The organism is Serratia grimesii NBRC 13537 (assembly GCF_001590905.1).
In the GTDB taxonomy this organism is placed as follows: domain Bacteria; phylum Pseudomonadota; class Gammaproteobacteria; order Enterobacterales; family Enterobacteriaceae; genus Serratia; species Serratia grimesii.
Genome location: NZ_BCTT01000006.1, coordinates 170,576 through 282,739 on the forward strand (window position 1 = coordinate 170,576; position 112,164 = coordinate 282,739).

At 52.8% G+C, this 112,164-nt stretch carries 113 protein-coding genes (2 of these 113 only partly in view); 56 read left to right on the forward strand and 57 right to left on the reverse strand.

Annotated elements, in window-relative coordinates; translation table 11 throughout:
* Both SGR01S_RS07460 and SGR01S_RS07465 read right to left on the reverse strand, forming a co-directional pair.
* Positions 1-1,045, reverse strand: partial view of a virulence factor SrfB gene (locus tag SGR01S_RS07460; RefSeq protein ID WP_061806996.1) — the start only. 1,901 nt of this gene lie to the left of the window's left edge; only the first 1,045 of its 2,946 coding nucleotides appear in the window; it begins with the start codon at positions 1,043-1,045; its stop codon lies off the left edge, out of view.
* On the reverse strand, positions 1,045-2,265 hold the full coding sequence (locus SGR01S_RS07465; RefSeq protein WP_061806997.1) for an SrfA family protein: 1,221 nt from the start codon (positions 2,263-2,265) through the stop codon (positions 1,045-1,047). Before SGR01S_RS07465 ends, SGR01S_RS07460 begins: the two co-directional genes overlap by 1 nt.
* A 268-nt stretch (positions 2,266-2,533) precedes the next feature.
* Between SGR01S_RS07465 and SGR01S_RS07470 the strand changes: the two genes are divergently transcribed.
* Positions 2,534-2,962, forward strand: a complete 429-nt coding sequence (locus SGR01S_RS07470) for an NUDIX hydrolase (RefSeq protein ID WP_061806998.1) — start codon at positions 2,534-2,536, stop codon at positions 2,960-2,962.
* Here the strand turns inward: SGR01S_RS07470 and SGR01S_RS07475 are convergent.
* The 5 genes from SGR01S_RS07475 to SGR01S_RS07495 all read right to left on the reverse strand — a co-directional run bounded on the left by SGR01S_RS07475 (position 2,959) and on the right by SGR01S_RS07495 (position 7,660).
* Positions 2,959-3,459, reverse strand: a complete 501-nt coding sequence (locus tag SGR01S_RS07475) for a 2-thiouracil desulfurase family protein (RefSeq protein WP_061806999.1) — start codon at positions 3,457-3,459, stop codon at positions 2,959-2,961. The genes SGR01S_RS07470 and SGR01S_RS07475 overlap by 4 nt on opposite strands.
* A gap of 75 nt (positions 3,460-3,534) precedes the next feature.
* Positions 3,535-4,206 carry a Rossmann-fold NAD(P)-binding domain-containing protein gene (locus SGR01S_RS07480; RefSeq protein ID WP_061807000.1) on the reverse strand — a complete coding sequence of 224 codons (672 nt, stop codon included), beginning with the start codon at positions 4,204-4,206 and terminating at the stop codon, positions 3,535-3,537.
* Positions 4,203-5,228 carry an AraC family transcriptional regulator gene (locus SGR01S_RS07485; RefSeq protein ID WP_061807001.1) on the reverse strand — a complete coding sequence of 342 codons (1,026 nt, stop codon included), beginning with the start codon at positions 5,226-5,228 and terminating at the stop codon, positions 4,203-4,205. Before SGR01S_RS07485 ends, SGR01S_RS07480 begins: the two co-directional genes overlap by 4 nt.
* A 9-nt stretch (positions 5,229-5,237) precedes the next feature.
* Positions 5,238-6,122 (reverse strand): oxidoreductase, encoded by an 885-nt coding sequence (locus SGR01S_RS07490; RefSeq protein ID WP_061807002.1) that lies wholly within the window; start codon positions 6,120-6,122, stop codon positions 5,238-5,240.
* Positions 6,123-6,205: 83 nt separating this feature from the next.
* Entirely contained in the window at positions 6,206-7,660 is a 1,455-nt protein-coding gene (locus SGR01S_RS07495; protein WP_037422664.1) for an aminotransferase-like domain-containing protein, read from the reverse strand.
* A gap of 198 nt (positions 7,661-7,858) precedes the next feature.
* Here SGR01S_RS07495 and SGR01S_RS07500 point away from each other — a divergent pair, with 198 nt between their 5' ends.
* The 3 genes from SGR01S_RS07500 to SGR01S_RS07510 all read left to right on the forward strand — a co-directional run bounded on the left by SGR01S_RS07500 (position 7,859) and on the right by SGR01S_RS07510 (position 10,002).
* Complete coding sequence (locus tag SGR01S_RS07500; protein WP_227021849.1) at positions 7,859-8,023, forward strand: DUF1127 domain-containing protein; 165 nt, start codon at positions 7,859-7,861, stop codon at positions 8,021-8,023.
* A complete protein-coding gene (locus SGR01S_RS07505) occupies positions 8,024-8,647 on the forward strand; it encodes a glutathione S-transferase family protein (protein WP_061807004.1) in 624 nt (207 codons plus the stop codon).
* A 224-nt stretch (positions 8,648-8,871) separates the two neighbouring features.
* Positions 8,872-10,002: a Gfo/Idh/MocA family protein gene (locus SGR01S_RS07510; RefSeq protein WP_061807005.1), complete on the forward strand. Its 1,131-nt coding sequence runs from the start codon at positions 8,872-8,874 to the stop codon at positions 10,000-10,002.
* A 104-nt stretch (positions 10,003-10,106) separates the two neighbouring features.
* Here SGR01S_RS07510 and SGR01S_RS07515 read toward each other — a convergent pair whose 3' ends face one another.
* The 3 genes from SGR01S_RS07515 to SGR01S_RS07525 are packed head-to-tail and all read right to left on the reverse strand — an operon-like array spanning position 10,107 to position 13,235.
* A complete protein-coding gene (locus SGR01S_RS07515) occupies positions 10,107-11,978 on the reverse strand; it encodes an amidohydrolase (RefSeq protein ID WP_061807006.1) in 1,872 nt (623 codons plus the stop codon).
* A gap of 21 nt (positions 11,979-11,999) precedes the next feature.
* A complete protein-coding gene (locus SGR01S_RS07520; RefSeq protein WP_061807007.1) occupies positions 12,000-12,545 on the reverse strand; it encodes an antibiotic biosynthesis monooxygenase in 546 nt (181 codons plus the stop codon).
* Between the two features lie 45 nt (positions 12,546-12,590).
* Positions 12,591-13,235: a hydrolase gene (locus SGR01S_RS07525; RefSeq protein ID WP_037422649.1), complete on the reverse strand. Its 645-nt coding sequence runs from the start codon at positions 13,233-13,235 to the stop codon at positions 12,591-12,593.
* 141 nt (positions 13,236-13,376) lie between these two features.
* On the opposite strand from SGR01S_RS07525, the gene SGR01S_RS07530 reads away from it, so the two are divergent.
* Positions 13,377-14,285: a LysR family transcriptional regulator gene (locus SGR01S_RS07530; RefSeq protein ID WP_037422646.1), complete on the forward strand. Its 909-nt coding sequence runs from the start codon at positions 13,377-13,379 to the stop codon at positions 14,283-14,285.
* Between the two features lie 38 nt (positions 14,286-14,323).
* The gene (locus SGR01S_RS07535; protein WP_061807008.1) at positions 14,324-14,704 is read left to right on the forward strand and encodes a cell envelope integrity TolA C-terminal domain-containing protein; all 381 of its coding nucleotides are present in this window, start codon (positions 14,324-14,326) and stop codon (positions 14,702-14,704) included.
* Positions 14,705-14,737: 33 nt separating this feature from the next.
* On the opposite strand, the gene nudI is transcribed toward SGR01S_RS07535, so the two are convergent.
* Entirely contained in the window at positions 14,738-15,163 is a 426-nt protein-coding gene (nudI, locus tag SGR01S_RS07540; protein ID WP_037422640.1) for a nucleoside triphosphatase NudI, read from the reverse strand.
* 210 nt (positions 15,164-15,373) lie between these two features.
* Between nudI and SGR01S_RS07545 the strand changes: the two genes are divergently transcribed.
* The 6 genes from SGR01S_RS07545 to SGR01S_RS07570 are packed head-to-tail and all read left to right on the forward strand — an operon-like array spanning position 15,374 to position 21,107.
* A complete protein-coding gene (locus SGR01S_RS07545) occupies positions 15,374-16,441 on the forward strand; it encodes a fatty acid desaturase (protein WP_061807009.1) in 1,068 nt (355 codons plus the stop codon).
* A 29-nt stretch (positions 16,442-16,470) separates the two neighbouring features.
* On the forward strand, positions 16,471-17,403 hold the full coding sequence (gene osmF, locus SGR01S_RS07550) for a glycine betaine ABC transporter substrate-binding protein OsmF (RefSeq protein ID WP_061807010.1): 933 nt from the start codon (positions 16,471-16,473) through the stop codon (positions 17,401-17,403).
* A 47-nt stretch (positions 17,404-17,450) separates the two neighbouring features.
* Positions 17,451-18,611, forward strand: a complete 1,161-nt coding sequence (locus SGR01S_RS07555) for an ABC transporter permease (protein WP_037422632.1) — start codon at positions 17,451-17,453, stop codon at positions 18,609-18,611.
* The gene (locus SGR01S_RS07560) at positions 18,608-19,543 is read left to right on the forward strand and encodes an ABC transporter ATP-binding protein (protein ID WP_037422629.1); all 936 of its coding nucleotides are present in this window, start codon (positions 18,608-18,610) and stop codon (positions 19,541-19,543) included. Before SGR01S_RS07555 ends, SGR01S_RS07560 begins: the two co-directional genes overlap by 4 nt.
* On the forward strand, positions 19,540-20,316 hold the full coding sequence (locus tag SGR01S_RS07565) for an ABC transporter permease (RefSeq protein ID WP_061807011.1): 777 nt from the start codon (positions 19,540-19,542) through the stop codon (positions 20,314-20,316). Before SGR01S_RS07560 ends, SGR01S_RS07565 begins: the two co-directional genes overlap by 4 nt.
* An 11-nt stretch (positions 20,317-20,327) precedes the next feature.
* Complete coding sequence (locus SGR01S_RS07570; RefSeq protein ID WP_082797609.1) at positions 20,328-21,107, forward strand: phosphate/phosphite/phosphonate ABC transporter substrate-binding protein; 780 nt, start codon at positions 20,328-20,330, stop codon at positions 21,105-21,107.
* A gap of 2 nt (positions 21,108-21,109) precedes the next feature.
* Here SGR01S_RS07570 and SGR01S_RS07575 read toward each other — a convergent pair whose 3' ends face one another.
* Positions 21,110-21,844 carry an SDR family oxidoreductase gene (locus SGR01S_RS07575; RefSeq protein ID WP_037422627.1) on the reverse strand — a complete coding sequence of 245 codons (735 nt, stop codon included), beginning with the start codon at positions 21,842-21,844 and terminating at the stop codon, positions 21,110-21,112.
* A 128-nt stretch (positions 21,845-21,972) separates the two neighbouring features.
* Between SGR01S_RS07575 and SGR01S_RS07580 the strand changes: the two genes are divergently transcribed.
* Positions 21,973-22,884, forward strand: a complete 912-nt coding sequence (locus tag SGR01S_RS07580; protein ID WP_061807013.1) for a LysR family transcriptional regulator — start codon at positions 21,973-21,975, stop codon at positions 22,882-22,884.
* Here the strand turns inward: SGR01S_RS07580 and SGR01S_RS24330 are convergent.
* The 3 genes from SGR01S_RS24330 to SGR01S_RS07590 all read right to left on the reverse strand — a co-directional run bounded on the left by SGR01S_RS24330 (position 22,872) and on the right by SGR01S_RS07590 (position 24,950).
* A complete protein-coding gene (locus SGR01S_RS24330; RefSeq protein WP_165392849.1) occupies positions 22,872-23,048 on the reverse strand; it encodes a YohO family small membrane protein in 177 nt (58 codons plus the stop codon). The two genes, SGR01S_RS07580 and SGR01S_RS24330, sit on opposite strands and share 13 nt — an antisense overlap.
* 166 nt (positions 23,049-23,214) lie before the next feature.
* Complete coding sequence (gene yedA, locus SGR01S_RS07585; RefSeq protein ID WP_061807014.1) at positions 23,215-24,129, reverse strand: drug/metabolite exporter YedA; 915 nt, start codon at positions 24,127-24,129, stop codon at positions 23,215-23,217.
* Positions 24,130-24,296: 167 nt separating this feature from the next.
* Positions 24,297-24,950 carry a helix-turn-helix transcriptional regulator gene (locus SGR01S_RS07590; protein ID WP_037422621.1) on the reverse strand — a complete coding sequence of 218 codons (654 nt, stop codon included), beginning with the start codon at positions 24,948-24,950 and terminating at the stop codon, positions 24,297-24,299.
* Positions 24,951-25,054: 104 nt separating this feature from the next.
* On the opposite strand from SGR01S_RS07590, the gene SGR01S_RS07595 reads away from it, so the two are divergent.
* The 3 genes from SGR01S_RS07595 (at position 25,055) to SGR01S_RS07605 (ending at position 27,745) form a co-directional block, all read left to right on the forward strand.
* Complete coding sequence (locus SGR01S_RS07595; protein ID WP_061807015.1) at positions 25,055-26,533, forward strand: MFS transporter; 1,479 nt, start codon at positions 25,055-25,057, stop codon at positions 26,531-26,533.
* 121 nt (positions 26,534-26,654) lie between these two features.
* Entirely contained in the window at positions 26,655-27,224 is a 570-nt protein-coding gene (locus SGR01S_RS07600) for a helix-turn-helix domain-containing protein (protein WP_061807016.1), read from the forward strand.
* 2 nt (positions 27,225-27,226) lie between these two features.
* Positions 27,227-27,745 carry a GNAT family N-acetyltransferase gene (locus SGR01S_RS07605; protein ID WP_037422614.1) on the forward strand — a complete coding sequence of 173 codons (519 nt, stop codon included), beginning with the start codon at positions 27,227-27,229 and terminating at the stop codon, positions 27,743-27,745.
* A 64-nt stretch (positions 27,746-27,809) separates the two neighbouring features.
* On the opposite strand, the gene SGR01S_RS07610 is transcribed toward SGR01S_RS07605, so the two are convergent.
* The 3 genes from SGR01S_RS07610 to ompC all read right to left on the reverse strand — a co-directional run bounded on the left by SGR01S_RS07610 (position 27,810) and on the right by ompC (position 30,942).
* On the reverse strand, positions 27,810-28,640 hold the full coding sequence (locus SGR01S_RS07610; RefSeq protein WP_037422612.1) for a 5'-nucleotidase, lipoprotein e(P4) family: 831 nt from the start codon (positions 28,638-28,640) through the stop codon (positions 27,810-27,812).
* 21 nt (positions 28,641-28,661) lie between these two features.
* Complete coding sequence (locus tag SGR01S_RS07615; protein WP_061807017.1) at positions 28,662-29,513, reverse strand: GNAT family N-acetyltransferase; 852 nt, start codon at positions 29,511-29,513, stop codon at positions 28,662-28,664.
* A gap of 331 nt (positions 29,514-29,844) precedes the next feature.
* Complete coding sequence (gene ompC / locus SGR01S_RS07620) at positions 29,845-30,942, reverse strand: porin OmpC (protein ID WP_037422609.1); 1,098 nt, start codon at positions 30,940-30,942, stop codon at positions 29,845-29,847.
* Between the two features lie 393 nt (positions 30,943-31,335).
* Here ompC and SGR01S_RS07625 point away from each other — a divergent pair, with 393 nt between their 5' ends.
* The 3 genes from SGR01S_RS07625 to dinG all read left to right on the forward strand — a co-directional run bounded on the left by SGR01S_RS07625 (position 31,336) and on the right by dinG (position 34,305).
* Positions 31,336-31,668 (forward strand): carboxymuconolactone decarboxylase family protein, encoded by a 333-nt coding sequence (locus SGR01S_RS07625; protein WP_037422607.1) that lies wholly within the window; start codon positions 31,336-31,338, stop codon positions 31,666-31,668.
* A complete protein-coding gene (locus SGR01S_RS07630) occupies positions 31,658-32,044 on the forward strand; it encodes a tautomerase family protein (protein WP_037422605.1) in 387 nt (128 codons plus the stop codon). The genes SGR01S_RS07625 and SGR01S_RS07630 overlap by 11 nt, the downstream gene beginning before the upstream one ends.
* Positions 32,045-32,106: 62 nt before the next feature.
* On the forward strand, positions 32,107-34,305 hold the full coding sequence (gene dinG, locus SGR01S_RS07635) for an ATP-dependent DNA helicase DinG (RefSeq protein WP_037422604.1): 2,199 nt from the start codon (positions 32,107-32,109) through the stop codon (positions 34,303-34,305).
* Here dinG and SGR01S_RS07640 read toward each other — a convergent pair whose 3' ends face one another.
* Positions 34,306-34,740 carry an Lrp/AsnC family transcriptional regulator gene (locus tag SGR01S_RS07640; RefSeq protein WP_061807018.1) on the reverse strand — a complete coding sequence of 145 codons (435 nt, stop codon included), beginning with the start codon at positions 34,738-34,740 and terminating at the stop codon, positions 34,306-34,308.
* 135 nt (positions 34,741-34,875) lie between these two features.
* Between SGR01S_RS07640 and SGR01S_RS07645 the strand changes: the two genes are divergently transcribed.
* Positions 34,876-35,790, forward strand: coding sequence for a DMT family transporter (locus tag SGR01S_RS07645; RefSeq protein WP_037422598.1), 915 nt, complete (start codon positions 34,876-34,878; stop codon positions 35,788-35,790).
* On the opposite strand, the gene SGR01S_RS07650 is transcribed toward SGR01S_RS07645, so the two are convergent.
* Entirely contained in the window at positions 35,749-37,101 is a 1,353-nt protein-coding gene (locus tag SGR01S_RS07650; RefSeq protein WP_061807019.1) for a DHA2 family efflux MFS transporter permease subunit, read from the reverse strand. The genes SGR01S_RS07645 and SGR01S_RS07650 overlap by 42 nt on opposite strands.
* Before the next feature lie 113 nt (positions 37,102-37,214).
* On the opposite strand from SGR01S_RS07650, the gene SGR01S_RS07655 reads away from it, so the two are divergent.
* Complete coding sequence (locus SGR01S_RS07655) at positions 37,215-38,129, forward strand: LysR family transcriptional regulator (RefSeq protein WP_061807020.1); 915 nt, start codon at positions 37,215-37,217, stop codon at positions 38,127-38,129.
* Positions 38,130-38,202: 73 nt separating this feature from the next.
* A complete protein-coding gene (locus tag SGR01S_RS07660) occupies positions 38,203-38,832 on the forward strand; it encodes a LysE family translocator (protein WP_061807021.1) in 630 nt (209 codons plus the stop codon).
* Between the two features lie 2 nt (positions 38,833-38,834).
* Here SGR01S_RS07660 and SGR01S_RS07665 read toward each other — a convergent pair whose 3' ends face one another.
* Positions 38,835-39,671: a helix-turn-helix transcriptional regulator gene (locus tag SGR01S_RS07665; protein WP_037425399.1), complete on the reverse strand. Its 837-nt coding sequence runs from the start codon at positions 39,669-39,671 to the stop codon at positions 38,835-38,837.
* A gap of 100 nt (positions 39,672-39,771) precedes the next feature.
* Between SGR01S_RS07665 and SGR01S_RS07670 the strand changes: the two genes are divergently transcribed.
* From SGR01S_RS07670 to SGR01S_RS07685, 4 genes are all read left to right on the forward strand, one after another.
* Positions 39,772-41,193 carry an MFS transporter gene (locus SGR01S_RS07670; RefSeq protein ID WP_061807022.1) on the forward strand — a complete coding sequence of 474 codons (1,422 nt, stop codon included), beginning with the start codon at positions 39,772-39,774 and terminating at the stop codon, positions 41,191-41,193.
* 62 nt (positions 41,194-41,255) lie between these two features.
* The gene (locus SGR01S_RS07675) at positions 41,256-41,888 is read left to right on the forward strand and encodes an FMN-binding negative transcriptional regulator (RefSeq protein WP_061807023.1); all 633 of its coding nucleotides are present in this window, start codon (positions 41,256-41,258) and stop codon (positions 41,886-41,888) included.
* A 38-nt stretch (positions 41,889-41,926) separates the two neighbouring features.
* Positions 41,927-42,886, forward strand: a complete 960-nt coding sequence (gene ybiB, locus SGR01S_RS07680; RefSeq protein WP_061807024.1) for a DNA-binding protein YbiB — start codon at positions 41,927-41,929, stop codon at positions 42,884-42,886.
* Positions 42,887-42,937: 51 nt separating this feature from the next.
* On the forward strand, positions 42,938-44,794 hold the full coding sequence (locus SGR01S_RS07685) for a M3 family metallopeptidase (RefSeq protein WP_061807025.1): 1,857 nt from the start codon (positions 42,938-42,940) through the stop codon (positions 44,792-44,794).
* A 65-nt stretch (positions 44,795-44,859) separates the two neighbouring features.
* On the opposite strand, the gene bhsA is transcribed toward SGR01S_RS07685, so the two are convergent.
* The gene (gene bhsA, locus SGR01S_RS07690; protein ID WP_061807026.1) at positions 44,860-45,120 is read right to left on the reverse strand and encodes a multiple stress resistance protein BhsA; all 261 of its coding nucleotides are present in this window, start codon (positions 45,118-45,120) and stop codon (positions 44,860-44,862) included.
* 165 nt (positions 45,121-45,285) lie between these two features.
* A complete protein-coding gene (locus tag SGR01S_RS07695; protein ID WP_061807027.1) occupies positions 45,286-45,924 on the reverse strand; it encodes a flavin reductase family protein in 639 nt (212 codons plus the stop codon).
* 119 nt (positions 45,925-46,043) lie between these two features.
* On the opposite strand from SGR01S_RS07695, the gene rlmF reads away from it, so the two are divergent.
* Both rlmF and SGR01S_RS07705 read left to right on the forward strand, forming a co-directional pair.
* The gene (gene rlmF, locus SGR01S_RS07700) at positions 46,044-47,009 is read left to right on the forward strand and encodes a 23S rRNA (adenine(1618)-N(6))-methyltransferase RlmF (RefSeq protein ID WP_167348751.1); all 966 of its coding nucleotides are present in this window, start codon (positions 46,044-46,046) and stop codon (positions 47,007-47,009) included.
* Between the two features lie 303 nt (positions 47,010-47,312).
* Positions 47,313-48,617: a methyl-accepting chemotaxis protein gene (locus SGR01S_RS07705; RefSeq protein WP_061807028.1), complete on the forward strand. Its 1,305-nt coding sequence runs from the start codon at positions 47,313-47,315 to the stop codon at positions 48,615-48,617.
* A 54-nt stretch (positions 48,618-48,671) separates the two neighbouring features.
* Here the strand turns inward: SGR01S_RS07705 and ybiO are convergent, their stop codons facing one another.
* The 6 genes from ybiO to dps all read right to left on the reverse strand — a co-directional run bounded on the left by ybiO (position 48,672) and on the right by dps (position 54,551).
* Positions 48,672-50,888: a mechanosensitive channel protein gene (gene ybiO / locus SGR01S_RS07710; RefSeq protein ID WP_061807029.1), complete on the reverse strand. Its 2,217-nt coding sequence runs from the start codon at positions 50,886-50,888 to the stop codon at positions 48,672-48,674.
* A 154-nt stretch (positions 50,889-51,042) separates the two neighbouring features.
* Entirely contained in the window at positions 51,043-51,765 is a 723-nt protein-coding gene (glnQ, locus tag SGR01S_RS07715; protein WP_037425370.1) for a glutamine ABC transporter ATP-binding protein GlnQ, read from the reverse strand.
* Positions 51,762-52,421, reverse strand: coding sequence for a glutamine ABC transporter permease GlnP (gene glnP / locus SGR01S_RS07720; RefSeq protein ID WP_037425367.1), 660 nt, complete (start codon positions 52,419-52,421; stop codon positions 51,762-51,764). Before glnP ends, glnQ begins: the two co-directional genes overlap by 4 nt.
* A 105-nt stretch (positions 52,422-52,526) precedes the next feature.
* Positions 52,527-53,270 (reverse strand): glutamine ABC transporter substrate-binding protein GlnH, encoded by a 744-nt coding sequence (gene glnH / locus SGR01S_RS07725; RefSeq protein WP_037425364.1) that lies wholly within the window; start codon positions 53,268-53,270, stop codon positions 52,527-52,529.
* A 349-nt stretch (positions 53,271-53,619) separates the two neighbouring features.
* Entirely contained in the window at positions 53,620-53,886 is a 267-nt protein-coding gene (locus SGR01S_RS07730) for a DksA/TraR family C4-type zinc finger protein (protein WP_061807030.1), read from the reverse strand.
* A 161-nt stretch (positions 53,887-54,047) separates the two neighbouring features.
* On the reverse strand, positions 54,048-54,551 hold the full coding sequence (dps, locus tag SGR01S_RS07735) for a DNA starvation/stationary phase protection protein Dps (protein ID WP_061807031.1): 504 nt from the start codon (positions 54,549-54,551) through the stop codon (positions 54,048-54,050).
* 394 nt (positions 54,552-54,945) lie between these two features.
* On the opposite strand from dps, the gene SGR01S_RS07740 reads away from it, so the two are divergent.
* A complete protein-coding gene (locus SGR01S_RS07740; protein ID WP_061807032.1) occupies positions 54,946-55,482 on the forward strand; it encodes a P-loop NTPase family protein in 537 nt (178 codons plus the stop codon).
* Positions 55,483-55,569: 87 nt separating this feature from the next.
* Here SGR01S_RS07740 and nanQ read toward each other — a convergent pair whose 3' ends face one another.
* The gene (gene nanQ, locus SGR01S_RS07745; protein WP_061807033.1) at positions 55,570-56,037 is read right to left on the reverse strand and encodes an N-acetylneuraminate anomerase; all 468 of its coding nucleotides are present in this window, start codon (positions 56,035-56,037) and stop codon (positions 55,570-55,572) included.
* A gap of 145 nt (positions 56,038-56,182) precedes the next feature.
* Complete coding sequence (gene rhtA, locus SGR01S_RS07750; RefSeq protein WP_061807034.1) at positions 56,183-57,070, reverse strand: threonine/homoserine exporter RhtA; 888 nt, start codon at positions 57,068-57,070, stop codon at positions 56,183-56,185.
* 398 nt (positions 57,071-57,468) lie between these two features.
* Here rhtA and ompX point away from each other — a divergent pair, with 398 nt between their 5' ends.
* Positions 57,469-57,987: an outer membrane protein OmpX gene (gene ompX, locus SGR01S_RS07755; RefSeq protein WP_037425349.1), complete on the forward strand. Its 519-nt coding sequence runs from the start codon at positions 57,469-57,471 to the stop codon at positions 57,985-57,987.
* 101 nt (positions 57,988-58,088) lie between these two features.
* On the opposite strand, the gene SGR01S_RS07760 is transcribed toward ompX, so the two are convergent.
* A complete protein-coding gene (locus tag SGR01S_RS07760; RefSeq protein WP_037425346.1) occupies positions 58,089-59,072 on the reverse strand; it encodes a nitrilase family protein in 984 nt (327 codons plus the stop codon).
* A 94-nt stretch (positions 59,073-59,166) separates the two neighbouring features.
* On the opposite strand from SGR01S_RS07760, the gene SGR01S_RS07765 reads away from it, so the two are divergent.
* On the forward strand, positions 59,167-60,057 hold the full coding sequence (locus SGR01S_RS07765) for a LysR family transcriptional regulator (protein ID WP_037425343.1): 891 nt from the start codon (positions 59,167-59,169) through the stop codon (positions 60,055-60,057).
* On the opposite strand, the gene SGR01S_RS07770 is transcribed toward SGR01S_RS07765, so the two are convergent.
* The 6 genes from SGR01S_RS07770 to ltnD all read right to left on the reverse strand — a co-directional run bounded on the left by SGR01S_RS07770 (position 60,052) and on the right by ltnD (position 65,697).
* Complete coding sequence (locus tag SGR01S_RS07770) at positions 60,052-60,582, reverse strand: GNAT family N-acetyltransferase (RefSeq protein WP_037425340.1); 531 nt, start codon at positions 60,580-60,582, stop codon at positions 60,052-60,054. The genes SGR01S_RS07765 and SGR01S_RS07770 overlap by 6 nt on opposite strands.
* A gap of 51 nt (positions 60,583-60,633) precedes the next feature.
* Positions 60,634-62,004, reverse strand: a complete 1,371-nt coding sequence (locus tag SGR01S_RS07775) for a GntP family transporter (RefSeq protein ID WP_061807035.1) — start codon at positions 62,002-62,004, stop codon at positions 60,634-60,636.
* 107 nt (positions 62,005-62,111) lie between these two features.
* A complete protein-coding gene (locus tag SGR01S_RS07780) occupies positions 62,112-62,888 on the reverse strand; it encodes an HPr family phosphocarrier protein (protein ID WP_061807036.1) in 777 nt (258 codons plus the stop codon).
* A gap of 3 nt (positions 62,889-62,891) precedes the next feature.
* Positions 62,892-63,524 carry a 3-oxo-tetronate 4-phosphate decarboxylase gene (otnC, locus tag SGR01S_RS07785; protein ID WP_037425334.1) on the reverse strand — a complete coding sequence of 211 codons (633 nt, stop codon included), beginning with the start codon at positions 63,522-63,524 and terminating at the stop codon, positions 62,892-62,894.
* Positions 63,521-64,783: a 3-oxo-tetronate kinase gene (gene otnK, locus SGR01S_RS07790; protein ID WP_082797610.1), complete on the reverse strand. Its 1,263-nt coding sequence runs from the start codon at positions 64,781-64,783 to the stop codon at positions 63,521-63,523. The genes otnC and otnK overlap by 4 nt, the downstream gene beginning before the upstream one ends.
* On the reverse strand, positions 64,783-65,697 hold the full coding sequence (gene ltnD, locus SGR01S_RS07795; protein ID WP_061807038.1) for an L-threonate dehydrogenase: 915 nt from the start codon (positions 65,695-65,697) through the stop codon (positions 64,783-64,785). Before ltnD ends, otnK begins: the two co-directional genes overlap by 1 nt.
* Before the next feature lie 280 nt (positions 65,698-65,977).
* Here ltnD and ygbI point away from each other — a divergent pair, with 280 nt between their 5' ends.
* Positions 65,978-66,742 carry a DNA-binding transcriptional repressor YgbI gene (gene ygbI / locus SGR01S_RS07800; protein WP_037425327.1) on the forward strand — a complete coding sequence of 255 codons (765 nt, stop codon included), beginning with the start codon at positions 65,978-65,980 and terminating at the stop codon, positions 66,740-66,742.
* Positions 66,743-66,913: 171 nt separating this feature from the next.
* Here ygbI and SGR01S_RS07805 read toward each other — a convergent pair whose 3' ends face one another.
* The 3 genes from SGR01S_RS07805 to SGR01S_RS07815 are packed head-to-tail and all read right to left on the reverse strand — an operon-like array spanning position 66,914 to position 68,964.
* Positions 66,914-67,681, reverse strand: coding sequence for a molybdopterin-dependent oxidoreductase (locus tag SGR01S_RS07805; protein ID WP_061807039.1), 768 nt, complete (start codon positions 67,679-67,681; stop codon positions 66,914-66,916).
* The gene (locus SGR01S_RS07810; protein ID WP_061807040.1) at positions 67,674-68,279 is read right to left on the reverse strand and encodes a cytochrome b/b6 domain-containing protein; all 606 of its coding nucleotides are present in this window, start codon (positions 68,277-68,279) and stop codon (positions 67,674-67,676) included. The genes SGR01S_RS07805 and SGR01S_RS07810 overlap by 8 nt, the downstream gene beginning before the upstream one ends.
* Positions 68,280-68,337: 58 nt before the next feature.
* The gene (locus SGR01S_RS07815) at positions 68,338-68,964 is read right to left on the reverse strand and encodes a hypothetical protein (RefSeq protein WP_061807041.1); all 627 of its coding nucleotides are present in this window, start codon (positions 68,962-68,964) and stop codon (positions 68,338-68,340) included.
* A gap of 140 nt (positions 68,965-69,104) precedes the next feature.
* Here SGR01S_RS07815 and SGR01S_RS07820 point away from each other — a divergent pair, with 140 nt between their 5' ends.
* From SGR01S_RS07820 to SGR01S_RS07860, 9 genes are all read left to right on the forward strand, one after another.
* Positions 69,105-69,776 carry a heavy metal response regulator transcription factor gene (locus tag SGR01S_RS07820; protein ID WP_061807042.1) on the forward strand — a complete coding sequence of 224 codons (672 nt, stop codon included), beginning with the start codon at positions 69,105-69,107 and terminating at the stop codon, positions 69,774-69,776.
* Positions 69,773-71,197 (forward strand): heavy metal sensor histidine kinase, encoded by a 1,425-nt coding sequence (locus tag SGR01S_RS07825; RefSeq protein ID WP_037424533.1) that lies wholly within the window; start codon positions 69,773-69,775, stop codon positions 71,195-71,197. The genes SGR01S_RS07820 and SGR01S_RS07825 overlap by 4 nt, the downstream gene beginning before the upstream one ends.
* Before the next feature lie 548 nt (positions 71,198-71,745).
* Positions 71,746-72,585, forward strand: coding sequence for a winged helix-turn-helix domain-containing protein (locus SGR01S_RS07830; protein ID WP_061807043.1), 840 nt, complete (start codon positions 71,746-71,748; stop codon positions 72,583-72,585).
* A 205-nt stretch (positions 72,586-72,790) separates the two neighbouring features.
* Positions 72,791-73,420, forward strand: coding sequence for a helix-turn-helix transcriptional regulator (locus SGR01S_RS07835; RefSeq protein ID WP_061807044.1), 630 nt, complete (start codon positions 72,791-72,793; stop codon positions 73,418-73,420).
* Between the two features lie 464 nt (positions 73,421-73,884).
* Positions 73,885-74,472 carry a common pilus major fimbrillin subunit EcpA gene (gene ecpA / locus SGR01S_RS07840; protein ID WP_037424538.1) on the forward strand — a complete coding sequence of 196 codons (588 nt, stop codon included), beginning with the start codon at positions 73,885-73,887 and terminating at the stop codon, positions 74,470-74,472.
* Between the two features lie 197 nt (positions 74,473-74,669).
* Positions 74,670-75,329, forward strand: a complete 660-nt coding sequence (locus SGR01S_RS07845; RefSeq protein ID WP_061807045.1) for an EcpB family pilus assembly chaperone — start codon at positions 74,670-74,672, stop codon at positions 75,327-75,329.
* Positions 75,330-75,430: 101 nt separating this feature from the next.
* Positions 75,431-77,932 (forward strand): fimbrial biogenesis outer membrane usher protein, encoded by a 2,502-nt coding sequence (locus SGR01S_RS07850; RefSeq protein ID WP_061807294.1) that lies wholly within the window; start codon positions 75,431-75,433, stop codon positions 77,930-77,932.
* Entirely contained in the window at positions 77,922-79,553 is a 1,632-nt protein-coding gene (gene ecpD / locus SGR01S_RS07855) for a fimbrial adhesin EcpD (protein ID WP_037424540.1), read from the forward strand. Before SGR01S_RS07850 ends, ecpD begins: the two co-directional genes overlap by 11 nt.
* A 10-nt stretch (positions 79,554-79,563) precedes the next feature.
* On the forward strand, positions 79,564-80,226 hold the full coding sequence (locus SGR01S_RS07860) for a fimbria/pilus periplasmic chaperone (protein ID WP_037424542.1): 663 nt from the start codon (positions 79,564-79,566) through the stop codon (positions 80,224-80,226).
* Positions 80,227-80,442: 216 nt separating this feature from the next.
* Here SGR01S_RS07860 and SGR01S_RS07865 read toward each other — a convergent pair whose 3' ends face one another.
* Both SGR01S_RS07865 and SGR01S_RS07870 read right to left on the reverse strand, forming a co-directional pair.
* Entirely contained in the window at positions 80,443-81,909 is a 1,467-nt protein-coding gene (locus SGR01S_RS07865; RefSeq protein ID WP_061807046.1) for a sensor histidine kinase, read from the reverse strand.
* Positions 81,910-81,912: 3 nt separating this feature from the next.
* Positions 81,913-82,626 carry a response regulator transcription factor gene (locus SGR01S_RS07870; protein ID WP_061807047.1) on the reverse strand — a complete coding sequence of 238 codons (714 nt, stop codon included), beginning with the start codon at positions 82,624-82,626 and terminating at the stop codon, positions 81,913-81,915.
* A 150-nt stretch (positions 82,627-82,776) separates the two neighbouring features.
* Between SGR01S_RS07870 and SGR01S_RS07875 the strand changes: the two genes are divergently transcribed.
* The 4 genes from SGR01S_RS07875 (at position 82,777) to SGR01S_RS07890 (ending at position 84,850) form a co-directional block, all read left to right on the forward strand.
* Positions 82,777-83,388 carry a cytochrome b/b6 domain-containing protein gene (locus SGR01S_RS07875; protein WP_061807048.1) on the forward strand — a complete coding sequence of 204 codons (612 nt, stop codon included), beginning with the start codon at positions 82,777-82,779 and terminating at the stop codon, positions 83,386-83,388.
* 10 nt (positions 83,389-83,398) lie between these two features.
* Positions 83,399-84,187 carry a molybdopterin-dependent oxidoreductase gene (locus tag SGR01S_RS07880; RefSeq protein ID WP_061807049.1) on the forward strand — a complete coding sequence of 263 codons (789 nt, stop codon included), beginning with the start codon at positions 83,399-83,401 and terminating at the stop codon, positions 84,185-84,187.
* 61 nt (positions 84,188-84,248) lie between these two features.
* Positions 84,249-84,539: a pentapeptide MXKDX repeat protein gene (locus SGR01S_RS07885; RefSeq protein WP_061807050.1), complete on the forward strand. Its 291-nt coding sequence runs from the start codon at positions 84,249-84,251 to the stop codon at positions 84,537-84,539.
* Positions 84,540-84,601: 62 nt separating this feature from the next.
* Complete coding sequence (locus tag SGR01S_RS07890) at positions 84,602-84,850, forward strand: YdgH/BhsA/McbA-like domain containing protein (protein ID WP_037424552.1); 249 nt, start codon at positions 84,602-84,604, stop codon at positions 84,848-84,850.
* 76 nt (positions 84,851-84,926) lie between these two features.
* On the opposite strand, the gene SGR01S_RS07895 is transcribed toward SGR01S_RS07890, so the two are convergent.
* A complete protein-coding gene (locus tag SGR01S_RS07895; RefSeq protein ID WP_037424554.1) occupies positions 84,927-86,966 on the reverse strand; it encodes a choline transporter in 2,040 nt (679 codons plus the stop codon).
* Between the two features lie 413 nt (positions 86,967-87,379).
* Between SGR01S_RS07895 and betI the strand changes: the two genes are divergently transcribed.
* The 3 genes from betI to betA all read left to right on the forward strand — a co-directional run bounded on the left by betI (position 87,380) and on the right by betA (position 91,334).
* Positions 87,380-87,976, forward strand: coding sequence for a transcriptional regulator BetI (gene betI / locus SGR01S_RS07900; RefSeq protein ID WP_061807051.1), 597 nt, complete (start codon positions 87,380-87,382; stop codon positions 87,974-87,976).
* Positions 87,977-87,996: 20 nt separating this feature from the next.
* Positions 87,997-89,469, forward strand: coding sequence for a betaine-aldehyde dehydrogenase (gene betB, locus SGR01S_RS07905; protein ID WP_061807052.1), 1,473 nt, complete (start codon positions 87,997-87,999; stop codon positions 89,467-89,469).
* A gap of 197 nt (positions 89,470-89,666) precedes the next feature.
* Positions 89,667-91,334 carry a choline dehydrogenase gene (gene betA, locus SGR01S_RS07910; RefSeq protein ID WP_037424560.1) on the forward strand — a complete coding sequence of 556 codons (1,668 nt, stop codon included), beginning with the start codon at positions 89,667-89,669 and terminating at the stop codon, positions 91,332-91,334.
* A gap of 141 nt (positions 91,335-91,475) precedes the next feature.
* Here the strand turns inward: betA and SGR01S_RS07915 are convergent, their stop codons facing one another.
* From SGR01S_RS07915 to SGR01S_RS07925, 3 genes are all read right to left on the reverse strand, one after another.
* Positions 91,476-93,098 (reverse strand): FMN-binding glutamate synthase family protein, encoded by a 1,623-nt coding sequence (locus SGR01S_RS07915; protein WP_061807053.1) that lies wholly within the window; start codon positions 93,096-93,098, stop codon positions 91,476-91,478.
* 173 nt (positions 93,099-93,271) lie between these two features.
* Complete coding sequence (locus SGR01S_RS07920; RefSeq protein ID WP_061807054.1) at positions 93,272-93,862, reverse strand: LuxR family transcriptional regulator; 591 nt, start codon at positions 93,860-93,862, stop codon at positions 93,272-93,274.
* A 22-nt stretch (positions 93,863-93,884) separates the two neighbouring features.
* The gene (locus SGR01S_RS07925; protein WP_037424564.1) at positions 93,885-94,601 is read right to left on the reverse strand and encodes an EAL domain-containing protein; all 717 of its coding nucleotides are present in this window, start codon (positions 94,599-94,601) and stop codon (positions 93,885-93,887) included.
* Between the two features lie 515 nt (positions 94,602-95,116).
* On the opposite strand from SGR01S_RS07925, the gene SGR01S_RS07930 reads away from it, so the two are divergent.
* From SGR01S_RS07930 to SGR01S_RS07945, 4 genes are read left to right on the forward strand one after another with little or no spacing between them, the layout of a single operon-like run.
* Positions 95,117-95,656, forward strand: a complete 540-nt coding sequence (locus SGR01S_RS07930; protein ID WP_061807055.1) for a fimbrial protein — start codon at positions 95,117-95,119, stop codon at positions 95,654-95,656.
* A gap of 49 nt (positions 95,657-95,705) precedes the next feature.
* Positions 95,706-96,392 (forward strand): fimbrial biogenesis chaperone, encoded by a 687-nt coding sequence (locus tag SGR01S_RS07935; RefSeq protein WP_037424568.1) that lies wholly within the window; start codon positions 95,706-95,708, stop codon positions 96,390-96,392.
* Between the two features lie 12 nt (positions 96,393-96,404).
* On the forward strand, positions 96,405-98,999 hold the full coding sequence (locus SGR01S_RS07940; protein ID WP_037424570.1) for a fimbria/pilus outer membrane usher protein: 2,595 nt from the start codon (positions 96,405-96,407) through the stop codon (positions 98,997-98,999).
* 8 nt (positions 99,000-99,007) lie between these two features.
* Positions 99,008-100,081, forward strand: coding sequence for a fimbrial protein (locus SGR01S_RS07945; protein WP_061807056.1), 1,074 nt, complete (start codon positions 99,008-99,010; stop codon positions 100,079-100,081).
* Between the two features lie 86 nt (positions 100,082-100,167).
* Here SGR01S_RS07945 and SGR01S_RS07950 read toward each other — a convergent pair whose 3' ends face one another.
* The 3 genes from SGR01S_RS07950 to SGR01S_RS07960 all read right to left on the reverse strand — a co-directional run bounded on the left by SGR01S_RS07950 (position 100,168) and on the right by SGR01S_RS07960 (position 103,801).
* Positions 100,168-100,623, reverse strand: coding sequence for a helix-turn-helix domain-containing protein (locus SGR01S_RS07950; protein WP_061807057.1), 456 nt, complete (start codon positions 100,621-100,623; stop codon positions 100,168-100,170).
* A 201-nt stretch (positions 100,624-100,824) separates the two neighbouring features.
* Entirely contained in the window at positions 100,825-102,402 is a 1,578-nt protein-coding gene (gene mqo / locus SGR01S_RS07955; RefSeq protein ID WP_037424576.1) for a malate dehydrogenase (quinone), read from the reverse strand.
* Between the two features lie 559 nt (positions 102,403-102,961).
* Positions 102,962-103,801: an NmrA family NAD(P)-binding protein gene (locus SGR01S_RS07960; RefSeq protein WP_061807058.1), complete on the reverse strand. Its 840-nt coding sequence runs from the start codon at positions 103,799-103,801 to the stop codon at positions 102,962-102,964.
* A gap of 93 nt (positions 103,802-103,894) precedes the next feature.
* Between SGR01S_RS07960 and SGR01S_RS07965 the strand changes: the two genes are divergently transcribed.
* Positions 103,895-104,521, forward strand: coding sequence for a TetR/AcrR family transcriptional regulator (locus tag SGR01S_RS07965; RefSeq protein ID WP_235189203.1), 627 nt, complete (start codon positions 103,895-103,897; stop codon positions 104,519-104,521).
* Here the strand turns inward: SGR01S_RS07965 and SGR01S_RS07970 are convergent.
* From SGR01S_RS07970 to SGR01S_RS07985, 4 genes are all read right to left on the reverse strand, one after another.
* Positions 104,518-105,090 (reverse strand): GNAT family N-acetyltransferase, encoded by a 573-nt coding sequence (locus SGR01S_RS07970; RefSeq protein WP_037424580.1) that lies wholly within the window; start codon positions 105,088-105,090, stop codon positions 104,518-104,520. The genes SGR01S_RS07965 and SGR01S_RS07970 overlap by 4 nt on opposite strands.
* 223 nt (positions 105,091-105,313) lie before the next feature.
* Positions 105,314-106,741, reverse strand: coding sequence for an alkaline phosphatase (gene phoA / locus SGR01S_RS07975; protein ID WP_061807059.1), 1,428 nt, complete (start codon positions 106,739-106,741; stop codon positions 105,314-105,316).
* 134 nt (positions 106,742-106,875) lie between these two features.
* A complete protein-coding gene (locus tag SGR01S_RS07980) occupies positions 106,876-107,583 on the reverse strand; it encodes a glutathione S-transferase N-terminal domain-containing protein (protein WP_061807060.1) in 708 nt (235 codons plus the stop codon).
* Between the two features lie 63 nt (positions 107,584-107,646).
* Complete coding sequence (locus SGR01S_RS07985) at positions 107,647-108,330, reverse strand: ArsR/SmtB family transcription factor (RefSeq protein WP_061807061.1); 684 nt, start codon at positions 108,328-108,330, stop codon at positions 107,647-107,649.
* Positions 108,331-108,411: 81 nt separating this feature from the next.
* Here SGR01S_RS07985 and SGR01S_RS07990 point away from each other — a divergent pair, with 81 nt between their 5' ends.
* The 3 genes from SGR01S_RS07990 (at position 108,412) to SGR01S_RS08000 (ending at position 110,675) form a co-directional block, all read left to right on the forward strand.
* Positions 108,412-109,479, forward strand: a complete 1,068-nt coding sequence (locus SGR01S_RS07990; RefSeq protein ID WP_061807062.1) for a cytochrome P450 family protein — start codon at positions 108,412-108,414, stop codon at positions 109,477-109,479.
* Positions 109,476-109,838 (forward strand): antibiotic biosynthesis monooxygenase family protein, encoded by a 363-nt coding sequence (locus SGR01S_RS07995; protein WP_061807063.1) that lies wholly within the window; start codon positions 109,476-109,478, stop codon positions 109,836-109,838. Before SGR01S_RS07990 ends, SGR01S_RS07995 begins: the two co-directional genes overlap by 4 nt.
* A gap of 345 nt (positions 109,839-110,183) precedes the next feature.
* Complete coding sequence (locus SGR01S_RS08000; protein WP_061807064.1) at positions 110,184-110,675, forward strand: P-loop nucleotide/nucleoside kinase family protein; 492 nt, start codon at positions 110,184-110,186, stop codon at positions 110,673-110,675.
* A 52-nt stretch (positions 110,676-110,727) separates the two neighbouring features.
* Here the strand turns inward: SGR01S_RS08000 and SGR01S_RS08005 are convergent, their stop codons facing one another.
* The 3 genes from SGR01S_RS08005 to cynS all read right to left on the reverse strand — a co-directional run.
* Positions 110,728-111,234 (reverse strand): GNAT family N-acetyltransferase, encoded by a 507-nt coding sequence (locus tag SGR01S_RS08005; RefSeq protein WP_061807065.1) that lies wholly within the window; start codon positions 111,232-111,234, stop codon positions 110,728-110,730.
* A 62-nt stretch (positions 111,235-111,296) separates the two neighbouring features.
* Positions 111,297-111,554: a YjhX family toxin gene (locus SGR01S_RS08010; protein ID WP_012005965.1), complete on the reverse strand. Its 258-nt coding sequence runs from the start codon at positions 111,552-111,554 to the stop codon at positions 111,297-111,299.
* Between the two features lie 236 nt (positions 111,555-111,790).
* A protein-coding gene (gene cynS / locus SGR01S_RS08015; RefSeq protein WP_037424597.1) for a cyanase crosses the window boundary here: on the reverse strand, positions 111,791-112,164 show its 3' portion. Its footprint extends 97 nt past the window's final position; 374 of the gene's 471 nt are visible here — the last part of the coding sequence; its start codon lies beyond the right edge, outside the window; the stop codon is at positions 111,791-111,793.

The following is a 112,164-nucleotide window of genomic DNA, read 5'->3' on the forward strand; positions in this document are numbered from 1 at the left end:
AAATGCCGGTGGTGCCTTCGGTTCCTTCCCGTTGCTGAGCCAGTTGCATGGCTTCGTGGCCGACACGGGTAATTGAAGGCCAGGTAAAGGCGTCATCGCGTCCGCTTTGGAAAGAGAGGTGTTGTTTGCCAAATGAGGCTTGGGCAAACTCGACTCGACTCTCAAACAACGCGCTGTAAACGCAATGTGGCATGGACAATGAGCGTAACTGCAATTCATTGGTTTGCTTCAAACCGTTATTTTCTTGCGGATGATCTTCGACCAACACCCCGCAGGTGTGGGAATTACCGACATCCAAAATCACGTCCACGTTGACCGCGGGCTGCTGTGGTGTCTCCCCGATGATTTTTATCCGGGGAACGGTAAGCTGATTACCCAGCATATTCAATACGTTGAGGTAATGCGCCTGGTATTCGAAGGTTTTCAGTCCGGCGTATATGTCTGTTTCGGTACGCGCCTCCAGACTGGACGCGCATTGAGTAAATACTTCACGCAACCAACTGTCTATCCAGGTCAGATCGAGAAACTCGCCTAACTCATGGTTACGGTGGGCCAGTGAGAAGCTGAGCCCAGTATTGAGATCGCTTTCGCTTGGGCCCAGGGCCGCCTGTCCCGCCGGAACGAGTCGGGTATCAAAGGCAAAGACGACCCGCAGCAGGTTGCCGTCCTGATCGGGCGCATCCAGCAAGACGATCTGCATTCGAGCCCAATTATCAGGCCCGGATAAAAATGCACCAGATGACGTGCAACGAAAGAAAGGCAGAGGCAGCCAGATTTTATTCAGCAGTTGCAGTGATTGCTGTAGGGGAAAACTGAACTCTGGACGCACCACCTCAGGAGCTTGTCCTGGCTGGGCGGGTAACAGGTACTTGCCTGTATCGGCATCCCATTGTAGACGCAGAAGCGGGCCGCTTGCCGTCTGACGGACGAATTTGCCGGGAAAATCGGCATCCAATATCGGCGTCAGGGCAAAGTCCATAAATTGGATGCCACTGTCCTGAATCAGCGTAATGGCTTGTTTGTAATCCACCAGGGGTGCCAGCATCATTTACTCTCGCGCTTTAACGTCATGGGATAGACCGTGTCCGCATCGTAGCGACCGGTGCACTCTGCAGGCCCGGTTTCGTTTTGCTTGCAGACGATTTCCGGTATTTGGTAGCGGCTGCCGTCGCTGCAGCGCGCTTTGGTACGGCTATTGATCACCAGATTGCCAGACTGCATCAGCCCGGCTTCCACTGGCGTTCGGCAGGTGATGGCATCACCGTAGGTAATTCTTGCCGTCCCTTTGCCGCCGTTCAGGCGATATTGCAGGCTAGGGCGTTTGCCTGTGAGGGGATCTTTCAGTGCCACGGTCGCGCGCCACTGGCCGTTGAGAAAACGCGTTGATCCGGCTTTGACCGAGTCGGCGGGCAACACTAACGAATTTTTGTCTGCCGGCGGTAGGGGTACGGGGGCTGGCGGTGGCGGCATCAGCGTCGCATGGGCTAATGGGAGTTGCAGTTTGAACGCGGGCACGGCGATACGAACAGTGGGTGCCGGTTGCTGCGCCACGGGGACGGGGGCAGGCAGGGCGCTCGGGGAGGTCATCCAATGAGCCAGCAGGGCAATCAACATCAGCGCAGGCAAAATCCACGCATAGCGACGCCACCGGCGGCGTGACTGTACAGGCGTGACGGCGACCGATGGCGCGACCTCTGGTGCAGGCTCCGGCACAGGTATGGCTGTGGGTATCACTGTGGGACGCGGTGTGGCGGCAATTGGCGTCGGTTTTTCTTCTGCAAGGTCAACCGGGCGTAAGCACGTCAAGGGGTCATCCTGGCACTGGGCGTGTGGCTTGATAAATCCCCAAAAGGTCAGGACCGGCTTGCCATCGACCAGATAGACATGCTGTGAGTCGGGAATTTGCATGGCTTTGGTCAACAATGCGCCAAACAAACGGTGGCTGGGGTGCTCGGTAGCCTGTGTCTGGGCGATCAATGAACGGAATGCTTCCAGGCTTTGTTCCAGTAGATGCACGGCCTGCGTACGTTGGTCATCAGTTGCTGCCAGCCAAGACGTTACTTTCCCCGGAAAAGGAGAATACCAGTCAATACGGGTGCCCGTTTCGTTCGGCTGCGGGATTGCCAGGCAATCGGCTGCTTGCTGCTGTTGGCGAATGCGTAATGTTTCTCGCAACTGCAATGCGCAGGCATAAACCGGTTGCCCATTCTCGCCCAATGCAAGCACATCATCTAAACTGCCACTGCGTAAAAAGGGTTTCACCACGGCAAAAAACCTTGTCCTGTTCTGCTAAAACGTGCAAACAGCCATGGTAACCCGCGGCGTGAGCGGTCAAACGGATGAAGACAGGCGTAAAACTACGTTTCTTTTTCCTCTATCGCGCGAGTTCGTTGTTATTGACAAGGTTGACCCCTGTTCTCGGTGCGGCAGCCACGGTTAATTTGACTTCATTAATCGTTGTTTTGCCTTTGATTCACCACGGACCCAGGGGCGTAAGATCGTGCTGAGGCTTATCCAGACAGAAGGGAAAATAATGTCGCAGACTACGGAACATCAACATTTTGGCGGAGCCAAAATCGCGCTGCTATGCGGTGATAAATTGCTGACTTACCAACGTGATGACAACGCGAATATTCCCTGGCCTGGATGCTGGGATTTGCCCGGTGGCGGACGCGAAGGCGATGAAACGCCATTGCAATGTGTGCAACGGGAAACTCAGGAGGAATTTGGCTTACAGATTGATGCGCAGCAGGTGAGCTGTCAGCAGTATTACGACGGAATTTTGGCCGGCTATTCGCCGACCTGGTTTATGTTGGGCGAAATCACACCAGAAGAGATTGCCGCCATTCGCTTTGGCGATGAAGGGCAACGTTGGCAGATGATGTGTATCGACACCTTCATTCATCACCCGCAAGGCATTTCGCACTTGCAGCAACGATTAGCCTGGCATCTTTGGCGTTAAGCGTGTTCCACTGCCTCAACGCGGGCGATCAATGCGTCGAGCTGCCGATCGGAAAACACTTCAATGCCATTTTGGCGTAGAAGCTCGGCGGTGACGCCGCTACCGGGTTTGGTCTGACCGCTGAAAGAACCGTCGTAAATAAACTGGCTGCCGCAGGATGGGCTGCCGTCGGTGAGTAGGGCAAAACGACAGCCGTGTCGCCGCGCCGTTTCCAACGCCAGATGCGCACCAAGCAGATAGCTGTGGGTGACGTCGTCGCCACTGACCTCGATGACCCGGGCCTGCTGAGCCAACACCGTGGCACCTTCGGCTGCCACCGTAATTTCTGCCGAGGGGCGTGGCGTCGAAAAGCCGGCGGCCAGCTCTGGGCAGCAAACTACCAAACGTCCTTCGTGTTGCCAGCGCTGCAACGTGGCGTTGAGTAACGGTTTATCTGAACCGTTGTAGCGAACTTTAAAACCGGCCAGGCAGGCGCTGAATAAAATCTTTGACGGCATGAGATCAGTCTCTGTCACAGGGGCGAAAGCGTGGCACTGGTGGCCTACGCGCGCGGCTTTAACATAACAGAATCATCACTCCGATGGCAGGGCCAGACGGTTAATCTCTGCGGGTTCAACGACGCGTAACGTCTTTTCACCACGTGCCACTGCCAGCATGGCCAGCCCGACGCGTTCAGTGGTAGTGACCTGATTGGGGAACAACCGAAGGGCGACAAACCACAATGGTTTAAATACCCGATATAACAGATCATAAGCACGGGTTCTTGAGCGGATGCCGTGCAGCGGTACGATAGCGCCAGGGCGAAACATCACCGCGTGAAATGGCAATGCCAATAAGGCATTCTCGGTTGCGCCTTTGACCCTGGCCCACATACTGCGCCCTTGTTCACTGCTGTCGGTACCCACACCTGAGACATAGATAAAGGTCATCGTCGGGTTCAACTGCGCTAACGGACGCGCTGTAGCCAGTGTCAGATCGTAGGTCAAGGTGCGATAGCGCGCTTCGCTCATGCCGGTTGAGGAGACGCCAAGGCAGAAAAAGCAGGCGTCATACCCCACAAGCTGCGCCTCGATGGCGGATAAATCGCTCAGTTCAGGCAGCGTTAGTTGTCTTAATTTTGCATGCTGTTGTGCCAATGCGCTGCGGCCGATACTGAGTACCTCACTCACCTGCGGATCGCGCAGACATTCACGTAACGCGCCCTGGCCGACCATGCCACTGGCGCCGAATATTATCACTCTCATTGTCTGTTCTCTTTGGCGCCGGCAACCCGTTGGGTGCGCCAGCGGTTGGGTGTTTGTTCTTCCCACTGCATAAAGGCACGGCTGAATGAATTTAATTCTTCAAACCCCAGCACAAAGGCGATTTCCCCGGGTTCCAGATCGGTCTCCGCCAGCAGTTGGCAGGCAGTACGATGGCGGGTTTTGTCCAGCAGCTGTTGGTAGCTGTAACCCTGCTGCTGTAAGCGGCGTTGCAGCGTGCGCGGGCTGACATACAGCTCCGCCGCGACACTGTTGACGCTGGGGCGCTGGCCACGCATGCTGCGGCCGAGTATCGCCATCACTTGGGTCGGCAAATCGTGCGCTTGCAGTGACTGGCTCAATTCTGCCTCTAGACCAGGTAGCAATGTCGCCAGCATGTCCTGGTTATACGTGATGAACGGCTGCTGCATCAGTGCACGATCGAACACCAATACATCCAGCGGGGCGTCGAAGTGGATTGGGCAGCCGAAGTAATGCGGCAGCGGTGAAGCTGGGTTGTGTCGCCGTGTCAGCTCAATGGAGCGCGGGCGTATCAGCAGGCCGGTACCACGGCGGCATAGGGTGATGATTGAGGCAAAGATGGCGTCAATTAACAGCTCCGGCGCATGGCCTTCGGCCATGATCCAACGGGTGTGCATGCGTACACTGTCGCCATCCTCCGTCAACGTCAGTTCTTCCGGGCACAGCAGCCGCTTGTAACGGGCGATCTTTTGTAATGCTTCTCCCAGTGTGGCGGAGTGCAGTGCGGCGGCCGAAGCAATATCATAATGCTCCGGGGCCACGTCACCGCCAAGGCGCAGGCCGAATGTGTCGTCATCAGCCAACTGAGCGAGGGCGCGCCAAATGTCAAAGAACTGTCGGGTGGACAGTTTAACCTTGTCACGCCGCTCGTTGAGCAGCCCCACTGGCAGGCGAGCCAGCTGGCAGACCCTTTCAATATTGACGCCAAGAACCGCCAGACGGGCGGATAGCACGCTGGAAAGGGGGATCTGATCGCTGCTCATTATTACTCCTTATGCTTTACCCGCCACCAGAGCCGTAAGGGCGTCGTGGTTCGGCAGGATATCGTCCCGATCGGTACTCAGGCTGAGTGAACGGAAGGCGGCGTCCTCCTCCATTCGTGCCGTGACTACCTGTTGGGCCAAATAGACCGCGTCACTGCCCAGTAGCAGGCGCAGCGGCGGTTCCTTCATCGACGCCAGTTGCAAAATGACTTGCGCGGCCTTGGCTGGATCGCCGGGTTGATGACCATTATGTTGCTGCAGGTACTCCAGCATTGGGGTAAAGAGCGGTTGGTAAGCGGTACCGATTGGCGCGATGCTCATCGACGAACCAGCCCAATCGGTGCGAAAACCACCGGGTTCCACCATCGTTACCTTTACACCAAATGGCGCAATCTCTTTGGCCAGGGATTCGGAAAAGCCTTCAACAGCCCACTTGGCGGTATGGTAGGCGCTGAGTCCCGGCATACCGAGGCGTGCACCGATGGTGGAAATCTGAATGATATGACCGCTACCTTGCTGGCGCAGTACCGGTAGGGCAGCACGGGTAACGTTGAATACACCGTAGAAATTGGTGTCGACCTGAGCGCGAAAATCGGCGTCGTCAGCTTCCTCAACGGGGGCAATATTGCCATAACCTGCATTGTTGACCAGCACATCGAGCCGCCCGAAACGTTCCACGGCGATGTGTACTGCACGTTTTGCCGCTGCTGCATCGGTCACGTCCAGAGCGACAGTAACCACCTGTTCGCCGTAGCGATCCACCAGTGGTTGCAGTTGCTGCGGCTGGCGTGCAGTGGCGATCAGACGATGTCCTGCGGCCAGTACCGCTTGGGCCAGTTGCTGACCCAGACCGCGTGAACTGCCGGTAATGAGCCATACCTGAGACTGAGACATAACAACCTTCCTTACCTGCTTGTGGGGTGAGGTTTCACTTTAGAAGGTTAAATAACGCGACGATAATCCGATGGCGACATAGTTTAATCCGATCGCGCCAATGTGCTTTCAAGCACTGGAGAAGTTGCCAACATCAGTTTTTGGATGGTGGCACCTACCCGTTGTACGGCGTGTTCAATCTCTGCCGTCAGTTTGGGCGCGTAATTGATACGCAGACAGTTGCGATATTTGCCAGAGGCAGAAAAAATACTGCCGACGGCGATCTGCACGCCCTGCTGCTCCAGATAACGGTTCAGACGCAGGGTATCAAAGTCTTCATCCAATTCGATCCACAACATAAAGCCACCGCGCGGCTGGCTGACGCGGGTTCCGGGTGGGAAATACGTCATAATCCAAGCGGTCATGACGTCGCGGTTTTGCTGATAACGTACGCGCATACGCCGCATGTGCTGCAAATAGTGTCCATGACGGATAAAGTCGGCAATCGCCAACTGAGGCTGAGTGGCGGTGGAGCCGGTGCCAATGTATTTCAGGTGCAGCACGCGCTCCAGATAACGTCCGGGAGCAATCCAACCGATGCGCAGACCCGGTGCCAGGGTTTTTGAGAACGAGCTGCACAGCAGCACCCGATCGTCTTCATCAAAGGACTTTAGGCTGGGAGGGCGTGGGTACTGATAGGCGAGGTCGCCGTACACGTCATCTTCAATAATCGTCACATCATAACGCTGCGCCAGCGACAGTAAACGCTGCTTACGTGCCTCCGGCATGATGTAACCCAACGGGTTATTGCAGTTCGGTGTTAATAGAATGGCTTTGACTGGCCACTGTTCCAACGCTAGTTCCAACGCCTCCAGACTGATGCCCGTCAGTGGATCGGTGGGGATTTCCAGCGCCTTCATGCCCAACCCTTTCAGCGTTTGCATGGTGCCATGGAAGCAGGGGGAATCAACTGCCACAATCTCCCCTGGCTGGCACACGGCGCGTAAACCGGTGGAGAGAGCTTCGTGGCAACCGGTGGTTATTACCAACTGATCGGGGCTGATCTGACAGCCGGAATCCAGCAGCAGACGGGCAATTTGTTCGCGTAATCCCAGCACACCCTGAATACTGTCGTAGAGTAGGCTGCGCAGATCACCGTGACGGCCCATGTGCCCCAGGGCTTTTATCAAGGGTTTCAGCGTCGGTTCACTGATATCCGGCATGCCGCGTCCGAGTTGTATGAGATCTTCACGTGGCTTATGACGGATCAGTTCCAGCACCTGTTCCCATTGCGAAATATCCACGGGACGCTGCACCGGACGAGTGACGGCGGGCAGTTCGGCTAATGTGCGACGCCCGCGTACAAAATAACCCGACTTCGGCCGCGCCTCCACCAGTTGACTCTCTTCCAACAGGCGATAGGCCTGTTGCACTGTACTGATGCTGACGCCGTGTTCCTGGCTCAGTGTGCGGACCGAGGGCAAGCGATCTCCCGTCGGATAAAGGCCCTGTTCAATGCGTTGGCTGAGGATCGCGGCCAGTGTGGCGTAGCGTGTCATACAGATGCCTAAAATGAGAGTGGATGAGAAAAAACCGGTACAGATGAAGTTAAATTAGACCATTCAGACAGACAGAGACAGCTTTTGTATGGAAAAAATACCGCGGGCTTGAATCTGTATTGTTTTCTCCACGCCCAGCATCATGACTCCAGAGCAAACACGAAGGAGAATATGATGACGAGCTTGTCTGTCGACACTATGCCAACCCACTCCCAACCACCTTTTTCCCGCTGGCGTCTGTATCTGCAACGCTATCGTACACGCCAGGCGTTATTGCTGTTGGACGACGTACAGTTAGCGGATATCGGCCTGACACGTGCCGCAGCATGGCGAGAAGGCTGTAAGCCTTTTTGGCGGCGTTAGGTGCTGAAACTGCTGGGCAAGGCCTCATCGATTAACGTTCGTAAGGTGCTATGGACCTGTCATGAACTGGCGTTACCTTTAATCCGGGAAGAGTGGGGAAGTGGGTTCCGTTCAACTCAGGAACCCGAGTTTCTTGCACTGAACCCTAATGGGTTGGTGCCCGTGCTGATCGACGGTGAGCAGGTGCTGTGGGAATCCAACACGGTTTGCCGTTACCTGGTGGGGCGAGAAGGGCGTCAGGATTTGTTGCCAGCGGCACCTGGCGCACGTGCGGCAGTAGAAATGTGGATGGATTGGCAGGCTACGGATCTCAACAATGCGTGGCGTTATGTGTTTATGTCGCGGGTGCGCCAAGATCCTGCGTATCAGGATGTCGGTCACCTTGCCGCTGCCGAGCGAGAGTGGAACCGGCTAATGGGTCTGCTGGAGCAACACCTGTCGCACGGTCGCCTTTATGCAGCCGGAGACGTTTTCACCTTGGCGGACATTGTGTTGGGGCTGTCTTTGAACCGTTGGTTGATGACGCCGTTTTCACGGCCGAGCTACCCCGCGTTGAACCACTATTTTCAACGTTTACAGCAGCGGCCTGGTTTTTTGCTGCACGGTGCCAACGGATTGCCCTAATATGGAATGAAAAGTTCATTTTGATAAGCCGGGTTAGCTTATGCTTGCCCGGTTTTCCGTTGTTTCATTCAAGCCTACAGTGTTTTATGAACGACATCACGATTATCATTTTTATTTTACCTCTCGCTTGTTATTGAAATTTATATTCCATATAAACACGTATCAGATGGTGTATTTCATTGTGTGCGCCGTCATGTTATGGCTATGGATCATGGGAGAGGGTGATGAAACAGGTACGCGTTGGGTTAATTGGCACTGGCTATATTGGGCGCTGCCACGCTATTGCTTATGCGCAGGCGGCGACGGTATTTCCACTGAAAGGCGAACTGGTGCTGGAAATGCTGGCTGAGGTCACACCAGAATTGGCACAGCAGCGCGCTGCGGAATTTGGTTTCTCACGCTCGACCGGCGACTGGCGACAGCTGGTGGCGGACCCGTCGATTGATGTGGTGGACATTTGCGCCCCTAACTTCCTGCACAAAGAGATGGCGCTGGAGGCGATCCGCCATGGCAAGCACGTCTATTCTGAAAAACCATTGGCACTGGATGCCGCTGATGCCGCCGAAATGGTGCAAGCTGCTCGTGCCAAAGGCGTAAAAACGTTGGTGGGTTTTAACTACATGAAGAACCCGACCAGCCAATTGGCACGAGAAATTATTGCCAGCGGTGAAATCGGCGACGTGGTGCATTTTTATGGCACCCATAACGAAGATTATCTGGCCGATCCACGTACGCCGATCGACTGGCACTGCCGCAAGGCCACTGCCGGGTTGGGTGCGCTGGGGGATTTGGCGGCGCACATCGTTAATATGGCGCATTATCTGGTGGGCGACATCGTGGCGGTTTCCGGTGATATGCAGACTATTATCAAGCAGCGTCCTGATGCGAAAACCCCTGCGCTAATGCACCCAGTGGAAAACGAGGATCAGGCCAGTGCATTGGTGCGTTTTGCCAGCGGTGCGATGGGCACGATCGAAACCTCGCGCATAGCCTGCGGACGTAAGATGGGGCTAACCTATGTGGTGACCGGTACCAAAGGGACGCTGAGTTACACTCAGGAACGAATGGCGGAATTGAAGCTATATCGTCACGATGAACCTGCGGAGCGCCAGGGGTTTAAAACATTACTGGTGGGGCCTAAGCACCCGGATTATGCCGCCTTCTGCATTAGCGCCGGACACGGCATCGGCTTTAACGATCAAAAAACGGTCGAGATCCGCGATTTGGTGAATGGTATTGCCGCGGGCGATCCTATGTGGCCAGACTTTGAAGAAGGGTGGAAAGTCTCCTGCGTGTTAGATGCGATAGCCGCTTCCGCTGAACAGCGTCGCTGGCTGGACATCAACCGCGACTGATTGCTGGGCTCTGACGCTCTCAAGTTAAGAGCGTCAGAGTTTATGAGGTTACTTTGTTAACTAGCTAGCAACTTAATAAGTTATTAAGTTACTAGCTTGCTGACTTAAAAAGCAAAGCACGAGCAACCAAGCGCCCCCCAGAAGGCATTTTCGTCTGAAATTGGAATGCTGGAACGGCGAGCCACGTCATGCTGATGCGAGTGCACGCCGCATGGGCCACAGCATTGATGCGTCTGGTTCAACACGCCAACTCGGGTTGTCGCGGACGGTGGCGCAGAACGATAATGCCCTGGTACCTGAGTCACCGGTGACCAGTCCGGTAACACGGGTAGTGCCGGCGGTGCTAACGGTGAGAAGCTGCCGGCGGCATAAACCACTTTGCCGTCTACCACGGTCATTACCGACTCAATCCCTTTGATGAGTTCTTCCGGCACGCTGAAGTAGTCTTGTGACAGCACGGCCAAGTCCGCCAATTGCCCAACCTTAATCTGGCCTTTTTTACCCTGTTCGGTAGAGAACCAGGCGCTACCTTGGGTCCACAGCATGAGTGCCGTCTCACGATCCAGTCGTGCATTATCGTCGTACATCGCCATACCGCCGACAGTGCGGCCAGATACCAGCCAGTACAGTGCGGTCCAAGGGTTATAGCTGGCTACGCGGGTGGCGTCGGTACCCAGCCCAACCGGCAGCTCGGCCGCCAGCATTTTCGCCACTGGCGGCGTTTGTTTGGTCGCCTCTTTGCCGTAGCGTTCGGCAAAATACTCCCCCTGGAATGCCATACGATGCTGCACCGCGATACCACCACCCAGCGCTTTTACCCGCTCAATGTTGCGATCAGAAATGGTTTCCGCATGATCGAAGAACCAGTGCAGGCCGTTGAATGGAATATCGCGGTTCACTTTTTCGAACACATCCAGCATGCGGCTAATGGATTCGTCATACGTGGCATGCAGGCGGAACGGCCAGCGGTGTTCAGCCAGGTGTCGTACTACGCGTTCCAGCTCATCCTCGGTGCCAGCCGGCAGATCAGGGCGTGGCTGCAAGAAGTCCTCGAAGTCGGCAGCGGAGAATACCAGCATCTCGCCGGCACCGTTATGGCGGTAAAAGTCAGTGCCCTGGCCCGGTTTCAGCATGTCGGTCCACAGCTCAAAGTCTTCCAACTCCTGCTTTGGTCGTTGGGTGAACAGGTTATAAGCAATACGGATGGTTAACTGTTTCTTCTCATGCAGTTCGGCGATCACCTGATAGTCATCAGGGTAGTTCTGGAAGCCACCGCCGGCGTCAATGGCGCTGGTCAAGCCAAGCCGATTCAGTTCGCGCATAAACTGGCGGGTTGAGTTGACCTGTTGTTCCAGCGGCAGTTTCGGCCCTTTCGCCAAGGTTGCGTACAGAATCATCGCATTGGGCTTGGCAATCAGCATGCCGGTTGGGTTGCCGTTACTGTCGCGCTGAATCTCGCCGCCCGGCGGATTCGGTGTGTCCTTGGTGTAGCCAACCACTTTCAAGGCGGCACGGTTGAGCAGGGCACGGTCATACAGGTGCAAGATAAACACCGGCGTGTCCGGCGCAGCCTGATTGATCTCGTCCAGTGTTGGCATGCGGCGCTCAGCGAACTGGAACTCAGTCCAACCGCCGACCACGCGTACCCACTGTGGACTTGGGGTACGCAGCGCTTGTTCTTTCAGCATGCGCAGTGCATCAGCCAGCGAAGGCACGCCTTCCCAACGCAGCTCCAGATTATAGTTAAGGCCGCCGCGGATCAGGTGCAGGTGCGAGTCGTTGAGGCCGGGCACCGCCGTATGGCCATGCAGGTCAATCACTTGTGTCTCCGGCCCTGCATGCTGCATGACCTCATTTTCACTGCCGACGGCGAGGAATTTACCGTCGCGGATAGCCACCGCGTGGGCGGTAGGCGCCTCACGGTCGACAGTGTGGAATTTACCGTTGGTGATAATCAGGGAAGCACTGTTATTCATAACGTTCTCCGGGCAAGCCGCCTAACGACGGGTGAGCCATTGATGAAATACGCGAGTTACGATCGGCATCCAGAGGAAAACAACCAGGGCGACTACCGTGGCGTCATTGAGAAAGTGGCCGGTCAGCGTGCCATTCAACTGGGGCAGCAGCTTGCCCCAAAACCAAGGCACCAGATTGGTGGACGGGAAGATCACCAGCAGAGTGATGAAAAATTGCTTCCATTTGGCCGGTTGGCGTGTGTTAGCGCTCGGCGGTGTAAACCAAAATTCTGCCCCTGGCCGAATTTCGATGTGGTCGTTCTCCAACAGCAGCGGCGAAACTTCCTCGATATAGCGTTTGCGCAGCGGTGAGTTAATCCACAGCGATAAATTGTCGAGGTTGTCAAAACGGACCAAGACGGTATAGGCCTGTTCGCTACCGGTGGGGCGGATCACATTGACACCGAGGTGCCCGGTGAAGGCGGCGGCCTCCGGCATAATGCGTTTCAGCCATGCCTCGTAGGCCTGTTCTTGCCCTGGCGCCAGACGATGAGTGATGACTAACGTGACATGCTGCGGGTGAGCCATAACAACCAACTCCAGAAAATCCCGGCGCACGGCCGGGATGAGGGTTTATTTCGCCACGCGCGCCGGAGCGTGATGCACCATGGTGTAAGCGTAGTCGACGCCCATGCCGTAGGCGCCGCTGTGTTCGCGTACCAGTGCCATTACAGCGTCGTAAGTCTCTTTGCGCGCCCAGTCACGTTGATACTCCAACAGCACTTGCTGCCAGGTTACCGGGATAGCACCGGCCTGTACCATGCGATCAATCGAACGCTCATGCGCATCAACGGATGTCCCGCCGGACGTGTCGGTGACGACATACACCTCATAACCGGCTTCGAGTGCCATCAGCGCCGGGAAAGTCAGGCATACCTCGGTCCAGAGCGCAGAAATAACCAGCTTTTTACGGCCGGTGGCTTCTACGGCTTTCACGAAAGCTGCATCTTCCCAAGAGTTCATGGAGGTACGTTCGATCGGGGTGATTTCAGGATGTACCGCTAAAAGCTCAGGCCAGATGTAGCCACTGAAACTTTCGGTTTCAACAGAGGTAAAAAGGGTGGGAACATTAAAAATCTTGCCGGCTTTGGCTAAACCAACCACGTTGTTTTTCAGTTGCTGACGATCAATATTAGCCACGCCAAAAGCCATTTGTGGCTGATGGTCAATGAAAATTAGAGCGGAATTGTCTTTATCAAGTAGTTGAAATTTAGACATGATTTACCTTCCCAGTGATACTGCGGTTTAACAGAGGATGAATACAACGCCGATGAACCGCATGGTAGGCAGGGGCTGATTTCAAAGATAGCGCAGAATTTTTGCCGTCTTGTTGAGTTTTTTTATACACGGAGGGAAGCGGTGCGATTAAATCTGGAAGCGTTACTGATTTTGGATGCACTTGACCGGCATGGTTCCTTTGCGGCAGCGGCCGCAGTGCTGTTCAAAACGCCGTCGGCATTGAGCTATATGGTACAGAAACTGGAGAATGATCTTGATATCACCCTGCTTGATCGTTCTGGCCATCGGGCAAAGTTTACTGATACCGGCAAACTGATGCTGGAAAAGGGACGGGTGTTGTTGCGCGCGGCACAAGATTTGGAGCAACAGGCACGTTATGTGGAAAATGGCTGGGAAAGTGAAATTACGCTCGGTATCGATGCTTCTTTTCCATTTGAGCGCTTGTTGCCGCTGATTGAGGAGTTTTATCAGCAGCATCACCATACGCGCCTTCGCTTTAGTCAGGAAGTGCTGGCGGGGTCCTGGGAGTCGTTGGTTTATGGGTGCGCAGATATTATTGTTGGCGCGATTTGTGAACCCCCGTCACGTGTAGGCTATGCTTTTAGTCAGTGGGGACGGTTGGACTACGTCTTTGCGGTGGCGCCACAGCACCCGTTAGCGTTGTTGCCGGAGCCTTTACCGAAGGCTGAAATCCGTCAGCACAGAGCCGTTGTGGTGCGTGATACCTCGCGCGTGAATACGCCGCAGAATTTGAACATTCTTGAGGAGCAAGATCAGCTGACGGTCTTTGGTTTCGATGCCAAATTGCGGGCGCAGCTTAGCGGCCTGGGCTGCGGTTATCTACCGCGTTATCTGGCGGAGCCCTACCTGAAAAGCGGTGAGTTGGTGGCGAAAAGCGTTGAATCTGAACACTGCAGCGACGTTGCCTATTTTGGTTGGCGAGAGAGCGCAACCGGTCTGGCGGTAAAATGGTGGCGTGAACGGTTACAGCAGTATGCCGATGCTGGGAGCATATACCCGGAAAACTGATTATTCACCTTTGGGTGATCGGACAAGGATGCAGACAGATGAAAACAGGGATGTGGCTATTGGCGGTGTTGCTGACGGGCTGTGGCGCAGATCAGGGCACCCGCACTGCGGGTGCCGGGCTGGCAACGCAGACGGTTGAAACTTCATCGGCATCCTCGCCGCGCAGCAGTTATCCGGAAAGAATGCGTGTTGCCGTCACACAGGAAATGCAATTACCCGGCAAATATAAATCCCAGACCTGTTCGATCAGTCTCCATCTGTTGCCGGATGGCTCACTGAAAGATTTTAAGGTATTGAGGGGCGACGAAGCGCTTTGCGCGGCGGCAAGTCAGGCTGTGCAACGCGCCAAATTGCCGAAAATGGCCAATGAGACCGAGTATGCACTTTTCAACCGCGTGGTACTGGATTTCATGCCCTGATACGGCAAGCAAAGTACGCGCTGCCAAGGCGGGTTATAGAATGCCTTTCTGTGCAAACGTGATACGCGTGGCTTCATTGAGGTCGAGCTCAGGTATCTTCTCCGGGCTGACCCAGGCGATTTCCTGAAACTCTTCATTAAAGCTAATCTGCCGGTTGGCACTCACACAGTCGAAAATCAGATACAGCATGTAGATTTCCTCTGTCGTGCCATCAGAGTAGGTCTTGGTACGGACGTCATCCCTGAAAGTCCAGGGGGTAATCTGGGTGATATGCAGTGCTTCTCCCAGTTCTTCTCTGATCTCTCGACGGAGGGCATCCTCAATTGTCTCTCCTGGCTCCATACCGCCACCGGACAGTGCCCACTGACCGGGGAATACGCCACGATCGTTGGCCATTTTACACAGTAAATACTCACCATTGTTTTCAATAATTGGGCAGACAATGATCCGCTGACGCATGTAACCTCCTGATGTCACAATTTTTTATTAACTTATCAGATAGCGGCTTTCGTTGAGCCATGATTCTCTCAGCAATGCCTGTGGGATCATGAAATTGTATTGAATGCGGCATTATGCGCTGATTTTTCACTTTGCTTTGCCGCTTTCGTTATTTTGAGCGTCCAGGCGGCTCGCTGATACTGAGCAAAACCTCATACAGCGAGCCCATGCATGTCTTCAGATAAACGTCATAGCCACTATCTGCATCCCGCCCAGCGCGATTGGATCCAACAGCTTAATCAGCGCTGGTCTTGGCGGTTGGAGCTGCCAACCTGGGGCATTATGGCGGTGGTTTACGGTGGTTGGTTTGGCGTAGTGCAATACTGGCAGACATTGGGACCATGGCTTGGCACGCCGTTACTGATTTTGCTAACGACCTGGTATATGTCGTTACAGCATGAACTTATTCACGGCCATCCGACGCGCTGGCCGCGGTTCAATCAACTCTTCGGTTTGTTGCCACTGGCGGTATGGTATCCCTACGGTCTCTATCGTGATTCGCATATTCAGCATCACCGCAATGAACACCTCACCGATCCGCATGAAGATCCTGAAAGCTATTACTTTAGCCAAGCGCAATGGCAGCATTATCCACGGTTTATTCCTCTGTTGGCCAAGGTGCGTAATACGTTGCTCGGGCGCATTGCGCTTGGCCCTGCACTGGACATTGCTGCAACCGGAATCACTGCGTTAAAAACGATCGCTGCCGGTGAAATGCGCACATTGGTGATGTGGCTGGTGCATTTGCTGTTGTTGGCGGGGGTATTGAGCTGGCTGCAACAACACGGCATTGGCACCGCGTTTTACCTGCTGGCCATCAGCTATCCGGCGTTGGCGCTGACCAAGGTAAGATCGTTTTTTGAGCACCGTGCCGTTGAAGCTCCGCAGGCACGTTCTATTATTAATGAGGCGGCCTGGCCGTGGCGGCTGCTGTTTCTTAATCTGAACTATCATTTAGTTCACCATGATCTCCCCGGCTTACCGTGGTACGGTTTACGGCAGGTGTATCTGGCGGAACGTGATGAATATCAGCAGCGCAGCCAGGGATTTGTGGTGCAAGGCTATGGCCAGTGGGTGAGCGAATACGCGTTTACCCCGGTTGCCGTTGAGGTTCATCCGTTCAATGCCGGCGAGTTGCCAGGGGAAACACCGGGCGAAAATGAAGCCTGGCCGGCAGAGACATTTATTGTGCGATGGAAGCGCGCTTCTCAGGATTTTCCAATCGATCTGGCCAAATAGCCGGAAAATACACAACAAGAGGAAAAAATATGGCAATCACCCCCTCACGTGGTCGTGTCTTTGCGTTGGCACTGAGTTTACTCGCGGCAAGCCTCGGTGTGGCACAGGCGGCTGATACGGTGCGCGTTGGCTCCAAAATCGATACCGAAGGCTCGTTGCTCGGCAATATTATCGTGCAGGTGCTGGAATCCAATGGCATCAAAACCACCAATAAATTACAGCTCGGCACCACCAAGGTGCTGCGCGGGGCGATCACCTCCGGCGAAATTGACGTTTACCCGGAATACACCGGCAACGGCGCATTTTTCTTTTCTGATGAAAGAGACCCTGCATGGAAAAATGCTCAGGCCGGTTTTGAGAAAGTGAAAAAGCTGGATTATGACAAGAACAAAATTGTCTGGTTGGATGCCGCACCGGCTAATAATACCTGGACCATTGCGATCCGTCAGGACGTGGCGGACGCCAATCATCTGAAAACGCTGGCCGATCTGGGCAAGTGGATCAACGGTGGTGGCAAATTCAAACTGGCGGCGTCGGCGGAGTTTATTGAACGTCCAGATGCTTTGCCGGCATTCCAGGGCGCCTACGGCTTTAAGCTGAATCAGGATCAGTTGCTATCGTTGGCTGGAGGTGACACGGCGGTGACCATCAAGGCCGCAGCGGAACAGACTTCCGGTGTGAACGCGGCGATGGCCTACGGGACCGATGGCCCGGTGGCAGCGCTGGGATTACAAACGTTGGAAGATCCAAAAGGTGTGCAGCCAATTTACGCGCCAGCACCGATTATTCGCGAAGCCACGCTAAAACAGCATCCCAACATCGCTGAATTACTGAAACCGGTATTCGCTTCACTGGATGGCCCGACACTGCAAAAACTCAATGCACAGATTGCGGTAGAAGGTCAGGACGCCAAACAGGTTGCGGCGGCTTACCTGAAAGAGAAAGGGTTAGTGAAGGGGTAACACCACTGGCCCCCTGCTGGGGGCCAACATGGAGCCGGAGAGTTTCTTTGATTATTGCCGTAAAAAACCGCGTATTACTGACATTGCTTATTCTGTTGCTGCTGGCTGCATTTGGCCTGCCGTTTCTCAGTTATGCCCCTAATCGCCTGTTATCAGGCAAGAGCATTTCCCTGATTTCCCTGCTACATGGCCCCGCGTTGTGGTTGTTGGCGCCGATGCTGGTGTTGGCCATACTCAGTCTGTTAGCCCCTCGGAGGCGTAATGCGCTTCTGACTGCATTGTCGGCATCGGCGCTGCTGGCGCTCACCTTTTGGCTAAGCGGCCATGCAGCGCAGCAACTGGCGTTGGAAGGGTCCCGGCTAGCCCGTACCTCTTGGGGGAGCGGTTGCTGGCTGATACTGGCGCTGAGTCTGCTGATAGCCGCCGACGCAGTGACCCGCATTACCGCTTCGCACGTGTGGCGCATGTTCGGCAATCTGATGGTGATGTTACCGACGCTGTTGCTGTTGTTTAACCACCAGTTGGATCAGCTTTCACTGTTGAAAGAGTACTACAACCGGCAGGACGTGTTTGACGCAGCGCTGTTGCAGCACCTGACGATCCTGTTGGCGACTCTGGTGCCGACGCTGTTGATTGGCCTACCGCTCGGGGTGCTGTGTTTTCGTTCCGCACGTTGGCAGACACCGATATTCTCCACGCTGAATATTATTCAGACCGTACCCTCGATTGCCTTGTTTGGCTTGTTGATCGCGCCTTTGGCCGGTTTAGCGAAGGCGTTGCCCTGGTTGGCAGAACATGGTGTCAGTGGCATTGGTATGGCACCGGCCATTGTTGCGTTGGTGCTGTATGCCCTGTTGCCGTTGGTACGCAGTGTCGTGGCGGGGTTGCAAAGTGTACCGGCCAGCGTCATTGAATCCGCCAGTGGCATGGGAATGACGCGTGGTCAGGTTTTCTTCCGCGTACAGTTACCGCTGGCGTTGCCGTTGTTCCTGACCGGTGTGCGCATTCTTGCAGTACAGACCGTCGGCATGGCAGTCGTAGCGGCACTGATTGGCGCAGGAGGGTTTGGCGCCATTGTCTTCCAGGGCCTGCTCAGCAGCGCACTGGATTTGGTGTTGTTGGGGGTCATTCCGGTGATCGTGATGGCGGTTATCGTCGACTCACTGTTTAAGTTTATGGTTTCAATTTTGGAAGTGTCACGCCGATGATTCAGTTTAATCAGGTCAGCAAGATTTTTCAGGGCAAGCCAGCGGTGGACGATCTGACATTACAGATTGCCAAGGGTGAATTTACCGTATTGATCGGCACCTCTGGCTCAGGCAAGTCCACAACGTTAAAAATGATCAACCGACTGATCGAACACGATCAGGGAAAAATTTACTTTGCCGGTGAAGAGATCCAGAAATTCAAACCCCAGGATCTGCGCCGCCGGATGGGATATGCGATCCAGTCGATCGGCCTGTTTCCGCATTGGACGGTGGAGGAGAATATCGCCACTGTGCCACAGCTGCTGAAATGGCCACGGGCACGTATTCGCGACCGGGTGACGGAATTGCTGGAGCTGTTGCATCTGGAACCGGATTTGTTCCGTCATCGTTATCCGCACCAGCTTTCCGGTGGGCAGCAGCAGCGGGTTGGGGTGGCGCGTGCATTGGCTGCTGATCCCGAAGTGTTGCTGATGGACGAACCTTTTGGTGCACTCGATCCAGTGACGCGTGCGGCGCTACAAGCGGAGATTGCCCGTATTCATCATCTCTCCGGCCGCACCATTGTGCTGGTGACGCACGACATTGACGAAGCACTGGCACTGGCCGACCGTATCGTGTTGCTCGATCAGGGCCGCATCGTACAGCAGGGCACACCGCTCGCGCTATTGACAGCACCAGTCAACGATTTTGTACGTGATTTCTTTGGCCGCAGCGATCGTGGTATCAAATTACTGTCGCTAGGTACCGTGGCTGAAAGAGTACGCCCTGGTCATGCCGAAGGGGAGCCTATCACTGCCGCCATGAGTCTGCGTGAAGCGCTGTCGGTGTTTGTGGCTCGCAGCACTGAATGTTTACCCGTGATTGGCGACCAAGGTGAGGCGCTTGGCGTGCTGCATTTCAGCGATCTGATTACTCAAAAGGCGCTGTCATGAGTGCGTCTCAGACCCTGCGCTGGCTACGCGATCCATTGCCCTGGACCTTTGCCCTGTTGCTGGCATTGGTGTTTGGCATGAATCACTTGCATGGTCTGTTTGCCGCCTGGTTTCCTGATCTGGATCGGCCGGTGTATCAGCAGGACAGTTTTATCTCACTGGTATGGGCGCATCTGTTGTTGGTGGCTGTTTCCAGCCTGATTGCGGTCGTAATTGGCGTGGCGGCTGGGATTGGGGTGACGCGGCGTGCCGGTAAAGAGTTCCGTTCTCTGGTGGAAACTGTGGTGGCGGTGGGGCAGACTTTTCCGCCAGTTGCGGTGTTGGCGGTTGCGGTACCGGTGATGGGGTTTAGCGAACAGCCGGCAATTATTGCGCTGGTACTGTACGGTTTGTTGCCAATATTACAGGGCACGTTGGCGGGCATTGAGTCGGTGCCCAGTGTCACCCGCGAGATTGCGCAAGGGGTGGGGATGAGTCCCCGACAAATCCTGTGGCGCGTCGAACTGCCGTTGGCAGCACCGGTGATTGTTGCCGGTATCCGCACCTCGGTAATCATTAATATTGGTACGGCGGCGATCGCCTCTACCGTCGGCACTAAAACGCTCGGTTCACCGATTATCATTGGCCTTAGCGGCTTTAATACCGCCTATGTGATCCAGGGTGCCGTGGTCGTAGCCCTATTGGCAATCATCACCGACATGCTGTTTGAGCGCTGGGTACGCCATCTCACCGCCTGGCGTCAGCAGACGCTCATTGCCACTTCTGCGGAATAAGGGAAAACATGATGCAGGTATCCTTGCCGATGTACGGTGTCACTCATCAAATGTCTGAGTCCTTCTGGCACGTGCTGCGCGGAAAATTGCTGCAACTGGGGTTGCCGCAAGCGCCCGAACGGCTCAGTTGGCCACAAGACTTGGCGCAGCACTGGCAGCGGGATGACTTATTGCTCAGCCAAACTTGCGGTTATCCCTTGGTCAGCAGCCTTCAACGGGTTCAGTTGATTGGGACTTACCACTACCGTGTTGAGGGCTGTGAAGGACCGAATTATAGCAGTTGGTTAGTGGTGCGGGATGATGAACCCGGCGAGCGTCTGGCAGACTTTCGTGGTCGGATCGCAGCCTATAACAGCACCGACTCTCAATCAGGTCATAACAGTCTGCGGGCACTGATTGCGCCACTGGCGCAGGAAGGCAAATTCTTTCGTGCCGCCGTGGCGTCCGGTGCACATTACCAGTCGATAAAATTGATCAAAGAGCGGCAGGCGGATATTGCCGCTGTTGATTGTGTCAGCCTGGAACTGTTGAAACGAGCGCAGCCACAGGCGTTGGCAGGGCTGAAAATTATTGGACGAACAGCCATCGTGCCAGGGCTGCCGCTTATTACCTCGGCGCAAACGCCAGCGGCACAGTTGGAAATATTGCGCGCCGGGGCGAGGGCGATGGTGGGCGAAGCGATAAGCGACGACCTGTTGATCGGTGATTTTAGTTTGGTACCGCGTTCGGCATACCAAAAAATCACGGAACTGGAACAACAGGCCGCGGCGCTTGGAGTGACGGTGCTGTAAGCCTACAGCAGCCCACCGCCATCAATATCGATCACGCTGCCGGTGATAAAGCCGTTCTCCATCGCCAACAGATAGCCTGCTGCGACGTCTGCCGCCTGGCCGACACGCCCGACGGGTAACCCTGAGCCTGCCTTGGTAAACATCGCCTGACGTTGCTCGGCACTCAGTGCATCGTAGGCTTCTGTGGCGGTAATGCCTGGGCTGACCACGTTCACCCGCCGTGGCGCCAACTCTTTCGCCAATTGCTTACCGATAGCTTCCAATGCTGCATTTATGCCGGTTTTTATGAGCTGCCCGCTGAGGTATTTACGCGAGAGTTGACCGGAAGTCAGGGTGATAGAGCCTCGCGGTGACAGAGTGGGTAATGCGGCTTGAACGGTACGAAGCGCACCCCACATTTTGACATCGAAGTTGGCTTGCGCCTCGCGAAAGTCGATATCTGCCAATAGCTTGGCCTGCACAATCGGTCCGGCGGTGAAGACCAGATGATCAAACTCACCGACTTCCGCGAACAGTGCACGCAGCGAATTTTCATCGGTTACATCTGCCTGCATGATGTGCAGGTTGCCGTTTTTGTCTGTCGATGGGTATTGCTGCATGCTACCGGTACGGCGTGAGGCCAATACGACACTGGCACCGCGAGCGAGCGCGGCATAGGCCACTGCCGCACCTATGCCACTATTGCCGCCCAGTATCACCAGTTTTTGTCGGTTCAGAGAAGAAGAAGGGGAAGTCATAAAGTGCCTCAATTTCAGTTAATTTCTGTGTTATCTATCATTCAATATTGAAAATTCGCGCGCAATTGGCCTAAATGGCAAATACTTGTTAAATAATTTTAATAATCAGTACGGCACAGGAATAATCCATGACTTCCTTTATCGATCTTGAGGTGTTTGTCCGTACCGTGGAGGGTGGGAGTTTTTCAGCAGCAGCACGTGCGTTGGATATCACGCCGGCGGCGGCCAGCATTGCGATAAAAAGGTTGGAGCAGCGATTGAGCGTCCGGCTGCTGGTGCGATCTACACGTAGTCTGCGCCTGACGGAAGAAGGGCAGCGGTACCTCGACAGCGCCCGGCTGGCGCTGGGGGCGCTGGCAGAAGGAGAACAGGCAATACGCGAGAAACATCAGGGGCTCTCTGGCGTGTTGCAAATTTCCGCTCCCTCGGATTTTGGTCGTAACTTGCTGCTGGGCTGGCTTGATGAGTTCAAGCAGCAACATCCGCATATCCAACTGCAATTACTGATTAACGATCGCCATGCTGATTTATTTCGCGAACCGGTGGATATTGCGCTGCGCTTTGGTCAATTGGCGGACTCTTCGCTGGTGGCGTTACCGATTCTGCCGCAGCACCGGCGTCTGATTTGTGCCAGCCCCAGTTATCTGCAACAGCATGGTGTGCCACAGACACCCGCTGAACTCACTCAACACAGCATCCTGATTTATCAACCCAGTGGGCGCAGACAGGCACAATGGCGTTTGTGGCGAGGCGATGAGTCGGTTGAGGTGGCTCTGAGTGGACGTTATTTTACGGATGACGGTGAGATTGCGCGGCGTTGGGCGCTGGCAGGGCACGGTATTGTCCGCAAGTCGGCGATTGATGTGGTCGCAGACATACATGCCGGACGGTTAGTCCCCGTGTTGCCGGAATGGCAAAGTGACGCAGTGCCCATCAGCCTGGTTTGTCCGCACCGTTCACAGGTGTCGGAGCGCGTCAGGCTGTTACAGCGTTTTTTACAACAGCGCTGTCAGGGCTGGATGGCAGATTACTTGGTGTGAATACTGTCTGCCGGCGTAGCGGTAACAGTGGCTTCACTGGACGCTGGGGCTTCTTCCTGTGGCGTGGTGGAGCGGGTGTACATATTCAGCCCAGCCAGGAATACGCCGCCGAGTGAGCCAAAGGCACACAGAAAGATAACGATAATGAACGATTTTTTCAGCATTGGGATGATTTCGCAGGTTGCTCGGAACAGCGGGAATTATAGTCTCTTTGCCAAGTGAAACAAGAATCGTTTTTATACCCGTCGTCTTTCACGCTGCTTCCGTGATTGTTGGGGGCGAACATATTCGCCCCGATGAATGCGGGCGCGGCATGCAGCGCCCTACATTTTATTCCACGTTTTTTATACGGCTGGTCGGTCGTACAAACAAGAATTTACCCAGCGTTACCAACACCACCGCTGCGACGATAATGACCAGCGCCATCCATTCACGTGGTGCCAGGGATTCGCCGGCAAAACCGATCCCGAGTAGCACTGCCACTACCGGATTGACATAGGCATAACTGGTCGCGACTGCCGGACGCACGTTTTTCAGCAAAAACATATAAGCGCTGATCGCCAGCATTGAACCAAAGACAATCAGATAGCCTAGCGCGAAGAAGCCTTTGGCACTCGGCATCTGTGTGAGGTGTTCGCCGCTCAGTTGGCTAACGATTAACAGCACCACGCCAGCGACCAGCATTTCAGCAGCTCCTGCCATCGGCCCTGCCGGCAACGAAATACGCGATCCTAGCACCGATCCAAAGGCCCAACTGGCGGAAGCCAACAGGATCAACAGTGCACCCGTTGGGTTACCAACCAGGTTATTACCGGTATTCAACAGTACGATCCCAATAAGCCCTAACCCGATACCTGCCCACTCCAGTTTGGTATTACGCATGCCCCAAAACAGGCTGAAGCACAGCGTGAACAGGGGCACGGTTGCCACCATCACGGCGGCAATGCCGGAAGGTACGTGTTGATGCTCCGCAACAGTCACCAGACCGTTGCCTACCGCCAGAAGCAAAATACCGATGGTTCCCGCCGCCAACCATTGCTTTGGGGTGGGCAGCGCGTGGCCACGCAGCGCCAAAAAGCTAAATAGCACAATGCCGGCGACCAGAAAGCGAATGCCAGCCATCATCAACGGCGGCCAGCTTTCTACCCCAAGGCGAATCACGAAGTAGGTCGAACCCCAGACAATATATAACGTGAACAGCGCCCCGATTAACGGCAGGACGTTACGGCTATTTTGGCTCAGCATGGATTTTTATTCTGCAGGGAAAGTTATTATTAGAGCGCTCAGTAAACCCGATCGGACAGAGGATAAGCAACGCTTTTCATGACTTTTTAACGGAATGGTAGGCTGGTGGATCCAGGATAATTCGCCTGATGACACCAGCCAGCAGGCTGCTTGATTTTGCGGGTCAGTTATAGCAACGAAATACGATAGGCACAGCGTCGTGCGCCAGCCAGAATGTGTTCGGAGCGTTCAACCTGTGCCTGAAGTACCTCGGTGAAAATGCTCAATTCTGCGCGACAGAACCCTTGGCAAACTGTGGCGGCAGCGCAAATGGGGCAATGGTTTTCCACCAGCAGAAAGGAACCGTCCTCCTGTGTGCGCCATTCGGCCATATAGCCCTCACGAGATCGGATTGCAGTCAGCCGTTCAATGCGTTCCTGTAAATCGGCCGCGCCGATCATCGCCTGTTTGTAGTTAATGCGTGTTTCTTGTTCCCGCGTGTCGATCAATAACTCGATCGCTTGTTCGCCCAGCTTATCTCGGACGGTACGCAGCAGTTGTACCGTCAGTTCGGAATGGGTATCCGGAAAGCGCGCATTGCCTGCGGCAGTAAGGTGCCAAAGTTGCACTGGACGGCCAACGCCACGCGTCTCCGCCACGGCTTCCACCAACCCATCTTTTGCCAGTTTAACGAACTGCTGGCGTGCTGCCTCGCCAGTGGTACCAAGGACTTTTCCTGCATCAGACGCTTGCTGTGGGCCGCGGGTTTTTAGAAGTGTCAGCAAACGGTCACTGACCGATTGTGCGGGACTACCGCCATTTTCCAAGTTTATTCTTGACATATTTCTCCGCCTCGCCCTACCATTATTCCAAGTTAACTCTTGTTAAATTTAACGCAATATCACTATTAACTCAATGCCATTCCTCTGAAAACAGGACGACAACCGTGATAACCCATGATGATAGCCGTTGGGCCGATCTCTTTTCCGGCAAAAATGGTGCCAGTGCGATCGCGCTCTCACTCGGCGTAGCCTTGCATGCAATCAATATTCTGGTCGCCACCACCATTTTGCCCTCGGTGGTGCAGGATATTGGTGGTCTGAATCTTTATGCCTGGAACACCACATTGTTTGTTGTGGCATCGATTCTGGGGTCGGCATTATCGGCACGTTTACTCAGTGGCTATGGTGCACGCAGTGCCTATGTGGTGGCATCGCTGTTCTTTATCGTCGGGGCGATGTTATGCGCACTGGCGCCGTCGATGCCGATAATGCTCATAGGTCGAACCGTACAGGGCTTCGGTGGCGGGCTGATTTTCGCGCTTTCGTACGCCATGATCAATCTGGTGTTTGAGCAAAAGCTGTGGCCGCGCGCAATGGCATTGATTTCAGCGATGTGGGGGATCGCGACTTTGGTCGGTCCGGCCGTGGGGGGCATTTTCGCTGAATTGAACGCCTGGCGTTGGGCTTTTGGCATTCTACTGCCGATCATGGTGTTGTATGCCGGGTTTACCTTCCTGATCCTACCGAAAGGCAAGCCGCAACAACAGGCGGCACCGTTGCCGGTAGCCCAGTTATTGCTATTGGCTACTGCGGTGCTGGTGGTTTCCGCGGGTAGTCTGGCGGATAGCGCGTGGGTTAATCTGGGCGGTATTGCGTTGTCTGTGTTGATGATGGCCTGGTTGATACAACGTGAGACGCACTCCCAGGCTCGTCTACTGCCACAGGGCGCTTTACGTCGTGGCTCACCGTTAGCTTCGTTGTATATCACCGTCTCTTTGCTGGTGGTGGGCATGACCAGTGAAATCTTTGTGCCTTATTTTCTGCAAACGCTGCATGGCCAGTCACCACTGATTTCCGGCTATATTGCCGCGACGATGGCGGCTGGCTGGACACTTTCGGAGATCCTCAGTTCCGGTTGGCGCAGTGCGGGTATCCGGCGTGCAATCATCAGCGGGCCGCTGTTTGTGTTGGTTGGCTTGCTGGCGTTGGCAGTGCTGATGCCGACGCCATCTGGCGGCCATTGGGTGGCGTTGACGCCAATTGTGATTGCCTTGACGCTGGTGGGGTTCGGTATCGGGTTTGGGTGGCCGCACCTGCTGACGCGAATTTTGCAGGTATCGCCTGAGGCCGATAAGGACATTGCCGGTGCATCGATCACCACAGTACAACTGTTTGCAACGGCGTTTGGTGCGGCACTGGCCGGGATGATTGCTAACCTGGCGGGGCTGAATGTGCCGGGCGGGGCGCCAGGGGCAGCCTCTGCGGCGCGTTGGCTGTTCCTGCTGTTCGCCTTGGCACCGCTGCTGGCGGTATTTAGCGCCTGGCGCTGTGCGGCGATTGCACCACCAGCCGTTGCAGTGGATGATGTGGAATCAGACTCGTCATCCACGGAATGCCCGGCGATGCCACGTAATAGTGCGTAAGGAGTGCTGATAGTCTGCTGATTCTTGCGTTTTGTTCGACCGCGTGAAAATTTGATTGACGAATCCCGTATTTGAGATTATTTCTCTTATATGGGATTTTTTTTGTATCAGAGACGCAATAATGGATAACGGATTGGAAAGTGCCGATCTCCGGCTGGCACAACGGCTGTCTGATTTACGCCAACAGCAGGGCTGGTCACTGGAGGAGTTGGCACAGCAAACCGGTATTAGCCGGGCTACGCTGTCGCGAGTAGAGCGCGCTGAAACCAGCCCGACGGCCTCGTTGCTGAATAAACTGTGTTCGGCGTATGGGTTGACTATGTCGCGGTTGCTCAGTGAGGTTGAGGACGAACCACCGGAATTACTGCCTCGCGAAGCGCAAACGGTGTGGATTGACTCGGCCAACGGTTTTCATCGTCGTTCAGTATCCCCGCCCGCCGCTTTGTACAAGGCCGAATTTATCGAGTGCCGGCTTGATGCCGGGGCAGTGATTGCCTATGACGGACCCTCAGTACATGCACTTGAGCACCATTTGTGGCTGCTGGAAGGCCAACTTGAACTGACGCTGGAAGCGCGCACTTTTCAGCTTAAACCAGGCGACTGCCTGCGTTATCGGCTGTTTGGCGCTTCAAAATTTCATGCCCCCGGCCCTGAGCCGGCCCATTACACCCTCGTTATCAGCAGGCCTTAACCATGATTGAAATACAGCAACTGAATGCCGACGCAGTACAAAGCGTGATTCCTGAACTGGCGGTGATGCTACAAGCCAGTGTTTCTCAGGGCGCGAGCATTGGTTTTATCATGCCGTTCAGCCTTGAGCAGGCGCAAGCGTTCTGGCATCGACTGTTACCGGCGATTGAGCGTGGAGAAAGGGTGTTGCTGGTCGCCCGCGATGCCGGGCGCGTTGTCGGTACTGTGCAGTTGCTGCTGGATATGCCTGACAACGGCCGCCACCGTGCGGAAGTGGTAAAACTGATGGTGCACCCGGATGCCCGTCGTCAAGGTATCGCTCGTAATCTGATGCTGCAGGTGGAGCGAAAAGCGATTGAGCTTCAGCGGCACTTGCTGGTGCTGGATACCTTGACCGGTGACACCGCGGAGGGCATGTATCGTCGATTGGGTTTTCAACTGGCAGGCAGCATTCCGCAATATGCCCGCGCCAGCCAGAGTAGTGCGCTGGATGCCACCAGTTATATGTATAAGTTGCTGTAATTTTCCCCGTCGTCCGTAGGGGGTGGATGCATCCGCCCCCTACAAGACTTGAGGATGTACGGGGTTACTGCCCGTTCCAGGCCTTGATAGCCTGTTGGCGTATCAGCAGTTTTTGCTCTGGCGTCAGTTTGTTATAGTCCTTCGCCATACCGCTCTCCCAGTCGCCGTACAACGGGTTCGGCAGCACGATAAACTCAGTGCCAAACTTGCTCTGGTTATCGCTGACAAACGCCCGACGCTGTACGTTATCTTTGTGGTAGGTCGCCGCACCGAAATCGTTCAGGTTGTCACCGGCGTACACCACGATGTCGTAACCTGCGTTTTTGATGGCGTCGAAACGTGGCTGTTTGTTGGAGGTGTCACCGCTAAGCAGCACGGTTTTTTCCGACATGCCGGTAAAGCCCAGTTTCTGCATATTGGCGACTGTGGCGGCGTATTCAGACTGTTTGCGGTTTGAAACGTAGAACATGGTGCCCTGATGGCTGTTAACGTACCGAGCAAATTGCACGGCACCCGGCACTGCGCCGGCTTGTTCTGCCTGTGACCATTTCGCCCAGGTAGCGCCTGCAAAAGGTTGGCCTTGCTGTGCTTGCCAGCCAGAATACGGGCTGTTATCCAGCATGGTTTCGTCCAGATCCACAACCACCGCTTTCTTCTTGCCAGGCGCGACCTTGGCGTGATCAAACGCCAGCCGGGCGCTGTTGAAAGCCTGATGCGTCAATGCCTGATATTCCCCGGACTGCTGGAACCAGTTCAGTGCCAGCACTGATTGATCCGCCAAGCGCTGTTGGGCTTGCAGATCTGTTTTCGGTGGCTGCGCACAACCGGCCAGGGTCAGTAGCGCAATACCGATTGCTGCGCCAAGGGTCACCTTTTGTCTATTTATTCCTGCCATAAAGGGATAGCTCTCTGTTTGTTATTGTGGTGTCTCTAAGGTCATGGTCATCTCAAACTGACGTAACGGATCTTGCTGCCAGCCGAGTCGATCAAAGAAGGGGGCGGCCACCTCGGGAACGTAAACATTAGCCACTAACGGTAAGGGTGAAAACCGTGCTTGTAGCGCTGCCAACATCGCGCGGGCATGACCTTGGTTGCGGTGCTCTGGTGGCACGTAAATCATGCGCAGAAAACACTTATCCGCACCCACCTGCACTACGCCATAGGCATGGTGTTGTCCAAGGCTAAAGGCGTGAGGTTTACCGGGCAGTTTGAACAGCGATTCTGGGGCGATTAGCCAAGGCAGGCTGGTGGCACCCTCGGCGACCAACCGGTGAGAAACGAATAACGGATCGATCTCCTGCAGGGGCGCAACGTCGGCCGTACTTTGTTCCCCGGCCGAGTGGCCGGTCAGCGTACGGACGATGCGCAATCCGGCCTGGTGGTACAGTGCAATGGCTGGATCGTTACCTTCGATCACCTCCAGCGACAGTTGACGATCGCCACGCTCATGCGCGTCGGCCACAATCCGTTGCATCAGCGCTTTTCCCAACCCTTTGCCGCGCATTTCCGGTCGGATGGACAGTGCCGACACCCGGCTGTGTAAGCCACGTCGACTAATCAACGCCAGTGCTACCGGTTGTTGTTGATGGGTGACGATAATGCTGTCGTTCAGGCTGAGATCTTCCGCGCCAAAGCGGCGAGCGAAGGTATCGCCGTCAATAGCAAAACGTACAATGTAGTTTTCAAAACAATGGCAGAGGATCTGCGCCAGCGCGTTACTGCTGTAGTGCAGCGCGGAGTGGTATTCGAATGGAGAAGTGTTTTGCATGAGTCATCCAGATTGATTTGCGCAAGTATACCCCTCGTCTTGCAAGCCGCGGGGTAGTTGCTCCCCTGAGAGGATGAAGGCATTCACCCGGCCGCATGCAGCCCCTACAATACCTTGGGGTACCCGGTTATAGCGTGAAACCCATAGGGTATATAGATGTAGACCCGTTTGTTTTGTAAGGCAAGTTCTCTGATGCGGTCATGAGAGGCAAGACGTAAAGATAGGGCGAGAAGAGGGAGCGCTAAATGAAAAAAACCGGGCGTAACCGCCCGGTGAAGTAACTCTGGGTATCAAGTGAAGCTAAGGTTTGCAGTGGTGGTTATTCATCACATCAGAACTGGTAAGTCAGGGCGACGGCGATGACGTTGTCATCTTTCAGACCCAACTTATTGTTGCTGTCGAGTTGGTTGATTTTATAATCAACATAGGTCGACATGTTCTTGTTGAAATAGTAGTAAGTACCGATATCGATATATTTCACCAGGTCGGCGTCGCCGATGCCTTCAATATCTTTACCCTTCTGCTGCACATAACCCAGTGATGGGCGCAGACCGAAGTCGAACTGATATTGTGCAACCAGTTCCAGACCTTCCGCTTTATTGGCAAAGCCGCTAACGGAGGTTGAGGTATTATTAATGGTCGCAGTGCCAGAAATAGGTGCGATATTACGGCTTTGTGAATAGGTTGCTGCCAGATAAACGGCATTGTTGTCGTATTTCAGACCGCCAGCCCAGATATCGGCTTTATCGCCTTTGCCGTAAGTGCCCGCTTTTTGGCCTGCTGTACGGTTAGAAGAGGCATAGGCTGCACCCACGCTCAGACCGTCGATAATTTCATAGCTGGAAGACAAGCCCCAACCGTCGCCGTTCGCCTTGCTACCAGCACGACCGTCGTTTTCGTTCTTGCCTTGGTACTGAATGGCAAACTTCAGGCCGTCAACCAGACCGAAGAAGTCGTTATTACGGTAGGTTGCAACACCGTTGGTACGACCATTCATAAAGTTGTCGGTTTTGACGTAAGCATCATCACCGAACTCAGGCAGCATATCCGTCCAGGCGCCGACGTCATAAATAATGCCGTAGTTGCGACCGTAGTCGAATGAACCGAGGTTTTTGTATTTCAAACCGGCGAAGCCCAAACGCGTTTTGGTATCTTTCGCACTGTCGGATTCAGAATGGTTAGCTGAAATCTGATATTCCCACTGGCCATAACCAGTCAGCATATCGTTAATTTGAGTAGCGCCTTTAAAACCGATACGCACATAGGTTTTGTCGCCATCATTGCCGGCATCGTCAGAGAAATAGTGCAGTGCTTTTACGCGGCCGTAAAAATCAAGTTTGTTGCCGTCTTTATTGTAGATTTCTGCTGCCTGTGCTGTCTGCGCAATTAAAAGTGCCGGAATAATAACGGCCAGAAGATTACGTTTCATGATTTACCCTGCTTTATTCGATTGAAAGACGCTTATCATCAGTTGTACTGCTGTTTCACTGTGCCGCTTGATTGTTTGCAGCGCAGGTTTTTTACCGTAGTTATGTGATCTATTTATGACAAAATATTCATTTCCATGTCGAACGATTAAAAAAGTTGCGGAAAGAGTGAATTTCTTCATCGGACAACTGTCGGCGGCGGATCCCACCGCTCGCAATGCTGTTTCTGAATTGTGGAGAAATCATGCATAAGGTTTATACATTGGGTTTACAGGTAGAAAGCTTTACCGCGCTAACCATCCGGTTTTTCAGGATTGTCGGTGTGAAAAATCCCGATTTTCACCCCTGTGGTTAATAGGTAGCGTAATGCTATCCCTTTACAGCAGGAGTGTGTGATGCAACCTTCCCAACAGACAGCCCAGCAAGCATTCGGTGATATTGCCCCCAAGCTGGCGCAACTCAGCGACAGCGTATTATTCGACGACGTTTGGCAGCGACCGGGACTCAGCCCGCGTGAGCGCAGCCTAATTACGGTAGCGGCACTGGTGGCGCTTAACCGTGTAGAGCAATTGCCGTTTCATCTGCACTTGGCCGAACGTCATGGCGTGAGTATTGAACAGCTTGCCGAGTTGATTACCCATTTGGCTTTCTATGCCGGCTGGCCTGCGGCAGCCTCAGCCGTGGCGCGTCTGCGTGAACTGAAACAGGAGCCGTCTCATGCCATTTAGTCGCATCGCTTTGCATCAGGGTAAATCAGAGCAATACCTGAAAACTCTGTCCGACAGTCTTCATCAGGCATTGGTCGAAACCTTCAATGTGCCAGCGGCCGATAAGTTTCAGGCCATCGATCAATACCGCCCAGGTGAGCTGATTTATGATCGTGACTATTTGGGTGGTCCACGTTCTGAAGATTATGTGCTGTTTTACATCACCATTGGACGTCCGCGAGATACCGGCACCAAACAGCGCTTTTACCAGCGGTTGGCAGAGCTGCTGGGGGAAAACATACAGTTACGCCCGCAAGATGTGATGGTGGTAATCACCACAACGCAACGGGATGAGTGGTCGTTCAGTGCGGGCCGCGCCTCAATGATTGAAGGCTAGGCTGACGCGGCAGCCGGTCTGTGGGACAATAGCGCCATCATTTCGTAACGATATAGAGTTGAATGGCGCTCTCCCCCGCAGTTAAAGATCAGATTGGCCAGTGGTACAAAGCCCTGCAGCAACAAATACCGGATTTTATTTCCCGTGCACCGCAACGGCAGATGATCGCCGAAGTCGCTAAAACGCTGGCGGGTGATTATTCACGCCACTTGGCGATTGAAGCACCCACTGGTGTAGGAAAAACCTTGTCGTACCTGATCCCGGGGATCGCCGTTGGTCGTGCCGAAAGTAAACCCTTGGTGGTCAGTACTGCCAACGTGGCGCTACAGGATCAGATCTACAGCAAGGATTTACCGCTGCTGAAGAAGATCATTCCCGATCTGAAGTTTACCGGCGCTTTTGGCCGTGGCCGCTATGTTTGCCCACGTAATTTAGCGGCACTGAGCACGGACGTCAGCGAGCAGGGCGATCTGACACTGTTTTTGGATGACGAACTGGCGCCTTCCAGCGGTGAAGAGCAAGCGTTATGCCAAAAACTCAGCAAAGCACTCAGTCGCCATGAGTGGGACGGATTGCGCGATCACTATCAGTTGTCGATTGACGATCCACTGTGGATCAAGCTGAGTACCGATAAAGCCAACTGCCTGGGGCGCAATTGCCACTATATCCGTGAATGCCCGTTTTATATTGCCCGCAAAGAGATTGAAACTGCCGATGTGGTCGTGGCTAACCATGCGCTGGTGATGGCGGCATTGGAAACCGAATCGGTGCTGCCGAATCCGAAAGAACTGTTGTTGGTGCTAGATGAAGGCCATCATCTGCCGGAAGTTGCGCGTGATGCGTTGGAGATTGACGGTGAAATTACTGCGTTGTCGACCAATCTGCAGCTGGACATGATCGTGCGCCATGTTGAACAGTGCATGACGCAATATCGCCCCAAAAATCCACCGGGCCTGACGAACGACGAACGCTTGAAGAACCACTGTGAAGAGATGCGTGAACTGATCCAGATCTTTGAACATCAGGTCAGCGCGTTTCTGCCGACGGATACGGTGATCGCCGAACACCGCTTTGAAATGGGTGAACTGCCAGTGGAAATGGTGGAAACCAGCGCACGCTTATTCAAACTGACGGATGCCTTACGCGGGGTGGCAGAGTTTATACTGAACGATCTCAGCGAACAGACCGGCAAGCACGACATTGTGCGACTGCACCGTTCGATTATTCAGATGAGCCGCACCCTGGGGTATCTGGAGGCCATGAGTAAACTCTGGCGGTTAGCGGCATTAGACAAGTCATCCAATGCCCCCATTTCAAAATGGGTCACGCGTGATCTGCGTGATAACGTGACGCATCTGTACTTGCACTGCGTGGGCATTCGCGTCAGCGATCAGCTGGAAAAACTGCTGTGGCGCAAGGTGCCGCACGTGGTGATCACGTCGGCGACGCTGCGTTCGTTGAACAGTTTTGCGCGTCTGCAAGAAATGAGCGGGTTGAGCGAAAAAGCCGGCGATCGTTTCGAAGCGCTGTCCTCACCGTTTAATCACGTGGAGCAGGGCAAAATTGTCATTCCGAACATGCGATTTGAACCGGCGATGGCCAATGAAGCCGAGCATCTGGAAGAAATGGCGCGCTTTTTCCGAGCTGAACAGGCCGGTGGCAAGCACAAAGGCATGCTGATTTTGTTCAGTAGCCACCGGGCGATGCAAACCTTTCTCAGCTATGTTACGGATCTGCGCCTGATGTTGCTGGTTCAGGGCGATCAGCCGCGATACCGGTTGGTGGAAGAGCACCGTAAACGTGTCGAGAAGGGCACCGCCAGTGTGCTGGTTGGCCTGCAGTCGTTTGCCGAAGGGTTGGATTTGAAAGGTGAACTGCTGACCCAGGTGCATATTCACAAGATTGCCTTCCCACCGATCGACAGTCCGGTGATCTTGACTGAAGGTGAGTGGCTAAAATCGCTGAAGCGTTATCCGTTTGAAGTGCAGAGCCTGCCGAGCGCCTCCTTTAACCTGATCCAACAGGTGGGGCGACTGATCCGCAGCAATGAGTGCCATGGCGAGATCGTGATTTACGATCGCCGCTTGTTGACCAAAAGCTACGGTTCGCGTCTGTTGGCTGCATTGCCCGTGTTCCCCATTGAACAGCGGGAAGTTCCGGAAGCCGACAAGGCGCACAAGGCTGCGCTCAAATCCGCCGCAGCGGCGGAGAAAAAAGACAAAAAGCGTAAGAGTCCGTTTCCCCGTCGACGTACGCGTTAATCAAAGCAACGGTGGCAGGCGGCGCTTCACTGGCGTGGTTTTGACGATGGAGGTGTTGCTCTGCGCCCGCTCGGCCAGTTGATCGAGGATCTGGTCGAGCTGCTCCATAGAATGTGCCACCAACCGCACGATAAAGCAGTCTTCACCAGTCACCTTGTCACACTCAATCACCTCTGGAATATCCTGAATCATCTGTTCGACCTTCTTCAGCATGCCCGGCAGCGGCTTGATGCGCACCAGTGACTGAAAAGCATAACCTAACGCCTGCAAATTGACGTTCAGCGTATAGCCCTGAATAACACCATTTTCTTCTAGCCGCCGCAGGCGCTCGGAAGTGCTGGGCGACGACAGTCCCACGCTGGCGCTGAGGGTTTTGAGCGATACTCTTGCATCCTCAGCAACCAGCGTCAGGATCTGGCGATCTATATCATCCATATACCCTCTATTAGGTAATTTTTGTTTTATGCCTTCGATAAAAAGGCAGTTAAGCATATTGTCCTTTTTTATGCCATGGAATCCTGCACGGCAAAGTCGCATGCTAAGCATATGGGCTTATTTGAGGAAACGACGATGAATGCAGAGATAAAACGTGGCTCGCTGGAAATGATTGCCGCAATGCTGATTTCCGGCACCATTGGCTGGTTTGTGCTGATGTCCGGTCAACCGGTGATTAATGTGGTGTTTTGGCGCTGTGCCGTGGGCGCACTGGTGCTGCTGGCAATCTGTGCCGCACTCGGTCAGCTGCGACGTGATGTTTTAACGCGGACCACCTTGCTGTTGGCGATTGCCGGCGGCGTTGCATTGGTGGTCAACTGGTTGCTGCTGTTTGCAGCTTATTCTTATGCGTCGATCTCCATTGCTACCGCGGTGTATAACACCCAACCTTTTATGTTGGTGGCACTGGGCGCGCTGTTTCTGGGAGAGAAACTGACAGCCCGTAAGCTGTTATGGCTGGTCTTGGCGTTTGTCGGCATGATGCTGGTGGTACTGGCACAGCCTAAGCAGCTGGGTGGTCAGAGCAACTACCTGATGGGAATTCTGCTGTCGTTGGGGGCGGCATTTTTTTATGCGCTGATGGCGCTGGCCGCCAAACGGCTGAAAGGGACGCCACCGCACCTGATTGCGCTGATCCAGGTCACGGTCGGCGTGGTGATGTTGTTGCCGTGGGTTGATTTCCACGCGTCAGCCAGTGCTGGGCAATGGGGAATGCTGGTGACGCTTGGCGTATTACACACCGGACTCATGTATGTGTTGCTGTATGGTGCGATCCAAAAGTTGCCAACCAACCTGATTGGTTCGCTGTCGTTTATTTATCCGGTCGCCGCTATGTTGGTTGATCGGTTGGCGTTTGGTCATCGGTTGGTCGCGCTTCAATTTGCCGGCGCCGCGATCATCTTGCTGGCTGCCGCAGGCATGAACGTGTTGGGTGAGCGTCGCCTGCGGCTAACGGCGATGCGAGACAGCAAGCAGGCACCCGAACAGTGATAGCGCCAGCAGCAACAGCATCACGGCTTGGTAGCCATAGATTGGATAAATCAGTGCCGCCAGGGCCAGTCCGACCGCGCCACCAAGATTGTGCAGCGTCCAGGTGACCCCCAATGCACCGCCGCTTTGCGCTTCGCTGACGGTGCTCAGCGTTGCCAGCACTAATGGACCGAGGATGCATCCCCATCCCAGTCCCATGAGGGCAAAGGCTCCGAGCAATAAGGGGAGCGGACTGTCGGCGTTAAACTGACTTTGCAGTGCGGCAGAAGCGGCCAAAGCGGCAAAACCGAGGACCAACGCCGGCTGTGGGCCGGACTTATCCACCCACCTGCCGACCCAAGGCGAAATCAATGCCATGACGGCAGTTGTCGGCAGCAGTAGCAACCCTAGCATCACGCCCTCATAATGGCGGGTGTTTTCCAGATAAATGGGCATCAGGAAGAAGGCGGCGCAGTAGAAGAAGGCTAACAATGCGCTTAACAGACAGACACGCAATAACGCCGGATGCTGCAATAGCGTTAAGGGTACCAATGGAGAATGCGCCTTACGTTCGACCGGTAACAGCAGGAGCAACGCAGCCGCCGCTAATGACGTCGTGAGCAACGTTTTCATGCTCAGCCACCCCCACTGACCACCTTGGCTGATGGACAGCAGCAGCCCAGCGAGACCAATCACCAGCAATAATAGGCCAGTAATATCCAACCTTGCGCTTTGCTGTACGCGAGATTCCTGCACCGTGCTCAGGCAGAAGGCGAAACTCAGCGCGATCAGCGGTACGTTCAACAAAAAGACCCAGCGCCAGCCAAGTGTGCCGACCAACAGGCCACCGGCGACCGGACCGATTGCCAGCCCCAGACCGTTAACCGCCAATAAAATGCCAATTGCGCGACCGCGCTGCTGTGGTGGCCAGGCATCTGCGACAATGGCGGTGGTGGCGGTATACAACACTGCGCAAGCCGCGCCCTGTACAAAGCGCCAAACATTAAGATGTTCAACACTGCCCGCCAGCCCGGCCCCCAGTGATGCCCCGGCGAAAACCAACATCCCGCAATACAGTACCCGTCGACGACCGTACAGATCTGCCAGTCGCCCGGCGCTGACCATAAAGGCGCACAATGCCATTACGAACAGCGTCATTACCCATTGCACCTGACTCAAAGGGGCTGCCAATTCGCGCTGAATGGCGGGAATGGTGGTATTGACGATAGTGAAATCGATGCAGCCCAAAAAGCTGGCGATACTGATGCCAATCAGCAGCCGCCACAGGCGCGGTGTACTGGTGTCGGTCAGAAGTTCGCTGCGTTCGCTCATCGGGTATTTCCTCGGTTAAAAAGCGTGTGTTCAGTTTACTCAGTGCTTGTTATAGCCAGTGGCGGTGTTTCATCGTTTAATAGGCGAATTAATATCGTCAATGAGAGGTCAGCATGATTTCCAGCGAACGGCTACATGCGATCCGCGCTTTTGTACAGGCGGTGCAAGCGGGGGGTTTTAGTCGTGCAGCAGAGCAATTGGGTCTTTCCCGTTCCACCGTGGGGAAAGCGGTAGCGCGATTGGAACAGCGGTTGCAGGTACGGTTATTTCAACGCACTACCCGCAGTCTGTCATTGACTGACGAAGGGCAGCTGTTTTATGACGATTGCCTAAAAGCATTAGCAGCGCTGGAAGCGGCGGAAAGTCATCTCGCAGCCAGAGCCCACACGCCAGAAGGGCGATTGCGAGTATCGCTACCGGTATTGTTCGGCCAAAAGTGGGTGATGCCACCGCTATTGTCGCTGGCGGATCGTTACCCTCAGTTGCAGATCGATGCGCTGTTTTCCAATCGTACAGTTGATCTGGCGGAAGAGGGGATCGATCTGGCGGTACGTATCGGTTCACCAGGCGATGCTGCGGCGATCACTGCCCGCCAATTAGGGGAGCAACAACAAATATTGTGTGCAGCTCCGTCGTATCTAGCAAGGCAAAGGGAGCCAGATACGGTGGCTGCGTTATTGCAGTATCAGGCGGTTGGTCTGTTACGAGATGGGCGCAGCCCTCCCTGGCAGTTAACGGATGAACGGGGAAAAGTGCAACGACTGACGCTGCCGACCCGTTTGCGGTTGAGCAATATGGAGGCGGTACTCAGTGCTGTTTGTGCAGGACAGGGGATTGCCATGCTACCGCGTTGGCTGGCGCACGGTGCACTCACTGCGGGGAAACTGCGAGAGATTTTGCCAGGCAGTTGTGGTGCGGGACTGGCGATTAACGTGGTGTGGCTGAAAGGCACGACTATGCCGCTACGGGTACGAGTGGCCATTGACGCTCTGCTGTCGGCTTTCACTCCCAAAGCACCGTGGCAATGATTTAGCGCTGGCAAAAGACGGCGGTATAGCTATGATAAAACCTGCCCCCAGCCCTATTGCACTTAGGTGATTAATGATTGATATTTCAACAATTTTGTTGTTTTCTGGCGCCTGCCTTGCGTTAACGATAACCCCAGGCCCGGATATGCTGCTGATCGCATCGCGCAGTGTCAGCCAAGGGCGTCGAGCCGGTTTTGCCTCACTGGCAGGTATCCAACTTGGTACCTACTGCCATGCTTTGACGGCAGCGCTGGGTCTGTCGCAACTGTTCGTTGCAGTACCGCTGGCCTACGATACGGTGCGGCTACTTGGGGCGGCCTATTTACTGTATTTGGCATGGAAAACGTTAGGTTCTGGCAGCAGTTTGCAGGCATCTGCTGGATTAACGGCAGTACCAACCGTCCGTATTTTCCGGCAAGGATTGTTCACCAATATCCTCAATCCCAAAATGGCGCTGTTCGTTTTGGCCCTGTTTCCACAGTTTATCGATCCGCATGCCGGTTCACTGGTGGCGCAAATGTTGCTGCTGGCGACAGTGCTAAATCTGGTGGGCTTGGTGATAAACGGCGGGCTGATCATGGCGGTCAGCAGCATGAAAAGTCGCTTTGTTGGCCGCCAATTCAGTGCCCGTTGGCCGAACTATCTGCTAAGCAGTGTGTTCGCCGGGTTGGCCTGCAAGTTGATTTTTGACAGCCGTAAATAGCCTTACACCTGCAATAATGCCTCAAACGCCGCGCTGGTCGGGCATTGCGCCAGCGCGCTGTACATCACCAATCGCAAATGATTTTCCTCATCGACAATAAACGACGCATGTTCAAAAGTCACCTGACCGGCACCAGGGACATTGAACGTGCGCTCTCCCTGACAACGGCCGTGAATGTCATGTTGTTGCCACAGTTGACGAAACTGTGGTGAGACCTGTTCCAGCGCCTGTACCCGTTGTTGCATGGTGGCGTCCTCCGGGGCGCGGGCGTAGTCACGACGAAAGCTGGCAAGGATTTGTGGCGCTTGCGCCTGCCATTCCACCAGTCGCTGGTTGAGGTGTGGATCGGCGAACAGCATCCACAGCATGTTGCGTTGTTCTGCCGGGCGATCGCCAATGGCGAACAGTCGCTCTGCCGCAGGGTTCCAGGCAATGATGTCCCAACTTAGGTTCATGACGTAAGCCGGGCGAAGTTGCAGGTCGTCCAGCAGGCGACGTACCAGTGGCGACACCTGGCACCATTGATGACCGACCGGTACTGGCGGGCGTTGATGCGCCAGCAAAAACAGATGATAACGCGCGGTTGCATCCAGCTTCAGTACGCGTGCCAGGTTCTCCAGAAAATCCACCGATACGTTGATTTCCCGTCCTTGCTCCAGCCAGGTGTACCAAGTGAGGCCGACGCCTGCCAGCGCGGCGACCTCTTCACGCCGCAGCCCCGGCGTACGGCGTCGGGTGCCGCTCGGCAAACCGACAGCCTGCGGTGACAATTTTTCGCGCTTTTGACGCAGAAAATCCGCCAGATCCTGACGGGTTCGGTTGAGGGTACGCGGCGGCATAGCGACTGTCCTGTTGTTCTTAGTAATAGTATAACTGGCTATATAGTAACAGTTTAGGACATGTTCCATACTGCTGCCATCTCAATATTTGGAGGCATTTATGGAACAGTCATTAGCAGATGGCGAGCGTGGCCTGGTGGGGTTGCCGGTGTTGCTGTTGGGGGGCTTTGTTACCGTATTCGACTTGTTCGTGGTGAACGTGGCAGCACCGGTCATTCAGCAGCAGTTCGCTGCTGATTTTGCCAGTATAGGGCTGATTATTGCCGGCTATGAGTTGGCCTTTGGCGTGTTATTGATTGCGGGCGGCCGTCTGGGGGACCGTTTTGGTCGACGCCGCATGTTCAGCCTCGGTATGCTGGGGTTTACGCTGGCGTCGGCATTGTGTGGTGTAGCGGCGTCTCTCCCCATGCTGATCACCGCGCGTTTTCTGCAGGGGGCGATGGCGGCACTGTTGTTTCCGCAGATCTATGCGCTGCTGCGTGTGTTGTACGGCCCACACCAGCGGCGGCGTGCTTTTGCCTGGTTGGGGATGACCTTGGGGCTGGCCGCTATTTTGGGTCAGATCTTCGGTGGCTTCATTATTGAAGCCAATATTTTCGGCAGCGGTTGGCGCATGATTTTTCTGATTAACGTGCCGATTGGTGCATTGGCGATCTTGGCGGCGCGGAGCATCCCGGAAACACGTCTTGAACAGGCACAACGGTTGGATGGCATGGGATTACTGCTGGCCGCGACAGGGTTGTTACTGCTGTTAGTTCCGCTGTTGGAAGGGCCATCACGTGGTTGGCCCTGGTGGGTGTTGCCGGTATTGGCGCTGGGCCTGGGGGTGTTATGGGGTTTTATACGCTGGGAGCGTCGGACGGCGATGTGTTCTGGAGATGCGGTGTTGGACCCGGCGCTGCTTCGTCAGGGGAGTTTTGCCCCAGGTGTGCTGGTGGTACTGGCGATTTACTCGACGGCGTCTTCATTCTTTCTGTGCTTTGCCCTGTTGTTGCAGTCGGGAATGGGTCTGACGCCGTTTCAGGCAGGCAGCCTGTTTGCGCCCGCCAGCGCGGCGTTTATGTTGGCCTCATTCCTTGCCCCAACACTGGCACAACGTTGGGGAAATGGGGTATTGGCGTTCGGCGTGGTGATTTACGCCGCTGGATTAGCGCTGTTGGTCGTGCAAGTGCTTTGGGGAACCGCGTTGGCACAGCCATTGTGGTTACTGCCGGGGTTGGTGATTTTGGGTTTTGGTCAGGCGATGAGTATGACGCCATTACTTAATCTGGTTCTCGGGCTGGTCAAGGAAGAACAAGCCGGCATGGCTGCGGGGGTGATCTCCACTGTACAGCAGATTGGCGGCGCAATGGGCATTGCCGCCAGCGGAGCGTTTTTTGTCCCCTTGTTGGTGGGCGGCGCGGGCGCAGAACGTTATGGACAGGCGTTTGCCGGAGCGATGATCTACAACCTGTTTGCCATGGCCGTCGCCTTTGTGCTGTTAAGGTGGATCATTCAACAACAGCGCAAAGTGGCTCTTTAATCAACCGGTGTCGGGTGCTATTGCTATCTCATCATTCCATTGCGTTAAGGAAGCCTGACACCATGTATCAACCTGCTTCATTCCGCGACGATTGTCTGGAAAGCCAAATTGCGCTGGTGCGTGCCAACCCGTTGGGGATGCTTATTAGCCATGGGGACCAAGGCTTGGTGGCGGATCCGTTGCCATTTTTGATTGATGCCGATGAACAGGGGCATATCCGACTGCGGGCGCACCTGTCACGTGCCAACCCACACGGGTCATTGTTGCTGAACGTGCAGGAGTGTCTGGTGGTGTTTCAGGGACGGGAAGGCTATATCTCACCGGGTTGGTATGAAACCAAACGGCAAACCGGTAAAGCCGTACCAACCTGGAATTACAGCGTGGTACAACTGCGTGGCGTACCACGAGTGACAGAGGACGCAGGCTGGTTGCGGCAACAGTTGGACGGATTGACGGCGCTGCAAGAGGGTCGTCAACCTGAACCCTGGCATATTGACGATGCGCCTGCCAATTATATCGCCGCGCAGATTAAGGGCATTGTCGGCATTGAAATCACGGTGACCCATCGGGAAGGTAAATGGAAGATGAGCCAGAACCGGAGCGCTGAAGACGTTGACGGGGTAATCGCTGCGTTACGTGCCGGTGACGCAGCCCAACAGCAACTGGCGGATGAGGTTGAGAGACGGCGTGGATAAGGTATGCTAATCCCAGACTGAATCAGGGGAAGCAGGCGATGGATTACACCAAAATTATCAAAGAAATAGGCCGTGGCAAGAACCACGCGCGTGATCTCGACCGGGAAACAGCCTTTCAGCTCTATCAAAAGATGTTGGCCGGTGAGGTGGGGGAGCTTGAGCTAGGCGGTATCTTGATCGCCATGCGCATTAAAGGGGAAGCCGAAGAAGAAATGCTTGGCTTTTACCAAGCGATGCAGCAACAGGTGATGCGCTTGCAGGCACCGCACGGGCGACCGATGCCAGTGGTGTTACCCAGCTATAATGGTGCGCGTAAACAGGCGAACCTGACGCCATTATTGGCACTGCTGCTGACACGCGTTGGCTTACCAGTGGTGGTACACGGCGTGTTGGATGACAGTACGCGCGTGACCAGCGCCGACACCTTCCAGTTGCTTGGCCTGCCCTGGTCACAAGACGCAGCCCATGCCCAACAACGTCTGGATAAGGGGGAAACAGTGTTTGTCCCCGTCTCTGCCCTGTCAGCTCCCCTGGAACGTCAGCTTGGTATGCGCTGGCGCATGGGGGTACGCAACAGCGCCCATACGCTGGCCAAACTGGCGACGCCATTTGCCGAGCAGGACGTGTTGCGTATCGCCAGTGTGTCGCATCCTGAGTACGTTGGTCGTGTGGCGTCATTCTTCCGCCAGATTGGGGCCCGTGGGTTAGTGATGCACGGCACCGAAGGTGAAGCCTATGCCAACCCGCAGCGTTGCCCGCAGATTCATTACATTGTCGACGGTGAACAGCATGTGCTGCTAGAGCGCCCGGTGCAGGATGAAACGCCTGATTTACCGGCAGCGAAAGATGCAGAGACTACTGCACGTTGGACCGAACGTTGTCTGGCGGGTGACAACGCGATCCCGCTGGCGATCCAACGCCAGATTGCCTGTTGCCTGGTGGCAACCGGTGAAGTTGACACCCTGGAACAGGGATTGGAACGTTTACGCGACGCCTAAATCCCTTGGCTATACTGGTATATTTCGCTAATCGGCTCTGAAAGGATGGTTATGCAACAGGCTCTCGATTACTTCAATCAATTGAATCAGGATTACCTTGACGTTCACCGCACCAAAGAAGATCTGTTCTGGCAGAATTATATGGGCATAGGCGGTGATGATGCTTCAACGCGTTTCTCTGCGGCGGAGAGCGCTTATAAGCGCTTTATCGCCGAGCCGCGCCGATTGGCGGAAATTCGTCAGTTGTTGGCTGGGCTGGAAGTTCTGCCGCAGGACGCACAGCGCGACGCGCTGCAACATGGGCTGAACGGTTGGCTGCGTTTTTTTGATTGTAACGCGATTGAAGACGCTGAAGCCCAGACATTGTTGGACCAAATTATCAGTGCCGAGGCGGATCTTTATACCCGCCGCAAGAGTCACCCTGTCAGCCATCTGAATGCGACAGGGCAGCGGGTGAACGCCTCGCTCGGTGAACTGTTAACCAACCAGGCTACTAACGAAAATGAAGAATACCGCCGCAGTTCGCAAAACGCGTTGCGCGAGCTGGAGCAATGGTTGCTGCATAATGGTTTACCGGAGTTGATCAGTCTGCGGAATCGCTTTGCGCGTCAGATGGGTTTTCGTAACTACTTTGACTATAAAGTGAATAAAACCGAGCGTATGACGCCGGAGCAGTTGTTCGCCATTCTGGATCGTTTCGAACAGCAAACCCGCGAAGCGAACTCACGCAGCTTACAGCAGTTGGCGGCGGAAAAAGGCGAGCAAGCGTTAGAGCCCTGGAATGTGCGCTTTGCCAGTGCCGGTGATGTAACCCGCCAACTGGATCCTTACTTCCCATTTGCCCAGTCACTCGAGCGTTGGATCAACAGTTTTAAGCGTCTGCATATCGGCTTCCGGGGTGCGCAAATGGATCTCGATCTGTTGGTACGCCAGGGTAAATATGAAAATGGTTTTATGCATGGCCCGGTGCCCCCGTTCATTCAAGAGGGCAAATGGTTGCCTGCACGCATTAACTTCACCAGTCTGGCGCAGCCGGATCAGGTGGGTAGTGGTGCTTATGGCTTGAACACGTTGTTCCACGAAGGCGGCCACGCGGCACACTTTGCCAATATTTGCCAGAATGCCCCCTGTTTCTCACAAGAATTTCCGCCGACCTCGATGGCCTATGCTGAAACCCAGTCGATGTTTTGCGACAGCCTGCTGGACGACGCTGATTGGTTGAAGCGCTATGCGAAAAATGCCGCCGGTGAGTCGGTGCCGGATGCATTGATTGAGGCCAGTATCGCTGCGCGTCAACCGATGCGTGCGTTCAACGAACGCCATATTCTGCTGGTGCCTTACTTTGAGTGGGCGCTGTATCAGTGGGATGATGAACAGCGTACGCCAGAAGCGATTACCGCGTTGGCACGTGAGGTTGAAAGTAAAATTCTGGGCATTAGCGGTAGCCCGCGCCCAACGTTGGCAATCCCACACTTGTTGTCTCTGGAGTCGGCGTGTTCCTATCAAGGCTATTTGCTGGCGCTCATGGCCGTTGAACAGACGCGCCAATTCTTCCTGCAACGCGACGGTTATCTTACTGATAACCCGGCTATTGGCCCTGATCTTGCACATCACTATTGGCGACCAGGAAACGGTGTTAGCCATGACGATACGTTGCGTAGCCTGACGGGGGAAGGTTTTAACCCCGATTATCTGGCGGAGTCTTGTAACCTGACGGTGGCTCAGGCATGGCAGGATGCGCGTCAGACTATTGCCGATGCTGCTGTACGGCCTCAACCCGCAGCGGATTTTGATCTGTCGGCGCATATCCGTGTGGTAGATGGTGAGCAAGTGCTGGCGGATAACGCGGAAGGCGATGAAAAGATGTGTCATGATTTCGCTGCGGCGATTAACGCACGCATGGCCTGACGACAATGAAAAAAAGCCCGCCGATAGCGTGTATCGGCGGGCTTTTTTATTTTTTAATCGGTCGATCAGTTATAGATGACTGCTGTTGCATGCATCAGATTGTTGCCGCTGGTGGACGTAATGGTGAAAGCCTTGGCACCTGCCGCATCGGCTTTGGCTGAGAGCTGGGCTTTCAGGCTGCTCAGATCGGTTGCACCACTGGCGGAGATCACACCGGCTTTTTCAAACTGCACGGCATCTTGTGCGCTGATGTGCTCTGCCGCAAAAGAAGTGAAAGAAACAGCAGTCAGAGCGATAACAGCAGCAAAAGTTTTGATGTTTTTCATGGTGGTCATTCCTGTCAAGTTTGTAAGTTTGAAAGGGGGTTGCCTTTCGATGGAATGATTATTGCGCAGCGACAGGAAGGATGAAATCGGAGAGTATTGATAATCTTTTTCAGATTTTTTGATTATTAATTAACCCTCTCTCCAAACGGAGAAAGGGTGGCTTACTCAGCGTTTTTGCGCGTCCGGACGAATCATATCGAAACGGTGTTGTTCCGATATACCATAGTAGGCGGTGGGTCCCCCCGCTCGCAGGATCGGTTCGGCAGCGGCGGTCTGATAAATACCGTGCTCGTCCAGCAAGGCAGGATCGATATGCACTGCGACCACTTCCCCCAGTACCAGCCAGGTTTCCAACTGGGTGCCTGTTGCACTTTGCAGTTGAATACACTGTGACAGGCGGCATTCAAAATTAACCGGACTTTCTGCCACACGCTCGGCTTTTATCTTACTGCTGGGCAGTGGTGTTACACCGGCAAAGGCAAATTCGTCTTCACCGTGTGCCAGGCTGGCGGAGCTGTTATTCATGGCTTCGGCGAGTGGGCGCGTTGCCAGATTCCAGACAAACTCGCCGGTTTCGACGATATTCGCGACGCTGTCTTTCCAGCCACTGCTGGCGAAGCCGATGATTGGCGGGCGGTAGTTGAAGCAATTAAAAAAGCTATAGGGTGCCAGATTACGTTGGCCGGCAGCGCTGATTGATGAGATCCAACCGATCGGACGTGGGCCGATGATGGCGTTCAGCGGATCGTGTGGCAGTCCATGGCCTGCGGCGGGTTCATAATAATAGCGAGACTCACTGCTCATAAGCGACCTGATAGGAGATAAGCGAGCTTTTATTCTGACGTGTTTCCCGCCAGCTGCAAGTTTGCCGCTGCTTTATGGTATCTTACGCGCCAGAAATACCTTTAAGAGAGCCCGTCACGGTGGAAAAAAAGAAAAGCTTCCCGCAGCAGAAAAGCGGTCTGCACCCGCGTAACCGTCATCGCTCACGCTATGACTTTCCGGCGCTGATCGCCAGTTGCCCGGCGTTGGAGCCGTTCGTCAAGCCGAACGCCTGGGGCGATATCTCGGTAGATTTTGCCGATCCGGCTGCGGTTAAAATGCTCAACCGTGCGTTGCTGCAACATTTTTATGGTATCGAGCACTGGGATATTCCCGCCGATTACCTGTGCCCACCGATCCCTGGGCGTGCCGATTACTTGCACCACCTGGCGGACTTGTTGGCAACCAGCAACAATGGCGAGATTCCGCGCGGTAAAGGTGTGGCGATCCTCGACGTGGGTATTGGTGCCAACTGTATTTACCCCATTGTCGGCCTGCGTGAGTACGGCTGGCGCTTTACCGGTTCTGAGATCGACCCTGTGTCGCTTAATTCGGCCAAAATGATCGTTGAGATGAACCCGACGCTGAGAAACAGTGTGCGTTTGCGGTTGCAAAAACAACCGGAATTCATCTTTAACGGTATCATCGGTGTGGCTGAGAAGTTTGACGCCACATTATGCAACCCACCGTTCCACGGCTCTGAGCAAGAAGCGCACGCGAGCACCCGCCGCAAACTGCACAAGCTGGGCAAAGGCGAAGTGGCGGATAAGCCGGTACAGAACTTTGGTGGCAAAAATAATGAGCTGTGGTGTGAAGGCGGTGAAGAAGCCTTTGTTCGTAAAATGGTCGAGGAAAGCGTCAGCAAGGCGCAGAATTGCCTGTGGTTCACCTCATTGATTTCTAAAAACACCACTCTGCCGTCGATTTATCATGCGTTGAAATTGGCGGGTGCAGCCGAAGTCCGCACCATTGAGATGGCGCAGGGACAAAAGATCAGCCGTTTCGTGGCCTGGACCTTCCATGACGCCGAACAGCAGGCTGCTTGGGCGGCAGAACGCTGGCGTTAATTCCTCGGGTGCCGGTTATTTAACCGGCACCAACAAAACTTCGCGTTTCCCTTTCAATTTCTTCAACTTGCGTTATTCTCAATGCAGCTTTTAATAACAAAAATCCTAATTTAATTATTTATTCAAAAAATAATAATCACATTACTAAATTGATGTATTTAACTCGGTCAATATCGTCTGTCCGGGGAAATAGGCTCGCCTATTTCTCAGGGTATTGCACGTCTGTGTGTGGGCGCAGCGTGTGAAAAAATAAAATGAAAAGCGTTTGCTCGCTAAATCATCTGCCAGAAGGATACCCACCCTATGCTGTTACGATTCAGTCAGTTAAATACCCACAGCCGCGCTGAGTTGAGTGCGATAGAAAATGCCGTTGCCATGATTGTATTTAAACCTGATGGGACTGTGCTGCGTGCTAATGATTTATTTTTACATACCATGAAATTTCAACGACTGGAGGTGATTGGTCAGCATCACCGTATTTTCTGTGATCCGCAATACGTCGTGAGTTCTGCCTATCGCAAGCATTGGGATATGTTAAATAATGGCAAGCCGATTACGGATAATATAAAGCGCATTCGCAAAGACGGTGAAGCCGTCTGGTTACAGGGCACTTATACGCCGGTCTTAGACAAGAAAGGGCGGGTGATAGAGATCGTCAAAATCGCCAGCGTTGTGACAGAGCGCATTATTCAGGCGCAGGAACATCAGAGTTTATTGGCGGCGTTAAATCGTTCCATGGCGATGATCACGTTCAGCGCGCAGGGAACGATTCTCGACGCCAACGACAATATGCTGAATTTAATTGGTTATCGGATAGAAGAAGCACGCGGACAGTCGCACGCTGTGCTTTGCCCGCCTGAATTTGCTGCCTCTGATGATTACCGTCAGCACTGGCAGCGGCTGTCTCGTGGTGAGTTTATCACCGGGCGCTTTGAACGAGTCAACCGGCGTGGGGAGAGAGTCTGGCTGGAAGCCAGCTACAACCCGATCCTCGATGGAAATGGGCGGTTGGTAAAGGTTGTAAAAATCGCCCAAGACATCACCCGACTCATGATGCAGCAACAGCATGAAGAGGAGATGGTACGCAACGTGCACCATTTGTCGTTAGATACTGACAGGCAGGCATCACAGGGTGCACTCATCGTTCAGCAGGCCGTGGAAGGCATGCGGCAGGTTGAGGCGGCAGCGCGTCAAACATCTGATGTGATCAGTGAATTGGGCCAGTGCTCGCAGCAGATTGGTACCATCGTTGAGGCTATCCGTAAAATTGCTTCCCAGACAAACCTCTTGGCGATCAACGCATCGATCGAGGCCGCACATGCGGGTGAGCACGGGCGTGGCTTCGCCGTGGTGGCCAATGAAGTGCGCGCGCTGGCAGAACAATCGCGTAAGGCGGCGACGGAGATAGAGCGGATGACCAAATCTATCCAGCATGGCGTGGCAGCGGCGATTGCCGGCATGGCAACCTGTGTGGATCAGGCCGGTGGTGGCGTGACTCTGACGCACGACGCCGGGGAAGTGATCAATCAGGTGAATGTTGGTATGCAAGATGTCGTGAAACTGATGCAGGCCTTCACCTCGGTTAAGCAGGAAGGTGCACTGCACTGATCGCCTCTGCGCTAACCCTGGGCTGCGGGGTTAGCGCTTTTTCTCAATTCAAACTCACTTTTCTGTCGGTTCACTTGAACCAGGCGCATAAGACAGTTGCATCGCCTGCTGCGGCATTGCGATGCCAGCCTGTTCAAAATGCATCTTCACCAGTCTATCGAGGGCGTATTGCACGACCCACTGTTTCAGCGCCTGAGTGCGCACGGTTACCCGGGTAGTGAAAGAGCGATCGCCCAGAGCCACCACGCCGTTGAACACCGGTTCGCCAATCAGGAAGTGCTTCACCTGTTCATCCTGTTTCAGTGCGGCAACGGCTTGATGCAGCACGTCGTGGACATGATCAATATCTTCATCACGGCTTACGGTGTAATTGGCCCGGTATACGCCAAATTCGCGGGCGTAGTTCGCCAGTGTGGTGATCGAAGAAAAAGGAACGATGTGATAAACACCAAAGTCATCCCGCAGGCCGATTGAACGGATAGTCATGCGCTCCACCGTGCCAGTAATGCCGCTGACGGTGACGTATTCACCGGTATTCATGCCGTTCTCAAATTGGATGAAGACGCCGGTAATCACGTCTTTCACCAACGTTTGCGCACCAAAGCTGATGGCGAGGCCCAGTGCTCCGGCGCCTGCCAGCAGAGGCGCAATGTTAATTCCGACCTGTGACAGCACAATCATGATGGTAATGGTGCTGATAACGATGGCCAGAACGTTACGGAACAGCGTTAACAGAGTACGCTCACGTGCGCTTGGGCGAATGCCATTGCTCAGCTCCAGCGCCAGTCGGTGCTCGATGACGCTGGCCATCAACGTCCAACTGAAGACGGCAATGACCAGAATCAGCAGAATATGCATCAGCCCGCTAATTACCTTCCCGCCGTTGTCGCTATTTGCCCATTGATACAGGTTGATCAGATGCCAGGCGTCGAACAGGAACAACGTCACTGCCAATACCACCATCACCCGCAAGATCTTCAAGCCGTTTGGGATATAGGCATTAATGCGTCTTTCCAGCATGGGATAACGCAGATTAACGTCGGCCGGCAGTGAGATGCGGCGAAAAATCCAGCGGGTTAACATGCCGGAAAGTAAGGCGCCCAGGCCGATCACCAGCAGGCTTTTCACCGTAGCCGTCATCATAAAGCGCAGGCTGTTGCCAATATCGAATTGCGAAAGCACGAATAGCACCAGGAAATAGGCGATCGCCAACAGGTGCCAGACGTGTCCCAGACCGCGAAGAATGACGCTGAAAAACGCCATCGACCGTTCTGCCAGTAGGTTGATTTGATGCTGTATCGGTTTGCGATTGTGCAAAATCAACATGAGGGCATACAACGTTAAGGCCAGCATCACAGCAAGATTGACCGCCGCCGCTGCTGGGTAGCTGATTTGTACCGCTACCACGGGCACGACAACCATCAGACCATAGCCGATCAGACCGCTAAGCCAGGCGAGGCGTGTATTCCAGTAGTGGGCCGAGGCATCGCTGAACGGGAAAGGGCGCAGGTAATCAAAGTTGGGGGCAAAGATCAGCCGCAGTACCGCTTTGAAGAATTCAATCACCGCAAAGGCACTCAGAAACAGTGTTTGCAGGCGCAGTATGGTGGCGCTGTCAGCATTGACATGGCGAGCGAACAGGTTGCCCGCTGCGAATGCCAGCAGTAACACCAGCAGGTCGACAGCAAAGGCACCGAGGATGGCGACAGGGCGTTTATACCAAGGACCGTGTTGCATTCTGGCGTTGTGGCCCCAGTTGCCCATGCGCTTGTACAACGGTGCGATCAGACGACGGATCAGATGGAACAGGGCGAAGGTTACCGCAACAGTCAGCAGGAAGTAGCTCAGGGCGCGGAAAAAAGTGTCGGCATTAAACGTGCGTTTGGGGCCGGAGTCGATCAGCTTTTGTAGAGAATTCAACCTTTGGTTGACGGTACTGATGCCTCCCTGCGCCAAATTGCTCAGGTTATCGCTCAGCGATTCGGCCGGTTCCGGTGTGTCAGTTTGCGGCGGTGTTGTGGGAGACTCGCCGGCCTGCTGTCTTAAGTGACTGATCAGCCCGGCACGGGCTTTGTCATCTTGCAGGATATCAGCCAGCGCGGCGTAAGACGCTTTCTGTTGTTCCGTTTGGTCACCAGGAGTGGCATTTTGTGTGGGTTGCGCTATCGCTAGTGGGGACGCTGCACTGATTATCAGTAGCAATAACAATGGGAATAAACGTAAACGTTCTCGCAGATGAGAACCGAATCGGGAGTATGCGGTTGTGGGCATTGATCCTCTCTTGGGGCTCTGTAAATCAGCGGGTTAAATACAAATGCTATAAAAAACAAACCACATAGTAGGAAATGAAGAGGGATGCAGAGTGGGAACGCGTGCTAAACAGAAACGGCGGGTGCAGAGTGCGCCCGCCGTTAAGCAGGATAAATCAGGAAACGTGTTGCAGGAACTCTTTCAAACGCGGGCTTGGTGGGTTGTTGATCAACTCGTGAGGGTTGCCATCTTCCGCAATCCGTCCCTTATCAATAAAGATCAGTCGTGACGCCACTTTTTCGGCAAAGCCGACTTCGTGGGTGACGATCACCATGGTCATGCCTTCTTCCGCCAGATCCTGCATTACCTTCAGTACTTCATGGCGCAGTTCCGGGTCAAGTGCAGAGGTCGGCTCATCAAACAGCATCATTTTCGGCTTGACCGCCAGCGCACGTGCGATCGCTACGCGCTGTTGCTGGCCACCGGACAGCTCGGAAGGATAATGATGCGCGCGTTCGGCCAGGCCAACTTTGGCCAGCAGTTCACGTGCCAGCTTTTCTGCGTCGGACTTCTTCAATCCGCGTACGCGGATTGGGCCAAAGGCGACGTTTTCCAGCGCAGTCAGGTGCGGGAACAGGTAGAACTGCTGGAACACCATACCGGCTTCCTGGCGGATCAGACGATCGTCAACTTTTGGATCGTTGGCTTTCAGGCCGTCGACGAAGAGATCGCCACTGGTGATCTCTTCGAGCTTGTTGATGCAACGCAGCAGGGTCGATTTACCGGAACCAGAGGGGCCGATAATCACCACAACTTCACCTTTTTCGATCTTCAAATCGATGTTATGCAGCACCTGGGTTTGGCCAAAATGCTTGGAGACGTTTTTAAATTCAATCACAGGATTTTCATCCTTCTTTCCAGACGACGCAGAACGAAGCTCAGCACCAGGGTAATAATCAGATAAATAACCGCTACGGCGCTCCAGATTTCCAGCGCACGGAAGTTACCGGCAATAATTTCCTGCCCTTGACGGGTCAGTTCCGCCACGCCAATCACGATGAACAGTGAGGTGTCCTTGATGCTGATGATCCACTGGTTGCCCAGCGGTGGCAGCATACGGCGCAGCGCCAGCGGCATGATGACATAGCGGATGGTTTCACGCCGTGACAAGCCGAGCGCCAGGCCGGCTTCACGGAACCCGTTATGGATCGACAGCACCGCACCGCGGGTAATTTCCGCAATATAGGCGCCGGAGTTGATCATTATGGTGACTACTGCCGCGCTGAAGGGATCGATGCGTAAATCATTGAACGCCATCGGCAGGGCGAAGTAGATGAACATTACCTGCACCACGATAGGCGTGCCGCGGATAACTTCAATGAATACCAAAGCGACGTGATTGGCAATCCAACCGCCATAGGTACGAGCAAAACCGGCAACAAGGCCGATGATGAGGCCGCCAACAAGACCGAGGACCGAAATCCACAGTGTCATTTTGGCGCCTTCTAACAGGATAGGGATGGCGGGCCAGATGGCGCTCCAGTCGAACTGCATGGTGTTTTCTCCCGGTGATCCCAAACGTGGGAATCAGATACAACAAAGCGCAGGGGCTAAGACACCACCCCTGTGCTTAAGTGAATCAGTGACTGACTTCATCCGTTATTTAGGTTCGGTACCGAACCATTTTTTGTAGATTTCGTTGTAGGTGCCGTTTTCGCGCAGGGTTTTCAGTGCGCCATTGACCTTCACGCGCAGCTCGTCACTGCCTTTAGGGAAGGCGATGCCGTATTGCTGAGCTTCCAGTGATTCGCCGACGGTTTTGAACTTGCCAGCACCGGCTGTTTTAATGAAGTACAGGATGTTTGGTGTGTCGTGCAGCACAGCGTCAGCGCGTTTGGTGCCCAGTTCCATATAGGCGTTATCGATGTTCGGGAACTGACGCAGATCTTTGGTTTTGATGTGCTGTTTAGCGTAATCCACGGAACCGGTGCCGCTCTTCACCGCTACCACTTTACCGTTCAGATCATCAATGCCCTTGATGCTGTTGTCGTTGGCATTAACCATCACCAGCAGACCGCTTTTGTAGTAGCCGTCAGAGAATTCGATGGCTTTTTTACGTTCGTCTGTAATGGTGATACCGGCCAGCGCCAGGTCGATATTTTTGGTTTGCAGTGCCGGGATGATACCGCTGAAATCCATAGGCTTCAGGGTGTAGTCCAGTTTCAGTTCTTTGGCGATTGCGGCCCACAGGTCGATATCGAAACCAACGTACTGATCACCTTGCTTGAACTCAAAAGGAACGAATGCGGTGTCGGTAGCGACGACCAGTTTGTCTGCTGCGTGGGAGCTTACGGCAAAGGCCAACGAAAGTGCGGCCAGGGAGACTTTAAAAATTGACTTCATGAGAGGAATTTCCTGTACAGGTTGCGGATTACCCATTTTTTATATTGCAGTTGGTGCCATGAAAAAATCGTGCCATGTTTTCAACTACTATAAAAACAAAGAGTTGTGGTGTGATGTTGTGTCTGAAGGTCGAATTATTATTTTTATGCACCAAATGGAGGCACCAAAATGGTGCTGATGGCTGCTTATTGGTGCACTGCTCTATCATTAACCAAATAATGGGGGTGAAACAACCGATAGTTAACGGTTTAGCTTCAATATTGATAACTAACTCTAACTTTTATGCAGCAAAGATGTTTCATCTGGTGCAGATGTGTTCAGTAAGAGTGGTTGGCGGGCACTGTTTCCTTTACCGTAGCTGACTGTCTTTACTGCCGCGGCGGTTATACAGGCTACTCGCCGCCTGTTTTTTATCCAGCTCGGTTTGGCAAGCAAGACAATAGCGCACGCCTTTCAGTGCTTGCTGGCGTGCCAATGGAATTTCCTCTCCGCATTCCTGACAATAATGTGCACTTTCGCCCTGACCCAGTGCTTGTCTTGCACGTTGCACTGCATCATCTACGGTGGAATCAATTTGATCCTGTACGGCGCCGTCAGACGCCCATCCGCTTGCCATGATGACCTCACTTTGCAGAGCCGCCACGCCCTCTATCTATTTACTATGGGCGATTATTTGAGCAATTCAAGCGGCGAAAATAAAAGAAAAACAGGCTGGGGCAAAGCCCGCAGCCTGTTCAACCCCGCTACGCGGGCCGTAATTTTCGGTTTTTAAGTGGCTTATTCTATGTTGGATTCGATAAACCACAGGAACTTGTCCAGATCTCGAGATGCTGCAGTGAACATATCGGCAGTATCTTCGTCTTCTACTTCTGTGATGGCTTTGCGAATGTCATTTGCGACTTCGCCGTAACGATCGGCCAACGCTTTCAGGTGTTCCTGTACGCTATGTATGTTGGTTGGATAGCTTTTCAGTGGGGTTTTATCGTTCACCACCTGTACTGTGCCCAGTGCCACGCCACCCAATTGCACAATGCGTTCGGCAAAAGTGTCCTGATGATCGATGATCGCAGTGCGGAACCCGTCGAGCATTTCATGCACGGCAATAAAGTTAGCACCCCGCATGTTCCAGTGGGCCTGTTTGGTGATCAACGACAGGTCAATAAATTGGATAACCTGGCGGTTGAGCGCCTTGATGGCCTCCAGCTTGGTTTTTTCGTCCATGTCATTGCGTGTATAAAGCAGCTCAGAAGATTTCGTTTTCACCAGTTTAGCGGTACTCATATCAGATATCCTCTTGATGGGTCATGGTACTATTTTTTCCACGAGAGAAATTATAGCAGCGATAGCGTTTTTTGCAGGAAAAAAATAGCTATGGAATAAATAGGTTTTAACGAATTGAATATTTAATTTAAGAGGAGTAAACTTTATTTGTTAATTTTACTTACAGTAAGGTTCTGTAATATATGAAAATTATTTAATGTCTCTCTCGGTTTTTAGTTGCGTAATGTAATTATTTTTTAAACCGGTTTTATCCCCATCGGTAATTTCCATTTCCAATGCCAAAGCTTTAGGCTTAATGAGTAAGTGGGCAATCAATAAATGGCCGTTAATTCATATTGATAGGCTGGTTGCAACTCGATAAAATATTTTCCCCCCATTTCAGATCTACACGCCTATGAAAATCAATGTCGTTGGGACCAGTGGCAGTGGCAAAAGCACGGTAGCGCGTCAGTTGGCTGAAAAGTTTGCACTGCCTTATATTGAACTAGACACGCTGTTTTGGCGTCCGGACTGGCAAGGTACACCGGATGACGCGTTTTTGGCGCGCGTGACACAGGTGTTGGCTGTCGCAGAAAGCGGATGGATACTCGACGGCAATTATAGCCGAACTAAAGCGGTAAAATGGGATAGCGTTGATTGGGTGGTGTGGGTGGACTATGGGTTCTGCCGTACACTGTATCAGGCCGTTCGTCGTGCCGTCACGCGGGCATGGGCGGGTACCGAACTATGGCCAGGGACGGGAAATCGTGAAAGTTTTCGCCGGTCCTTTTTCAGTCGCGATTCCATCATTCTGTGGACCATAAAAACTTACCGTAAAAACCGACGCGGCTACCTTGCTGATATGAACAATAGTCAGTATCAACATATCCGCTTTATCCGGTTGCGTTCACCTGAGCAGACTCGACGCTTTATTCGTGATTTGCCCCTTTAATTGCCATCATTGCAGTAAAAGGATGCGTGAGTCTTCACGACGAGAATATAACACCGAAAAAGCCGGCCATGCAGACCGGCGAACCCGTTACAGCAGCAGTGTGTAATGCACTCTCACCACCGCTTTTTTGATGAGCGTCGGCGCGTTCAACTGACAACCGGCTTTATGCGGTTCATGGGGAAAAAATAGAGCATAGGCGCCAGGGAACATCGCGAGTGTTTGGCAATGCCGCTTAATGTCTACTCGCTGGGTATCCTGAGCCTCGTCATAGGGGAACTCGCTTTGCCAATCACCCGGCATACCATAATCAATGCGTTCTTCACCGCTGATGAGCAAATGAATGTCGGCATACTCATGATGAAGCTTTGCATGCTGAGTTTCCGCTAATCCTGTGGTTAACGTCATCACCTCCATAAAGATCTGGTCACCATCTATGTCATGGTGTCCCAATGCCAGTGCAGGCAGGTCGTATTGACGAAGCGTGGTAAGGGTTTCGATCAGAACAGGTGATAGCCCACGACCATAGCGTGGGTTAAACAGGGTGTTATAAATCACTTTACTTCTCCATGTGGTAAACCCTGCTGGGTTTGGTTCCATAAACGCGTGGGGGTACTGCGGGGAAAAGTATGCCTGTTTACCGGTGCGAAAACAGTTAACCCGCCTGCATTCCGCTTTTGGCTAATGCAGGCGTTGCTGATTTTTAGGACAAGCTTTCGATTTGTGGTTTTGGCTTGATGGTCAGAGTCGCCCCCATTGATGCCGCGATGATTGCACCTAACGCCAACCATTGCACTGTAGTCAGGTGTTCGTTGAGGAACAACATGCCTGAAAGTGCTGCCATCGCGGGTTCCAGGCTCATCAAGGTGCCAAAGGTGCGTGCCGGTATTCTGGGTAACGCAATAATCTCCAACGAATAAGGTAGTGCGGTGGATAAAACCGCCACGGCCAATGCAATGGGCAGAATATCGATATTGAGTAGCGCACTACCTGCTTGCCAGGCACCGATTGGGCAAAATACTGCCGCAGCGATCAGTGACCCGACCGCCACGGTCCCAGGGCCGTGGTCACCCCCCGCTTTCTGCCCGCAGATAATGTAGACCGCCCAACAGGCACCCGCACCTAATGCGCAGGCGGCGCCTAAGGGATCAATGCTGTCCATGTTATGGCCCAGAGGCAGCAAGAACCACAGCCCAACTACCGCCAGTATGACCCATAAAAAGTCGATCGCGCGGCGTGAGGAGAACATGGCGACCGCAAGGGGGCCGGTGAACTCCAACGCAACGGCGATACCCAGTGGCAGGGTGCGTAAAGAAAGATAAAACAGATAATTCATTGCGCCCAATGTCAGGCCATAGATGAACAAGGGCAGGCGGCTGCCGGCGGCGAAGCGCATGCGCCACGGGCGGAAGATAATAAACAGGATCAGTGTGCCAATACTCAAGCGCAACGTGGTGATGCCTTCTGCACCGACCAATGGAAACAGGCTTTTGGCCAATGACGCGCCGGTCTGGATCGACACCATGGCGATGAGTAGCAAGCAGATAGGCAGCAGCGTGGAAGACGCTTTAGCAGTTGCAGACGAGGACATCCTTTAGAGCCTTTTATGCGTTTCCCACAACCTGGGAAGACTGTCGATATTCGGATGACGGCAGTGTAAATGAAATGAGGTAAATGTGTCTGAGAAATGCGTGTGCAACGGAGAAAAGTGCCAGCTCTAGGGTGCGGTGTTGGTTTTTTCGCTCATAAAGTGCGCATTTTTTAGGAATTGTCTGGATATTAAATAGGTGATTGTTGTCACAGAAACGAGTAGAATGCGGCTCGAAAATAGAGTGAAAAGAAGAAGATACACTGTTCTTGAAATCTAATGTTACACGATATAAAGCATTAGACACTCATTTTAAGGCAGAGTTTCACGCTAATTTTTGCTATATTTTCAAAGCATGAACAAATGGATTTACTTAAAAATATAACGCGTTTGAGGTGGTTATGAAAAAAATTGCATGTCTTTCCGCAGTAGCAGCCTGTGTATTAGCAGTAACCGCAGGTACCGCATTCGCTGGTCAGAGCACCGTATCCGCTGGCTATGCGCAGGGTGATCTCCAAGGCGTTGCTAACAAAGCCGACGGTTTCAACCTGAAGTATCGTTACGAGTTCGACAACAACCCACTGGGTGTGATCGGTTCCTTCACTCACGTGGAAAAGAACGGTTCTGAGAACGGTTACTACGGTAAATCACAGTACAACTCTATCACTGCTGGTCCAGCTTACCGCTTCAACGACTGGGCAAGCATCTACGGTGTGATCGGTGTTGGCTACGGCAAAAACATCGACAATGCTCAGAACGGCACTGACCGTAACGGCAACAGCGACTACGGCTTCACCTACGGTGCTGGTCTGCAGTTCAACCCAATCCAGGACGTTGCTCTGGATGTAGGTTACGAGCAGAGCCGTATCCGCAGTGTTGACGTTGGTATCTGGAGCGTTGGCGTAGGCTACCGTTTCTAAGATTTCTCCATGCCTACGGGCATGAGTATGTGGCGTAATTGGTCGCATCAGATAAAAATCCGCCTTCGGGCGGATTTTTTTTGCCTGTAGCTCAGGGGCGGTTACTTACCCAGTTTGTGCACCGGCTCTGACGAAAAGCGCGCGCTGCGGGCATCACGTTCGTAACCTTGTGGTTGCGTGAGTATTTCATACAGTGCCGGTCGGCGACCGTGGATCCAGCGGCGTCCGGTGCTAAGCGGGATAAGGGAAAGATCGAGTTCGGCTATAACCATTTGATTTTCGGCCACCCAGGTTTCTGCCAGAATACGGCCATAAGGGTCGAGAATCATCGCGTTGCCAGTGCGCACCTCGTCATCATCACGCCCTACGCCGTTGCTAAACAAAACAAACAGGCCATTATCATGTGCGCGTGCCGGTAACCAGCGTAGCAACCAACCACGGCCATGCTCACCACGAAAAGCCGCTTCTATTGCTGCTGGATTTTCCTGTCGCTGTTGCCAGAGCTCCAGTGGGATAGGCTTCATACCGTGCGGACTGCGTGAATGAGTGCCGCCCGTTTGGTGTGGTGCCAGCAACACCTCTGCCCCTAACAGTGCCGTCGCACGTACGTTCTCCACCAGGTTATTGTCCCAGCAGATGAGCACCCCCATCCGTACGCCCCATGGCGTGTCGAAAACGGTAAAACTGTCGCCGCTGGCTATTGCTGGATGCTCAAAGGCATGCAGTTTGCGGTGGACGTGAAGTGCACCGTCGGGCAAACAGACAGCGTAAGCGTTGTAATACTTACCATCTTCACCCTGTTCAATCAGCCCGACGCCGATGGCCATATTGTAGCGTTCTGCCAGTGGACGGATACGTGCCAGTGAAGGGCTGGTGGCTATCGGTTCCGCCAGCGCGGCGATTTCGCCGTCACTGAGGTGCCGTACATGCCAATAGCCGGTAATGCACATTTCTGGGAAAACCAGCACCTGAATGTGTTCGGTAGCGGCTTGGGCGATAAAGCCCTCGATCACCGACAGGTTGTAGTTTTTATCATTGGCACGATGGTGGAATTGCACCGTGGCGGCGCGCAGAGAGGTTGTCATAAGGTTACCTTTTCGCAGTTGTCAGGCGTTGATTACAGCAAAGTGATTGATTACTGTATAATCAATTAAATTCCTTATTTGATAACCTGATGGAATGGATATTCGACAATTACGCGCCTTCGTGGTGCTGGCAGAGCAGGGCAACTATCGTCTGGCGGCAGAGTTGCTGTGTATTACCCAACCGGCGCTGAGCAAACAGATTCAGGCGTTGGAAACGTTGCTCGGTGCTCGTCTGTTTAACCGCGGTCGTCAGGGGGCGCAGCTTACTGCCAGCGGGCAGCGGCTATATCCTGAAGCACAGACGCTGGTTGGACAGCATATGCAATTTCAACAGCGGGCGTTACGCGTGGTGAAGGGAGAAGCAGGGCGCTTGGCCATCGGATTTGGCTTGTCCAGCTTTCATCTGGCACCGCAGCTGGTTGCGTCCTTCCGTGGGCGCTTTCCCGAGGTTGCCGTAGGGTTGGAGGACTTGCCTTCTGAACGGCAATATCAGCTGTTATTACGTGGTGAGCTGCAGATAGGGTTTGTGCGGCTGCCTGTCAACGCGCCATTGCAGGCCAGCGCATTGCTGTGTGATCGGCTGGTGCTGGCAGCACCGACAGCCCTGGCGCTGCGGACAGAGACGCTGATGAGGCAGTTCAATTCGTTGCCATTATTGCAGTTAACACCCAAACGCGGGCGGGGTCTTAGTGACCAGTCGCTCCGTTTTATTGCTGCGAATCAACTGACTCCGAACGTGGTGCAGCAGGCGGGTGATATCCAGACGTTGCTGGCGCTGGTTGCTGCCGGTATAGGTGTGGCCCTGTTGCCGCACAGTGTCACGCATATTGCACCGGCAGGTATCGATATTTTGCCGTTGAGTGGCGAGCAAACCGAATGGCAAGTCGGTATTGCCTGGAATCCGCAGCAACCTGATGCGCTGCGGGATAACTTTATCCAGGTTGCATTGGCTGGGGCGCCGGGAGATAAACCGCCGGTGTTATAACGGACAGTGCATCACCAGTATTGGGCTCTGATGGTATTCACTGCGGTGACTTTCGCTGAAGCCAACCTTCTTTGCCAGTGCTACCGAAGGCTGGTTTTCCGGTGAAATAATACACACTGCCTTATTACCTGGTAAATGATCTTTCCCCCAAGCGAGTGCGGCACGCAGTGCTTCTGTCGCATAACCTTTTCCGTGTGCCGTCGTCACCAGTGTCCAGCCCATTTCGGGGGCGTCGAGCGCCGGGGTAATATCACGTTGGAAATCGGAAAAACCAATGCCGCCAAGGTAGGCACCGCTGATTTTATCTCGTACCGCCCAGTAGCCATAACCCAGCAGAGCCCAGTGGCCGGCGTAACGCATCAGACGTCCCCAGGAGTCCTCCCGATCCCTCGGTGTACCACCGATATAACGCACAACATCAGGATCGGCCCACATGGCGGCCAGCGAGTCAAAGTCGGCCAGTGTATGCGCGTCCAGGCGTAAGCGTTCGGTGAGCAACTGAGGGGCGGTTGTGATTAGGGTCATTATTTTTTCCTGCACAGAGCCAAAGGCGGTCTGTGCAGTATGCCAGAGAAATTACACTACCAGCCACAGTAACCAGGTGAACAGGAAACCACTGAGGCCGAGAATCGTGGTCAGCACTGTCCAGGTTTTCAGCCCATCGGCGACGGAGAGACCGAGGTATTTGGTGACAATCCAAAAACCGGAGTCATTCACATGTGACAACCCCAATCCACCGAAGCAGGTAGCCAGAGTCACCAAGACCAACTGCAAGTGGTTCAAGCCGCTGACCGCTTCTGACAGCAAGCCGCCGGTGGTCAGGATAGCTACAGTGGCAGATCCCTGCGAGGCGCGTAGGGCCAGAGAGATGATAAATGCGGCGGGGATCAGCGGCAGGCCGATCGTGGTTAAAACATCCGCCAATGCTTTACCCACCCCGGACTCCACTAAAACCTTGCCGAACACGCCACCAGCACCGGTCACCAGAATCACCACGGCAGCGGTCGGCAGTGCTCCTCCCATGACGTCACTGGTGTGTTGCAGGCTCCAGCCACGACGCATCGCCAGAAAATAGAATGCTAACAGCAGGGCGATCATCAGCGCGACTGCTGGGGAGCCGATCAGCGACAGGGTGTCGCGCAGCGCCGAGCCCGGTTCGAGCAGAGTGGCGGAAACGGTACCCAGCATGATAATAGCAATGGGAATGACGATCAGTGCGGCGACCAGCCCGGCACTCGGCGGGTTAATGCGATCGCTTAATGGCGCTTTGCCCTCCGGGGCGGGTTCTGGGGCTGCTAACTGCAACTGTTCCAGCACTTCAATCGACAACGGATAGGCCTTACGATTCAGCTTCTTGGCGGTGAAGTAGCCGATAACACCCACCGGAATGCAGATGGCGAGGCCAAGAATAGTCAGCCAACCGATGTCTGCATTCAATAACCCGGCAGCAGCCACCGGGCCGGGGTGTGGCGGCAGTGCAACGTGTACTGTCAGCATCACACCAGCCATGGGCAGGCCGAACTTCAGGGGGGAAACTTTAGCGACCTTGGCAAAACCGTAGATGATAGGGGCGAGGATGATAAAGCCGACGTCGAAAAAGACCGGAATGCCGAGAATAAATGCAGCAATGGTCAGTGCGGCTATAGTACGTTTCGGTCCCAACGCCTTACTGAAGCGTTGGGCCAGCGATTCGGCACCACCGGAATGTTCGATCATTCTCCCGAGCATGGCGCCAAGGCCAATAATGATGGTCACCGACCCTAACACACCCCCCATTCCGGCGGTCATGACTTTCATCACTTCACCGGTCGGGATGCCGCTGGCCAGTGCTACCAGCAAACTCACGACCAGCAGGGCGACAAACGGCTGGATCTTGGCTTTGATCACCATCAACAAGAGCAGCACGACACCGAATACGGCAATCATCAAAAGCATAGAGGTAGACATGGGATAGCCTTTAATTGGGTAAGCGTCAGGCACCGCGATCGCCGGTTGGCGATACGGGTGCGTTTAATTTTTATGTTGTTGCTGTGCAGGTGTGGAGGAACGGCCTGTTACAGGTAAGGCCTTATCCAACCCAGTCCGACGCGGGTGTCGTCACGCGGCTTGTATTCGCAGCCAATCCAGCCGTCATAACCGATGCGATCCAGCTGTGCGAACAACCACGGATAATTCAGTTCTCCGTCGTCTGGCTCATGGCGATCGGGCACTGATGCGATCTGAATATGGGCGTAACGCCCAGCCAATGAGCGCATTAGGCCGCTGATATTACCGTCCACTAGCTGAGCATGGAAAAAATCAAACTGAATGAAGACGTTTGGGCGATCAATTGCGTCGACCAGCTCTGCCGCCTGATGTTGGCTGGAGAACAGATAGTTGGGTTTAACCTGTGGGCTCAGCGCTTCGATCAACACCTTGATGCCCTGTTTAGCGAAGCTATCGGCGGCATAGCGGATATTGTCTATAAAGGTATCGCGGTAGCGCTGCCAGTCTTCCCCTGGGGGAACCACACCGGCCATGACGTGTACGCTGGGGCAACCCAGCGCGATGGCGTAGGCGAGTGCACGATCGATATCAGCGCGAGCAGCTTGTTCACGACCAGGTACGGCGGCCAGGCCCCATTCACCGGCGTCGACATTGCCGGGGGCAGTATTGAACAGGACTTGTTGCAGACCGTTATGATGCAGTTTTTCCGCTAACAACGCAGCCGGATACTCATAAGGGAACAGGAATTCCACGGCTTGGAATCCCTCCTTTGCGGCGGCCTCGAAACGTTCAAGGAACGGCAACTCGTTAAACATCATTGATAAATTGGCAGCAAATTTAGGCATGGTTCAGCTCCGTAACTCGGCAATTTCATCATCGGTCAAATAACGAATGGGGCGGTTGCCGAGGGTAAAAATCAGCTTCGCCGCATCCTCCATTTCTTCAGTATTATCCGCCGCGGCTCGCAGATCCTTACCTGTCACTACCGGTCCGTGATTAGCCAATAAAAAGGCGCGATGCGTCGGGGCCAATTTGGCCAGGTCTTCTGCCAGTCGTAGGTCGCCGGGACGATAATAAGGAACCACCGGCACCTTGCCGACCCGCATCACCACATAAGGTGTAAAGGGTTTAATGGCGTTCTCTACGTCCAGTCCTTGCAGGCAGGAGAGGGCGGTGAGATACGTGCAATGCAGGTGCACCACGGCTTTACACTCCGGGTTGTTCAAATACAGTGCGCGATGGAAACTGATCTCTTTTGACGGTTTATCACCCGACAGCCATTCGCCGCTCAGGCTAACCTTCGACAAGCGTTCGGCCTGCAATTCTCCCAGACAGGAACCGGTGGGGGTTGCCAGTAGCGTGCCGTCTGCCAACAACAGTGAAAGGTTGCCGGCTGAACCAGTGGCGTAGCCACGCTGGAAAAATGAGGCGCCCAGGCGGACCATTTCTTCACGTGCCTGCTGTTCAGTCGTCGGTGTCATAATGGGAACTCCGTTTGCGCGCGGGCGAAAAAGTTTTCATCGCCAAAATTGCCCGATTTCAGGGCCAGTGAAACAGGTTGATCAATGGCACGTACCCAAGGAACTCCGGGAGAAATACAGGGACCGATATGGAAACCACGAATGCCCAACGCCTGCGTCACCACACCGGAGGTCTCACCGCCAGCAACGATAAATCGGCAGAAGCCGTGCTGCTTGAGTTGTTTGACCACGTTGGCGAACAGCGACTCTACCGCTTGGCTGGCGGCGGCCATACCGTATTGCTGCTGTATGTGTTGTAGCTTTTCCGGTTCGGCGGTGGCGTAAAGCAACGGAGCCAGTGGATCATCTGCATGCTGCTGCGTCCAGTTGGCCAGTTCTGTGGCATAGGCCATACGGTCAGACTCGGTGAGGCAACGGGCCACATCGATAGCCTTGGCTGGCGCTTGCTGACGGTAACGCGCGACTTGCTGATTGGTCATGATGGAGCAGGAACCGGATAACACTGCGGCTTTTTCTCCCTGCGGGGCACCTGCAACGTGAGGGTTGTTTTGCCCCGGCTGCGCCCATTGACGCGCCAGACCGATCGCCAGACCAGAACCACCGGTGACCAGCTTCATGTTTTTCAGCGCTGCACCCTGAGTGAGCAAATGCTGTTCATTCAGCGTATCCATTACGGCGTATCGCACACCCTGTTGCACTAACTGCTGCAATTTTTTCGTGACTGTTTCGACGCCGCGATCCATTTCTGCGGCCGTCACCAGCCCACATCGGCCCTGAGCCTGTGCTTCCATCAGTCGCAGCAAGTTACTGTCAGTCATTGGCGTAACCGGGTGATGGCGCATACCGGACTCCGACAGCAACTGATCCAACACGAACAGATACCCTTGATACACCGTACGGCCGTTGACCGGCAAGGCTGGCGAGATCACCGTTTGGTTTTCGCCCAAGGCATCAAGTAGGGCATCGGTCACCGGGCCGATATTTCCCTGTGCGGTGCTGTCGAAAGTCGAGCAATATTTGAAGTAAAATTGTTGGCACCCTTGGCGTTGTAGCCACGCCAAGGCGTGCAACGATTGTTCTATCGCCTGTTCCGCCGGGCAGGAGCGTGATTTTAAGCTGATGACCACGGCCTGCGACTCGATGGGAACATCATCTTGTGGAACCCCATTCAACTGGACAGTTGATAGCCCGTTTTCAACCAGAAAACTGGCAATATCGGTGGCTCCGGTAAAATCATCTGCGATGACGCCGAGCAGCATTATGTGTTCTCCTTTTTCTGTGGCAGGTCGATACCAGCGAAGATCTTGATCACTGCGCTATCGTCTTCTTTACCAAAACCGGCATTGCTGGCAGCGGTGAACATATTGAAGGCGGTGGAGGCCAGGGGCAGCGGGAAATGCAGTTCTTTGGCGGTATCCGTCACCAGCCCCAGATCCTTCACGAAAATATCTACCGCTGATTTTGGGGCATAGTCACCATCGACCACGTGTTGCATACGGTTCTCGAACATCCATGAATTGCCGGCGGCATGGGTGACGACATCGTACATTACGTCCAATGGGATGCCTGCGCGGGCCGCCAGCGCCATGGCTTCTGCTCCGGCGGCAATATGCACACCGGCCAGCAGCTGGTGGATGATTTTCACGGTGGCGCCCAGGCCAATGTCTTCGCCAATACGGTAGACTTTACCGGCAATGGCATCTAATACCGGTTGTAGCTGACGGAACGTCGATTCCGCGCCAGATGCCATCACGGTCATTTGCCCTTCAGCGGCTTTCGCTGCTCCACCGGAAACGGGGGCATCCAGCATGTTCAGGCCCAATGCCAGCAACTGTTGTTCGATGTCTTTGGCATCAGTGGCAGAAATGGTGGAGGACACCATGACCGGCGTATTGGGCTTCAGTTTCGCTGCCAGGCCGTTATCACCAAACAGAATTTGTTTCACCTGCGCGGCATTTACCACCAGCAGTAACAACGCGTCCAAATCCGCCGCGAAACCGTCAGCGTTGTTAGCGGCTTGCTTGGCCCCGGCCTGTTGTAATGCGGTCAGTGCCTGCGGATTAAGATCGACACCATAAGTCGTTAGCCCGGCGTTAATGCACGACTTTGCTGCGCCCATTCCCATGGAGCCTAATCCAACGATGCAAACTGCAAAATCACGTGGCTGTGTCATGCAATACCTCATGTTAATTTTAGTGATAATTTGTTTTGTTGTGTTAAATGTAAGCACTTTTTTGTACGGTGTCAGCGATCGGTATCACAATTATTAACAGTTAATCTATCAGACTCACTTGGCAAGTAAAATAAGAGTTACAGCTATCTGACTGTTTTAAATATTAAAAATAAACTATCGATAGTATGACTAGCCTCACGGCCTGGAAAGAGGACGCTTTCACAGAACGAAAATTGACGTAAAATCACAATTATTATCACTGCGGTAAAGAGAGGGAACCGTGATACCTGTAGAACGCCACCAGCAAATATTAGCGCTGGTATCAGAACGCGGGGTTGTCAGCATTGCTGAATTGACCGAACGGTTGGGGGTATCGCATATGACCATCCGCCGCGATGTGCAAAAACTCGAAGAGCAGGGAGCGGTGCTGGCGGTCTCGGGGGGCGTGCAGTCTGCAGAGCGGGTGGCGATTGAGCCTTCTCATCAGGACAAAGAAGGGATGTACAGTCAGCAGAAAGCGGCTATCGGTCAGTTGGCGGCTCGACAGATCCCTCCCAATAGTTGTATCTATCTGGATGCAGGGACCACTACGCTGGCACTGGCGAAACACATCAGCGATCGTGAAGATCTGACGGTGGTCACCAATGATTTTGTGATCGCAGGTTTCCTGATCGAACATAGCCAGTGCAAGATCATTCACACTGGCGGTACCGTCTGCCGTGAGAACCGTTCATGTGTCGGTGAAGCTGCGGCGCAGGCTTTACGCGGGCTGTTTATCGATTTGGCGTTTATTTCCGCCTCGTCATGGGGCATGCGTGGCCTGTCGACACCGAATGAAGACAAGGTGATGGTGAAGAAAGCCATTGTTGACGCCAGTCGCCGCTGCATCCTGCTCAGCGACACCTCTAAATACGGCAAAATCGCCACCTATCTGGCGCTGCCGATTGCCGTATTTGACGCCATTATTACCGATGACAATTTACCCACCGCAGCGCGAGAGGCCATTTTGCAGGCAGATATTACGCTGATGACAACGGGGGAGTAAGGTTAAAACAAGAACCCCCTGACGGGGGGGATGGCATTGTGTTGAAAGGGGCAAGTTTGACTACGGACTATGGCCCACAGAGGCAACGTTGTTCACATCAAGCCTTACCTTGTGGGCACCAGTCGGCATCATAGAAAGCGGAATAGCGTGCTGCCGTGACATGCTTTACACCTAAATTCCGCTGAACCAGTTATACCCCTGATCTTCCCAGTAGCCGCCAGGGTTGCTGTCACTGACAAAAATGGCGGCGATATGTTTGGCGTTCTTAAATCCCAACTTGGTTGGCACTCGCAGCCGCAGCGGATAGCCGTAATCGGCTGGCAGTGGCTTACCCGCGAAATCTAACGCCAGAATGGTTTGTGGATGCAGTGCGGTGGCCATGTCGATACTGGAGTAATAACGGTCCGCGCATTTGAACCCCACATAGCGTGCGTTTAGATCGGCGCCGACATGCTGTAGGAAATTGCGTAGCGGTACGCCGCCCCATTGACCGATGGCGCTCCACCCCTCAATGCAGATCAACCGGGTTATTTGGCTCTGTTGCGGCAAGCGTTGTAACTGTTCCAGTGTCCAGGGGGCTGTTTTCGCGACTTTGCCGGAGACTTCCAGACGATAACTGGCAAGATCCACCTCTGGGACGTTGTACTCCGGGTAGAACGCGTTGAACGGAAACGGATGGGTAATTTGATCCGGGCGATAGGTTTGCGCCAGCTTTTGACCGTTAAACAGCCAGGCTTGCACCCGATCGTTCCAGCGTGACATTGCCCACAGCACTTTATCTACCTGGTCACCGTCTTGTAAGTTGCAACCGGTTAGCATGGCGATACCGCCTAGCGTCAGACCCGAACGTAGCATGAGACGGCGCTGTAGATTGACCAGTTGTTTCTTTTGGTCTGGCTCCAGCGTCGGTGCTAAAGGGCGTTGTTTTTTATCATTCATGTTTGCCACCCGTAATCATTGCCCACAACGTGCGCGGCACGATAATCACCATCAGCAGGTGAATGACCACAAATAAGCCAATACCGGACATGGCAAAAAAGTGAACGTAACGTGCAGTATCAAAGCCACCAAACAGACTCACCAATTCTTGTAATTGCACCGGTTTCCAGATTGCCAGGCCGGAGAGCACCAGTAGCAGTCCCAAAATCAACACGCCGAGGTACATCAGTTTTTGAATGGCGTTATAACGACCATGCTGATGTTTTAGCCGTAACGTCAGTGCCTGCCAGATATCCTGTCGTAGTGCGCCGGGGCTAAGTGGTAACAGGTCACGACGGAAATGGCCGCTGAACAGGCTCCACAGCAAATAACACAGTGCGTTGCAGGCCAGCAGCCACATTACTGCCAGATGCCAGCCAATCGCGCCGCCCAGCCAACCGCCGAGCGTGACCTGAGGCGGAAAGCGAAAACCGAACAAGGGTGAGGCGTTGTAGATCTCCCAGCCGCTCATAAACATGCAGACCATGGCGAACAGGTTAATCCAATGGGTGATGCGGACTGGCCAGCGATGCACTGGCTGTTGTGCGCGGGTTTTCATTATGCACTCCTTAGATGATGCCCCGTCATTACATTGCCAATGGCGGGGCACAACCTAATTACATCGGTGGAACGGTGCCGTCTTTTCCAGCGGAAATACGGGTGGCGACGCGTTCACCTTTGTCGTCCGTGGCTGAGAACAGCACGATGTGTGCACCTGGTTTTAACAGACTGCGGTCGCCGGGATCCAGGGTGACGATCGGTACATCTTCCGGTACGTTAACGGTTTTCTGCTGGTTACCGTAGGTCACAGTCAGCGTGCGGCCCTTGGATTTAATCAGCTTGCCAACGGTGCCGTTGGTCATGGTATCGACTTTGCCGTCGGCAGATTCCCAGGCGGAGTGCCCTTCACCGGTGCCGCGCAGGCTGGCGGCGAAGACATGTACTTCCAGCGCCTTCAGTGTACCGTCAGGTTGTGGTACCGCAGCGGTACCGATAAAGCTATCCGGCTTGATGTCATCCAGAGTGCCTTTCGAGACGCTCAGCACCCGGGTTTGATCGTTGAGTTTAACGCTGACTTTTTCCCCTTTACGGTCGGTGACCTGCAGACTGCTGTCGGTGACCTGATCGATAGTGCCACGCAGTGGGGCAATGACCTTTCCTGTTGTCTGGGCCGCAGCGGCGACCCCGCTGCACAGCATGAGGGTAGACAGCAGCAAACCGGCAAAACGATGACGGGTAATCATAAAGTTTTCCTCTGTTAAGGTTGCCGATTAAGCATGGTTGAACAATGGGGACAGCACCATGTCTGTTTGATGACATTAATGTCATCAAGAATGTCCGCCGAAACTGCTAGTATTTCCGTTGGTGTAATGAGGTGATGACAATGCGAATACTGGTGGTTGAAGATGACATCAGCACGGGCGATTACCTGAAGAAAGGGCTGGCGGAAGCGGGATATAGTGTCGATTTGGCGCGTAACGGTACCGATGGTCTGTTTCAGGCGCTGGAGCATGGTTACGACGCTATCGTGCTCGACGTAATGCTACCAGGGTTGGATGGCTGGCAGATTATTGAGGTTCTACGCAAGAAAAGCGACGTGCCAATTCTGTTTTTGACCGCACGCGACGGGGTGCAGGACCGTATCCATGGTCTGGAGTTGGGCGCTGACGACTATTTGATTAAACCCTTTTCTTTTACTGAGTTGGTGCTGCGCCTACGGACGTTGCTGCGTCGCGGTACGGTGCGAGAAGCCGACCACTATGCAATTGCCGATTTACAGCTTGACGTTCTGCGGCGTAAAGCCGTGCGGCAAGACGTGGTAATTCCACTGACAAACAAAGAGTTTATGCTGTTGCATCTGCTGGTGCGACGGGAAGGTGAGGTGCTGTCGCGCACCATGATTGCGTCCCAAGTGTGGGACATGAATTTTGACAGTGATACCAATGTAGTGGATGTGGCGATCAAGCGGTTGCGCGCAAAGATTGATCGACCGTTTGACGTCAAGCTGATCCACAGCGTGCGTGGCATTGGCTACGTTTGTGAGCCGCGCTCATGAAAATACTCACCCAACGTTGGCGTTCACTGTCGCTGACGCTTCGCAGTGCCATGCTGTTTGCGCTGGTCGCGGCATTGGTCGTCAGCGGTGCGGGGTGGTATCTGTATGGTGCGATGCGTCAGGAGATGATCACCCGCAGCGATTTACAGGTCACCGGTAGGGTCGAGTATTACCGCAATTTGCTTAGTCAGCGTTTCCCTCTCGAGCAGCTGACGGCGAATACCGGGTTGTTTGAAAATATGTTGGGTAACGAGCAGGATGTGCTGATTTTTCAACAGCCGGGACAAAAGCCGTTAATCAATGTTAACCCCGCCAAACTGAGCCTGCCGCCGATCACACCAACGCCCATTGATACACCGCAACGGTTGAGTGCGGTACAAAGTGGGCAGACGGCACAAGGTGTGCCATTACGCGTCGCGTCGGCGCTTATCAAGCTGGAAGACGGTAACCTGCTGCAAATCTCGGCTGCCCACGTGATGATCAACGAACAGAAGATGCTGGCGCGTTACCTTTGGCGGATAGTGGCGGCTGTTATTGTGGCATTTATCTTGATCGCGTTGCTAGGGTATTGGGTGATGAGGCGCGGATTACAACCGCTCTGGCGTATGGCGGCTCAGGCAGCAGTGATAACGCCCAATACGCTGTCGACCCGTCTGAGTGAACAAGGGGTACCGAAGGAACTGCAACAGTTGACCCGTTCGTTCAACGCCATGCTCGATCGTCTGAACGAAGGTTATCAGCGCCTGACTCAGTTTTCCGCCGATTTAGCGCATGAAATTCGTACTCCAGTGGGTGCACTGATGGGGCATTGTCAGGTGGCGTTGTATCAGTCACGCAGCGTGGAAGAGTATGAAACTCTACTGTCGAATAACATGGATGAACTGGAACGCATTTCCCGCATGGTGGAAAACATTCTGTTTTTGGCGCGTGCCGGTGAGGGGCAGGCGGTACTGAACTATAGCCGTCTCGACGTGGCAAAAGAGTTGCAGCGGGTAGCCGACTATTTCGAAGGCTTGGCGGAGGAGCGCGGGATTACGTTGGTTTGTCAGGGAGAAGGGCACTTGCTGGCCGACGCCATGTTGTTCCAGCGCGCCTTGAGCAATCTGGTATCTAATGCTGTGCGTTATGCCGACGAAAACAGCCGGATACGGTTACGGGTTGACGTTCAAGCGACTGGAGAAGTCGCGATACAGGTGGTTAATCAGGGGCCGCCGATTGCACCGGCTCATAGGGATAAGCTGTTTGATCGTTTCTACCGTGCTGATGCTGCCCGCAGTGCCGGTAACCACGCCAGCGGTTTGGGGCTGGCAATTGTCCGGGCGATCATGACGCTGCATGGCGGTACGGCGATCGTCCACTGCACTGAATATGATAAATCTGCACGTATTGTTTTCAGTCTGGTATTTCCTGTCTCAGAGTAATGTATTCCCTGTATTCATGCGTTTACGTGATACTCATCTGAAGCCATTAGGCGGAACTGATATCGTATTTTATTCGTAACTATTTCCTTTCATTTTCCTCGCAGTTTGCTAAATCACCACCGAATCAAAAGATGAATCCTGCCTTTTATCGCATAAATTTCGCGTTTTAACGCTGATTTTTGGGCTGAATCCAATGTGGTCAAAATTCACCTTTCATTACTTTCCTATTAAAAGTACTTGCATTAAATGAATGGTGAGGATTTTTAGCTTAAAGGTGGTAATTTACAAAACAAAAAACTAACTTTAAGTTATTTTACATATAAATATATCAATGATAGTGATGTTTGTATAATCTTTGGTTAAGGCTTATGAGAAAAATCTTATATCAAATGCGATAAGGTGGAAAAACATCTAATTTTGGCGTTAATTGATAGTCATTGTCGTTGAGGGCCACACTTTGAAAATCAACCTGATTAAATATTGATTAATGTTCTATTAACATTTAGCGCCAGGCGATAAATAATCACTAGAGTGAAACCTGTGAAAAAATGAAATATAGATTAAACGATCACATAATTTTTGATGCGGATACGGGTACCCTGAGCCTGACGGAGTTCTCTGATGATCCAATCTCTATTTCCAACCCTTCAAAGCGATTGCTGCTGCTATTGCTTGCACATCACGGTGAGGCCGTTAGCCGTGACGTGATATTCAAGAAGGTTTGGGACGATTACGGGATGGTTTCAGGTAACAATAATCTTAACCAATGTGTGAGTAAGTTACGTCGGGTAATTAAAAACCTGGGTATTGAGGATGAGGTAATCGCTACCGTCCCCAAGGTGGGTTTTATGTTGCGCTATGAAATTATGGTTGAGTCTTGCGAAGGGCCTGAAAGCCGGCCACCGGACGTAGAAATACCCTTCACTCCGCGCATATCACCCAAACCGGAAATAACGCACTCAACAAAAGATATTGAAAGAGAGGGGGCAGTGTATGCCGGCTACTCTTTACGCTGGTGGGCGATAGCTAGCGTCGTCGCGTTAGGGGTGATCATGCTGGTGGCTGGGATCACGACCTACCTTTCTGGCTCGATTGCCCGACAGGAAATCTATCTGGGTAAAGCCAACAGCTGTAAGGTGTTTATGTCTATGCCGGGGGCTTCGACTATGGTCGGTACAGGTCTAAGCCGCGATATTCTGGCTTATGCCGGTATGCAGGCGGCAGAATGCAACGGTGACGAGTTTTTGCTGGTAGTGCGCAGTAATCAGGTACGCTCATACATTTCCGGCATTTCCCGACTATTTGTTCTGCGCTGCCGCATTTTGCGTGAGCACAGGGTAGAGGTTTGTTCAGGTCTTGAAAGCGACAACGCAGCAATTATCAATTAATCATTAATCGGTGTCAGGATGAACGCCGCCCCGGGGGAAAGGAATATGCCGCCAATATTATTACCGTAATATTAAATACTTAACTTTCGCCTTTTGGTTAATAATGCAGCATTTATTCGACGCAAGTCTTATATTCTGTTAACCGGCAATGTCTAAAATTTCCGCTTCAATCGCTACTTTTATACCTAATTTATGGTAATGGATTATGACGAATACCACTTTCAGGGAGGCTATTCTCTTTTTTGAACCCAATCCCTGGGTGAGAAAAGGATTACGGGCACTTATTGATCCCGAGCCGATAGACTATCAATTTGTTCACAGCACAAGGGGAATAGATGCTGAATTGAAGGAGAATGAGAAGCAAATACTAATTATGGAATTGTATAATGAAAGTGAAAGTTTGTATGATGTATTACGTTACATTCTGACGATAAATGATATCTGGCCGAATACATCATTGATAATATTTACGTCAGTGACTAATGCCAGCATATTGACCATTTTGTCTACACACGTGCATTTATCTTTGGTCGCGAAAGAGGATTCTTTGGATTGTCTGTTTGATGCCATCGCTGCCACTGATACGGGGGCAGGCTATCGTAGCCCGAGTATTAAGGCTGTGCTACATCCATCTGTAGAATCGCTTTCTCGCAGTGAATGGCGAATACTGGCAATGATGATTGCCGGCGCCAATCCGCAACGTATTGCCAGCCTTACCCATCGCAGTTACAAAACGGTTAGCACCCATAAACTGAATATCATGCGCAAGCTGGGCCTTAACCAGGCTGGATTTATGTATTTGATTTTGGCCTTTAGGATCCAACAACCTGTTTGAAATCGGCTGCCGGCATATCTTGTTTTAAGATGGGTCGGCAGCGAATGATATTTCCTGCGTAAGACGACGTATTGATTCTCCTCCCTGCCGTTCTGGCAAAAATTGATTTAAATCAAATTAAACATCCTACAAAAAATAATGTGGTCAACCCTATTTTGACTTGGTGCGTCAGTGCGTTTTATATACAGAAAAAGTAGCGCAATTGGCACGGAAAACAATAAGCATTTTATTCTTACTGAGCTTATCGTCTGGTTTTTTAATGTTAACAAAGGCGATTTAAATATTAATATTGGAATTAAAATCTAAATATTTGTGATTTGATAGTTAATGATTCTTTTTTGACTTCATGGGGTTAGTATTTCTCTCGTCAGGCAGACTGGCTAAAAGCACTCATGTAAGTGACTGACTAAAGCACGTCACGCTAATGGACGCACAATCATTTTAAAGTTGAAGGGAGTTTTACCATGAAGAAAATTACACTGGCTTTGGCAATCATTTCAGCCTTCGCAGCAGTTAGCACGGCACAAGCAGCTGACGTGACTGCTCAAGCGTTGGCGACCTGGTCTGCTACCGCGAAGAAAGACACCACCAGCAAACTGGTTGTTACCCCACTCGGCAGTCTGTCTTTCAACTATGCAGAAGGTATTAAGGGCTTTAACAGCCAGAAAGGTCTGTTTGACGTGACCGTGGAAGGGGATGTTACCGCTACCGCCTTCAAACTGACCTCCAAACTGGTTTCCAACAAATTGACTCAGCTCGACACCTCTGGCTCTACCCTGGACGTTGGCGTGACCTACAACGGGGCTGCTGTAGAGAAAACGGCTGAAACCACCATGATCGACACTTCTGCCGGCATCCTGGGCGGTAACCTGAGCGCATTGTCTAACGCTTACGACAAAGCTTCTCGTACCAGTGCACAAGATCAATTCACCTTTAGCATCATCGGTGCTACCTCAGACGGCACCACTGCCGTGACTGACTTCAGCGCTCTGCCAGAGGGTATCTGGAGTGGTGATGTGAGCGTCGAGTTCAACGCTACCTGGACAGCTTGATCCCTTAAGCTGCCACAGCAAAACAGGGAGGCACCCCTAATATTGGCGACATACGTACAGTATTAGGGGAACCGGGGATGGGCTTTCGATCAGGATGCCCACCTCGGGTTGCCTTGGGTATGTCAATCTCTTGAACGACGGATATTGGTACCCCTCTATTTTTCATCGCTACTGAAGCATGCTACTGGAATACCGTCATGAAACGCATCGCTCTCCTGTTGTTATCGCTGTCTCAACCTGTTCTTGCGCTTGATGTCGGTGAAATTAGCTCTTTCATGCACAGCGATAGCGTGCGTCTGAGTAAAGAAATCAAAAATACCACTGACAGCGGTCGTTTGGTGAACATAAAAATCGAGCGTATTTCAAGCCCGCTGGAGTCCGGTACCGTGATCGCGATGGGCAGCAAAGATGAAATGTTGCTGTCACCAGCCAGTTTGATATTGCCAGCTAACGCCAGCGATGTGATTCGCTTCTATTACAAAGGCCCTAACGATAACCAGGAACGCTATTACCGCATCGTCTGGTTTGATCAGGCGCTGAGTGACGTGGGCCAAAATTCGGCTAAACGCAATGCTGTCGCAACGACGTCGGCGCGTATTGGCACCATTTTGGTTGTGGCGCCAAGACAGGATCAATTCAACTATCAGTTTACCAACGGCCAGATAAAAAACAGCGGTAACGCCACCTTCAAGGTGGTCGCCTACGGTAACTGCCGCAACAAGAAAGACGGTAATGACTGCAAGGAAAACTACTTTGTCATGCCGGGTAAGACACGCGGTTTTAGCAAAGTGGACGTCACCGATAAAAAAGGCCGCATAGCCCTGTGGCATGGCGAGCAGTTTATTCCGGTGAAGTAGCGCAGAGCATGATCCACTTTGAGGTCAATGCGGAACGGGACTCATAAAAAGAACTCAGGGAGTGGGACGTGAAAGATGCGCTGGATACTGTGCTGTTGAAAATGTTGTTTGCCACTGGTGCGATATTGCTCCCCGCAGTGTTGTTACCGGGCCAATCCGTGATTGCTGCTGGGCTGACTCAAATTGATGGTGTGTTGATCCCGCAAACCTTCAGTCTGGCGTTACGGGAGGGTATGAGCATCCCGTTATTGCTGCACTTTGAAAAAAACAGCGGTGTAAAAGACGATATTCGAATCGGCCATGCTTTCTTGTACCTGGATAACAATCATCTAAAAATCCGCCAGGTCACACTGGAAGACGGTGATGAGGGTACGCCGCTGACCGCAGAGACCATCAAGCAACTGCAACTGCTGCAGGATGTGGAATTTGACCAAAAGCAGCGTATCGCCCTGACCGAAGATGCGTGGTTGGCGCTGGATTTTCGTCAGCTTAATTTGCAATTGGTAGTGAAAGAGTCCGCGATGGGAACCTTGCTGCGTGCGCGCTCTAGCGATATCGGCGCATCCAGCGTGGATGCCATCAGTAGTACGCTGGACTATAACTTCGGGGTTTATGATAACCGTACCCGCGCCAGTGAAGGGAATACATCCAGTTATTTATCGCTCAACAGTGTTACTGCCCTACGTGAGCATCATGTGGAAGTGAACGGCTCAGTGTATGGCATCGGCAGCGGTGATGAGAATGCCACACTGTATAAAGTGATGTATGAACGCGATTTTGCCGGACGCCGTTTTGCCGCTGGGATGCTCGATAGCTGGAATTTACAATCGCTGGGGCCTGTTACCACCGTCAACTCCAGCAAGATTTACGGCATGTCTTATGGCAATCGTGCCAACTCTACCGTTTTCGATAATAGCCAGTCGCTGACGCCAATCGTGGCGTTTTTCCCCTCGGCAGGCGAAGTACATTTATCCCGTGATGGACGGTTGCTGAGCGTGCAGAACTTTGCCATGGGTAACCATGAAGTAGACACCGGCAATTTGCCCTACGGTATTTATGATGTTGAAGTCGAAGTGGTGGCCAACGGCAGGGTGATAGACAAGCGGATACAGCGGGTGAACAAATTATTTAGCCCTAACCGTGGTACCAACGCACCTTTGGCGTGGCAGTTTTGGGGCGGAATGATCCGCATGGATGATTGGCGTGGTGATGGCCAGCGTCATCGACCGGCAAAAGATTCTTATCTGATCGGTGCTTCCGCAACCGGTAACCTGCATACGTTGAACTGGGCGTTGTCCGGTTACTCGTTTGACAGCAATGCCGTTGGCGAAAGCCGTCTCAGCGTACCGCTGAGCGAGTCTATTCAGTTCAATGTGCAGAACATGGCGGCGTCTGACAGCTCCTGGAGCATGGTCAATAGCGTTAGCGCTGCGCTACCCGGCGGTTTTAGTAGCCTGTGGGTCAACCAGGAAAAAACGGTGATCGGTGACAAGTTGCTGCAAAACGATGCGCATAATCGCGCCATCGGCGGCACGATGAACTTTGGTGCGCTTTGGTCACCGCTTGGGAGTTTAAGCCTCAGTTACAACGACGATAAAAAGAACGATAGCCATTATTACAACGCAGATTATTACCAGAATATTTTCACCGGCCGTTTCGGCACGCTGGGCGTGCGTGCCGGGGTACAGCGTTATAACAACGGCGGTAACCGTTCCAATACCGGAAAATACGTCGCTCTGGATTTCACACTGCCGATGGGCAACTGGCTCAGTGCTGGGGTTTCAAACCAGAACGGTTACACCACTGCCAATCTGGCCGCACGTAAAGACATTCAAAACGGACCGATCCGCACCGTCGGGGCCAACTTGTCGCGTGCAATTTCCGGTGATACACACGGCGATAATAGCGTGAACGGCGGTGCTTATGCGCGTTTTGACACCAAGTATTCTACCGGTACGGTCAACGTCAGCAGCTCTGCCGACGGTTATGTTAACTCAAGCTTGAGTGCCAGCGGCAGTGTTGGTTGGCAGGGGCGTGATATTGCGGCCAGCGGTAGGAATGAGGGCAATGCAGGCATCATCTTTAACACCGGTATTGAAAACGACGGCATGCTAACTGCCCGGGTGGACGGGCGGACAGTGAAGCTGACCGGCAATAAGAACTATGTCCCTCTATCGCCTTATGGCCAGTACGAAGTCGAACTGATGAACAATAAAAACTCGGCAGAAAGCTTTGATATTGTCACGAAGCGTAAGAGCAAGCTGACCTTGTATCCAGGCAACGTAGCGGTGATCTCGCCGGAAATTAAACAGATGGTGACGGTGTTCGGCCGTATCAAAGCCGAAGATGGAACGTTGCTGGCTAACGCCTACATCAAAAATCATATCGGCCGTACCCGCACCGATGAAAAAGGCGAATTTATCATGGACGTCGATAAGAAATTCCCGGTGATCGACTTTACCCACAGCGGTGATCAAAGCTGCGAAGTGGGTCTGGACTTGAGTAAGGCGCAAGGCGCCGTTTGGGTCGGTGACGTGATTTGCATTGGGCTGAAAACCTACGCCGGCAATCTGCAAGCAGGAGAAATGACCAATGAAGGTTAAGGCTACGTTGTTGCTCATGCTGATGGCTGCATTTCCACTGCAGGCGGTGAACGTCACCAACTGGCCTGATGCCGCGACAGTGAAGTTTGTATTCGTCGAGAACAACGCTGACGATAATTTTTTTGTCACCCCCGCAGGGGCGTTGGACCCGCGCATGACAGGCGCCAATAAATGGACCGGGCTAAAATACGGCGGGTCCGGCACTATCTATCAGCAAAGCCTGGGTTATGTGGATAACGGCTACAACACGGGGCTGTCGGCGAACAACCGCTTTGACATGTGGTTGGAAAATGCGCCGATCAAGAATCCGTTCCTCGGGCTGCGCTGCATTAACTGGTATTCAGGTTGTAATATGGATACCAGTCTGATTTTGCCGCAAAGCACCGATGAAAAGGGGTTTTATGGGGCAGTGGTGACTTCTGGTGGGGCCAAATGGATGCACGGTATGATGTCACCGAGCTTCTATCAATATTTGAAGCAATTGGCAGCGGGTGATGCATTTAGCATGGAGATCAATAGCTGTCAGTCTCCCGATGTTTACGATGCCAGTAACGGGGAACGTTGCCAAAATCAAGCCAGAGGCAACTGGTATAAACGTACCGTGACCCACAGCAAGGCAGCCCATTTGCGTTTTATCAATACCAACGCGGTGTCGGAAGTGTTCGTCAACAGCGATGGCGTGCCGATCATCGGTGAGGGTAATGCCGATTGCAAAAATCAGACTATCGGCTCACGCACTGGCATCATGTGTAAAATGGTCAGTTACGATCTGCAGACCGACGGCAGCGTCAGTAATACCTCCATTCATGTGTTTCCGGCGATCAACAATGCCGCGCTGACGTCGGCGGTTAACGCGGCTGACTTGCAGTTCAGCCTGAACGGCAATAGCTGGAAAAATACCTCAGGAACAGGCAGCTATTACACCTTTAACGAGCTGAAGAGTAGCAACGCGATCTACGTCTTTTTCGGCAGTAATTTCTTTAAACAGATGGTGAAACTGGGTATTTCCGACAGTGGCACCCGTGAATTAATTAATTTCCGTTTTCAAAATACGACCTCGCCGGAATCTGGCTGGTATGAGTTTTCCACCTCTAATCAGCTCATCATCAAACCACGTGATTTCAGCATCAGCATCATCGCTGATGACTTCGACAACCGTCCCTATCGGGAGGGCTATGTCGGTGCAACAGAGCCGCCGCTGGAGTTCGGTTATATCGTTACTACCAGCGCGAAGACGGCTGCCGATCAAGTGAGAGTGATGGCTACCGGGCCGACGCAGGTCATCAACGGAGTGAGTTATTGCGTGTTTTCCTCGGCGGATAGTCAGACACGGGTTCCGTTCCCTGCGACGCTAAGCATAACCACCAGCACTAACAGCGAACAACGCTATGACGCCGGTTGCGATGGACAGTGGCATGACATGACCAATGCGCTATGGAGCAGCACGCCGTGGAATGACATTTCCGGTGAGGTTGGCATCCTGAACAAAACCCGTGTGAAGTTTAGTATTCCAATGAACAACCCGGTCTCACTGAGGACGGTAGAAGGCCGTGGTTGGTTCGGCGACGTTAGCGCTGCCGGTGAGATCCACGTTGAAGCCACTTGGCGCAATATTAACTAGGGGCGACATCGTGAGAATCTGGCTGTTTTGGTTACTGTGTCTGCCATTTAGCGTGGCGGCCATTAATGTCGGCACGCTGACGTTCGCCATGGACCAAGACCAATCGTTCACAGCCAAACGGGTGCTGAACAATAATCGCAGTGCACGTATTTATCAGGTGACCCTGCGTGCGATTGACCGGCCGGGAGAAAATGAAGCACGCAGTCGCCCAGCAGATGGAGAACTGCTGTTTGCTCCCCGCCAGCTCCAATTGCAGGCAGGACAGGGTGAGTATTACAAATTCTTCTATCGTGGCCCACAGGATAACCGTGAGCGTTATTACCGGGTGTCATTCCGCGAAATTCCGACTCGTTTTATCGACCCGGCGGCGCGCCAGGCCACTGGCGTCAATCTGGAGCCGATAGTGGTGATGGACACCATTCTGGTGGTGCGTCCACGCCAAAGTAACTTCGCCTATCGGCTTGATTCGCAACGTGGGACGCTGACGAATACCGGCAACACCTACTTCAAGTTTCTGCTCAAGCCTGGCTGCGATAGCACCGATGAGGAAGGCATAACCGAATACCTACGCCCCGGTGATACGCTGACCCATGCAGGTATTAGGCTGAAAGGGCAGAAATTTATTATCTATAACGACAAATTTATCAGTGTCGATAAAAGCTGCATTAACTAATGCAGTAAAGGCTGCTGCCAAAGCCCGTTATTAGGAAAAGCGTACCTCTGGGGGCATAGCACAGCCACCGACCAATTTGTGGGAATAAATTGGAGCGACGTCCAGTCGGCCCGTAGGGTGGGGCACATCCATGTGCCCCATAATGGCCCCTCGGCGCGCTAGGTCCGGGAGTCTCTGACTACATGGCAACGTCGCCATTAAACTCAGCAGCTTTGATCAGCGCAGCGGGATTGAGAAGCGGAAGCAGGCACCGGTTTGCGGCCGCTCGACCAGTTGGATATCGCTGTCGTGCAGTAGCAAAATACGCCGAACGATCATCAATCCCAAACCACTGGCATGACGTCGGGCACTGCTCAGAATTGAAGGGCGCATAAACAAGTCGGCGCGTAATTCTTGCGGGATACCCGGGCCACTGTCATTGACCTGCACCAGTACCTTGCCTGCCTGTTGCCATAGACGTACCTCGATCTCACCACCATGTGGCGTGTGACGGATAGCGTTATCCAATAGATTGGTTAGCACCCGTTCAATCATGCTGACATCGGCAAACACCAACGGAATACCGGGGGCGATATCCGCCAGCAGCCTTTGTTGGCGCGCCTCTGCCGCCAACTCGAACTTCTGGAATACGTCCTGAACTAATTCACTCAGTGAGAACGGTTCTTTCTGTGGTTTTACCACGCCATATTCCAACCGTGCCAACTCAAACAGCTCTTGTGCAAGCCTGCCCACTTTACGGCTCTGCGCCAAGGCGATCTCCAGATAACGCTGCCGATCGTTTTCACTCAGGCTGGCAGATTTTACTGACAGAGTCTCCAGGTAGCCGTGTAATGACGTTAGCGGGGTACGCAGGTCGTGTGAAATATTGGCGATAAACTCGCGGCGCTGTTGGTCCTGTTGCGAAAGCGACTGCCATTGTTCGGCGATACGCCGAGACATGCTACTGAACGCTTGCTGTAAGCGGCTGACTTCGTCACGCCCGCCGCTGTCAGCAGGCAGTGCTGCATAGGCTTGCACCGCGGCAATCCCGCCGCTGTCCAGTTCACTGACCTGACGGGTAAGACGGCGGATCGGTCGCGTAACCCAGTAGAAAGCGCAACCGCCAGCCACCAGGCTAAATAGCACCATCAGGCCTGATGACCACAGCGCCATAGTCACCGCGGAGTTAAATAACGCATTGCTGGCCAGAGCGTCATAGTCTTCGCCGAGCAGCACCACATATAAATAGCCTTCAATCTGACCGTTCATCTTCAACGGCGCGGCACTGAAGACTTTTTTTGCATCAGGGTTGCGTGGATCATCGCCGTAAACCGGCATGCTCGCACCATCGAGTAGTGCCTGTATCGGTAGCAAATTCACTTTCTGCCGTTTCAGATGACCCGCCGGTGCTGCGTTACCAATGATGTCACCCTGTTTGTCGAGCAGGTACACCTCGACGCTGGGGTTTACCGCCATCAGTTGATTGAACAAGCCATGCACCGAATCTGCATTTAGCCCATTTTGTCCCAGCAGTGGATTGCTGTCGGCAATGTGCTGCGCCAAATTACCGGACAATCGTTGGATCACGGCTTGGCTGTACTGGGTGCTGCTGCGTACCTGCATCCAGCCGGAAATAGCGCAGCTGACCACCATCAGCAGGGCGAAAATCAAGGTCAGACGTTGCGTTAGCGTAAGATTTTTCATGGTTCACTCTTGCGGCGTTGCCGCGAATTTATAGCCCATACCCCACACAGTGAGGATGCGCTCGGGTTCCGCCGGGTTGGTTTCGATCTTGATACGCAGCCGGTTGATATGAGTATTCACGGTGTGCTCATAACCCTCGTGCTGGTAGCCCCACACCTGATTGAGCAGGCTAAGGCGAGAAAAGACTTTGCCGGGGTGCTTGGCAAAAAAATACAACAGGTCAAATTCACGTGGGGTCAGATCGATTGCCTGTTGATTCAAATGCACCTCACGCGCAATCGGATCGATGATTAACCCGTCAAAACTCAGCGTACCGGCATCCATCTTCAAATTACGACTCATCGCTTCCTGACGGCGAAACAGTGCTTTGACCCTGGCCACCAGTTCCAACATTGAAAAAGGTTTGGCGAGATAGTCGTCAGCCCCCAGCTCCAACCCGAGCACGCGGTGTACTTCGCTTGATCGCGCGCTGGTGATAATGATCGGCGTGTAACGCGTCATATTGCGTGCACGACGGCAGATCTCCAGCCCATCAATCCCAGGCAGCATCAGATCGAGGATCAGCGCATCCCAACCACCTTGTTCCAACATCGCCATACCCAGATTGCCATCGGCGGCATGGCTGATGTCATAGCCTTCGTCACGCAGATGTAATTGCAGCAGCTCCGCGATATTACCGTCATCCTCGACGATTAAAATTTTCTTTGGCTTTTCCATTCTTCTCACCGCTGATTGCCAGACCTTATTGAAGTCTACACAACCCCTGTAGTCGGAGTTATCACATTTTATTTAACTTTACGTGAGGTCTTGGGGAACAAATCAGTTGGATACTCAAGTCATCGAAATCACACCGTCTGGAGAGGCATCATGGCTATGTCCATTACGCCGGATAAACCCGAGTTGATTCATCCGCTGTGGCTGCGTTTGACGCACTGGCTGAATGCGCTGGCGATGCTGATCATGGTGACCAGCGGCTGGCGCATCTACAACGCCTCACCCTTGTTTAACTTCAGCTTTATGAACGAGCTGACGCTGGGCGGTTGGTTGGGAGGCGCGTTGCAGTGGCATTTTGCCGGTATGTGGCTGTTTGGGATTAATGGCTTGTGTTATCTGCTGATTAATCTGTTCAGTGGTCGCCTGAAACGCAAATTTTGGCCACTCAGCCCAAAAGCCTTGCTGAGTGATCTGTTTGCAGCGTTGCGGGGCAAGCTTGGGCACAGCGATTTACGGCATTACAACATGGTGCAACGAGCGGCTTATCTGTTTGTCATGATTGCTGGCGTGGTGATGGTGCTCTCTGGCTTGGTGTTGTGGAAGTCGGTGCAATTTCCGTTGCTGCGTGAGCTGCTCGGTGGCTATGACGCGGCACGCTATATCCACTTTTTTGCCATGTCAGGGCTGGTGGGTTTTGTACTGGTGCATTTGGTGATGGTGGCGTTGGTGCCACGCACGCTGTTGGCCATGTTGCGTGGACGTTAAGGAGAGCGTGATGAAAGCGGAAAAACAACCGATCAGTCTAAGCGAAGGGCGGGAGATCGTGAAAGAAGCGCAGCAATTGCTGGCACGCCAACTGGCGTCATCTTCGCGCCGCCGTTTCCTGCGTAATGGGCTGACACTCGGTGGTATCGCGATGCTCACCGGCTGTGACATCAGCAGCAATGCCAATGTGGAACAAGCGCTGAATCGTATCTCTCGGTTTAACGATCGGGTACAGGGTTGGCTGTTCAATGCCGACCATTTAGCACCTGTATATGCCGAGTCGATGATCACTCGTCCGTTTCCCTTTAACGCGTTTTACGCCGAGGAAGATGCACCAGATATTAATGGTGACGACTACCGGTTGGAGGTCAGTGGCTTGGTGTTGAATAAACAGCCCTGGACACTGCCGCAATTGCACAAAATGACACAAATCAGCCAAGTGACGCGCCATATCTGTGTTGAAGGTTGGAGTGCTATCGGTAAGTGGGGCGGGGTGCCATTTGCACAATTCCTTCAGGCGATCGGCGCGGATCTAAGTGCCAAGTATGTGAGCTTTAAATGCGCCGACGATTACTACACCAGCATCGATATGGCCACGGCGCTGCATCCGCAAACCATTATGGCACTGACCTATGACGGCCAGATCCTGCCGCGTAAATACGGCTACCCGATGAAGCTGCGTATGCCGACCAAGCTTGGCTATAAGAATCCGAAACATATTCAGGTGATTGAAGTCACCAATCGCTTCCCAGGCGGTTACTGGGAAGATCAAGGTTACAACTGGTTTGGTGGCAGTTGAAGGCTGTCCTAAACAATCCCACTGCACGACATGTGCTTTTTAAATGAGAGAAGGAAATACCATGAAAAAGTTATTCGCAATGATGATGTGTAGCGCATTGATGTTGGGCGTCGCAGGTGCAAATGCTGCAGATAGCATGAGCAAAGACGCAATGAAAAAGGACAGTATGAGCGCAATGTCCCATGACGGGATGGCGAAAGATGGCATGAAAAAAGACTGCATGGGCAAGGACTGCATGAAGAAAGACTCTATGAATAAGGATGCAATGAAACATGACAGCATGAAGAAAGACAGCATGGCCAAAGACGGCATGAAAAAAGATGAAATGAAAAAAGACGCGATGGGGCAGTAAATTCCGCGCCAACTCCGGCGGCTCGGGTCGCCGGCCTTTTCAGCAATAACGAGGTGTTTATCATGAGAAACCTTATCCTGGCCGTGGTATTGGCCTGCATCAGCGGGGCTGCACTGGCAGCAACACCGGTAACAGCAGAAAACGCCCAGCAACTGCAAAAAATTGGCGTAGTTTCCAGTCAGGCATCAACATTAAATGACTTTGAACAGTCAATAGCTGCCGATGCCAAACAACAAGGGGCTAGCAGCTATCGCATCACTTCGGTCACCGTCAACAATCATGTCTACGGTACGGCGGATTTGTATAAATAAGGGAAGGTAGGGTGCGATGCAGAGAACATATCCGGTGAGAAGGGGCACAGCCAAGCTGAGCCCCTTTTTTATCGAGTTACATATCCGGGAAGGTTAGGGTATTACCCGGAGCCTCGCGGTGGATATGTACAAAGTTCAGGTGTTTCTCGTACTGATCAAGGATATCGCCGATCACCTGCTCCTTGCTGTAATCCATCAGGTCATTGCCTTGGGTGCCTTCCATCAGGAAAGTTTCCAACCGGTAATAGTGCGACTTACCCGAGCGGGCGCGATAGGTAAAGCCCGGTACGGAGTAGCGTTGCGGCCAGATCTGATAGATAAAGTTCTGTTCCTCACCCAAATGCACCAGCAGTTCCAGATGGTTTAAACGCTCATCTTCGGCTGGCGGCACGTCACTGAACTCCACTTTGGCCCCGCGCAGTTCCAGCTCACGGGCGACTTCTTGCATCGCCGGGCGGCAACGGGTATCCATCATTTTCTGTGTGTATTGAGTGCCAGGATAATTCATCACCCGTGACAGGCGTTGTTTCCAGTTCAGCACGTCGGTACTGGACACAGGCATCGGTGCGGACGTGTTCAGTGCACTGGCTTTACGGTAGTCCTCCACCCGTAGCGATTTATACAGCCCGGCCATCACAAAGAAGATCACAAAGCTGAACGGCAGGCCCATGATCACGGTGGTTTTCTGCAATGCAGGTACGCCGTCGGTCATCAGCATGCCGATAGTCAACAAACCAATCGCCACTGACCAGAAGATACGCAGCCAGTTGGGGGCATCGTTATTGATGTCGCTCAGACGTGAGGTGAAATTGCCCAGCACCAGAGAACCGGAATCCGCTGAAGTCACGTAGAACAGCAAACCGGTAATCGTCGCGACGGAAGCGCTGAAGGTAAAGCCCGGATATTGTGCCAGCAGGCTGTAGAAACCGCGTTCAGGATATTGCATGACTTCCTGCGCGAAGGCAGCATTGCCGTGAATAATCTGGTAAAGCGCACTGTTACCGAAGATCGACAGCCAGAGCAGGGTAAACACGAAAGGAATAATCAACGTACCAAGCACAAATTGACGGATGGTGCGTCCGCGAGAGATTCGCGCCAGGAACAAGCCGACAAACGGCGCCCAGGCAACCCACCAGGCCCAGAAGAACAGCGTCCAGTTGTTCATCCATTCTACAGGACGATCAAAGGCGAAACTGTTGAGCGTCATCCCCATAAAGCGGTTGATATAGTCGCCGACATTGAGCACCAGGGCATTGAGCAGGAACTCAGTATCACCGAAGAACAACACAAACAGGATCAACCCCAGCGCCAACAGCACATTGAGTTCGGACAGAATACGGATGCCCTTATTGACGCCAGAGGTCACCGAAATCGTGGCCATAATCACTGAAAGCAGGATCAGTGCGCCCTGTACCGTCAGGTTTTCCGGTATGTGGAACAGCACTTTCAACCCGTAGTTCAACTGCACTACGCCAATGCCGAGAGTTGTGGCGATACCGAAAATGGTGCCCAGTACCGCAGCAATATCCACGCTGTGACCGATTGGGCCGTTGATCCGTTTACCGAAAATCGGGTACAGGGCAGAGCGGATGGTCAGCGGCAGGTTATAGCGGTAGCTGAAATAGCCGAGTGCGATACCCATCAATGCATACATCGACCAGCCGGTCAGGCCGTAGTGGAACAGCGTCCACACCATTGCCTGACGTGCAGCCTCCAATGTTTGGCCCTGACCTTCCGGGGGCATCATATATTGTGTCACCGGTTCGGCGACCGAGAAGAACATCAGATCTATGCCGATACCGGCGGCGAACAGCATAGCTGCCCAACTCATCAGGCTGAACTCAGGTTTCGACTGCTCAGGCCCGAGCTTGATCGAACCAAAGCGTGAGGCTGCGATAAACACAACAAATACGATGTACAAGGTAGCGGCCAGTAAGTAGTACCAGCCGAAGGTGGTTGACACCCAATTCAGGGTGCGGGTGATCCATCGCCCGGAGAAATCGGTAAAAAAGATGGTCATCAGTGAGAAGGCCAGTATCAGCCCTGCCGAGGTAAAGAAAACCACAGGATTAAGCCCATCCTGTTGTGGTTTTGAGGAGGTTTCGCGTGTTGTCATCGTCTTCCTCTGTTTTTTAACAACTGAGTAAAATCGTGCCCACACACCAGCCTGAACGACACGCAGGTGCCGTCCGGAAACAGTGCGGATAAAAGCCGCGGCAATCGCTATTTCGCTTGCCAAAGATTGCCGCTTTGCTTGTTAACGAAACGGAAAATCGCTTCGTGGGTGGGAACCGCTTACAGACACTGATTTTGGTCAGATTCGTTAAATACCTCACAAAAATCAGCCAGTTCCACAACCGAAAAGTACATATTTGTAACCAAGCGGTAATAAAATATATGCAATTTTTATTGAACGTTCAATCAAAAAAAAGTTTAATGGTTGGCATGAAGACCACGTTCAGCAGGCGAAAATACCGTGATATTTCGCCGCTGAGATGAGGCCGAAGTCGGTTTTGTGAGAGTCGAATTATGCCAAAGGTAGGAATGCAGCCCATCAGAAGGCAGCAGTTGATAGATGCCACGCTGGCCGCAGTAAACGAAGTCGGAATGCATGACGCCACGATTGCGCAGATAGCGCGTCGGGCGGGCGTTTCCAACGGCATCATCAGCCATTATTTCAAGGATAAGAATGGCCTGCTTGAGGCCACAATGCGCTATTTGATTAGCCATCTGGGCGAGGCGGTAAAGCTGCGGTTACAGGCGTTGAGTGACCACAGCCCGGCATCACGGCTACAGGCTATCGTTGCCGGTAATTTTGACGACAGCCAAATCAACAGCGCGGCGATGAAAACCTGGCTGGCCTTTTGGGCGAGCAGTCTGCACCAACCGCAGCTTAACCGGCTGCAACAGGTAAACGGCCGCCGTCTGTATTCCAACCTGTGTGCTGAATTTAGTCGTGTATTGCCAAAGGCAGAGGCGCGACTGGCCGCAAAAGGGCTGGCGGCGTTGATCGATGGCCTGTGGCTGCGCAGCGCATTGCGTGGTGCGGCGTTCAATCAGACACAGGCGATCGCACTCACGACCGATTACATTACGTTTCAACTCAGGGGGCACACGCCACCTTGAGGACAACCCAAGGAGAACCTATGTCCCGTTTTGGCTTACAGAAGCTCTATATTAATGGCGCCTATGTAGACAGTACCGATGGAAAAACCTTCAGCGCAGTGAACCCGGCGAATGGCGAAGTGCTTGCCGAGATCCAATCTGCCAGCGCTGAAGACGTCAACCGTGCGGTTGCCAGCGCAGCCAGCGGGCAGAAGGTATGGGCGGCAATGACAGCGATGGCGCGTTCTCGCATCTTGCGTCGTGCGGTGGATATTCTGCGTGAACGCAATGACGAACTGGCCGCGTTGGAAACACTGGATACCGGCAAGGCAATGTCAGAAACCACGGCGGTGGATATCGTCACCGGCGCCGACGTACTGGAATATTACGCGGGACTGATCCCGGCGATCGAAGGCCAGCAGATCCCGCTGCGCGACAGCGCATTTATTTATACCCGCCGTGAACCCTTGGGTGTGGTCGCCGGTATCGGTGCCTGGAACTACCCGATCCAAATTGCATTGTGGAAGTCTGCCCCCGCTCTGGCGGCAGGCAATGCGATGATCTTCAAACCGAGTGAAGTGACCTCACTGACGGCGTTGAAACTGGCGGAAATCTACACCGAAGCCGGTTTGCCTGATGGCGTATTCAACGTGGTTACCGGCAGTGGCGCAGAAGTCGGCCAGTACCTGACCGATCATCCGGGTATCGCCAAGGTGTCGTTCACTGGTGGGGTGAAAACCGGCAAAAAAGTGATGGCTAACGCCTCAAGTTCGACGTTGAAAGAAGTCACCATGGAACTGGGGGGCAAATCACCGCTGATCATCTTTGATGATGCCGATCTGGATCGCGCGGCTGATATTGCCATGATGGCCAACTTCTACAGCTCCGGCCAGGTCTGCACCAACGGTACTCGCGTATTTGTGCCGACAGCGCTACAGGCACAGTTTGAAGCCAAAATCCTCGAGCGTGTAAAACGCATTCGTCTGGGTGATCCCACCGATCCACAAACCAACTTTGGCCCATTGGTCAGCTTCGCGCATATGGAATCAGTGCTGCGCTTTATCGAGAGCGGCAAAAACAGCGGTGCACGCCTGTTGTGTGGCGGTGAACGTGTAACGGCTGGCGAATATGCCAAGGGAGCTTATGTGGCACCGACCGTCTTTACCGATTGCCGTGATGACATGGAAATCGTGCGGGAAGAGATCTTCGGACCGGTCATGAGCATTCTCAGCTATCACACCGAAGACGAAGTGGTACGTCGTGCCAACGACACGACTTTCGGTCTGGCTGCTGGACTGGTGACGAATGATTTGACCCGTGCTCACCGGGTGATCCACCAGTTGGAAGCCGGTATCTGCTGGATTAACACCTGGGGCGAATCTGCGGCGGAAATGCCGGTCGGCGGCTACAAGCAGTCCGGCGTTGGCCGTGAGAACGGCCTGACGACGCTGGAGCACTACACCCAGATCAAATCGGTGCAGGTCGAGCTGGGCGAATATATATCCATCTTTTAAACACCCCATTATCGATTAAATGCTTGTCCGGGCATCCTAAGCTATTAATCATAAAAATATATACCCAATGGATTTCAAGTCACAGCTAGGCGGCAAGTGCGGGAGTCCCCAGGAGCTTACTTAAGTAAGTGATTGGGGTGAGCGCATGCAGCCAACAACGCTGTGGCTTGAAAGACGAAGGGGATAAGGAGATATCGATGGAATACGATTACATTATCATCGGGGCCGGGTCTGCCGGTAACGTATTAGCCACCCGTTTGACCGAAGACGCGGACGTCAGCGTCCTGCTGCTGGAAGCCGGTGGCCCGGACTACCGGATGGATTTCCGTACTCAGATGCCGGCAGCGCTGGCATTTCCGTTGCAAGGCCGCCGTTATAATTGGGCATATGAAACTGACCCTGAGCCACACATGAATAATCGTCGCATGGAGTGTGGTCGTGGCAAGGGGTTGGGTGGCTCGTCACTGATTAACGGTATGTGTTATATCCGCGGCAACGCGATGGACTTTGATAACTGGGCGAAGGCTCCGGGTCTGGAAGACTGGACTTATTTGGATTGCCTGCCGTATTTCCGCAAGGCGGAAACCCGTGATATTGGACCGAATGATTTTCACGGTGGCGATGGCCCGGTGAGTGTCACTACACCGAAAGCCGGTAACAACGAATTGTTCCACGCGATGGTGGAAGCCGGTGTTCAGGCAGGTTATCCGCGCACCGAGGATCTGAACGGCTACCAGCAGGAAGGCTTTGGCCCGATGGATCGCACGGTTACACCGAAAGGCCGTCGTGCCAGTACTGCTCGAGGCTATCTGGATCAGGCGCGTTCTCGCGCTAATCTGAAGATTGTGACTCACGCGCTTACCGATCGCATCCGTTTCGACGGCAAACGTGCGGTCGGGGTCGATTATTTGCAGGGGGAGAGCAACCAGATCATCAGCGCGGGTGCGCGTCGAGAAGTATTGTTGTGTGCCGGTGCGATTGCTTCACCGCAGATCTTGCAGCGCTCCGGCGTGGGTCCTGCGTCGTTGCTGAACCGTCTGGATATTAATCTGGTGCATGATTTACCTGGCGTGGGTGAGAACTTGCAGGATCATCTGGAAATGTACCTGCAATACGCGTGCAAAAAACCGGTGTCGTTGTACCCGGCGTTACAGTGGTTTAACCAACCGAAAATTGGTGCAGAATGGCTGTTCAACGGGACCGGCATTGGTGCCAGCAACCAATTTGAAGCGGGTGGCTTTATCCGTAGCCGTGAAGAGTTCGCGTGGCCGAACATTCAGTACCATTTCTTGCCGGTAGCAATTAACTACAACGGCAGCAATGCGGTGAAAGAGCATGGTTTCCAGGCGCATGTTGGCTCGATGCGTTCCCCAAGCCGTGGCCGTGTGCAGGTGAAATCAAAAGATCCGCGCCAGCACCCTAGCATCTTGTTCAACTATATGGCGACCGAGCAGGACTGGCAGGAATTCCGCGACGCTATTCGCATCACGCGCGAAATCATGGCGCAGCCGGCACTGGATGAATACCGTGGCCGTGAAATCAGCCCGGGGCCGGAAGTCCAGACCGACGAACAGTTGGACGCTTTTGTGCGTGAACATGCCGAAACCGCTTTCCATCCTTCCTGCTCATGCAAAATGGGTGAAGACGAGATGGCCGTAGTGGATGGACAGGGGCGAGTGCACGGTATGGAAGGGCTGCGGGTTGTCGATGCGTCAATTATGCCGCTGATCATTACCGGCAACCTGAATGCCACCACCATCATGATTGCTGAGAAAATTGCTGATCGCATCCGTCAGCGCACGCCGCTGCCACGAAGTACTGCCGAGTATTACGTGGCTGGCGACGCCCCGGTGCGCAAGCTGTAATCCAACATGTCCTCTCGCCGCTGAAGGGAAGGGCTGCTGTAGCAAGCAACCCCCTCTCCAAGGCTCTTCCCCGAGGCGGGGGGCACCTCATACCTGTCATTCTTCTCGCTGCAACTTGTATGCTGTGACGTATAAGTCTGCTTAAGCCGGCAGGGAGATCGCCTGATCAAAACTGTTTGGTGTCGCCATACGCCACATGCGCGCATAGAAATCACTTTCTATCTCTTTTTGCAGTAACGCACCTGGTTCCAGATAGTAATAGATGTCGGCATAAACCTTTATTTCGGTTGAGGTAATGCGGCGTAACATATGGTGCGATGTGAGCTGTTCCGGTCGACTGACCCCGGCCGCCGCCAGCATTTCTGCCAGTGCTTTCACGGTATTTTGGTGGAAATGGTAAACGCGCTCTGCTTTGTTCGGGACCACCAAGGCTTTCTGCCGTAGTGGATCTTGGGTAGCAACACCGGTTGGGCAATGGTTGGTATGGCAACTCTGTGATTGAATACAACCGACGGCAAACATAAAGCCACGTGCTGAATTCACCCAATCGGCACCCAACACCAATACACTGGCGATATCAAAGGCGCTGATGATTTTGCCGCTGGCACCTATCTTGATTTGGTCACGTAGTCCGCAGCCTACCAGGGTGTTGTGCACGAACAACAACCCTTCGCGCAGCGGCATACCCATGTAGTTGGATAACTCGAGCGGCGCGGCACCGGTACCGCCTTCTTTGCCGTCCACCACGATAAAGTCTGGCAATATTTGGGTTTGCAACATCGCTTTGGCGATGGCGACAAATTCCCATGGATGGCCGATACACAACTTGAAGCCCACGGGTTTGCCGCCGGACAATTCACGCAACTGTTGGATGAAGTGCATCATTTCCACAGGCGTGGAGAAGGCGCTGTGTGACGCTGGCGAAATGCAGTCAACCCCTTCAGGCACACCTCGCGTTGCTGCAATTTCTGCATCCACTTTTTTAGCCGGAAGAATACCGCCATGCCCCGGTTTTGCCCCTTGGCTAAGTTTGATTTCAATCATTTTCACCTGTGGGGTTTTAGCCTGCTCGGCGAAGCGTTGTGGATCAAAATGGCCGTCTGCGGTGCGGCAGCCGAAATAACCACTTCCCAGTTCCCACACTAAATCGCCACCATTTTCACGGTGATAGCGGCTGATGCTGCCTTCGCCGGTGTCATGGTAGAAATTTCCTTTTGCTGCTCCCAGATTGAGTGCACGAATAGCGTTGGCCGACAGTGCGCCGAAACTCATGGCCGAGATATTAAAAATTGAGGCGGAGTAGGGTTGGCTGCAATCCGGGCCGCCGATCGCGACGCGAAAACTGGTTGGATCGGATACGGCGACAGGCCGCATAGAGTGGCCAATGCATTCGTAACCGGTTTGATAAACGTCTAACTGAGTTCCAAAGGGCTTGTCACCCATCTCATTTTTGGCACGACGGTAGACCAGTGTGCGCTGGGTGCGTGAGAACGGGATCTGCGCGTTATCTTCTTCCAATAAGTACTGGCGTATTTCTGGTCGAATAAATTCGAAGAAAAAACGCAAACGGCCGATGATTGGGTAGTTACGGCAGATAGCATGGCGTTGTTGGGTGAGGTCATAAATACCCAATACGCTCAGTGCACCAAAAATGATTGTCGATAGCCAAAACCAGGGCTGGTGGGGTAATAGCGCCAATGACGCCAGCGTCAGCAAGATACTCAAGACAAAGCAGGTATAACGGCTGAATAACGATGACTTCATAACATCTCCTGATGTTTTTTTAATCCAGACGACATGACTCTCGGGATAATCCCGTGAGTGAATCGTAACCAATAGGCAGGAGTGTTATGTGGCTGTTGCTGCTTTGTCGTTCGTTGTTACATAAATTTAACGAGGTGGAGAGTATTCAGGCCGCCGAGTGGCGGCCTGAAGGATCACTTGCTGGCGACAAAAATCGTGCTCATGCTACGCAGTCGCAGTTTTTTCATCGCACTGTATTTCTGCGAGAAAATCGTTTTGGGGTGAGTACCACGCTTTTGAGCAATATGCAGCAGGCTGTCACCGCGCAGCAGATTGAAGATAACATCACTTTCTGCCGGGCTAAGCTCCCGGGTTTTCTGCATTTTTATCCCACCAGGCTCTTTGCTTTCCAACAGGTTTTGTATTTTTTCCTGTAACGAATAAAGTGGAATACGTGTAGAGACCAATTCAACCGAGATCCCCAGGATCGACAACAGCTTTACAACACGCTCGTCGTCATAAAAAACCAGCAGGCGCGTTTTAGAGTTGTATTGCTGATGAAGAGATACAAGGCTTTCGATGACGTTGACACTTTGTTCCAGATTTTGTGAGGTGAAGATCAGCGCGATATCGTGCTTAATTATTTTCTCCGCCTTAGCTCCGCCATGCATAAAATCCGAAAACAGTCTGATATCGTACTTGCCGTAATGTTTTTTCAGTAACACCGAAAGGCCGACATAGCTGTACTTACACTCACTAATAACAAGGACATTGTTTTTAGACATAATGGCAAACACCCATAATGAGTTAAAAGTATTCAGCTGTAAGAAGCGAGTTCAAATCCTTGATGTCGGATTCCTTCCACAGCTTTCCCTGCAGTGCGTAATATGGCATCTCATCCAGCCATTTTTTATGTTCGGGAGTTTCTACTCCTTCGATAATTACCTTGTAATGATTAAGGTAAAAAAAGCGCAATAAAGCGCGCATTAAACCGTCGCCACCGGACTTCTTCATAAAGTCCCATAATAAAAAGCGGTCGAGTTTAACGAATCGGAACTGGCTGTTATACAACGCGGAAAAACCCGCATAGCCAGAACCAAAATCATCGAGCCAAAATGAATAGCTCTTCAGTGAGGGATCGCCATGAACACGGTCCTTTACCAACCGAGTTGAGTTCTCACTGATTTCGAAATGAATACATCTTGTGGCACTAATTCTTTCTGCAAAATGGCTATTAGCCAGGGAGCGAAGAGAATGGTCGTCTACATTTAATGTGGCGATCACCTGATTTTCACGAAACCAGTGATTATATTTCTCTATCAGACTGACCTGATCTAACAAAATCTCAATTCGAGTTGCGCTATCAGCAGTACGAAAGAACTGTTCAGGAGAGAAATGCGCATATTCACTATTAAAAGTGAATCGTGATAGACACTCAACGGCCAGCAATTGTCCGGATTTTGCGAACATAGGCTGGAAAACATAATTAATTCCGTTATTTTTCTCTCTAAAAGAACCGCGCATTCCTCAATCCTTTGATTGACGTACAACTGTTTGTTTTTTAAAAGTAATTTAATGAGATTTGGCTATTTATAGGTAAATATCTTATTTAAAGCAGCCAAGAAGTGCAATGCCGCTTACAGACCATCAAAGGTTCGTTTTGTCGCGAAGTCTAAAGCGCTCAAAAGGTAACAAAATGTAAATATACGGAATAATATACTGATAATCAGGTCTTAAGACAAAATGACTGACTGCATGGCTTTCCAAAACACAGATTATTCCTATTCGATTGAATCGTCAACATCGATCGATAGGTATTTGTTGATAGTTTATTCCTATCAAGAGGGGGGTTATGAATGTTTTAAACGATTTAACAATAAGAATGCCGTTGGTCTATATTTCGTCCGGCAATGGGTTCATCGAGGCAACACTCCTTTTAAGCAAGGAGTGCTATCGCTGAGTGTATGCTCAGTGCCGGGGATTAATATATTCGTCTGTCACTGAATCGATTATTTTATTGTTTTTCTATGGAGCTGGAAATGAAAAAAGTATTATTGCCTTTGGCTGCGCTGGTATTGTCTGTAACTGCTTCTAACGCAATGGCTGCGAACGGCACTGTTAAATTCACCGGTGAAATCAAACAGTCTACCTGCCAGGTAACTAGCGATACTCAAAATAAAGAAGTTTATTTGGGTACTTATCCTACTTCTGCATTCCAAAATGTTGGTGATAAGTCTGCATCTAAAGCTTTCCAGATCTCTCTGGGAAAATGTGATGCTGGCGATTACAGCCTGCGTTTCGACGGTAACACTGTTGCTGGCAACCCTGACCTGCTGTCTGTAAGCAACGTTGGCGGCACTGGTACAGCGGCTACCGGTGTTGGTATCGAAATTACCGACAACAATGGCAAGCCTTTCGCTATCGGCGATGGCAGCAACATCAATGACGACGTAGCTAAAGTGAGCGTTGATGCTGCCGGTACCGCGACCTTCAACCTGCAGGCTCGCTACCGTTCATTCGCTGGTGTGACCGCTGGTCTGGCAAACGCCACCAGCCCGTTCACCATCGAATACAAATAATTGATCTTTTAGGACATAAACGGCCAAGGATGGCCCGTAGAGGAAACCGATGAAAAAGTTCTTTGCTGCTCTGCTGATGCTGGGCACTTTTAGCAGCTACGCCGGGATCCAGGTAGATGCCACCCGGGTAATCTATAAAGGCTCAGATAAATCAGCCTCGTTGCCGATTCATAATGATGCTGCTGAAGCTTATATGGTGCAAACCTGGTTGGATACTGGCGATAGAAATCAGGTGCCGAAAAATCTGCCCATTGTAGTCGTTCCACCGATCCTGAAACTGGATGCGACAAAAACCGCTATTTTACGCTTTATTTATTCCGGCACTGGTCTTCCACAAGATAAAGAAACTTTGCTGTGGATTAACGTGCAGGAAATACCACCCGCACCGAAGCAGGCGAATGTGCTTCAGGTTGCAGTGCGTACTCGAATTAAACTTTTTTATCGACCGGTGGCGTTGAAAACGACGCTGGACGAGCAAGTGCAAAAATTACGCTGGCAGCGTGAAGGTTCGCGTTTACAGGTGATTAACGATGGCCCTCTGCATATTACCTTTGGGGCGCTACATTTGAAAAATAGCGCAGGTAAGACCGTGGATGTGGATGCCAACATGGTGAGTCCAGGTGATCGCCTTGCGATCAACATCCCAGCAGGCGTCAGCGTGAGTAATAAAATTTCGTTCAGTTATATCAATGATTTTGGCGGTAGAACGGAAGTCAAGGACGTTCCAGTACAATAAGAGAGACAGGGAATGGCACATCAACGAAAAGTAGCATGCGGAACGACACGGCTGACACAGTTGATCCGGATTGCAATCATCGCCGCCGCCGCGCCGATGTTATGGAGTGAAGCAGCGCTGGCAGAATTTAACATGTCGTTTGTACACGGCAATGAAAACTTGAGTAACGCCGAAGCTGTGGCTCAGGGTGATGCTTTGCAACCGGGCGTCTATCCATTTGATATCTATGTCAACTTGACCCAAGTCGATCATAAAGATGTTACTTTTCGTCAGGAAAAAGGGCAGGCTGCGTCTCAGCCTTGCCTTAAAGTTGAAGACCTGCTGAATTACGGTATTAAACTGCCGGAAACCCTGCCCGCAGGCAGCTGTGTTGATTTACCTGCGGTGATTAAAGACGCCACTGTTAGTTATGATGCAGGGGTGCAGCAAATTAATATTTCTGTACCACAGACCATGATGGATTTGAGCGCTGTAGGTGCAATTCCATCTAGCATGTACGATGAAGGCATTAATGCCCTGTTCGCCAACTATACTTTCAATTACAACAAGAACAGCTATCGCCGCGATGACGCAGATGACAGTGAATATACTTTCCTGTCACTGAACAGTGGCCTCAACGTGGGAAGATGGCGCTTGCGCAATAACTCCACGTTGGATAAGCAAAGCGGCAGCGGTGCAAACTGGACTAACCTCTCGTCTTGGGCGGAAACTGACATTGCGCCATGGCGCAGCCGTTTGATCATGGGTCAGGCCAGTACTAATAACAATGTGTTTAACAGTTTTCAGTTCCGTGGTGTTCAGCTCTCCAGTGTAGACGACATGCTGCCTGACAGCTTGCGCGGTTATGCGCCAGTGGTTCGCGGCATAGCGGCAACCAATGCTCGCGTAGAGATCCGCCAAAACGGTTACGTCATTTACAGTACTAACGTGGCGCCGGGTCCTTTTGAGATCCACGATGTTTATCCGCATACTAACAACGGCGACTTGATTGTTACCGTGAATGAAGCCGATGGTTCCCATAAAACCTTCAGCGTAGCCTATTCATCCGTGGCAAATATGCTGCGTGAAGGCATTTGGAACTTCCAACTGACGGCCGGTAAGTATCACAATGGCAATGGTGGCTATCAGCCTAATTTGATCCAGGGTACGTTGGCACGTGGTTTGAACTATGGCCTGACGCCTTTTGGCGGGGTGGTTATGGCTGAGCACTATCGCTCCGCTGCTTTGGGCGTAGGTAAAAGCCTGGGGTCATGGGGTGCAGTGTCGGTTGACGGTTCTATTTCAGATACTGAACTGGCTAATGGTGATCGTAAACAAGGCCAGAGCTTCCGCTTCCTATATTCCAAATCGCTTAACCAGATGGGAACCAACTTCCAACTGGCGGGCTATCGCTATGCCACTTCGGGCTATTACGATCTCAGCGACGCAGTTGAAGAGCGTAATCGCTGGCGCAATGGTGTTTACGCGAATGATTACTGGGATCCGAATGATTTGCAGCCGGGACAGCCATCCTGGAGCAATAACCAGAAGCGAACGCGTTACACTGCTCGCTATGGTAACAAACGTGAACGTGTTGAATTGTCGCTCAGCCAACAATTGTGGGCTGGTGCCAGTTTATATGCCAACGTTAGCCATCAGAACTACTGGGGCGTTTCCGGTAACGATCGCACCATTCAAATGGGCTATAACGATGGCTACAAACGTATTTCCTACGGTGTGTATCTGCAAGATACCCGTGGTCAATATGGTTATTCCGATCGCAGCGTAAACTTCACCGTTTCGGTACCGCTGGATTGGGGTCAGAACAATAATTCGACCACTGCCAACTTCAGTGCAGCGCACAGTAAACAGAGTGGCGACAGCTATTCCACTGGCATCAGTGGAACCATGCTGGACGATCGTCGTATGAACTACTCGGTGTCTACTGGGCATACGCAGTCTTCGGGACAGAATAGCAACCTGAACCTGGGTTACAGCAGTAGCATCGGTAATATCGACGGTAGTTACGCTTATAGCAATAACTATCGCCAAGCGGGACTTGGCCTGTCCGGTGGTCTGTTGGTGCACTCTGGTGGTGCAACCTTAACGCAACCATTGCAGAACACAATTTTGCTGGTAGAAGCCAAAGACGCCAAAGGCGTACGCCTGGAAAACCAACCGGGTGTGACGATCGACCGTTTCGGTTATGCAGTGGTGCCATCGGCTAACCCGTATCGCTACAACTATGTTGCTTTGCGTACCGAAGACTTTGGGCCAGGACTGGATGTGCCGATCGCCAGTAAGCAAGTGGTTCCGACAGAAAAATCAGTGGTGAAAGTTACCTTTGATACCTTCAAAGGGGTCAGCCTGTTGATTCATGCACGCCTTGGGGAAGATAACTTCCCAGCGATTGGTGCTGGCGTGTTTAATGAAGATGGCCGGAACAGCGGTACTGTGGGTCTCAATGGCGACACTTATGTTTCCGGTGTAAAACCGGGTGAAAAACTGACAATTAAATGGGGCCCGAAAGCCGATCAGCAGTGCGTACTGCAGATTCCAGCCAGTGTGGGTAATCAACAAGCTGCTATGGGATATCAGGAACTGACCCTGCAATGCCAAAAACTCTAAGGTGCACCATGAACTTAAGCAAATTCGGACGAAATACACTTCTGTCACTGGTGGGGTTGGCAGGGTTGGCAATGGCACAGCAAGCAGCGGCAATGCAATGCCGCTTCGGTAACTCAACCAGTTCCAGCCGGCCAACCGGCAGCGTCACGCAGGATATCGACGTTGGTCGCCCGATCGTGCTGGCTGCCAGTGACTTTGTTAAAGGCAATTTGATCTGGCGTTCGCAGCCCTTCACGTCCACCTTTACCTGCTGGGATACCGATGGTTACCCGCAGGGGGAACACGCCTATATCTACTGGAATCCGCAAAACGCCTTCGGTGGGTTGGACAAATCACTGGAAATTGGGGTTTCGATCAACGGACGTGACTATGACGCGATCAACCTCAAGCAGAGCTCTAATCGGCCAACCGGCCCTGACCTCGGCCCGGGTACCGTGCGTACCAATGGTAGAAACAAGGCGGCTCCTCAGGCAGTAACAGCGAGCTACTCGGTATACATTAAAGCCACCGGGGTTAAACCACCAGCGGGTAATTTTGCGCCATTGGCGCGTGCTTCATTGTTCCAGATTGACGGTGAACTGGGCCTGAATGCTACCAAAGACAGTAACTTTAACGCCTACATCAAAGGACTGGACAAGATCCGCGTGATTCAGTGTAACCCGCAGATCAGCGTGCTGGCGAATAACGGCGCCAGTGTTGATTTTGGTGTATTGAGCACTACCAGCGCCAAAACGGGGACCGTCGCTAAACAGGTACCCTTTGATATCAAAGCTACCTTGACGGGGGGGGAGTGCGCAGGACAGTCATTGCAGGCAAGTTTTAGCAGCACCAACTCGGATCCTTCAGATAACACGCAGATTTTGCCTACAACCAAACCAGGTGTAGCGATCTTTTTGACCCAGCAGCGTGATACTAATAAGAAGCCGATCCCTTTACAGACCAACGTAGACTTTGGCGGTGTATTACAGGATAAGCAGAACGAAGTGTCTGAAACCTTTATTGCTAACCTGAAATGGCTGACGAATACGCCGACACCAGGGGTATTCAACGCGACGGCTAACGTAGACGTCACGTTCAAATAAATGTCGTTGCAGTAAATAATGCCACCGCTATTAAAACACCAACATGGTGCTTAAAAGAGGTGGCATTTTGCCATTCTATTGATGCCTTATTGGCCCATCCAATTACCACATTTACCATCCAGACATTTACCCGCATACCACAGATGCACCCCCGGTGACTCATGGCGATGCCCGTTCAGTGGTTCTATCGGCTGTGGGGTCATCTCTGCGACATCCCAGCGGGTCGTGCGGCGATATACCGCCGGTGTTTTGCCAAATTGTTTTTTAAACGCGCGTGAAAATGACGGTTGGGAATCGAAATGATATTGCAGGGCGATGTCGAGAATGGGGCGAGGACTTGAACGCAGCGCCTGCGCGGCCTGCGACAGACGGCGTTCGCGGATATAGCTGCCCAACGCATGCCCGGTGGTGGTGCGGAACATCCTTTGTAAGTGCCACTTGGAGTAGCCTGACTTGGCCGCCACGTTGTCTAACAACAGCGGCTGATCAAGATGAGTTTCAATCCAGTCCAGCAAATCATGAATGATATTAACGCGATCCATTGTTTAAGTTCTCCCGCGGGTACGACATTCAGGTCACAGTAGGTAAAGTAATTATCCAAGCTAGTTCTTTGATAATAGGCTGCGCATTCGGGTTACGCAAGTGTTAACTGGGGTGCGAAAGGTAGCGAAAAGTGCTCTTGCAGTGGCGGGGGAATAAAAAAGGCCGCACGAGGCGGCCTTGAGATAAGGGGGAAACGGGTATCAGTTTGTTTCCGGCTTCACTTCGATATAGTCCAACTGCAACACGCTGCTGGTGTAGCCGCGGATCTTGTTGGTCATTTCAATATCGCCGTTCAGCTTGTGGCCGTAGGACGGAATGATTTCTTTCAGCTTGCTCTGCCATTCCGGTGTCGCCACTTTATCTTTGAACACGGTTTCCATCAGATGCAGCATGATCGGTGCGGCAGTAGATGCGCCCGGTGATGCACCCAGCAGGGCGGCAATGCTGCCATCTTTAGCGCTGACCACTTCAGTACCGAACTGCAGCAGGCCGCCTTTTTCATCATCTTTCTTGATGATTTGTACACGTTGGCCGGCAGTCCACAGCTTCCAGTCCGCCTGTTTGGCTTCAGGGAAATACTCTTTTAGCGCAGCGAAACGGTCGTCGTCGTTCATCATCAACTGACCCACCAGATATTTCACCAGGTCGAAGTTATCCAGACCGACGTGAGTCATTGGCATCAGGTTGGAGGTGCTCAGGGAATGCAGCAGATCAAACAGTGAACCGTTTTTCAGGAACTTGCCGGAGAAAGTGGCGAATGGCCCGAACAGCAGGACGCGTTTGCCATCCAGCATGCGGGTATCCAGGTGTGGAACCGACATCGGTGGTGAACCTACGCTGGCCAGGCCATAAACCTTGGCCAAATGCTGGTTAGCAATTTCCGGGTTGGTGGTAACCAGGAACTGACCGCCGACCGGGAAGGCGCCGTAACCTTCGGCTTCAGGAATGCCGGTTTTCTGCAGCAGCGTCAGTGAAGCACCACCTGCGCCGATAAACACGAACTTGGCGTTAACGGTGGTTTCTTTACCGTCGCGGTTCAAGTCGGCCACGGTTACGCGCCAGGTGTTGTCGGCGTTACGTTTGATATCACGCACTTCATGGCTCAGGTTCAGCTTGAAGTTTGGATTTTTGGTCAGCGTATCCACCAATTGATGGGTGATCACGCCAAAGTTGACGTCGGTACCCAGTGGCATGCGGGTCGCAGCAATTTTTTGCTTCGGATCGCGACCGTCCATCACCAGTGGTGCCCACTGTTTAATTTGGTTGGCGTCTTCTGAGTACTCCATACCACGGAACAGGGTGCTATGTTGCAGCGCCGCATAGCGTTTGCGCAGGAAGTTGACGTTATCGTCACCCCAAACAAAGCTCATGTGTGGCACGCTGTTAATAAAGGATTTTGGATCTTTCAGGACATTATTTTTCACCTGATAAGACCAGAATTGACGAGAGATTTCAAAAGACTCGTTCACCACCACGGCTTTGCTGATATCAATGGTGCCGTCTTTTTTCTCTGGGGTGTAATTCATTTCAGCGAAAGCTGAGTGGCCTGTCCCGGCGTTATTCCAGCCGTTGGAGCTCTCTTCTGCCACGCCGTTCATACGTTCGTACATGTCGATGGACCAGTTTGGCTCCAACTCATGCAGGTAAGTCCCCAGCGTGGCGCTCATGATGCCGCCGCCAATCAGTACCACATCAACGGTCTTATTCTCTTCTGCTGCGGCCTGTTGCGTGACGCCAAACAGGTTCAGACAGAAAATCAGGACGAGTAATTTTTTCATTTAATCAAATCTCTTGTGTGTATACCCGTCGCCTTTCAAGTTGCAGCGTTGTTACCTGCACTCGCTCACCCCAGTTACTTACTGAAGTAAGCGCCTGGAGATGAGCGAGCTGGGCGCCTGGCCGCAACTTGAAATTCATAGGGTATAAATTCTATTCATTGCAGGTGAAAGAATTTATTGGGAGCTACCCTGGAAATAAGTAAAACTAACCCGCCCGGCAAAGCCGAGTCGCAGTGATAATGTCTTTTTGTTAATCGTTTTTTTAACGAAAAGTAGATTATTACAGGCTGTCTGGGGACAGGTTGTTCAACTCTGGTTACTGAGGGGATATTATTGTTTGCAATATTGTTAAAAACTACTTTTGTAATTAAAAAAAGCGGATTAAAGGCAGGAATAATTCATTTATTATTTTTATCTAAATATAACCGCTATATTTGCAGGGTTTAATTGTCGCTGATTTAAACGATATTCCGTTATCACACAATATTTATGGAATAATGACAATCGGCTTTCGGTAACAAAAAGAAAATGGCCGCTCTACATGCCGGCCATGAGTAGGCTAACGTGGTTGCCACACGCCGCTGTTGAGAGTGTCGGCAATGTAGGCACTGAAATCACGCGGCGTACGGCCCAGACTCTGCTGAATGCCTTCGGTCACGGAAGCGTTGCGTCCGTCCAATACCGTGCTAAATAGATATTCCAGTAGCGTGACCATTTCCGCCGGCAGTTGCGCTTCTCGCAGGTAACCGACGTAATCTGCGACAGGTACTTGCTGGTAGTGAATCTCACGCCCGCTGGCAAGGGCTATTTCGCCAACGGCCTGTGCAAAGGTCATCAAACGCGGGCCGCTCAACTCATACAGCGTATTGCTGTGACCAGGCTGGGTGAGGGCCGCGACAGCAGCGTCGGCGATATCTTCTGCATCAATAAAGGGTTCGGGGATCTCGCCAGGTGGCAAATAGACCTGGCCATTTAACAGGTCGTCGAGAATAAAACTCTCACTGAAGTTTTGCATAAACCAACTGGCGCGCAACACCGTCCAATCCACACCGCTGTTTTTAACCACGTCTTCCGCTTGGTGGGCTTCGTCTTCACCGCGGCCACTAAGCAGCACAATTTTTTGCACACCGCTGTTTACCGCCTGCCGACAAAAGCGCTCCACGGTATCGATAGCGCCGGGTACGGCAAGATCGGGTTGGAAACTGAGGTACAGCTTTTTCACACCTTGTAAGGCCGGTTGCCAGGTGGTGTTATTTTGCCAGTCAAAAGGAAGAGTTGCACTACGATGCCCGGCCCGTACGGGGATCCCCAGCTGTTGTAACCGTGTTGCCACACGGCTGCCAGTTTTCCCGGTAGCGCCTAAAACCAGAATTGGTGACTCGTTTTGGTTGTTGTTCATGGTGTCGCTCCAAATGTGAGTATTACTCATGTTTTGTAAATATGATAAACCCTCGTATTATTGTCAAGGCAGTTTTTGTTCAAAGGACGACGCATGATGAATGATAAGCAAAAAAAATCGCCCGCACTGCGGCGTAAACCCAGCCAAACGCGTAGCCGGGAAAAGGTAAAATTGATTCTTGATTGTGCGACGGCACTGATAGCCGCGCAGGGCAGCGATGCGATGCGTATGAGTGAAGTGGCGCAGAATGCCGGTATTTCTATCGGGGCGCTGTATCAGTATTTCCCGGATAAAACGGCGATCGTCCGCGTGTTGGCACAACGCTATAACCAAGAAGCGCGTGAATGTATTGAACAGGGGCTCGTTCAGGTCCAGACGTTACCCCAGTTAATCGAAGCATTTAACTGCCTGATCGATGAATATTATGCGTTGTTTATGGCTGAACCGGTCATGCGGGATATCTGGGCGGCGACTCAGGCCAACAAAACCCTGCGTGAAGAGGAAGTGACGGAAAGCCGGCTGAACGGCGCATTGCTGGCAGCGGCAATACGTCGGCTGCGGCCACAAGCGGATCCCGCATCGGTTGAAAATGCGGCCTTCTTGCTGATGCATTTGGGGGAAGCCACAATGCGGCTGGCGGTGAGTACCGGCCCAGATGAGGGCCGTGATTTGGTGGCGAGTTATAAACAGATGGCAGCAAAGATGCTGGCAGATGCCTAAAGGTTGTCTTGTGCCAATGCCTGATTCCACTCTTCATTCAGCATTGCATAAATCAGCTCATCGCCCCATTCGCCGTTGAAGCGATCATTTTGTCGCAGGTGTGCTTCTTTACGCATACCCAAACGTTCAACCACGCCGATCGACCCGCAATTAGCGGCATCGAGACGGGCAAAAATGCGGTGAAAACCCACTTGGCTAAACCCACGTTCCAGGACTGACCGCACTGCCTCAATGGCATAGCCCTTACCCGCGTAGGCTGGGTTGAAGATATAGCCGATCTCCCCTTGTAACGCGGCGCGATTAGCCAGCTTTAACAGGACTTCACCGATCAGATCGCCACTGTCTTTCAAAGTGACGGCACAATAAAAAACGTCGCCGTCTTTGCTGAAACGCGAAGCTACCGCTTCGGTAAGCAAGTCAGTGAGTTGCATGTCGTTGGGTGTTGGTGCGTACAGATAACGATAGACCTCTGGCAAGCGATGGTAAGTTGCATAGGCATCGAGATCGGCAGGCGTAAAGCGGCGTAGTTGCAAGCGTTCAGTAGCGAAGGGCAAAGTAATCAAATTCAAAAGCTGGTCCTTATTTTTTGGCCGGCTCATACTGGTTTTTTTAACAGGCTGGGAAATAATAAACTGATTAGCATAAATAAACGCAGTAACGCCATGAAGAGCCTTTCTCGAAAGCGAAAGCGTTCTTCAATATAGCAGTTGCCTGCTGTTTATAAAGGGTAAAAACGCTATTCATCCCAGGAGCACCAGGCGATGAACAGCGTTTGGATTTCTGACTATTAACTTACTTAATCGCCATAGCGTCACGCATGGTATAGAACAGATCAGTTTGATCGGTCAGTCCAACCACGTTGGCGGCATGCGGGCCGTAGGCAGCAACCCGTAATTGTGTGCCGGTGTGTCCCTGAGAATCTTCTTCTGAATTACCGTAGCTGATGGTCATTGGTGCACCATCTTTGGTGGTCAGCATTTGCGTCAGACCAGGCGCCTTGGCATCGGCAGCGATAATCTGGCTGGAGTGGGCATGGTCAGCGGTAACGATCACCAGGGTATTGCCATCGGCACGGGCGAATTCCAGCGCTTTCTGTACTGCTTCATCCAAATCGACAGTTTCACCAAATTGACCGCATGGGTTGGCGGCATGATCCTGCTTGTCGATCGATGCCCCTTCAACCTGCAAGAAAAAACCGTTTTGATTGGTTTTCAGCAGGTCGATTGCTTTTTCAGTCATGGCTGCCAGCGTTGGGATATCCGCAGTACGTGTCGGATTGTTCTCGCAGGTTACCGCAGGTTTGTCGATATTGCCGTGGTAAGTGGCTTTTGGCCCTTGCCAGCGAACGGGCATATTACCTGCGGCAAACAGCCCCAGAAGAGGTTTTTGCTGATTAGCCACGTTGACGGCGTTCAGGGCATCAAGGTTTTCGACCCACTGATAACCGAGAGCAGTTGCTTGGTCTTTCAGCGATTTTCCTTGCCATTCGCCGCTTTTCGCTAGCTGATTAAAGGATTTGGCACCCCCACCCAATGTGACGTCGGCGCGGGCTTTGAGTAACTGCTCAGTGATGGAACCGCGACCGCCGTTTTCCAGCGCGTTGGTTGCACATTTTTCACTGGTCTCTTCCGGGCCGTAGCATTTACGCGAGGTGACGTGAGAAATTTGTGCTGCCGGCGTCGCATCCTGCAGCTCGGCAGTGGAGACGTTACCGGTGGCTTTACCCGCAGCTTTGGCGATCTCTAACAGTGTCGGCTGGTCTTTACCGTTGACGTCGACGCCGAGTGCACCGTTATAGGTTTTAACGCCGCTTGACCATGCAGTCGCTGAGGCGGCGGAGTCGGTAACATAATCTGGCTTATGGGTTTTTTTATCGAGCGAGTAATGGGTGTATTGGCCGGTCAGCGGCAGGGCATCGATACCCTTAAAATAACCGCCGGCACCTTCGGCATAGTTACGTGCCGAAGTAATTTCCGAATCGCCCATGCCATCGCCGATCAGCAAAATCACGTTTTTGGCTGTTTTGTTAGACAGTGACGCTTTTAGCGCAGCGGTTTGATCGCCGTTCAGTCGGCGTGCGCCGCCGGGTTCGACGATGTCGCCGCGTGCTGCACGTTCGGAAAGGCTTGCGGTATTGACAGAAGTGTCATCGGCGAAGGCGGTGGAACATAATAAGGCGGATAATACGGCACCGGCGATCAGGGAAACGGATTGCTGCATGGGGAAAGCTCCTTGTCGTAATATAACAACATAAATAGCATCAATTTGTTACGCAGGGAGAGTAGTGCAGGGGTGTGACATTTTTATGACGGTTGTGAGAATGGGATAACCGGGCGGCTATCCCAGGCAATAAACTACGCGTTACGGGCGGGAATATTCAAACCACGCTGCACTGCTGGACGTGCCAGGCCGCGTTCCAGCCATTGTCCCACGCGAGGGAAGCTGTCGAACTCAACCAGCTCGCGGGCTTCGTAGAAGCCGATCAGATTACGCACCCAACCCAGAAGTGAAATGTCAGCGATGGTGTAATCTTGGCCCATGATCCAATCGCGGCCTTCAAGTCGGCTTTCCAGCACGCCGAGCAGGCGTTTGGATTCATTTTTATAGCGTTCTAATGGGCGTTTATCCTCATATTCACGACCGGCGAATTTGTGGAAGAAACCGAGCTGACCAAACATTGGGCCGACCGCCGCCATCTGGAAAAATACCCACTGGATAGTTTCATAACGTAGGGCGGGATCCTGTGGTAGAAACTTCCCGGTTTTTTCCGCCAGATATAACAGGATGGCACCGGATTCAAACAGGGCCAGTGGTTTGCCATCAGGGCCATCGGGATCGATGATCGACGGGATTTTGCCGTTCGGATTCAGCGACAGAAACTCCGGTGTCCAGGTTTCGTTCTTGCCGATATCGATCAGGTGCGGCTCATAAGGCAGACCTATCTCTTCCAACATGATGGAAACCTTTACGCCGTTGGGCGTCGGCAGAGAGTAAAGTTGCAGCCTTTCCGGATGCTGGGCGGGCCAGCGTTTGACGATCGGGAATTGGGTTTGATCGATCATGAAGAGTCCTCGGGTTGACGGTGTGCTTTCTCAGTATTGCAGCAAAGCTAACGCGGCGCAGGGTTAAAGCGTGATATCAAAATGTGCTTTCAGTACTTTTTTACCGGTGGGGGTGAGTTGCAACTCGCGACTATCGAGTTGGCGTCGGATCCAACTGCGTTCGATAAATGTATTGAGCAGCGCCGCGCCAAGTGCACCACCAAGGTGAGCTTTACGTTCGCTCCAGTCCAGACAGCCGCAGGCGAATCGTCGTCGCGAAAGAGCCGCAGAACAGTCAACGCCCAACTGAGTTAAAGCCGTACGGCCCATATCACTTAACCGGTAATTTTCGTCGCCCTCCAGCCAGCGTAACTGGTGCAAACGGTCATGCAGTTTTACCGCGATTTCACCCGCCATATGGTCATAACAGGTACGGGCGAACTGTAGGGATATTGGGGTACTGCTTTTTACGATAGGCTTTTCGACACCGGCCAGCGCCATCAGCGTTTCCAGCGCAGCCGCCACAGCCGGTCCGGTCAGGCGGAAATAGCGATAGCGCCCCTGTTTGATACATACGATCAATCGCTGTTCCAGCAAGCGAGCCAGATGCCCGCTGGCGGTAGAGGCCGCCACCTCAACCGCAGCGCTGAGCTCGGTTGCGGTATAGGCGCGTCCATCCATCAGCAGGCACAGCATGCGTGCCCGGGTGCGGTCGGCAATTGCGGCGGTCAGCGCCGCCAGGCGATCTTCAATATCGATGTTATTCATACTTCGAGCTTAGGCGAAGTATGGCTGTCAGTCTAGCGCTAGGATGTGTCCTCACACTGGCTTAGCCTGATGGAGAACATCATGACAGTTTGTCCTTATACCCGTGCCATCTCTGCCGTCACGGCTGATGATCCACTTGCGGATTATTTACAGATGGCACCGATGGCGTTTCAGTCGAGTTTGAAGAGTTGGGTTGTGGCTTCCCCGGTAGCAGTGCGAGACGTGCTGCACAATGCCGACTTTGGGGTGCGTCCTGCACATGAACCCATACCCGCCGCTTTATTAAACACACCAGCGCAGCCTATTTTTGGTGCGCTGGTACGCATGCAGGATGGTGAACAACATCTCAAACTGAAAGTGGCCATCCAGCAAACGTTAGCTACGTTTGATGCCACGCTGATCCAGCAAACCGCATGGGACGTAGCGCAAAAATTAATGCCTTCCCCACCGTCAGACGCACTTCAAATTACCCGTTTCAACTATGCGCTACCGGTTTGTGTTATTGCCGCGCTTCTGGGCGCCCCTGCGGAGGCTTGGCCGGCGTTAGTCGATGACATACTGGATTTTTCTCGTTGCATTGCGCCGGGTGGCAGTGAACAACAGGTTGAACGTGGGATCTTGGCCGGGCGGCGCCTGTCAGTACATCTGGCAGAAAGTAGTGGGCCGTTATGGTTAGGTTTACAGCAGACATGCACGACACAAGGTATTGACGGTCAGGTAGTCATGTCCAATGCCATTGGGTTGATGTTTCAGGCATGTGAAGGAACCGCCGGCTTGATCGGACAGGCATTGCTGCTGATGCGGAGCCAACCGGGGAACGCACAGGAACTGATTGAGAAAGTCCTGTCCGACACCCCCTCGATTCAGAACACCCGTCGTTTTGCGCTCAGGGATACGCGAGTTGCGGGATGCCCGATATTGGCTGGACAGAGCGTCTTGGTATTGTTGTGCGCAGGGGGGGAAAGTTTTGCTTTTGGTGAGGGCGCACATCGTTGTCCAGGAGCAGATTGGGCGAAAATTATCGCGCAGTGCGGCATTGAACATTTATCCGGATTGAGTATTGATCTACAGATGTTGAACAACGTCCATTGGCGGTCTTCGCAAAACGCACGAGTACCTGAATTTACCTCTGGCAGGAGCGCATTATGATTGCCGTTATTTTTGAATTACAGGCTGCCGATGGGCAGCGTGAAACCTATCTTAATTTGGCTGCTGAGTTGAAGCCGCTTCTGGCGGAGATTGACGGGTTTATTTCCATTGAACGTTTTCAAAGTCTGGCCGATCCGCAGCGGTTGCTGTCGCTTTCCTTCTGGCGGGATGAGGAAGCAGTTCAACAGTGGCGGAACATCGAAAAGCACCGAGCTGCACAGGCACGTGGCCGCCATGACGTGTTGGCGCACTATCGCCTGCGGGTGGCCGAAGTGGTGCGCGACTATGGTCTGGATCAGCGAGAACAGGCCCCTCAGGACAGTCGCGGCTATCACGTCGGTTCAGAAAAACCCGCCTAAGTGGGCTATCAGGGCGCCATTTTTGGCTTGGCTGTCGACGTTCATCGTGCCAGCGTAGTTTGCACCTATACCCCAGTACCTCAGCTTGCGCGATGTTCAGCATAGAGTAAGGCTGTGTGCCTATTTATTCGTGAAACCCGGTGCGCTAAGCGCGTTTCATTTGGCCGTTGACAGCGTTATCCTTTTATCTTAATGATAACGGATGAACAGAAGCCTTTTTTCATTCGCGCAGATTATTATCACCATTCTCAGAGTGGTGGGATAGCGCGTCTGTTTTAAGCGAAACCCCGCCAGTCAGGCGGGGCAAAAACGTCCTCCGACTGGCAATATCCTCAGGAGGAAGTTATGAAGAATCATCCCCCCGCAGTTTTGCACTTGATGTGTGGTAAAGCTGGTTCCGGCAAGTCGACATTGGCCAATAGCCTCGCACAACAGCCCCATACATTGTTGCTGGTTGAAGACAGTTGGCTGGCGACGCTGTATGAACAACAGATGGAGACTCTGCAAGACTACGTTCGTTATTCAGCCCGGCTACGCGAAGTTTTGAGCGAGCATATTGTGCAGCTGTTGCGTAATGGGCTGTCGGTGGTGCTGGATTTCCCAATGAATACGCCGGATCGCCGGTTGTGGGCCCGACAATTGGCCGAGCAAGCTGGCATTGAGCATTGCCTGCATTTTTTGGATGTTAGCAACACGCAGTGTAAGGACCGGATAAAAATCAGAAATGAGCGAGGTGACCATCCCTTTGTGTTAACCGAAGAGGCATTTGATCTGCTCACTCAATACTTTGTTGTTCCCACTGAAGAAGAGCGTTTGACCATTGCCCGATATGCCTGAGAACCGGAGCGAAGGCAGGCCTAATTAGGCACTGCCTTCTTCAATATTATGATTATGCCGTTGCGTCAAACGCAGAGTGGAAAGCGACCTCACCACCAGGTAGCGTGCCGTCGAATGCAATTACCTGGAAATATTCTGCTGGGATACCCGGTAATATCAGGCCGTCCTGTGCCTTGAAACCAAAGCGTCCATAGTAATCAGGGTTGCCCAGTACCACACAGCCTGCACCGCCGATATCGCGAAGTTGGGCCAGTAACTGACGGATCAACTCACTGCCTACGCCTTGATTTTGCTTCTCCGGTAACACCGAAACCGGTGCCAGCCCGTACCAGCCTTGTGCGCCGTCGCTGACCGTTACCGGTGATAAGGAAGCGTGACCAATCAGTCGGCCATGCTGCTCGGCAACCAAAGACAGAGAAAGTGCACCGGCACGGCGCAACGCGTTGACGATAAACTGCTCGGTATGACTACTGTGTTCTGCATCCATAAATGCTGCCGTGGTCAGGGCTTCGATGGCTCGGATGTCTGTCGATGTTTCATGACGGATAATAAAAGTCATAGTGGTATCCAAATAAATACGTGTGAAACCGGCCGAAGCATACGCCCGGCCGATAAAAATGATTAGCGGTTATCCAATTGCGCGCGTACGGCCTTAAGCCCGTCGATAGTGACGCGATAAGGGCGTCCCTGGCGGGAAAGGATCAGGCGCTTGGTTTTGAGCTTGGTGAAGACGGCCAGAGAACAATCGGCCAGACCTAACCCTTCGCGGGTTAAGCATTGAACGTGGGTCACACGACCCGCGTCATCACGGGTGAATGCGATATAGCCGCCTTTGGCCAACACGTGCAGCACGCGTTGTTCCGCTTTGGAAATGTTCATGTTGGAAAATCCTGCAGTAAACCCAGATACGCGTATCCCCACGCAAATGCGTGTCAGATACGTCAGAATCCCCCTGCCAAAACGGCAAGGAAATGACTATCGGGTGACTACAATCTCCAACATACAGGCCTCGGGTAGTGATAAACGCCAGAAAGGCGTTAAAGCGCAGTTAATTTAGCCAAAGGTGATTGGGTTGTCAATTTGCCGATGGCGTTGAGGCCATCGGCAATGGGCTATCAGAAAGGCTTGGTCGGCAGGTATTTACCGTCCAGGGTGATCACCGCGCGTTCGCCACCGTCCGGATCCGGCACTTTTTTGATATCCAGTTTGAAGTTAATCGCGCTGATAATGCCGTCGCCAAACTGCTCATGTACCAGTGCTTTCAGCGTGGAACCGTAAATTTGCACCATTTCGTAAAAGCGATAAATGGTCGGATCGGTCGGTACACCGCCAGGGATGCTGCCGCGTAGCGGAATGGTTTGCAGCAGACGCACGGCGTCTTCGTCCAGATCAAGCTTAGCGGCAACAACGCGGGCAGCTTGTTCTGGTAGCGGATGCTGGCCCAGCAGTGCCGCGGTGACAAACGCCAAACTCAGGCCAGTACCTTCAT

What these genes read in the sequence shown, in the direction of transcription:
- SGR01S_RS07740 (WP_061807032.1), top strand. Translation starts at nt 54,946, where the DNA reads ATGAAAATCAATGTCGTTGGGACCAGTGGCAGTGGCAAAAGCACGGTA.
- SGR01S_RS07480 (WP_061807000.1), bottom strand. Translation starts at nt 4,206, where the DNA reads ATGAGAGTGATAATATTCGGCGCCAGTGGCATGGTCGGCCAGGGCGCG.
- SGR01S_RS07935 (WP_037424568.1), top strand. Translation starts at nt 95,706, where the DNA reads ATGAAAAAGTTCTTTGCTGCTCTGCTGATGCTGGGCACTTTTAGCAGC.
- SGR01S_RS07820 (WP_061807042.1), top strand. Translation starts at nt 69,105, where the DNA reads ATGCGAATACTGGTGGTTGAAGATGACATCAGCACGGGCGATTACCTG.
- SGR01S_RS08000 (WP_061807064.1), top strand. Translation starts at nt 110,184, where the DNA reads ATGAAGAATCATCCCCCCGCAGTTTTGCACTTGATGTGTGGTAAAGCT.
- SGR01S_RS07980 (WP_061807060.1), bottom strand. Translation starts at nt 107,583, where the DNA reads ATGATCGATCAAACCCAATTCCCGATCGTCAAACGCTGGCCCGCCCAG.
- SGR01S_RS07915 (WP_061807053.1), bottom strand. Translation starts at nt 93,098, where the DNA reads ATGAAGTCATCGTTATTCAGCCGTTATACCTGCTTTGTCTTGAGTATC.
- SGR01S_RS07985 (WP_061807061.1), bottom strand. Translation starts at nt 108,330, where the DNA reads ATGAATAACATCGATATTGAAGATCGCCTGGCGGCGCTGACCGCCGCA.
- ltnD (WP_061807038.1), bottom strand. Translation starts at nt 65,697, where the DNA reads ATGACACAGCCACGTGATTTTGCAGTTTGCATCGTTGGATTAGGCTCC.
- SGR01S_RS24330 (WP_165392849.1), bottom strand. Translation starts at nt 23,048, where the DNA reads ATGCTGAAAAAATCGTTCATTATCGTTATCTTTCTGTGTGCCTTTGGC.
- osmF (WP_061807010.1), top strand. Translation starts at nt 16,471, where the DNA reads ATGGCAATCACCCCCTCACGTGGTCGTGTCTTTGCGTTGGCACTGAGT.
- SGR01S_RS07885 (WP_061807050.1), top strand. Translation starts at nt 84,249, where the DNA reads ATGAAAAAGTTATTCGCAATGATGATGTGTAGCGCATTGATGTTGGGC.
- SGR01S_RS07495 (WP_037422664.1), bottom strand. Translation starts at nt 7,660, where the DNA reads ATGACACGCTACGCCACACTGGCCGCGATCCTCAGCCAACGCATTGAA.
- SGR01S_RS07930 (WP_061807055.1), top strand. Translation starts at nt 95,117, where the DNA reads ATGAAAAAAGTATTATTGCCTTTGGCTGCGCTGGTATTGTCTGTAACT.
- SGR01S_RS07895 (WP_037424554.1), bottom strand. Translation starts at nt 86,966, where the DNA reads ATGACAACACGCGAAACCTCCTCAAAACCACAACAGGATGGGCTTAAT.
- betA (WP_037424560.1), top strand. Translation starts at nt 89,667, where the DNA reads ATGGAATACGATTACATTATCATCGGGGCCGGGTCTGCCGGTAACGTA.
- SGR01S_RS07490 (WP_061807002.1), bottom strand. Translation starts at nt 6,122, where the DNA reads ATGTCTCAGTCTCAGGTATGGCTCATTACCGGCAGTTCACGCGGTCTG.
- ompC (WP_037422609.1), bottom strand. Translation starts at nt 30,942, where the DNA reads ATGAAACGTAATCTTCTGGCCGTTATTATTCCGGCACTTTTAATTGCG.
- glnP (WP_037425367.1), bottom strand. Translation starts at nt 52,421, where the DNA reads ATGCAGTTCGACTGGAGCGCCATCTGGCCCGCCATCCCTATCCTGTTA.
- SGR01S_RS07865 (WP_061807046.1), bottom strand. Translation starts at nt 81,909, where the DNA reads ATGAAAAATCTTACGCTAACGCAACGTCTGACCTTGATTTTCGCCCTG.
- SGR01S_RS07570 (WP_082797609.1), top strand. Translation starts at nt 20,328, where the DNA reads ATGCAGGTATCCTTGCCGATGTACGGTGTCACTCATCAAATGTCTGAG.
- SGR01S_RS07670 (WP_061807022.1), top strand. Translation starts at nt 39,772, where the DNA reads ATGGAACAGTCATTAGCAGATGGCGAGCGTGGCCTGGTGGGGTTGCCG.
- SGR01S_RS07940 (WP_037424570.1), top strand. Translation starts at nt 96,405, where the DNA reads ATGGCACATCAACGAAAAGTAGCATGCGGAACGACACGGCTGACACAG.
- SGR01S_RS07770 (WP_037425340.1), bottom strand. Translation starts at nt 60,582, where the DNA reads ATGACCCTAATCACAACCGCCCCTCAGTTGCTCACCGAACGCTTACGC.
- SGR01S_RS07995 (WP_061807063.1), top strand. Translation starts at nt 109,476, where the DNA reads ATGATTGCCGTTATTTTTGAATTACAGGCTGCCGATGGGCAGCGTGAA.
- SGR01S_RS07835 (WP_061807044.1), top strand. Translation starts at nt 72,791, where the DNA reads ATGACGAATACCACTTTCAGGGAGGCTATTCTCTTTTTTGAACCCAAT.
- SGR01S_RS07600 (WP_061807016.1), top strand. Translation starts at nt 26,655, where the DNA reads ATGGATAACGGATTGGAAAGTGCCGATCTCCGGCTGGCACAACGGCTG.
- SGR01S_RS07685 (WP_061807025.1), top strand. Translation starts at nt 42,938, where the DNA reads ATGCAACAGGCTCTCGATTACTTCAATCAATTGAATCAGGATTACCTT.
- SGR01S_RS07880 (WP_061807049.1), top strand. Translation starts at nt 83,399, where the DNA reads ATGAAAGCGGAAAAACAACCGATCAGTCTAAGCGAAGGGCGGGAGATC.
- ybiB (WP_061807024.1), top strand. Translation starts at nt 41,927, where the DNA reads ATGGATTACACCAAAATTATCAAAGAAATAGGCCGTGGCAAGAACCAC.
- SGR01S_RS07675 (WP_061807023.1), top strand. Translation starts at nt 41,256, where the DNA reads ATGTATCAACCTGCTTCATTCCGCGACGATTGTCTGGAAAGCCAAATT.
- otnC (WP_037425334.1), bottom strand. Translation starts at nt 63,524, where the DNA reads ATGACACCGACGACTGAACAGCAGGCACGTGAAGAAATGGTCCGCCTG.
- phoA (WP_061807059.1), bottom strand. Translation starts at nt 106,741, where the DNA reads ATGCAGCAATCCGTTTCCCTGATCGCCGGTGCCGTATTATCCGCCTTA.
- yedA (WP_061807014.1), bottom strand. Translation starts at nt 24,129, where the DNA reads ATGCTGAGCCAAAATAGCCGTAACGTCCTGCCGTTAATCGGGGCGCTG.
- otnK (WP_082797610.1), bottom strand. Translation starts at nt 64,783, where the DNA reads ATGCTGCTCGGCGTCATCGCAGATGATTTTACCGGAGCCACCGATATT.
- SGR01S_RS07810 (WP_061807040.1), bottom strand. Translation starts at nt 68,279, where the DNA reads ATGAAAACCCGCGCACAACAGCCAGTGCATCGCTGGCCAGTCCGCATC.
- bhsA (WP_061807026.1), bottom strand. Translation starts at nt 45,120, where the DNA reads ATGAAAAACATCAAAACTTTTGCTGCTGTTATCGCTCTGACTGCTGTT.
- SGR01S_RS08005 (WP_061807065.1), bottom strand. Translation starts at nt 111,234, where the DNA reads ATGACTTTTATTATCCGTCATGAAACATCGACAGACATCCGAGCCATC.
- SGR01S_RS07650 (WP_061807019.1), bottom strand. Translation starts at nt 37,101, where the DNA reads ATGAGCGAACGCAGCGAACTTCTGACCGACACCAGTACACCGCGCCTG.
- SGR01S_RS07575 (WP_037422627.1), bottom strand. Translation starts at nt 21,844, where the DNA reads ATGACTTCCCCTTCTTCTTCTCTGAACCGACAAAAACTGGTGATACTG.
- SGR01S_RS07500 (WP_227021849.1), top strand. Translation starts at nt 7,859, where the DNA reads ATGCCAACCCACTCCCAACCACCTTTTTCCCGCTGGCGTCTGTATCTG.
- SGR01S_RS07655 (WP_061807020.1), top strand. Translation starts at nt 37,215, where the DNA reads ATGATTTCCAGCGAACGGCTACATGCGATCCGCGCTTTTGTACAGGCG.
- SGR01S_RS07580 (WP_061807013.1), top strand. Translation starts at nt 21,973, where the DNA reads ATGACTTCCTTTATCGATCTTGAGGTGTTTGTCCGTACCGTGGAGGGT.
- SGR01S_RS07510 (WP_061807005.1), top strand. Translation starts at nt 8,872, where the DNA reads ATGAAACAGGTACGCGTTGGGTTAATTGGCACTGGCTATATTGGGCGC.
- SGR01S_RS07965 (WP_235189203.1), top strand. Translation starts at nt 103,895, where the DNA reads ATGATGAATGATAAGCAAAAAAAATCGCCCGCACTGCGGCGTAAACCC.
- SGR01S_RS07660 (WP_061807021.1), top strand. Translation starts at nt 38,203, where the DNA reads ATGATTGATATTTCAACAATTTTGTTGTTTTCTGGCGCCTGCCTTGCG.
- SGR01S_RS07960 (WP_061807058.1), bottom strand. Translation starts at nt 103,801, where the DNA reads ATGAACAACAACCAAAACGAGTCACCAATTCTGGTTTTAGGCGCTACC.
- SGR01S_RS07515 (WP_061807006.1), bottom strand. Translation starts at nt 11,978, where the DNA reads ATGAATAACAGTGCTTCCCTGATTATCACCAACGGTAAATTCCACACT.
- SGR01S_RS07535 (WP_061807008.1), top strand. Translation starts at nt 14,324, where the DNA reads ATGAAAACAGGGATGTGGCTATTGGCGGTGTTGCTGACGGGCTGTGGC.
- SGR01S_RS07565 (WP_061807011.1), top strand. Translation starts at nt 19,540, where the DNA reads ATGAGTGCGTCTCAGACCCTGCGCTGGCTACGCGATCCATTGCCCTGG.
- SGR01S_RS07850 (WP_061807294.1), top strand. Translation starts at nt 75,431, where the DNA reads ATGTTGTTTGCCACTGGTGCGATATTGCTCCCCGCAGTGTTGTTACCG.
- SGR01S_RS07525 (WP_037422649.1), bottom strand. Translation starts at nt 13,235, where the DNA reads ATGTCTAAATTTCAACTACTTGATAAAGACAATTCCGCTCTAATTTTC.
- SGR01S_RS07470 (WP_061806998.1), top strand. Translation starts at nt 2,534, where the DNA reads ATGTCGCAGACTACGGAACATCAACATTTTGGCGGAGCCAAAATCGCG.
- ybiO (WP_061807029.1), bottom strand. Translation starts at nt 50,888, where the DNA reads ATGCCCACAACCGCATACTCCCGATTCGGTTCTCATCTGCGAGAACGT.
- SGR01S_RS07695 (WP_061807027.1), bottom strand. Translation starts at nt 45,924, where the DNA reads ATGAGCAGTGAGTCTCGCTATTATTATGAACCCGCCGCAGGCCATGGA.
- SGR01S_RS07765 (WP_037425343.1), top strand. Translation starts at nt 59,167, where the DNA reads ATGGATATTCGACAATTACGCGCCTTCGTGGTGCTGGCAGAGCAGGGC.
- SGR01S_RS07920 (WP_061807054.1), bottom strand. Translation starts at nt 93,862, where the DNA reads ATGTCTAAAAACAATGTCCTTGTTATTAGTGAGTGTAAGTACAGCTAT.
- dinG (WP_037422604.1), top strand. Translation starts at nt 32,107, where the DNA reads ATGGCGCTCTCCCCCGCAGTTAAAGATCAGATTGGCCAGTGGTACAAA.
- SGR01S_RS07890 (WP_037424552.1), top strand. Translation starts at nt 84,602, where the DNA reads ATGAGAAACCTTATCCTGGCCGTGGTATTGGCCTGCATCAGCGGGGCT.
- SGR01S_RS08010 (WP_012005965.1), bottom strand. Translation starts at nt 111,554, where the DNA reads ATGAACATTTCCAAAGCGGAACAACGCGTGCTGCACGTGTTGGCCAAA.
- SGR01S_RS07950 (WP_061807057.1), bottom strand. Translation starts at nt 100,623, where the DNA reads ATGGATCGCGTTAATATCATTCATGATTTGCTGGACTGGATTGAAACT.
- SGR01S_RS07845 (WP_061807045.1), top strand. Translation starts at nt 74,670, where the DNA reads ATGAAACGCATCGCTCTCCTGTTGTTATCGCTGTCTCAACCTGTTCTT.
- SGR01S_RS07640 (WP_061807018.1), bottom strand. Translation starts at nt 34,740, where the DNA reads ATGGATGATATAGATCGCCAGATCCTGACGCTGGTTGCTGAGGATGCA.
- dps (WP_061807031.1), bottom strand. Translation starts at nt 54,551, where the DNA reads ATGAGTACCGCTAAACTGGTGAAAACGAAATCTTCTGAGCTGCTTTAT.
- SGR01S_RS07730 (WP_061807030.1), bottom strand. Translation starts at nt 53,886, where the DNA reads ATGGCAAGCGGATGGGCGTCTGACGGCGCCGTACAGGATCAAATTGAT.
- SGR01S_RS07815 (WP_061807041.1), bottom strand. Translation starts at nt 68,964, where the DNA reads ATGATTACCCGTCATCGTTTTGCCGGTTTGCTGCTGTCTACCCTCATG.
- SGR01S_RS07610 (WP_037422612.1), bottom strand. Translation starts at nt 28,640, where the DNA reads ATGGCAGGAATAAATAGACAAAAGGTGACCCTTGGCGCAGCAATCGGT.
- SGR01S_RS07485 (WP_061807001.1), bottom strand. Translation starts at nt 5,228, where the DNA reads ATGAGCAGCGATCAGATCCCCCTTTCCAGCGTGCTATCCGCCCGTCTG.
- SGR01S_RS07870 (WP_061807047.1), bottom strand. Translation starts at nt 82,626, where the DNA reads ATGGAAAAGCCAAAGAAAATTTTAATCGTCGAGGATGACGGTAATATC.
- SGR01S_RS07560 (WP_037422629.1), top strand. Translation starts at nt 18,608, where the DNA reads ATGATTCAGTTTAATCAGGTCAGCAAGATTTTTCAGGGCAAGCCAGCG.
- SGR01S_RS07590 (WP_037422621.1), bottom strand. Translation starts at nt 24,950, where the DNA reads ATGTCAAGAATAAACTTGGAAAATGGCGGTAGTCCCGCACAATCGGTC.
- SGR01S_RS07665 (WP_037425399.1), bottom strand. Translation starts at nt 39,671, where the DNA reads ATGCCGCCGCGTACCCTCAACCGAACCCGTCAGGATCTGGCGGATTTT.
- SGR01S_RS07625 (WP_037422607.1), top strand. Translation starts at nt 31,336, where the DNA reads ATGCAACCTTCCCAACAGACAGCCCAGCAAGCATTCGGTGATATTGCC.
- SGR01S_RS07475 (WP_061806999.1), bottom strand. Translation starts at nt 3,459, where the DNA reads ATGCCGTCAAAGATTTTATTCAGCGCCTGCCTGGCCGGTTTTAAAGTT.
- SGR01S_RS07830 (WP_061807043.1), top strand. Translation starts at nt 71,746, where the DNA reads ATGAAATATAGATTAAACGATCACATAATTTTTGATGCGGATACGGGT.
- betI (WP_061807051.1), top strand. Translation starts at nt 87,380, where the DNA reads ATGCCAAAGGTAGGAATGCAGCCCATCAGAAGGCAGCAGTTGATAGAT.
- betB (WP_061807052.1), top strand. Translation starts at nt 87,997, where the DNA reads ATGTCCCGTTTTGGCTTACAGAAGCTCTATATTAATGGCGCCTATGTA.
- SGR01S_RS07775 (WP_061807035.1), bottom strand. Translation starts at nt 62,004, where the DNA reads ATGTCTACCTCTATGCTTTTGATGATTGCCGTATTCGGTGTCGTGCTG.
- SGR01S_RS07805 (WP_061807039.1), bottom strand. Translation starts at nt 67,681, where the DNA reads ATGAATGATAAAAAACAACGCCCTTTAGCACCGACGCTGGAGCCAGAC.
- mqo (WP_037424576.1), bottom strand. Translation starts at nt 102,402, where the DNA reads ATGAAAAAATTACTCGTCCTGATTTTCTGTCTGAACCTGTTTGGCGTC.
- SGR01S_RS07925 (WP_037424564.1), bottom strand. Translation starts at nt 94,601, where the DNA reads ATGCGCGGTTCTTTTAGAGAGAAAAATAACGGAATTAATTATGTTTTC.
- SGR01S_RS07875 (WP_061807048.1), top strand. Translation starts at nt 82,777, where the DNA reads ATGGCTATGTCCATTACGCCGGATAAACCCGAGTTGATTCATCCGCTG.
- SGR01S_RS07760 (WP_037425346.1), bottom strand. Translation starts at nt 59,072, where the DNA reads ATGACAACCTCTCTGCGCGCCGCCACGGTGCAATTCCACCATCGTGCC.
- SGR01S_RS07605 (WP_037422614.1), top strand. Translation starts at nt 27,227, where the DNA reads ATGATTGAAATACAGCAACTGAATGCCGACGCAGTACAAAGCGTGATT.
- SGR01S_RS07705 (WP_061807028.1), top strand. Translation starts at nt 47,313, where the DNA reads ATGCTGTTACGATTCAGTCAGTTAAATACCCACAGCCGCGCTGAGTTG.
- SGR01S_RS07520 (WP_061807007.1), bottom strand. Translation starts at nt 12,545, where the DNA reads ATGGCTCACCCGCAGCATGTCACGTTAGTCATCACTCATCGTCTGGCG.
- rhtA (WP_061807034.1), bottom strand. Translation starts at nt 57,070, where the DNA reads ATGTCCTCGTCTGCAACTGCTAAAGCGTCTTCCACGCTGCTGCCTATC.
- glnH (WP_037425364.1), bottom strand. Translation starts at nt 53,270, where the DNA reads ATGAAGTCAATTTTTAAAGTCTCCCTGGCCGCACTTTCGTTGGCCTTT.
- SGR01S_RS07630 (WP_037422605.1), top strand. Translation starts at nt 31,658, where the DNA reads ATGCCATTTAGTCGCATCGCTTTGCATCAGGGTAAATCAGAGCAATAC.
- ecpA (WP_037424538.1), top strand. Translation starts at nt 73,885, where the DNA reads ATGAAGAAAATTACACTGGCTTTGGCAATCATTTCAGCCTTCGCAGCA.
- SGR01S_RS07945 (WP_061807056.1), top strand. Translation starts at nt 99,008, where the DNA reads ATGAACTTAAGCAAATTCGGACGAAATACACTTCTGTCACTGGTGGGG.
- ompX (WP_037425349.1), top strand. Translation starts at nt 57,469, where the DNA reads ATGAAAAAAATTGCATGTCTTTCCGCAGTAGCAGCCTGTGTATTAGCA.
- SGR01S_RS07615 (WP_061807017.1), bottom strand. Translation starts at nt 29,513, where the DNA reads ATGCAAAACACTTCTCCATTCGAATACCACTCCGCGCTGCACTACAGC.
- SGR01S_RS07825 (WP_037424533.1), top strand. Translation starts at nt 69,773, where the DNA reads ATGAAAATACTCACCCAACGTTGGCGTTCACTGTCGCTGACGCTTCGC.
- SGR01S_RS07780 (WP_061807036.1), bottom strand. Translation starts at nt 62,888, where the DNA reads ATGCCTAAATTTGCTGCCAATTTATCAATGATGTTTAACGAGTTGCCG.
- SGR01S_RS07645 (WP_037422598.1), top strand. Translation starts at nt 34,876, where the DNA reads ATGAATGCAGAGATAAAACGTGGCTCGCTGGAAATGATTGCCGCAATG.
- nudI (WP_037422640.1), bottom strand. Translation starts at nt 15,163, where the DNA reads ATGCGTCAGCGGATCATTGTCTGCCCAATTATTGAAAACAATGGTGAG.
- SGR01S_RS07545 (WP_061807009.1), top strand. Translation starts at nt 15,374, where the DNA reads ATGTCTTCAGATAAACGTCATAGCCACTATCTGCATCCCGCCCAGCGC.
- SGR01S_RS07990 (WP_061807062.1), top strand. Translation starts at nt 108,412, where the DNA reads ATGACAGTTTGTCCTTATACCCGTGCCATCTCTGCCGTCACGGCTGAT.
- ecpD (WP_037424540.1), top strand. Translation starts at nt 77,922, where the DNA reads ATGAAGGTTAAGGCTACGTTGTTGCTCATGCTGATGGCTGCATTTCCA.